The sequence below is a fragment of the Providencia sp. 21OH12SH02B-Prov genome, from assembly GCF_027362595.1.
Lineage (GTDB): Bacteria > Pseudomonadota > Gammaproteobacteria > Enterobacterales > Enterobacteriaceae > Providencia > Providencia zhejiangensis.
Window position 1 is genome coordinate 3,460,296 of sequence record NZ_CP114796.1, and the last position, 115,343, is coordinate 3,575,638.

The window sequence follows — 115,343 nt, forward strand, 5'->3', positions numbered from 1 at the left end:
TGGAATATTAAAATGTTTATTTTCTTTCTCTGAATCTAATTCCATTTGGTACCAAATACCTCTTTGTGATGAGCTTAATGGTATTACAGAATCTTTATTGAATATTTGCTTATGACATTCGGGTATAATTGTTTTTATCTGTAAATCTATATAATTAGCCATTTCATGCAATAATGGATACTGTAATAACTCACTAATTCCAACATCAACACCAAATCTCTCTTTTATGAGAATGCTTAATCTGATGAGTGAAATTGAATCACCACCGCTGGCAAAAAAGTTGTTTTCTCTATCATTATTCGCTACCTCTAATTCTTCCCACAATTCTGATATTATTTTTTCTGTTTTAGTATATAAGTATGACATCCGTTTATCCCCTTTATGGAGTAACACAATTTGATGAGTTAATATTTATTTAATCCACACAGTAGTACTATCAGGATTTACAAGTAGCTTTTGGATATTTAATACATAGGTAGCTAATAATTTTTTTGCTTCATGGGAGGTTGATTTTGTTTTATCGTAATTTAACATTACAGTAAGTTCATTGCTTTTACCCTGCCAACACGACATTTCATAAATTAATCTTACTTCATTACTCACGATATTTAGTTTTTCCATTTTAGCATCACCAAAAAATAGTTCGTCACTATAATTTGGTTGCATGATAAAGCATGCTTGACAGAAATCATTGAATCCATTTCTTCTTCCTATCCCCCCTAATGTTTTTATAATCTTAGAAAGTGATGGCATTGGATACTTAATGACATCTGAATAGTCTTCTTGTACTTTTTTAACCATATCATTAAGGGATATTCTTGAGACTCCACTCACTTTAAATATAGGATTATGTATAAAAAGTCCTAACATAGACTCTGTATCCGGATGGTCCCTTCCCGAATCAGAAATGCCTACAAAGAAATTTTCTTTTTGGTATATGCTAGCAAGAGTTAATTGAAAGATACTAAATAACACAATAAATGGAGTCGTATTTTTCTGGTGGCAAAACTTATTTAATAACTCAGAAATATCTTTGGGTATTGTTGATTCCTCTATCATTGACTCAGGTTTATCCTGATTGTTCACCTCAATTAAGTGCACACCATCCTTAATGACACCTTCCCAATATTTAATATTTTCATTCTCTTCTTATAATAGCTTATTTTTCTTCCAATAAACGTAATCAACATAATTTATATCAAGCTTTATCACTTTGTTAATATTATTGTAGACATTTTCAAGTTCATTAAAAAACAGTTTTACAGACCATCCATCAAAAATAATATGATGGAAATTAAAAAGATAAATTTGTTTTCCATTAGATAAAGGAATCAGATGTACTCGCCAAGCATATTCATTAAACAAATCGAATTCACTATTTTCAATTTCTCGAATTTTACTTATTAAAGATGATTCATCAATAACCTTCTCATAATAAATTGGTAAAGGTTTGTTTTTATCAACATATTGGCTCAATCCCTTAGACGTTAGAGAAAAGAGTAGTGAAAGCGCAATATGATGACTTCTTAAGTATTCTAACGCATTTTTAAGTGTATGTTCTTCTATTTTTTATTAGATTTTAACCCAAAAACAATTCTGAACTTGATTTTTCCCGATGACAATTTTTCTGCCAACCATATGTCTTCTTGGTTGGGAAGTAATGGATATTCACTTAAATCTATATGTGCTATTTTATTTTTATCATTCGTTTCGCTTTGCAATTCTTTGATTAAGTGAATTTGTTCATCTATTTTTAGATTCATTAATAATTTAGCGAAAGGTATTTGGACAGAGAAGTGATTAAATATTTCTGTTGAAAGACTTATTAATAATAACGAATCTCCACCAAGTGAAAAGAAACTATCATTTTTATTTTCTATTTTTTTATTTAACAATCCTTCCCAAATCTCACAGAGCATGACTTCTTGTTTTGTTTTCATGCTTTCATCTTTATTTTTTAACTTCCCCTTCGCTGACTTTAAATAATCTTCGGTGATGAAAGTTAACTTTTGATAATCTACTTTTTGATTCTTAGTTAACGGCAACTCATACAACTGAATCCATAATGAAGGTAACATACTTACTGGCAATACTTCTTTGCTACGTTGATATAGTTCATTATCATTGATTTTCGGGATATTAGGACGCAATACTAATGCCGCCGTCAAACTTCCTTTATATAAATAGACAATAGCTCGGCTAACTTCGATAAACTCTTCCAGTTTTTTCTGTACTTCCCCACATTCAACTCTGACTCCTTTTATTTTTACCTGCCCATCCTTTCTTCCTATAAATTCTATTCTGCCATCTGGATGATATAGCCCGAGGTCACCGGTATTGTATAGTCTTTCTTTCGTTATTGGGTGAATAATAAACTTTTCTGCTGTACGTTTGGGATCATTCATGTAGCCTTGTGCCAATGACACTCCTCCACAATACATTTCACCGATAACCCAATCAGGAACTTCTATCAATTGCTTATTTAATATATAATACGAGCAGTTTTGAATTGGATATCCGTATGGTACACTTAACCAGCTCTCTTCATCTTTAATTCTGTTTGTGATATTCCACATAGTTGTTTCTGTAGGACCACCTACACTATATGCAACAACATTAGTTGAGCAATATTTCTCTATTCTTTTTAGAATATTAGTCGGTATCCAATCCCCTCCCATTATAATATTTTTTATGCTATCTAATGTATATCCTTTAAATTCACACCAGGTAAATAGCATATCAATAATCGCGGGAACGGAAACAATATAGTTAACGTTATATTTTTTTATAATATTAGACCACTCTTCAGGGTCTTTTCTTTTATTTTCTTTAGGTAGTATTAGTACACCTTTTTGTATAAAAGTTGCCAATGTATCAAATACTGACATATCGTGATGTAATGCTGATACCCCTAATACGATCGGCCTTTCAGAAAAATTTATTAGTTTTTTTATAGAGTAATCTATCGCATTATTAACGCCTTTATTATTTACCATTACCCCTTTGGGCACACCTGTAGTACCAGATGTATACATGATATAAATAAGATCTTCTTCTGATACAGAATAGCCCGGTAGTGTTTCTGCCAATGGTATATACTCACTTTCAATAACCATTTTATTTTTTTCGATATTGAAAGTTTTTATATTTATACTCTGACTTATTAAGTTTTCTGTTTCATTATTTATAATAATGAGGTCTGGTTTTGCATCTTCTAAGATATCAAAAACTCGACTTTTAGGCTGCTCAAGATCTAATGGTAGATATGTACACCCTGAAGCTAATATTCCCCAAACACAAATTATCTGCTCGCAACTTTTTGGTAATAATATTGCAATTATCTTTTTACTATTTTTGTTTTGATTAATCAGTTTACTTAAATATCCACCTAATACACATACTTGTTTGTACATTTCTTGGTAGGTGATTTTTTTTGTTTCACAAATAAGTGCATTCTCATCTTGACATGATGAGCTTTCCATCATTTCTGAAAATTGTCTAAAAATAGAATTACTTGAATAGCCTACTCTATTATTATTTATTTCATATCTTTTTTCTTTTTGTTTAATCGGGAGATCGACAACATTTTCTTTATGGATATATTCTTCATAAGTATCACTAATAATAGCGGTGACTAGATTAATAAATATTTCGAACATGCTCTCTATGCAATTATCGGCATAATGATTTTTATCGTAATCCCATTTAATGGTCAATGCACCTTGATAAAACTCATGCCGACAGTCTAACTTTACATTTGGTGTATGTGATATATCATATTTTAAATCACCAAATAACTTGTATTTAATATCATCTCTTAATTTATCTAGCCCATGACTCAATGTAAATACGACGGGATATATGTTGATAGATGACTGATTATTTCTTTGTGATATATGTCTTAATATTTTATTACTCGACACTTGGGAAAAATTTAAGTCATCAATATACTGTTTATGTATATAATTAACTCTATCTTTAAAGGCTGTTCCTGTAGGAAGGTCTAGATTTAATATTAGATATGATGAGAACTCTCCAGCTATATCATTTATTTCTTTATTATAAAATGGCCGTGAAAATGTGGGAATATTTATACAAAATTTATTTGAGTCATTCCAATAATTAATGACTTCACAAAAAATACTTAGTAACAAAATGTCTATATTGGTATTAAGCTCGCGTGCTCTTTTTTTTAGAATATCGACATCTTTATTACTAAGTTTTTTTTCTAATTGTGAAAAGTTATTAATTTGACCTTTATTATTTTGAATGGTTTTGATAGGTAAGTTAGGTGGGAAACTTGTGTGACCTAGGCGGCTATACCAGTAATCTAAAATCTCGTTATCAACAATATCTTCTTTTTTAGAATAAAAGTCTTGTAGATAACTTTTATAGTTATAGCTAATATTAGCCATATTCTCTTCTGAAAAATAAAACCTAGCCAAATCTGAAAGTATAATATTCACACTGTAAGCATCTATAGCCCACATATTTAAATGCAGTATGAATTTTGTGAACTCATCATCCTCAATTAAATAAATATTATACTGTGGGCCTTCACAACAATTAAATTTCTTATGTGAAACTTCATTTCTTAATGATATATAATAATTTATTTCCTCATCCTTTTTTAAATCTCTAATATCAATATAGTGAATTTCTTTAGGGTATTTTATTATTGTTTGCTGTCCATTATTTAGTGCTACAGCACTAAGCATGTCATGCCTTTCTAACACCTTGTCCCATGACTGCTTAAATTTTTCTAAATTCAATTCTGTTAGATTATACTCACAATAGTATTGGATTCTTGAATTATTCTTTTGTGTATAATCAGTTATACTCATCCAATATGCTGTTTGCATATCAGACATAGGAAAGGTATCCCTAGAATCTGAACGGTAATCCATCTATATTAACCTTATAGAGTTGACAGTAATGTGTGATTTATGAAAATAAGAATTTATTTTATGGTGTGATTTTAAATCACACCATTTTTCTTAATGAGTTAGAATTTTAATTCAGCCGTAATACCTACGACTCGCGGCTGTTGATATGTTGTATATCCACCTGTAATAACTTTCACTTTTTTATCTGAATCAAAAGTATTATCAGCGTAAAGTGCTACTCTTCCATATTTAAAATTATAAGCTAAATATGCATTAGCCTGTGAATAGGCATTAATTTTTGACTCTTTACTATTTGATACAGAGGAATAATAATCGCCTGTGTAATTTACGTTAGCCCCCACCTCAAATCCCCTTGGTAGTTCATAACTCCCCCCTAAATTTAATGTATAACTTGGTGAGCGACTTAATTTATTATTTTCATAACTTTCATTTTCTTTATATTCTTTGATCTTAGTTTTGAGTAACCCAAGACCTGCGTATAAATTTAGTTCATCGGTAGCTAACCAATTAACATTTAGTTCTGCTCCATATGTTATCGCTTTATTCGCATTATCAACGACCGTATTGCCTGAAATATTATAGTATGGCACTTGTAAGTCTTTATAATCATTATAGAATATATTGGTATTGACACTAAGGCGCTTATCGTCAGAGATCCATCTATGGTAGAGCTCGTAGTTCCATACATATTCAGCATCATATTCATATGTTGCAAATGGAGGTTGAAATGAAATGCCGGCTCCCCCAGGATTATATCCCCTTGCAACCTTAGCCCCGACACGTTGATCATTACTGATTAAATATGCAACATCAAATTTTGGTAAGAAGATATTTTCTTTATCTTTGTAGTTCACGGCAAAAAGACTTCCCCCAGTTCGTGAGTGTTCTTCTTGCTCATAACGTGTAGATATGTTTACTTCAATATTTTGTACTGGCTCAAATGTTAGCTCACCATAAACTGCCTTTGTCGTCGTCTTATCTTTATATGAATTTGGAACCACGAGTAATACTCGCTCATCCTGAGGCGCATTAAAATAAAATAGCCCAAGCAGCCCTCTATAGCTTCCATTATCAAATTTTAATATCGGCTCAATTTGTGTTTCATGGCCTTCAACCCTTGCAGGTCCCCCTGTGGGTAGTGAATAACGGTCCTGAATATAATTTGTATAAATTGCTTTATTTTCAAATTTCCAGTTATCGTTTATTTGGTATCCCATATCCCAAATGTTTGTAGCCGATCTAATTTGGAATACAGCACGGTATGTATCCGCTACCGTATTAGATTTAAATTCGCCTTGCGGTGCCCGAGAGTCAATATGGGAAAAAGTGTAAGAAGTGTAGAAATCGGGTAATGCTGAAGGTAACCATACCAATTTAGCTCGAGTCGTTGTCGCTTCGAATTTACTCGAATCACCAGCAGGATAGTAATCAGCCAATTTTTCATATGATTTTCTCTCTTGCCTATCAACACTTAGACGGAATAATAACTCTTCATCAACAACAGGCCCAGAGACCATGGCAGCATATTGTCGACGATGCTGATTTCCATAATCTACTTTTACCGCACTTTCATATTCATTTATCGGATCTTTACTTTGCATCACTATTGCACCTGCAATAGCATTACGCCCATGAGCATAACTTTGAGGACCGCGATACACTTCCACTTGCTTCATGTCCCATAAAGATTTGGTACCAAAAGCCAATTCATTGTAGTTTGAAGTCCGTCCATCAATTTGGACATTTATACGTGGTCTTGCACCAGTAAAAAACGCCATCGCGCCAGGAGATACTGAGCCATCGATACCTCTAATGGTCGGTAATTCATTACCTAACCCCGTATCAATTATATTTGGTGTCTGTTTAAGTATTTGTGTTAGCGAATATAAATCGGGACGTTTCTCTAATTCTTTAGCTGTGATGATATTAATACTAGCACCGGTCTCAACAGCTCTACGATTAAACCTTTCACCTATTACAACTATTTCATCAGAATTTTCTAGGTTATCCGTATTTTCTGTATTGTTTTTTTTATCTATCTCATTCGCGACACTCAATGAGCTAGAACAACAAATGAGAAGTAAGCTAAGAGAGCTTAATTTAAATTTAACTTTATTCATTTTTAATAGACACCTAATATGTAGTTGATAAATTATATAGTAAATTCAAAATGCTATATTATAGTTATATATAAAAACTCACCTGCAAAGGCTATCTTTATATTTTAAGACTTAATTAAATAATAGAGTTTAAATATATATATAAGCGGAACAAGTAAATACATCTAACAGATTAATATTAATGATTTGACATATCCTTGCGTATAACACGCTAAATTTTTTATTTTTATGTTCCATCATATCCATATAAACATGATGAAACTATTATCATTGTTAATGAAATGTTACAACGAAAAACCTAGCTACCGCCCAAAATAATCCAATAGTCCCCTCATTAAAATCAGCACTTTTATTAATGTTTTTGCAAATGACAATGATAATGATAATTACATTCATTTCTTTTAGCGTGCTTGTAAACTTATGTCAAATTAGCAATAAGTGCGTATTACCTTTAAGCACCATCATTACAACTAGTTGATTTATAAGTTTAATTTAGATTGACGGTTTGACGGGGATTTGTTTAGGAATTATCTTAGAGTGAAAAAAATCAGATCTAGATCTGATAAAATAAAAGTGGTGTAGATAAGAACATAAAATATACTTTATGTTTGTGTGGGATTTCTTAAGCGTTAATTTTAAATGTTTATCTATTCTTAGGCAGGAAAATTTTCGTTAAAGAAACAGTTTATCAACAAAAATAATAAACCTTATTAATTACAGCTATTAGGTTATCATAGGCTCGAATTATCTCTTTCATTTATCTTTTTATTACTCTAGCTACTCTACCATTTTGATATTATTCGATGTAAAAACATGATTATCGATAACTCTATATTGAATATTTATTTCATCTCCCACATTCCATCTCTTAGCAAGCTTTTTTGTTAAAACAAATTTCAAATTATCATGGGTCAATTCAATCAACATGGCTGTATTAAAATCAAAAACCTCCCTAACGTCTTTATAAAGAGATTTAAATATTGACTCTTTTGCAGAAAAAATTAATGTAACAAATAATTCCTTTGGAAATTTTATTTTTCTATAGATATCGAATTCATGAGCGACCAAAACTTGATGCTCAGTTTCTTTACATAAATCAGAACTTATAACTTTTTCACAATCAATACCAATATTGGTATGTGTAGACTCACTCGCTATACAGGCAGCTGCTATCGATTCTGTATGGGTAATTGAACCAATGATCCCATTTGGCCAACAAGGACTTCTATCAGGATTGCTGATAATTTCGTAATGCTCTTCCGTTTTATACTGCTTTAATGCCATTTTTGCACAGATCCGCCCTGCTAAATACTCACACCTGCGTTTAGGAACCATATTATTGAAGGCTAATGGCAATGCGACTTGATGAAAAGTAAAATCTGTTTCATCAATGTCGGTTATCTCGAAACTTATCTGCCTACAGTACACATGCTCATTTGGCAAAAGGAAATCAGAGGGCAATAATGAATACTTGAAGTGACTTGATAGTAAATGCATCTAATTTTCCAACTTAGACAAATATAAATGAGCACTTAAAATAACGCGACACGCGGATGATGGCAACGACCTTATTTTTCGCTATTTTTAACCAAAATATACTCATTCGCCTTTGAATACACTCGCAAAAAGATGCACTATTCATCTGTGCTTTTCATGAATATCATATATCGAGTCTAAAAGATTGTTCGTTAGTTAATAAACTAAACGTTATGATTATACTTACCTGAAAAGCAATTCTCTTTTTCACCTTTAATAGCCGATGGACAAAATATATGAAATCTTGGCCCTATCCTAAAATTGTCGCTCACCGTGGTGGTGGTATGCTAGCACCAGAGAATACCCTTGCAGCTATTGATATTGGTGCTAGTTTCGGTCATACAATGATTGAATTTGATGCAAAACTATCTCAAGACAAACAAATATTTTTACTCCATGATGATACGCTTGAACGTACAAGCAATGGCCAAGGTATCGCGGGTGAGTTAGATTGGGAACAACTGTCAAAAATTGATGCAGGAAGTTGGTTTGGTCAAATATTTGCAGGTGAGCCATTACCATTACTCTCTCAGGTTGCAGCACGTTGCCAGCAATATGGAATGATGGCAAATATCGAAATAAAACCAACCGAAAATTTAGAATCAGAAACAGGAAGAGTTGTTGCACTAGCCGCACGTCAATTATGGCAAAAACAAACAGCGCCTTTACTTTCCTCTTTTTCCATTGAAGCATTAGAAGCCGCTCAGCAAGCAGCACCTGAACTACCAAGAGGATTGTTATTAGATGAATGGCGAGAAGATTGGCAAGCGCTAATAACACACCTTGATTGTCTATCAATCCATTTAAATCACGAATTACTCGATGAAAAACGCATTAAGCAACTAAAAGACTTTGGATTATATATTTTAGTATATACGGTTAACTCTCCTGTTCGTGCCTCTCAGCTTTTAGCATGGGGTGTCGATGCTATCTGTACAGACGCGATTGATATCATTACTCCCAATTTTGGCGCCTAGTTATCGAACAAATGAAAGTGAGTGAGTATGAACGCCATGTATTATTTGTTTTAATATATGGCGATCTCCAAACTAACTTTCCCATAAATTGCAATGTTTGGGTGAGTTTAATATTAATCACAATTGCCTATTGGATAATATTTATCAAAAGCAACAATGTATTTATGGCTTTTCTTTTTTAATCTTGCGTCCCGATACGCCTGTTGGGGTAACAAGTAGAGTACATAAGGAATATCATCTTCATTAGATTCACAATTATCATGTAAAATGACTCTAAAATAGGTATTACCCGTATTTTTTAACACACCTTCATTTTGCCTAAAGTCATATTTGAAATTAGGATTTTTAGGCCTTACTACTAGATAGGTTTCTAAGCTTATCGTTGGATAGAATAATGGCTGCTTTTTTTGTGCCCCAGAATTTTTTACTTCAAATGGCGTTTCACTGATAATAATTTTGTAATAACGTTCTTGGTCATCTTCTTTTCCACGATAAAATATTTTAAAAAACTCCCGTTCTCCCGGTAGTAAAATTTTCTTTAAGGGTGTAAAAATAATCTCTCCATTACTGATTTCTTCTCCAACTTCATCGTTCCCTGGTTTATCAATCTTATATGCACTAAAGCTATATAAGTTAGTTGTTTTTGTATCATTAACATATGACTTCGACAAAAACGTCTCACCTGATTCTATAGAGGAAATATCAGCATCAATGTATAGCCCATAAGCCTGCTTATAGAATAAGAGTAACGCCATAAAAAATAGGCTGCCCAGTAAAGAATGACCATTGTTTTTTAGCATATCATTGACCACACTAAATTAAAGTCAGTGTATTTATTCAAACATAAGAGATAACACGATTCTCGAACAGTACTATTGAATATCTGGACCTGTCCAAATGGCTTTCACGACTACCGTTCCGCTAGCAGACACTGTTCCGAGCCAATCAATACCATCTAATGTAAAAAATGAGTTGGAATCATTCATGGGAAACGATAGATCTAAATGAGTTCTATAAAAAGAGCCTAAATCTTGATTAGGTTTATCCCATGGCGTTTCTTCCCAAAATGCATTTTTCAGTGATATTTCATTACTATCGCAATTTGCTCGATAAGAAGACTGTGAGCCATTTTCATTTTTAAATGATAAATAAGCAGAAAAAGGCACTTTGAATTTGTCATCATCCGAAGAGAAAAGGCAATATGTTCGTCCTTTTAAGGTTATCGTTGGACCATCGACTTTTGCTGTAATTGAATCCGCCTGTCTTGGGCCACTTGTCGTCACAATGTAATTAAATTCAATAGGAGGTTCATCATTTCCAACCTTTCCTGTTTTAGATTGCTTCGGGTTAAAATCTGTTGGTATAATGCTAATTCCATAATCTCTAGGTTTAATAATTAGCATATTGGAAGGTGTAAATTCATAATAGCCTGATTCAGGTACCGCAGTATTTGTAAATGAAAAGGTAAAAAACTCTTGGCTATTAGTAAAATCAATACCTCTAGATATTAGTAATTTCAAAAAAGTGTTCGATAAAAAAATAGATACATGCTTATTACTATTTTGAAAATAATAGTTTGCTTGATATGTTGTATTATAATTATACCACCGATTTGTCCCATCATCAGGGCCTATCAGAATACTGTTTGCGGCTGGTGTAAACGGTATTAGTGTTGAATTTATTTTTAAACTCAGACGAATATTATTAAATATATCGCCTTTTGTTTCATGATCTATAACTTGGCAAATAATCCCATTTTGATTACCAATAATACCTATACGGCAAAATTGAGAACCAAGACCAATGCTTGGGTTACCATTACTATCAATAAAAATTTCTTGTAACGCCCCCGTTGACGTTAATTTGATATGACCTGATTTCGTAATATTAAATTCATGAGAAGCAATAATGTTCCCCCCAACACTTCGACAAGACTCCCCCTTACTTGGATCGTAATCTGTCGTGGTCATACAAGCTCGATAACTGTATGTCTCTGCTGAACCAACAGGTAATGTGAGAAAATATTGATATGCAGAATCACTGAATATGCCTCGAGCATAATTGGACTGGCCATTCGTATTACTCTGTACGATTTTATACGCGCCATCTTTACCAAGATACTGAGCTGGCCAATACCCGCTATTATCATTGCAATAACCCCGCATACATCGGTTTCCCGTAAAAGGTCTATCTATTTGCGAGTTTTCTAACCAAATATCAATATTACGATTCGCGACAATTCCAGTATTCACATATCCCATATAGCCTAAACTTCGCTGTGAATCACCAGAATATCGAGTATATTTATTCGATCCCGAGAAACGCGGGTCTGTTGTTCTTGGGGTAATAAAAAATTCATTGTCAACGTTGTTTTCTATAAAAACATAGCTATTAGACACATTCGCCCCAATAGCAGTCACACTTGTTAAACCATTTAATATGGAGCAAATGAAAAATATAAAAAGTATATTTTTATTCATTTAAAATTCTCACTATCTTTTTGCAAGAGATGATTGAGGTTCGCAGGTGACATCACCAACCCACAAAGCACCGCGTGCACCTTCTAAATTTAAATCTGCCTCACAAATTGTTTTTTCATCATCTTGTAAGAGAGAAATGACAGGATAACGAACATCGACATCCATTGAAAATTCACCGTTCTTATCGGTTCTTGTTCTACCAATATGATTACGAATTGAAGCATATTTAATAAATTCACCGTCAGGTGATTTGAGTCGACCAAAGACGGTGACGAGTTGCCTAACTTCGGGTTGATAGAAAGCGATATTACCCGGATATAATGTCACAGACTTATTTCTTCCTGAAATAATGTCAAAACTATCTTTAGATTTCCCATCATTCATTAATTGAATCTCATAATCTGAATATGGCGATAGTGGAATAAACGTATTTTTCCCACTAATTGGATAATTTTGACCGTTAACTTTTGCAACCATGCTGCCATTACCCGTGATCGCTGAATTTATAATGATCCCTGATTTACCTTGTTGACCACTAGGCATGATCGTGCCATCACTATAAGCAATAGAACCTCTAGACGTTAAATTACCATTTAGCCTATCACCATCAGGACGATTAACTGTGATCGTTCCTGAGTTATATTTCATATCGTAAGAAGCATAAGCTAATGTAGAAAAATCAGACTCGCCATTATTCTTGTCACGGACTAACTTCGAAACAGAAAGCCCTGCATTTGTAATTGGTGAATCTTCAAAGTTCTTATTCGCATAAATATTAGCTTTGATATTACCATTGGTCGATGAAACCCCCGTGCTTAACCAAGTCGATAGGGGCAATGAGAAATCGAGATTAATGTATTTTTCGTTTGTACTGCTTTGGTTATCATAATGATAACGTTGAACGCCAGCTCTTAATCCAACCGTACCATAACGACCAGAAAATAATGTATTGCCATATTCATAGTTAATTGAATCGCTGCCTACACGACGGTCTTTGGTATTACTGATAGTAAAAGTCCCTGCTCGATCAATAATTTTGTCAAAATTGAAAGTACCACCATAGGAATAGCTATCCGCGTCATAAAGGGGTAAATCGCCTTTAATAACTGTTTTTTCTCTTGATGCCCACAGAGAACCGTATCCTTCAGGTATCGTCAGAGAAACAGTTCCAATATTTCTATGGCTACCATGATTTTCCATCATGCCTTGCCATGAAAGAGAGATGTACTCATTTAAAGCCACATTGATACTGGTTTCATTAACAAAAAATTTGTCAAAACCATAATTAGACATCGTTAAGCTTAAACCGGACAGTACCGGAAAACTTCTAGCAATAGAGATACCTAATAAATAACTCTTTTCTGGTGATTGGCTATGGGAATTTTCATTTCTGACATAATATTTTTTATCAAAATCAACATAGCCGCCGTATAATTCCCAGTTTGTTTTATCGAAATTTCGTCCTATCGCTCCGAATGACTTATTAATCGTTTGGTTCTGTGTCGTTACTACTTTGCCATCTACAACCGTTTCAATGGTGACATCATAAATACCATAAGGTAATACACTCGTATCAACCTCATAGTTACCCATCGGGAAATTTTGGATATTTAATAACTTGCCCTGCCGATAAATTCGAACCTCACCAGGACTATTTAAAAACGCATATATCGGTGTTAGCGATTGCTGTTTATTTGCCACAACACTTGATGAGTGATTACCAATTGATGCCGCATAAATTTTACTACTACTTAGCGTTGTTAAACTGGCAATAGACTGTAAATTCCATGTACTCATCAGACCTAATGCAAAGCGAAGACCATTAAAATCACGCTCATACATAGCCCGATAAAGCTCAACGTTAGAATTTGACTTGCCAATACTATAAGCTGAAGCATTAATATTTATATGATGCTCGGCAGCGGCAAATAACGTATCTAAATTGAAATAGCTACTGGATGAGTTTTTTGCGTTCTTTACATGGCTTTGGAAAACCCCCAAATCATAATTGGCAACGGCTGAAAACCTATTTACTGACGAATCACCAAGTGAAAATCGTCTAACGCGCTCTTTAGGGGAGAATGCTGCTTTATCTACATCTAGAGATAAGTTAAATGAAGATATATTCAATTTCAAAGTCGCATTACTATCAATAGAAATATCACTGTTTTCGTCAAAAAACACATTATTCTTCTTTTCTAATGTTTCGATAAGTAAGCTATTTAATTGTGGTCCTTGTGTTGAATCAATAAGATGAATACTTGCTAATTTTATTTTATCATGTTCAATAACAATAACTGCATCGGCAATTTTATCTTCGCTTTGATTGCTACTAGCCGCATCGTTTAATCGTAAGAATACTGGCACAGACATGCCTTCCTCTAAGGCCATAACAAATGCAGGAGGAATAATATACCCGCCAATTTTAATGCTTTTTATGTCATTAGCATTAATAGAATTGGAAAAAATAATACTCATTATTGATATAGCAAGAACACTCTTACGCATGATTAAAGCCTATTATTCATTATTTGACAACAATGAACTCTCCTTTGTGCCAAATACCTACACTAGATTTCTTATTTGTGAGATCGACAAATTGTAATTTCACCGCTAAATTAGGCATCAAGTAATAACGCTCTCGACATATCCCATCCACACCACTTTTTTGTTTTGATGCTAAACAAGGACCAGATGCAACAACTCGAAACGTACTATTTCCTGTATTAGAAATCTGTGAGTTTGCATATTTATAATTGAATTTTTCTATTCTAGGCGATACGACAAGTATGGTACTAATTGTTGCTGAAGTCGTCGCCGATGCAGATTTCGCGCTTTTTGTTGCCGTGCTTTCTCCAATAGGATCGTCTTTCCAATTTAAGCGATAATAACGTTCTTTATCGTCTTTTGGCCCTTGATAAATAATTTTAAATACATCTTTAGCATTTCCTGGCAAAATTAAATTGGCAGGTGTTGATAATATTTCATTAGGATCAGTTACTGATACTACTTTTCCATTATCTAAAGGCGAATCTATTTTTTCGATAGTTAAATTCACTAATCTTGCTGTATTAACTGTATTTTCGACTTCTTTGGCTAATGTATCTTGGCTTGAGTCAATAATTTCAGTAATATTACCGACATTAACAGCCAAACTATTTTTCAATGGTAATAATGATAATAATATTGCGGCTACAGTTGTTTTCTTTATCATAATAAATAATTTAAAAAGAAAGACGATAAAGATACTATATCCTTATATTATCTTTATCGTGTCAGTTAATTAATAGACTAAGCGAATCAACAATTATGCTTCTGGAGCCGGCTCAACAGGAGAAAAATCACCATCCCACGTAGCAGTAAATTGAACTTTTACATCGCCATCCCAAGTACCATCAGTGAGTGAATTAAAGTCAGCTGCTGCACCTTCTGATTCAGCACCCGCGATAACGAATGTAAATTCACCACGGTCAGTTGCACGCTCAGAGCCATTGAAAATACCATCAGCAGCTAAGTTATCTAATCCAGATGTCAGATTTTTTGAAGTATCAATCAATACTGTGTCTGTTGTTTTACTGAGGTCTTCACCATTCCATTTAACACCAACAGTGAGTTTAGAATCATCCGTCGTTCTTGCTAATGTATTAGCAACAATCTTTGATGCTAATTTAAAATCTGTTGCGCCTGCTTGCCCTTGAATAGCAATGTCGAACGCACCATTTTGTTGGTTAAAGCTTTTTTGACCTTCAGCATAATTAAAGGTTAGGCTTTTTAATGGAGTTACAACTAACATGCTCGTTGTATCTTTAATCGCTGTTGCTTGCCAAGTTGCAGTTGCTTGAGCAGTACGAGTCTCAGCATTCGCCACTGTGGCAAAAGAAGCTGCAATTAATGATGAAAGCACGATTGACGTCACTTTTTTATTAAACATATTATTCTCTCTATTTTTATCTATTACACAAAAAAATTAATTGCATAGCATAAAGAATACTGTCATCAGGATTCTTTATTAAATACAATAAAAAACCATGATAATCATTCTATTTACTAAACGATTAATGGATCAAAACACATAGGATATAAAAATAAGCATCTACCCTAAGGTCATTATTAAAAAATATATGATTTGAAAAACCTAATAGTTATAATCAGTTCCAAATTTTATTGGAGACATTATTTAAGATATGATAGTAAACCCTATCTTTTTTTATCGCATCTTTAATTCTTTCGTTATCATGCTCATCCATTACTGCATTAAACAAATCTTTCCATGTTTTATTTAATGCCAGCAGTATGCCATCTACCATTTCAAAAGTAAGTTTTGTCTGGCCGGTTTCATAACGAGAAACTTGCTGTTGACTAACATTTAACATTGTAGCTAGCTGGTAACCCGAATAGTTTTTTTCTTTCCTTATTCTTCTTATATACGCCCCGATTTTTTTATTTATTTCATCTGCCAGATAATCCATAAACCTTACCCTATATAAGAATAAATATGATTTTTGAAATACTTTAATGGATAAATCAAATTCACGCTCAAAATTTATTGTGGGGAGATAGTAAAACTAACATGTAAATTTGTATAATCGATTTCGATAATCAAAACCCATAAATAGAAAGTGGAAAGCTATTAAAATAAGTATTCTTAACAAAGACAGAAGACAAAAAAGCAAAAAAATCAACATTAACAAGAAGATATATGTATAACCTTTTTAAAAATAAGGTTTTATATTTACATTTAGACATAAACAACAATATTCAAACAGAAAAATTACTCCGATAATGATTAATTTGTTCAAAAATAAACCTAGTAATTATCTATTTGCTCAGTAAAAGTACTCCTTATAGGTGTTATTACTCATATTCAAACATTTTTTTAGGATTTTTCTGACCATAACCTATGTACAACAGAAAGCGCGTTAAGTTTTCCCGCGATCCCCTACAACAATATATTAGCCATAATTCATGGCTAATACTTGCTTACTAAAAAGATAGAGCACGGAAAGTCCAATAGAGCAGATGAGCACTCAGGAAGAACAGAGACTGATTGGCTTAATTTTTATAAATAAGGTTTGAAAAGCGTGACGTGTGCAAAAGAAAGATAAGATAAAAATGTTTGAATGGCGAAATACTCGCTTCCTTTTAATAATACAATGGCGGCATAAATCAAAATTAGTTTATAGCCGTTACATTTGAGCTATGTGCTTATCATTTCTTTTGATTAGTTAAGATTACTTTATGTTTGCTTTTTATAAGAAAGGTTTAGCTTGATGTGCATCAAAGAGAAATGAGATTAGATTAACTGTTCTATAAAAAATTTCAGCTCATCCATTATGTAACGAATAAGAAACCACTCTTACTTTGTTGTAATGAATGAGCTGTTGGGTAATGTGAAATTCAACAGTATTTATACATCTCACGTAAATAACGTATTTTAATCCATGTGATTATGCACTCTAGATTAAAATTAATGCCCGATAGAATCCGATAAATTATTGCCATAATGCGGTACTGAAAACTGCATTCAAAGTATTACCCATTTAAGAAGACAAGCAAAGATAAAATTAGTTAATGATATAACGTTATGACCAATAGTATTTCGGTGTTTTATTAAGAACCTTCAGATATATATTATTCTCTTCTATCGTTTTTTCAGTCACAATCTGATTGTTAACGTTAACAGTTTTAGCTATAAAATCAGCCCAATCACCGTTTAACTCTATCATTAATTGATTAATCAACGTGATATTATAATTCACTTTACCCGTTTCATAACGAGAAAGTTGCTGCTGGCTCAAACCAAGCTTTTTCGCTAATTGGTAGCCAGTCATTCCATTTTTTTTCCTCAAATTTTTAAAATATAACGAAACAATACTATTTAGTTCTCTATTATCCATTGATATATCCTTTATATTTTTAACACACTTTAAATTATACATCTAACCCGCAATATTTAAAGTCTTTTTCACAAGCGAGCACAATGAGATAAAACAATGAAAATATATTAATATTCAATTAGATAAAAAATAACGCATTGCAAATGTTAACGTTAACTTAAGAATATATATAAAAGACACAACTTATTACAAATTAGATATAACAACACATGCTAGATAAATAAAAATATTCCAATGACCTAGCATATGTTGACGACTTGATATATTAACTGGGCTATTAGCTATTACTCACATTAAGCTTTAATGCCGCGGCAATTGCGATGGGAGAAAGGGTGACACTCGCGGCTAACAAAGCAGCCAAAATAGCTAAATAGCTATTTAGTGGCATATTAAAACTATAAGCTTCCATTGTTCCGGTTGCATAAATAAGCACGGGAATATATAAAGGCAACACAAGTAAACTGACAAGCACCCCGCCCTTTTTCAGAGATACCGTTAAGGCGGCACCGATCGCCCCAATAAAACTCAAAATAGGCGTACCAAGTAATAAGGTTCCTGCGAGTACTAATAGCGTGCTCGCATCAAAAGAGAGCATCAATGCAGCAATAGGTGATAATAAAATTAAGGGAACCCCCGTTACACACCAGTGTGCAATCACTTTCGCGAGTACCGTTATAAAAAGTGGATGGGGGGCTAACAATAGTTGCTCTAATGAACCATCCAAATAGTCATCCTTAAATAGACGCTCAAGTGAAAGTAATGAGGAAAGGATGGCTGCGACCCAAAAGATCCCTACGGCAATACGTGAAAGTAACTGAGGCTCAGGCCCAATACTTAAAGGAAATAATGTAATCACTATAAGGAAAAACCATAGAGGGTTCACTAATTCCGAAAAACTTCTAAACGCTATTTTTAGCTCTCTTCTGAAGACTAACCAAAACATTATTCATACCCGCCTGTCAGTTTTAACGTTCCAAAGTGTCCCGACATCGCTTGATGGGAAGTGAATAGAATTATTCCCCCCTGCTCTGCATGTTGATGAAAGCGTTCCGTTAAGCGTTTTACTCCCGCCACATCAATCGCTGTAAAAGGTTCATCTAATACCCATAAAGGGGATTCACTTAGCCATAGTCTTGCTAAATTAACTCGACGCTGTTGCCCAGCAGATAATTGACCGACAGGAATATCTTCATAGCCTATCAGAGACACTTCTTCTAAAGCAGACCATAAACCCTCTCCCGCTGCATGTTTATGATGCATTTGATAGTAAAACTGAAGGTTTTCATAAGGAGTGAGTAATGATTTGACGGCGGGTTTATGCCCTAAATAGAGTAATTGACGAGTAAAATCTTCTTTTAACTGATGAATAGATTGCTTTTCCCATAAGATGTCACCTTCATCGGGCTTTAAAAGTCCAGCTATCATGCGTAATAACGTCGTTTTTCCTGCGCCATTCGGTCCTTCGACTTGGAGAATTTGTCCTGGTTGCACAGTAAAATTAAGCTGCTGAAAAAGCACTCTATCTTGCCGCTGACAACTGATTTTCTCGGCAGTTAGCATAGTATATTGTTCCTGTTAGTTGCTCGGTGCTATTGGCTTTTCACCACTTTATTTAACAGAATATCACTAATACTTTCATTCGATATTGTTTCACCGCAAAGCACCTTCATCAAAACTTCTCCCCCGAGTGAAGATAATGAAAACAGCATATCGGGGTTAAGTAGACGAATTTTATCCATATTGCTTTCTTGGTTAACCAATACAATGGTTTTGACCCCTTCCTTCGCTAGCTGTTTCACACCTAATAAAGCGAAAGTACTCAAAGCATCACTATCCGTCATGATTAAAACGTATTTAGCCTGTTTAACATTGGATTCAGCTAATAGCTCAGTGCTTGTCGGATCCCCCGTCACAATATTATCCTTCTCAGGATAGTGTGTTCGATGGCTCTCTTGACAAATAACCGCAACAGGCAGTTCTCGGCTTTTGAGTCCTTGATAAACACTTACCGCCATCGGTGTACTACCGATAACAACATAATGATTTTTCATATAAGAAAACCTCTTACGAACAATTTCCTTTGTTCCCTTAGCGAGTAACCCAACCACATAAACCACTGATGTTGTAAAAATGGTAATACCAAGAATAATAACAGTGACCGTAAATACCCGAGCATCTGTTGAAACAGGAACAATATCGCCAAAACCAACCGTCGTCATACAGACTAAAGCAAAATAAAATGCGGTCGATCCATCTTTAACCACAGGCAAAAATTCATCACCAATATAAAGCGTGCCAAAAATAGAATAGAGCAACAAAGCGATAATACAGGTTATTGCGACAAAGCCTGCACTCGTTAAGCTGTGATGATGATAGCGTTTCCAAAATACACTAAGAGCGATAAATAGCGCTAATGAGAAGTAGCCTTGATGCACATTTTCCGTTGCAATTTTTAAATCAACAAATGAAATAATGGCTAATAGCAACAGTGAAAAAACCCAGGCTATTCGCGCACCGTTGATCATAAAAAATGATAAAAAGACTAAAGATATTCCTAATAGAAAGCGGGGAATATCCAACAATTTCATAAAGCCGAGAGATTTAAGCCACTCAGTGAAGCCATTGGTTCGCCAATCAATATAGTATGTATAGGCACCTAACACAGGCTTAATGATCATATACCCATCAACAATGATGAGTATTGATATGACTAATCGAATAAATAAGGATGATTTCAGAAAAACAATAAATGCGTTATCTGACATTTTTCCTTCACCCTCTGATCACCTAGAATTACATAAACTCCTATATATCACATGTTGGTCAATGATGTTAGTTTGAATGGCGTGCTTCATTTAACTTTTAGCTCAATCTATTCATTTTTATTCTTCCTTGTACCCGCACCTATCCCCCTCTTAAACGAAATCATCAATCAACACACCGTTAAACATAAGCGTAATCGATGAAGTTATTCTTTTTTTGATAGTGTTTTTTGGATGATTGATAACCAAACATCAACCAAGTCTAAATCAATTATTAGCTAATTATTTTATTGAACTTAAATTCGAAGATAATATCTAAAAAACGATTTTTGACATTTCTTCTCAATCGCCCAGCATAACGAGTATAAGAGTTCAATTAAATATGGTTAATTCTACGCACACGAAAAAATTTAGTTGGTCAGCCTTGTTCTGGCTGCTTATTTATTTTTGGTACTTCTCCTCTTTATTGCAAATTTATGTTGTTATCACCGGACAAAGCAATACCATCGGATTAAGAGATTCTTTACTGTACAGTACGCTTTGGTTAGTGCCCGCCCTGTTCTTTCCACAACGCATCAAATTAGTTGCTGGTCTTATCGGTATTATTCTTTGGCTTTCATCTGTCGTCGCACTGGCGTATTTTGTTGTATATGGACATCAAATATCACAAAGCGTGATGTTCGTTATGTTTGAAACAAATACCAACGAAGCCGGTGAATTTTTACAACAGTACATTAGCTTTAAAGTTATTGCCGCTATTCTTCTCTACACTCTTGTGGCTATTTTCTTATGGACGAGACTTAAACCAGTCTCAATGCCTGTACCGGCGAGATTATTAGTTTCGTTATTGGTGCTAACAGTCTTATTTGCAATTCCTTATTATAACAAAGGAATTAAGCAAGATAGGCCAATCGCAAATGTGATGTCTTATGTCAATAGCAAACTTGCTTATGCTGCACCTTGGCAGTTTGTTAGTGGTTATTTCCTCTATAAAAACCAATTAGCCAATATGGAAGAGCTGATTCGTGATAATAGCAAAATCCCACCATTGGAAAACTTCATCGATGCTAACGGAAATACCCCAAGAACGTTTGTTCTCGTTATTGGCGAATCAACAAGCCGTGATAGGATGAGTTTATATGGCTACCCACGCCAAACAACCCCAGAGCTAGAACAATTAAAACAACATTATCCAGATAATTTATCTGTCTTTACAGATGTTGTGAGTTCTCGCCCTTATACTATTGAAGCTCTACAACAAATTTTGACCTTTGCTTCTCAGACTGAACCTGAACTGTTTAATTCACGCCCTTCAATCATAAATATGATGAAACAAGCAGGGTTTAAAACATTCTGGATTACTAACCAGCAAACGATGACTGAGCGAAATACGTTACTAACCGCCTTTTCTCGCCAAACCGATAAGCAATATTATTTGAATAACGATATGGCTCAAAGCTCACGTATTTATGATGAAGTGGTGCTAGCGCCATTTAAAGAAGCGCTGGCAGATCCCGCAGAAAAGAAATTTATCGTTGTTCACTTGCTCGGCACTCATATGCGTTATGAATTCCGTTACCCTGAAGATAAAGCGGTATTTAAAGATAGAGATAATCTAGTTCCTAGTAACCTAAAAGAGAATGAGGTTGCCGATTACAATGCTTATGATAATGCACAGCATTATAATGACTACATTGTCTCATCTTTAATTAAGGATTTCGACTCATCAAAAGAAAATGGGTTTTTAGTCTTTTTCTCTGATCATGGTGAAGATGTATTTGATACACCGCCTCATGAAACTTTAGGACGCAGTGAAGGTAAGCCAACTCGTGTTATCTATAATGTACCTTTCCTAGTATGGCAATCACCAGAATGGTTACAAAATCATCAATTTAATTTAAACGATAAAACCGATAGGCCTTATAGTACTATGGATTTTATTTATTCATGGTCTGATCTTGCTGGTTTTAACTATCAGGGTTATATACCGCAAAGAAGTCTATTTAGTCATGAGTTTGTACCACAGCCACGCTACATTGGCGATCCAGAGCAAAAGTCATCTTTAATGTTGTATGATGATTTGAAAAAATAGCCGTACACAACATGAAGAGCCATAAGGCTCTTCATGTTTATGTTTGCGTTTCTTCTGATTACTTTATTTTTCCATCTTGTAAGATGAATTTCACTTCCCCTTGCCAAAATTCAGCAAGAAATACCGATTCTGGATGATCAATTCCCCGCTTAGCCATTTGCTGGGCTAACCAATCTTCATCTTTCTCTACTGACTTCAATTCATTGATTCTGGCAATACCGTCTTTCATAACAATAACAGATGGCATATTGGTAGGATCACAAATGACGGTTAACTGCCCATCCGGTTCAATCTGTGCATAATAGATTTCTTGAAATGAGTGCACACCTTGTGCATGAATTTTTGATGATATATTCAAGATATCAATTTTATTTCCCTTTTCTAATATATTTTCCATGATGAAATTTCCCTTGCTAATAATGGGAATCGGATTACCTATAGTCACATTACGAATAAAGTTAAATTTTTTGGTTAAATAGTTTAGCCCTGAAATAAATGAAACGCCGATAAGCAGTATAATAATATACTGATACAGTGGGATCGTATCGCTATAAATCACACCGCCGATGATCCCACCTAAAACAAAGTTCCCAATAAAATCGATCGGTGTCATTTGAGAGAGTTGGGTTTTCCCCGACAAATTCATATGAGTAAGAACAATAGCAAAGCCAATCATAAACTTAACAATAACAAGCATATAGTAATAACTCATATAATACTTCCTTTAGCATTCCTATGGTTGTCTTAATTTTCGTTTAATAAAAAGATAACTCTCTAACTGCCGATTAATACTAGAGTTCAATTATAGCTAAATCACCAATCGCATTTCTAATATTAAGAAAAATATTGATATGAGACATTAAAGCCTTCACTTTATTTTTCGTTATAATTTTTCTTTTAATTCTTTAATTTAAACATTCAGAACCAACTGATTTTTAATTTTTAAAAATATGAGTTATATTTATATCATGCTACTTATAGTCAGTCCGTATCCACTCACACATGCTAAAGGAAATGTTTATGAAAAAGAAAATGCTTGGCTCTCTTATTCTAGCAGGTATTATCACTATGGCAGCGGGTTGTGATGATTCATCAAAAAAAGACCAAACGATGAAGCAAGCTGAAGAAAAAGTAGAGCAGATAAAAGAGTCAGGTGAACAGAAAGCCGCTGAAATCAAAGAAAAGGCAACAGAAAAAGCCGATGAACTTGAAAAACAAGCGTCAGAAAAAGCGAATGAGCTGTCCGACAAAGCGAAAGAACTAAAAGAGTCAGGTGAACAAAAAGCCGCTGACCTCAAAGATAGCGCTACACAGAAAGCCGATGAACTTGAAAAACAAGCGACAGAAAAAGCAAATGAATTGTCAGATAAGACCAAAGAGCTAAAAGAAGCTGCCGACAAAAAAGCAGATGAAATCACTGAGTCAACAAAAGACAAAATTTCAGAAACAAATGATAAAATCACCGAAAAAAGTCAACAACTGAAAACCGATGCAATTAATAAAGCCGATGAGCTAGCCACTGATGCTAAAAGTAAGACTGAAGAGTTAAAATCAGAAAATAAGTAATCATCTACTCATTGACTCTATTTCCTCAAAGCAGGCCTCCATCGGCCTGCTTTTTATGTGCTCTAGTCTTGTAATATAGAGAGCACAAAAATCGTATGTATTCTATCTCCATACCGCTATAACGCTTCAAATCTCGATAATATAAACGACTCATTTAGCAATAGAGGACAATATGCAAGTAAAATATAGCGCTGGCTATGCCTATCCCGAACTTGTCAATCATGCGTTTCAGCTACGCCAACAGGTGTTTACTCATGAACAAGGTTTCCCAGCTGACATTGATGTTGATGAATGTGATGACAACGCGCTACACGTCGTACTCTATATAGACCATACTCCCGTTGCAGTGCTGCGCTGTATTTTACTCCCCCATAAGGTCATCAAAGTAGGTAGAGTCGCTGTTCTCAAGCAACATAGAGGTAAAGGCCTTGGTCGTAAGCTCATGACGTTTGTTGAGCAATATGCCAAAGAGCACCAGTTCCAATCTATTGAGTTATCCGCACAGCACACTGCGATCGCTTTTTATGAGGCCTTAGGCTACCACACTCAGGGAGATAGCTATGATGAGGACGGAATGGCACATATCTATATGGTTCTATCATTAACATAGCTTCTACTCCCTTGAATTTTCTATTTTCGCCTCTATGATTAGTTGAAGTGATGCTTTTTTGTACGAGGCGATTATGGCTAATGGTTGGGCTAATGAAAATGCGGTTCAAGAACAAATCGACGCAACACTGAATGACGCTATTACTAAGGCACGAAATCAACTTCATACAGGGGAAAGCGCTAAGTTTTGCCTAGAATGCGGGGAACCTATCCCTATTGCACGTCGTCAGGCTCTTCCAGGCGTTCAATTGTGTATAACCTGCCAAAATATATTCGATAATAAAACTGCAACGTTTAGCGGATATAATCGTCGAGGGAGTAAAGATAGCCAGCTACGTTAAAAACGTTTGCTCCCTATTCCCTATAAAGGGTCGCAATATTCGCTCATCTTGCTGTTTTTTGCATATTATCGGATGAACAACGTTAACTTAATTAACGTTGCTGAGGGTTTTATCTAACTTTTTGTTAAATAGTCAAAAACATAACAATGATTACAGTTAATAATGTGATTTATAAGACTATATTTGTCATGAAAAATAGCACTATTTTCTGTTTATTTGAAATTAATCTTGGCATATGGCAGTATATCTGCCTGTTTTTTTGCAAATGGGGTATTAACTGTCAAAAAATATCGATAGCAAACTCAGTCAACTATCTGTCATTTCGCTATCTCTATAAACTGTTTCATTATTGTTCTTTCTATCGTTTCCCAATTGGGACCCTTTCGTAATTTCATTGGTTCATTAAGAAGGACAGCTCACCGCATACTCAGCTCATTTATTGGTATGCCAAAAATAAAATCAAAGAAGGTCGTTATGAGTCAAAATAGTACTGATTCGAAAAAATTTCGCTCAAAAATTAGTCCTCCCGTGTTTTATACCTCTGCTTTCGTTATTTTGGTGATTGTCGGCTTTGCTGCCCTCATGCCTGAAATAGCAGAATCTCATCTAAGTCATCTTCAACAAAACCTCTTCAATAATGCTAGCTGGTTCTATATTTTAGCCGTAGCTATCGTTCTTTTGAGTGTGACTTATCTGGGACTCTCTCGTTATGGACAGATAAAACTGGGACCTGATCATGCGCAGCCCAATTTTAGCTATGTTTCATGGTTTGCTATGCTTTTTTCTGCGGGGATGGGGATTGGATTGATGTTCTTTGGCGTTGCAGAACCTGTAATGCACTATCTCAATCCGCCTGTTGGTGACCCTCAAACCGTCGAAGCCGCAAAAGAAGCCATGCGCTTGACCTTCTTCCACTGGGGTCTACATGCATGGGCAATCTATGCCATTGTTGCGCTGATCTTAGCCTTTTTTAGTTACCGCCATGGGCTACCGCTAACATTACGCTCTGCGTTATATCCAATTATCGGTGAGCGTATCTATGGACCGATCGGCCATTTTGTTGATATTTTTGCTGTCGTGGGGACCGTTTTCGGCGTCGCAACATCACTAGGATTTGGTGTGTTGCAGGTTAATGCGGGTATGAATCATTTGTTTGGTTTACCTGTTAATCCGACAGTACAAGTTGTTTTAATTGTTCTTTTTACTGGTCTTGCAACACTTTCAGTAGTCTCTGGTCTTGATAAAGGGATCCGTATTCTCTCTGAATTAAACTTAGGTTTAGCCTTTATATTGATGCTACTGGTACTCTCTCTGGGACCAACGGTTTTATTACTTAAATCATTTGTAGAAAATACGGGTGGCTATCTATCCGAAATTGTAAATAAAACCTTTAATTTATATGCCTATGAACCTAAATCGAGCGATTGGCTTGGTGGCTGGACATTACTTTATTGGGGATGGTGGTTATCTTGGTCTCCATTTGTTGGGATGTTTATTGCTCGAATTTCACGTGGACGTACTATCCGTGAATTCGTCACCGGCGTCTTATTCGTTCCTGCTGGTTTTACATTGATGTGGATGACATTCTTTGGTAACTCTGCGATCAATCTAATCAAAAACCAAGATGCAGTTAAATTAGCAGAAACCGTGCAGTCGGATGTATCCCTCGCACTATTTGAGTTTTTAACTTACTTCCCATTCTCTACCGTATTATCATTTTTTGCCATGCTGATGGTCATTGTGTTTTTCGTCACATCCGCAGACTCAGGTGCAATGGTTGTCGATACTTTAGCGTCAGGTGGGGATTCAAATACACCGGTTTGGCAGAGGATCTTCTGGGCTGGATTAATGGGCGTCGTGGCCATTACGTTATTACTCGCAGGTGGTTTACAAGCCTTACAAACCTTAACCATTGCAAGTGCCTTGCCTTTCGCGATGGTACTTTTAGTGGCAATCTATGGTCTATTCAAAGCATTACGTGTTGATGCTTATAAGCGTGATAGCCAGCAACTTGCGACAATCGCACCAACCGCAAGCCGTAACCCTATTCCATGGCAACGCCGTTTGCGTAATATCGCTTATTTCCCAAAACGTAATCAGGTTAAACGTTTCCTTGGTGAGGTCGTTCATCCTTCAATGGAGATGGTTTCTGAAGAGCTTGCGAAACAGAATACAACTTGTCATATCTATGATGATAAAGATGACAGAATTGGCTTTGAAGTTGATTTAGGCGAAGACATGAATTTCCTATATGAAGTTCGCTTGCGCTACTATGTCCAACCTTCTTTTGCGCTTTCTGGCATGGGAACAGATAGTGATGATGAGAAAAGCGAAGAGCAAAAATATTACCGCGCTGAAGTTCACCTTAAAGAAGGTGGGCAGGATTATGATGTGATGGGCTGGACCAAAGAACAGGTTATTCATGATATTCTCGACCAGTACGAAAAACACATTCACTTCTTGCATTTATTAGGTAAATAATCGCTACGTGCGTTAGATAACTAAAAATAGCCCCTTAATCGAGCATAACTTGATTAAGGGGCTAGTGATTTTTACACGCTACCATAAGTAGAGCGACACGACGATTTTAGGCACTCTCTTTTTTATCAGCCATATTACTGTAATCAGGGCTTTCTAAAGCAATTAATTCATCTAACAGGGCCGTTAATTGCTGCATTTTTTCATGAGAAAATGCCTGCTCAATTTTTTGATAACCTTCTTCCACTTCTTGCCGTGCTTTGTCATATAGCGTCTGACCACCAGGCGTCAGAGAAACATAGAGTTTGCGCTGATCATTGAGTGGTTTTAAGCGAAAAATTAAGCCTTCTCGCTCCATACGAGTCAAAATACCCGTCAAACTAGGACGCAGAATGCAGGTTTTAACTGATAACTCATGGAAATCGATAGAGCGTTTATCAGCAAGTACTCGGATAATACGCCATTGCTGTTCAGTCAAATTATATGACTTTAAAATAGGTCGAAAGAACCCCATCGCGGTCTCTCTTGCCTGTAATAATGCAATTGTCAATGATTCATGCATAAGTCTAAAACTCACCACTCTAAAATGTTTATTTAATACCAATAGGTTGGTATTGGACTAGATATTGCGCCTTAACACCGCAAATTTTTTCAGTGATAGCCTATTCTATCTACTTAGAACCAAGGTTAGCACGGTAAAATAACAATCACAAAGAAAAACCCTAAAATATTAATGAGTAAATAATCCACCTTACTCACAAAAAGTTAATAAAAAGTTACAATAAAAAATCAAAAAAAATATCAAAACCCTGAATATTAAAGGGTTACATGAAAAAAATCCGAATATGTTAAAGAGATCACAATTAAAATTAACAATTCAGTTCACCTATTGCCAATTCCAAATTAATACATTATTAATATATTAACAATCATTCAAAATCTTTGTTTTTCTAATAAGGAGTTGTCAATGAAAGGCACCGTTTTTGCCGTTGCCCTCAATCATCAAAGCCAAGTGGAACACTGGCATGAGGCATTCGGGCAAGCCCCTTATAAAACCCCACCAAAAACACCGGTGTGGTTTATAAAACCGCGTAATACTCGAATTAACTCAGGGGATAATATTTTACATCCTGCGGGTGAAGTGGTGCAAAGTGGTGCAACACTGGCACTCATTATTGGTAAAAATGCACGTAAAGTCAGTCAATCTGAAGCCAAAAATTATATTGCAGGCTTTGCGCTAGCGAACGAAGTTAGTCTCCCAGAGGAGTCATTTTATCGCCCAGCTATCAAAGCAAAATGCTGTGATAGTTTCTGCCCTATTGGGGAAATGATTCAAACCGCTTTAGCAGCACCAATAGACATCATCACGCTTATCAATGGTAAAGAAGCCGATCGTTGGTCAACCAAAGATCTCGTTCGCGATGCCAGTGAATTAGTTGCCGCACTCAGCGAATTTGCAACTTTAAAAGAAGGTGATGTGATTCTGATGGGAACCCCTCATCAACGTATCACTATCCAACCAGGTGATGAAGTTACTGTTCAAGCAGAGGGCTTTCCAAGCTTACGCAATAAAGTTGTCGCGGCGGGAGGACAATAATGAAGCATGCTAAAATCCGTTATCAAGGTACTGAGTATTCAGTCACTGTTGGCGATAATGAAGAGATCACATTACCCAATGGCCAAGTCATTGCAGGTGATGACGCACATGTTGAATGGCTACCACCGGTCAGAGGAACACTGTTCGCTCTTGGCCTGAATTATGCTGACCATGCGACTGAATTAGACTTTAAGCCACCTGAAGAGCCACTCATTTTTATCAAAGCAGACAATACGTTAACAGGTCACCGTCAAGTCTCAGTTCGCCCTGATAATGTCGAATACATGCACTACGAATCAGAACTCGTTGTCGTGATTGGCAAAGCGGCACATAAGGTATCGCAAGAAGACGCGATGGATTATGTTGCAGGCTATACCGTGTGTAACGACTATGCGATCCGTGACTATTTAGAAAACTACTACCGTCCAAATCTTCGCGTCAAGAGTCGTGACACTTTAACGCCAATTGGACCATGGGTTATCGACAAAGATCAGATTAAAGATCCGCACAATCTTGCGCTTTATACCTATGTTAATGGAGAACTGCGTCAAAAAGGGACGACGGCTGATCTCATTTTCAATATTCCATTTTTAATTTCCTACCTAAGTGATTTTATGACACTGCAACCGGGTGACATGATAGCAACAGGAACGCCAAAAGGACTTTCCGATGTTGTGCCTGGTGATGAAGTGATCGTTGAAGTTGAGGGTGTAGGCCGGCTGATTAATTATATTGTCAGCGAGAAAGAATATGAGGAACGTTGTAATGACTAAGATTAATCATTGGATTAATGGCAAAAATGTTGCCAGCAAAGACTATTTCGAAACCACCAACCCAGCAACAGGTGAAGTACTAGCAGAAGTTGCTTCAGGTGGACAAGATGAAATCAATCAAGCCGTTGCTGCCGCCAAAGAAGCATTCCCTAAATGGGCTAATACGCCGATGAAAGAGCGCGCTCGCTTAATGCGCCGCTTAGGTGAATTAATCGATCAAAACGTACCTGAAATTGCAGAAATGGAAACACAGGATACAGGTCTACCAATTCATCAGACTAAGAACGTATTGATCCCACGAGCTTCACATAACTTTGAATTTTTTGCTGAAGTTTGCCAACAGATGAACGGTCGCACCTATCCTGTTGACGATAAAATGATGAACTACACGCTGATTCAACCTGTCGGTGTATGTGCATTAATTTCACCATGGAACGTGCCATTTATGACGGCCACATGGAAAACCGCACCTTGCTTAGCTTTAGGGAATACCGCCGTTCTGAAAATGTCGGAGCTATCACCTTTATCTGCAAACCGTTTGGGTGAATTAGCACTAGAAGCGGGTATTCCTGCTGGCGTACTTAACGTGGTACAAGGCTATGGCAGCACTGCCGGTGATGCGTTGGTCAAACACCATGATGTTCGTGCTGTTTCCTTCACTGGTGGCACAGCGACAGGCCGTTTAATTATGCAAAATGCGGGTCTGAAAAAATACTCCATGGAACTGGGTGGTAAATCTCCTGTTCTCGTATTTGAAGATGCTGATATCGAACGTGCACTCGATGCTGCCCTATTTACCATTTTCTCAATTAATGGTGAACGCTGTACTGCTGGCTCACGTATCTTTATCCAAGAAAGTATCTATCCAGAATTTGTTAAACGTTTTGCAGAGCGCGCTAACCGCCTTATCGTTGGTGACCCTACCGATCCCAAAACTCAAGTGGGTGCACTGATCAGCGAACAGCATTGGAACAAGGTTTCTGGCTATATCCGTCTTGGCGTGGAAGAAGGTGCAACCTTATTAGCAGGAGGCCCAGATAAGCCAACCGATCTACCTGCTCATCTGAAAAATGGGAATTTCTTACGACCTACTGTATTGGCCGATGTCGATAACCGTATGCGTGTTGCTCAAGAAGAAATATTTGGCCCTGTCGCTTGCTTAATTCCATTCAAGTCAGAAGAAGACGGTTTACGCATGGCTAATGATGTTGAGTATGGCTTAGCCTCTTATATTTGGACACAAGATGTCAGCAAGATCTTACGTTTATCTCGCAGCATTGAAGCCGGTATGGTGTTTGTTAATACCCAAAACGTACGTGACCTGCGTCAACCATTTGGTGGCGTTAAAGCCTCAGGTGTAGGCCGTGAAGGCGGTGAATATAGCTTTGAAGTTTTTGCAGAAATGAAGAACGTTTGTATTTCCTTCGGGGATCATAATATTCCTCGTTGGGGTGTTTAATTCATTGAGATAATTAAATTATTGGTAATTCAATAATAAATATTTAATTTAACTTGTGCCCTAAATAGTTCGAGCTGTAGTTATGCAAATTCATTTTTTTGCTACAGCTCGAAATACGACGGGGGAGGTAAAAACTTATGGGTAAATTAGCACTTGCGGCAAAAATAACACATGTTCCATCCATGTACTTGTCAGAATTACCCGGCAAACACCACGGCTGCCGTCAATCCGCTATTGATGGTCACAAAGAAATCAGCCGTCGTTGCCGCGAACTTGGTGTTGATACTATTATTGTTTTTGATACTCACTGGTTAGTAAACAGCGCTTACCATATTAACTGTGCTGATCACTTTAAAGGGATTTACACCAGTAATGAGCTCCCTCATTTCATTCGCGATATGGAATATGAGTACGATGGTAACTCAGAGCTCGGACGTATGATCGGTGAAGAGGCGCGTAAATTAGGTGTTCGTGCTCAATCACATGAAATTCCAAGCTTAACATTGGAATATGCAACGTTAGTTCCTATGCGTTATATGAATAGCGATCGTCATTTTAAAGTGATCTCTATTTCTGCCTTTTGTACCTCCCATAGTTTTGAATCCAGCCGTAAGTTAGGTGAAGCGGTACTCACTGCCATCGAAAAATATGATGGTACTGTTGCAGTATTTGCGAGTGGTTCACTATCCCATCGTTTTATTGATGACCATCGTGCAGAAGAAGGCATGAATAATTATACCCGTGAATTTGATGAGCAGATGGATAAGCGCGTTGTCAAATTATGGCGTGAAGGCCGTTTTGAAGAGTTCTGCAAAATGTTGCCTGAATATGCCGACTACTGTTATGGCGAAGGCCATATGCACGATACCGTAATGCTATTGGGCATGCTGGGCTGGGATAAATACGCTGAAAAAGTGGAAGTGTTAACTGATTTGTTTGCAAGTTCAGGAACTGGGCAAATCAATGCCATATTCCCTCTGCCAAGTTATATCACTGATAAACAAGAAGCGAATGCGTAAGGAGTGATCATGCCGCATTTTATTGCTGAATGTACAGACAATATTCGTGATCAAGCCAATCTACCTGAGCTATTTGCTAAGGTAAACAGTGCATTAGCTGGAACAGGTATTTTCCCTTTAGGCGGGATCCGTAGCCGTGCTATTTGGTTAGATACTTGGCAGATGGCCGATGGTCAGCATGACTACGCTTTCGTCCATATGACACTCAAGATTGGCGCTGGACGTTCACTTGAAGATCGAGAGAAAACAGGCCAGATGTTATTTTCACTCATCAAAGAGCACTTCGCTCAGCTTATGAATGAGAGATATCTTGCTTTGTCATTGACTATGGAAGAGCTTGATCCTGTTTTGAATTACAAACAAAACAATGTTCACGCTCTCTTTAAATAAGGAAGCATGATGCCAGCTGCGTTCGATAGACAGATTCCTCGCTACTTAATTCCATTATTAGGTTCATTAGTAGCATTTGGACCATTATCGATAGATATGTATCTGCCCGCATTACCACAAATGGGGAATGATCTCCATGCGACTCAAGGACAGATGCAATATACGCTCGGCGCTTTTTTTGCAGGCTTCTGTATTGGTATGCTGTTTTATGGGCCACTCAGTGATCTTCTCGGTCGTCGTAAGATGCTGTTAAGTGGCCTCATTATTTTTACACTCGCGAGTTTACTCTGTGCGCAAGCTTCATCGGCTAATACCTTAATTGCATTCCGTGCATTACAAGCCTTTGGAAGTGGAGCCGCCATTGTCATGGCTCGAGCGATCGCAAGAGATGTTTATCCTACGGCTGAACTCCCTAAAGTCTTGTCGCTGATGACGCTAGTCACCATGATCGCCCCGCTGCTAGCGCCGCTACTCGGTGGTTTTTTATTAATTCACTATCAATGGCAAGTGATCTTCTATCTTCTTGCGCTGATAGGACTTTGTTCCACTTGTTGTATTTTTTTCTTACTCCCTGAAACACTGCCGCATCAAGAGGCATCTCAAAACTTACTCCGCGTTGCATTCCATAATTATGCGCAAGTGCTGAGTGACAGAGAAGCGCTAAGCATTATTGGCACTATGGCTTTCTCTTTTGCAGGCATGTTCGCTTTTATTAGTGGATCCCCTTTTGTCTATATTAATTATTTTGGGGTCTCGGAACAGCATTACGGCTTATTATTTGGCTGTAATATTCTCGGCATGATAGCGGTATTACTGCTGAATGTAAGATTACTCAAGGTTTACAGTTTAACTCGCATACTCTGTCTACAAAGTGGAGCTCAATTGCTGTTTGGGTTATTTCTACTCATTTTCTACCAGCAAAGCCTGCCTATTATTGTTATTCTGGTCGTGCTGTTCTTATCGATGGTGAATGCTATCGGTACAAACAGTTTGTCACTGTTATTGCAGCATCGAGGAAAGATTGCTGGCAGCGCCAGTGCTCTTGCTATTTCAATACAATTTGCATTGGCGGCGCTAGCGAGTGTTGCTGTTTCTGTTCTACAGGATGAATCCCCATTTGCTATGGCGCTGGTTATGGCTGTCTGTGCCGGATTAAGTTTCACAAGCCAACGTTTTTCGGCCAAAAATGTCCGCTCACAGTTAATATCAGTGCCTTCGGAGAAAAAAGAAAAATGAGTATTAATGTCAATTCTACCTTATTCCGCCAGCAGGCTTACATCAACGGTCAATGGGTTAATGCCAGCGATAATAGCCAATTCGATGTCACTAACCCAGCAAACGGTGAAATCATTGCAAAAGTCAGTAATGTAGGCGCAGCGGAAACCCAACAAGCCATTGATGCCGCTGAAAAAGCCCTGCCAGCATGGCGAGCTAAAAGCGCCAAAGAACGTAGCCAAATTCTGAATAAATGGTTCCAATTGATGATGGATAATCAAAAAGAACTTGCTGAATTACTTAGCTGGGAGCAAGGCAAATCCCTCACTGAATCAATGGGTGAAATTGCCTATGGTGCAAGCTTTATTGAATGGTTCGCTGAGGAAGGTAAACGCGTTTATGGTGAAACCATTCCATCACCACTACCCGGTCGCCGTTTAGTCACGATTAAACAACCCGTTGGTGTGGTCGCCGCGATAACGCCATGGAACTTCCCAAATGCCATGATCACTCGTAAAGTCGGCCCAGCACTGGCAGCGGGTTGTACTATGGTACTTAAACCTGCCGCTGAAACACCGTTATCTGCATTAGCGCTAGCTGCACTCGGTGAGGAAGCCGGTATCCCTGCTGGGGTGTTTAATATTGTTCCTGGTACTGATGCAAAAGCCATTGGTGGGGTTTTGACATCCAGTCCAATCGTTCGCAAATTAACGTTCACGGGTTCAACCCGCGTAGGTAAGTTGTTGATGGCACAATGTGCCGATACCGTCAAAAAACTTTCATTAGAACTCGGTGGAAATGCGCCTTTCATTGTCTTTGATGACGCTGATCTAGATGCCGCTGTACAAGGCGCGTTAGCCGCTAAATTCCGTAATAGTGGACAAACTTGTGTCTGTGCTAACCGTATCTTAGTCCAAGAAGGCATTTATGATGAGTTTGCCAAACGCCTCGCAAAAGCTGTCAATGAGCTGAAAATAGGCCCAGCCACTCAAGCCGATTCACAGCAAGGCCCTCTGATTAATCAAGCGGCTGTCGATAAGGTGACTGAACACATTGCCGATGCGGTCTCGAAAGGTGCTCGTGTACTCACAGGCGGAAAACCGGCATCACTAGGCGGTTTATTCTTTGAACCCACTGTATTAGCTGATGTCACTGAAGCCATGGTCGTCGCCAAAGAAGAAACTTTTGGGCCTTTAGCACCATTGTTTAAGTTCCGCGATGAGCAAGACGCTATTGATTTAGCAAATGATACCGAATTTGGCCTAGCCTCTTATTTCTATTCTAGAGATATCGGCCGTATCTACCGTGTTGCAGAAGCACTGGAAAGCGGCATGGTCGGTATTAATGAAGGCATTATTTCAAATGAAGTTGCCCCATTTGGTGGCATTAAGCAGTCAGGACTGGGGCGTGAAGGTTCACGTTACGGAATTGAAGACTATCTGGAAGTGAAATATCTCTGCTTTGGTGGGCTGTCGACTAACTAATTGAATTTTGACAGATTACCGCACTGCCATAAGGGCAGTGCGGGTTAGAAAGCGCCCTACATTGCTTGCGTGGTAAGCAGAGTTCAACAGGAGCAATACTCGCATGTTACAAAAAGATATCATATCGCAAGTTGCACAGCGACTTAATCAGGCTGAGAAAACACGTGAACAGATCCGTCAGATATCATTGGATCACCCACAAATAACGATTGAAGATGCTTATGCGATTCAACGTGAGTGGGTTGGCTTAAAAATCGCTGAAGGACGTTCTCTAAAAGGCCATAAAATCGGCTTAACATCTAAAGCGATGCAGGCTAGCTCTCAGATTGATGAGCCAGACTACGGTGCACTTCTTGATGATATGTTTTTTGACGATGGCTGTGAAATTCCAACCGATCGCTTTATTGTTCCACGTATTGAGGTTGAATTAGCTTTCGTTTTAGCGAAACCATTAAGTGGACCCAATTGTACGCTGTTTGATGTTTATAACGCCACAGACTATGTCATACCGGCCCTGGAGCTGATTGATGCTCGCTGCCATGGTATTGACCCTGAAACAAAACGCCCACGCAAAGTGTTTGATACGATCTCAGATAACGCAGCAAATGCCGCGGTCATCTTAGGGGGCAGACCGATCAAACCACGTGATCTCGATTTACGTTGGATCAGCGCGTTACTCTATCGTAACGGTGTCATTGAAGAATCCGGTGTCGCTGCCGCAGTACTGAACCATCCAGCAAATGGTGTGGCTTGGCTGGCGAATAAATTGGCTCCGCATAATGTGCAACTTGAAGCAGGACAAATCATTCTAGGTGGTTCATTTACTCGCCCAGTGCCTGCTCGTAAAGGGGATGTATTTCATGTGGATTATGGTGTGATGGGTTCTGTTAGTTGCCGATTTGTCTAAGGAGATACCGTGGATATCCTACAAAATTCATTTAAACATGCCCTAAAAGAAGGTCGACCACAAATTGGCTTATGGCTGGGATTATGCAGTTCATACAGTGCAGAGCTTGTTGCGGGAGCTGGCTTCGACTGGCTGCTGATTGATGGTGAACACGCACCTAATAATGTGCAAACCATCTTAACTCAGTTACAAGCGATTGCCCCTTATCCATCACAACCGGTCGTTCGTCCGCCTTGGAATGATCCGGTGATCATTAAACAGCTATTAGATATTGGTGCACAGACGTTATTACTGCCAATGGTACAGAATGCGGAGCAAGCCAAGCAAGCTGTGCGTGCAACACGCTACCCGCCTGCTGGGATCCGTGGCGTTGGCAGTGCTTTAGCACGGGCATCTCGCTGGAATCGTATTCCTGATTACCTGCAACGTGCCAATGATGAGATGTGCGTCATTGTACAGGTTGAAACTCGTGAAGCGATCAATAACCTGTCAGAAATTTTGCAAGTTGAAGGCATTGATGGTGTCTTTATCGGCCCTGCTGATCTTAGCGCTGATATGGGCTATTCAGGTAATCCAAACCACCCTGATGTTAAAGCTGTGATCGAAAAAGCGATCGTACAAATTCGCGCAGCGGGCATTGCACCCGGTATTTTAATGGCAGCACCTGATGTTGCTGAACATTATTTAAAATTAGGTGCACTATTTGTTGCGGTGGGTGTTGATACAACATTGTTAGCTCGTGGTGCAGAAGCACTCGCAGCTCGCTTTGGCAATACCGTTACTGAGGTTACATCCAATACACCAAGCGTGTATTAATGAGTGCTAATACAGTAGTAAAGACTTCTTATGTCATTTTATTGATGTAATTTTTATTACCCTACAAATACACAATAAATGGCATAAGAAAAACAACATTAACAACCAATGTGCCGACAGGGCAGACATATTTAATGGCTGCCTCAGAGCCTTTTGTACCCATAACAGCATAAAATGCATATAAATGAGGGATTTACAAATGAGCAAATTATCCAACGTTGCTGAACCAAACCCTGCTGAGCAGCATAAGAATTTGACTGAGCCACAACAACGCGTTATTAAAAAGTTATTCCGTCGATTGATTGTATTTTTATTCGTACTCTTTGTTTTCTCTTTCCTCGATCGTATTAATATTGGTTTTGCTGGCTTAACCATGGGGAAAGATATTGGCCTAACATCCACCATGTTTGGTCTTGCAGCCACACTGTTTTATGCAACCTATGTCATATTTGGCATCCCAAGTAATATTATGTTGGGTATTGTCGGTGCACGTCGTTGGATCGCAACCATTATGGTGCTGTGGGGGATCGCATCAACAGCCACCATGTTTGCAACCGGACCGACAAGTCTCTATATCCTACGAATGCTAGTAGGGGTGGCTGAAGCAGGCTTCTTACCGGGTATTCTGGTCTATCTAACCTACTGGTTCCCTGCTTACTTCCGTGCGCGAGCGAACGCTTTATTCATGGTCGCAATGCCTGTCACAATGGCATTTGGCTCCCTTGCATCTGGCTATATTCTCGAAATGGATGGCATCTTTGACCTCAAAGGCTGGCAGTGGCTGTTCCTACTAGAAGGTTTCCCATCTGTCATCTTAGGTGTACTTGTTTGGTTCTATCTGGATGATTCACCAGAAAAAGCCAAATGGTTGACCAAAGAAGACAAAGAAAGCCTCCAAGAGATGATGGAACAAGATAAGTTAGAGCTTATCCAACCACATGGTTCAAAAAGCCATACTGCATTGCAAAATAAAAGCTTATGGAGAGAGATTTTTACGCCTGTCGTTCTGATGTACACTGTGGCTTATTTCTGCCTGACGAATACACTCAGCGCAATTAATATCTGGACGCCACAAATTATGCAGAGCTTTAACGAAGGTAGTAGTAATGCCATGATCGGCTTACTTACTGCGATTCCTCAGTTCTGTACCATATTGGGAATGATTTATTGGAGTCGGCGCTCTGATAGGTTACAAGAGCGTAAAATGCACACGGCACTTCCTTACCTATTTGCCGCAGCAGGTTGGGTATTGGCAGCCTTAACACATCATCCCGTCATTCAACTTATTGGTATCATCATGGCATCGACGGGGTCATTTACAGCTATGGCGGTATTCTGGACAACCCCAGATCAATCTATTAGTTTACGCGCGCGTGCTGTTGGTATTGCCGTTATTAACGCGACAGGTAATATTGGTTCCGCGGTTAGCCCACTCTTAATCGGTTGGTTGAAGGATCAAACAGGTAGCTTCAACTCCGGACTCTATTTTGTCGCGGGTTTACTGGTAATCGGAGCTATACTGGTAGTATTGATACCAATGAAAAATTCACGCCCTAGAGCAACACCTTAATATTTAAGATAACGAAAAAGATTAGAGCCGCGCGATGATACCGTGCGGCTCTAATTGAACAGAACAATGGGAGAACATGGTCGTGTCATCATTAATAACTAATATCGATATCAGCAAAGATTATGATGAGACACAAGGGAATGATGATGTTCATTACCAAACATTCGGTAATATGGCGGCGTTTTTTGGCCGCGATATGCAAGCTCACCGACATGATGGCTTTTTCCAACTCCATTATCTGGAAACAGGTCATATTACATTACAGCTTGATGAACAACGTTATTCTGTTCAAGCACCATTATTTATTCTCACGCCCCCTTCTGTACCCCATGCTTTTTTTACTCAAGAAGATACTGACGGACATGTGCTTACTGTTAGGCAAGATCTAATAACGCCATTATTAGAGTCCCTCTACCCCGCAAATCCAGATATCGTTGCAATACCAGCGATTTGTTTATCTGTTGCTGATAAACCGGATGATCTAGAAACTTTTCGTCATTACTGGGCATTGATGGCTCGCGAATCCGCAAATAGTTACGCAGGCCGAGACCAAGTCTTATCCTCTTTAGCACAAGCTTTATTTACTTTTCTCTTACGTTCGATCCCACTTGACGATCACCCTATCAGTGGAGTGAGAGGAGAGCATCATCTCTTTCAACGTTTCAATCAACTCATTGACTCACACTACCATGAGCATCTTTCTATTCCTGAATACGCAAATAAACTCGGTGTTACCGAGTCTCGACTCAAAGATATGTGTCGGCGATTCGCTAACCGACCGCCTAAGCGATTAATTTTTGACCGCATATTACGAGAAGCGAAACGCATGCTATTATTTTGTGACAGTCCTGTATCAGAAATTGCTTACCAATTAGGCTTTAAAGATCCCGCCTACTTTGCGCGTTTCTTTAATCGCTTAGTGGGTGATTCACCAAGCCAATGGCGTGATAAAAACATTCATTAGCCAATCCATGACTTAACAAACGAGAAAGATAGATTGTCTATAACAAAAAAATCTTGATATTTTCATTTTATATATATCGTCATAAAAACAATCAAAGATGATTAATAATTAATCTAATATTAAATTATCAATTATTGTCGTATATAAATCATAATTTAGATTTTTTCAATATATATTTTCAGCTATTTTATTTATTCAAAATAGCTATTGATTTTAAAAGAACCAATAAATACTATTTATCCAAATTTCACAATTACATCATATTTAAAAATCAAGTCTCCGAATTCTATAATGTATCTCTATAGATTGTTTACATATTATCAATCAAAGCAATTTATCCAATATTATAACTAAATATTATATCAAAATAAGATGATTTACCTAAAAGACCATGGTAAAAATCATCCATTAAATGAGTAATTGCTTTGGTTATTTTTAGGGTAAGGTTAACTATGTACGATGATCTAAATTCATTAAGCCGCCAACTTAAAATGGATAATTTCGCCTTTCTTGAAATAGAGGAGAAAAATCATTCCAACAATGAGAAAACATTATCAAATATAACGACAAAAAAAGAACCTGTATTATCTGAGAATATAAAAGAGGAAGCCACATCTCTTACTCAAGAAAAAACAGATAGCAATCAGTCCGCACAACCTGAACTTGATCACTTTATGGATTATAAGCATAACTATTATCATAATCCTGTAGCATCAGAGCCACACCTTGAGCGAATAGTTATTCTTAGTGACCTTTTTTCAAGCATTAGCAAGAAATAAAAGACATTAAATATAATATAACTTCATTATGAGTTAGCTATATGCAAAAAATACGCAACCTCTTAATATCTGCATTTTTTATAGTTTTATTTTTTCTATTAATCATTATCCCTCTAGATAGTGATAAGCAATTTATATTAGGTGGAGTTTTGGTTGCATTTATATTTTGTATTGGCAGAATTAAAAACAAAAAAACGCAACTCATGATGATCTTAGTTTCATTACTTTGCACTTCACGTTATGTTTGGTGGAGAGCGACAACAACACTCTATTTTGATTCATATCTAGAATTATTTTTAGGTTCATTGCTATTTATCGCGGAGCTTTATTCACTCACCATTTTATTATTTGGTTATATTCAAACATATTGGCCATTACAAAGAAAAATAGAGCCATTGCCAAAGGATACTTCATTATGGCCAACTGTTGATTTGTTTATCCCTACCTATAATGAACACATTGATATTGTTAAAGATACGGCACTTGCTGCTCAATGCATCGAATACCCTAAAGACAAATTAAATATTTATATATTAGATGATGGAAAACGAAGTGAATTCCGCCAACTCGCAGAGGATATTAATGTTGGTTATATCATCCGTCCTGATAATAGCCATGCAAAAGCAGGAAACCTAAACCACGCATTAACAAAAACCAGCGGTGAACTGATCTGTATTTTTGACTGCGACCATGTTGCAACTCGGGTGTTTTTACAAGCAACTGTAGGTGCCTTCTTAGCAGATGAAAAACTCGCTCTAATACAGACCCCGCATTATTTTTATTCTAAAGATCCTTTTGAACGTAATTTAACAGCAGCCAAAAGAGTCCCACATGAAGGAGCCCTTTTTTATGGGCCAGTACAACAGGGTAATGATAATTGGAATGCTGCGTTCTTTTGTGGTTCATGTGCAGTTATTCGCCGTAGTGCACTCAAAGAGACAAACGGATTTGCAGTTGAAACGGTTACTGAAGATGCTCATACCGCCCTTAAATTACAGCGTAAAGGCTGGAATACGGCATTTTTAAATATTCCACTTTCTGCTGGCTTAGCGACTGAAAGATTAACTTTACATATTAATCAACGTATCCGCTGGGCTAGAGGAATGACACAAATATTTCGTATTGATAATCCACTGCTTGGCAGAGGACTAACATTTGTACAACGCATTTGTTATTTAAACGCAATGCTACATTTCCAATATGGATTACCTAGAGCTATCTTCCTCTTATCGCCACTCGTTTTCATTTTATTTAGCCTAAATATCATTTCATCATCGGCTACTTTAATATTTTCCTACGCCTTACCTCATTTGATCACATCAAACTACGTGAATTCAAAACTGGTTGGTCACTATCGTTATTCATTTTGGGGGGAAATTTATGAAACAGTCATGGCATTTCATTTAATACCACCAACCTTAATGAGTTTAATATCCCCTAAACTGGGCAAATTTAACGTCACAGATAAAGGCGACCTGACAGATAAAAATTACTTTGATCATCGTGCTGTCCGTCCACTGATTATTGTCGCTTTACTCCTATTATCTGGAATTAGTATTGCCTCCTTTAAATGGATTGTAGGTATCTATAAAGACATTGACGATGGCGTCATCATTATCAATCTTACCTGGGCTATTTATAGTTTGCTGATTGTTTTAGCATCAATCTCTGTGGCAAAAGAAACGAAACAATTACGTCGTGCTACTCGGGTTCCAGCATCAATTCCTGTTACTGTATGCTTTGCTGATGGCAGTCATATTGAAACTCACTCAATAGATTTATCCATGAGTGGCGCAAGACTTCATTTACCCCTTGAGCATCACCATAAACGAGGGGTTATCACACAAATTGCAATTGGAATCGGTAAGGAAAGTGCATTAATTCCCATTAAAAAAGCTTGGGTTGACGAGCAAAAACTACGTCTAGAATTTGATCATTTAACCAATACGGTCCGGCGAGATGTTGTACGTGTTGTTTTAACTCGTGCAGATGCTTGGTTTTCCCCTCTTAGTCCTACTGATAAGCCATTAAGATCGTTTATAGATGTCCTGCAATGCGCATTTGAATTATTTATTATCCGCAGAAATAAAAAAATATTGGATAACTCGATTCTTCTTTCAAAACAGAATAATGAAGAGCGGCAACATGTTTAACTATCTTAAGCTTTTGCTTATCGCCTATACATTACTGACCCATACTACGGCTATTTTTGCTGTAGAACTTAGTGATGAAAATAATAAATTGCCCTCTCAATTAGCATTTTTATTAGATGATAATTTAGCGAATAACACAGAGGCGATTGAGACTACAGCAGAAGAAATTTCATTAAAAAAAATGGGATTAACGCATGGTGTCACTTTAAATGGCGATACTCTGCAATCAGGGATCAGTTTCACGCTCCCTTATGATTTTATTGCAACTCATGCAGAAATGCAGCTCGTCCTTTCCATCGATAGCGCTGAGAATATTGAAAAAGATAACTTACAGGTCACTTTAAATGATCAATCGTTAGGTGCAATACCGCTATCTCAAATTGGCAAAGATGAGGCTATTTTTACTTTTAAAATAGCAAACACAGTTTTATCCTCAAAAAATAACCTTAATTTTCAAATTATTAGCAATGATGACATTATTAACAACGAATGGACATGTCAGCGCCCAGATCTAAAAAATGTAACTCTCAAAATATCACCTTCAAGCATTATGGCGATGCAAGGGATACTCATGAATACACGAAAATCCCTAATGGACTTCCCTCGACCCTTTTTAGATCCGCTAAAAATTAATAAAAACGAACTCGCGTTTGTTTATTCCGCCTCGCCTAATCCAGATATTTTAGCCGCCTCAGCAATCGTTGCTTCTATTTTTGGGATCAAAAGCGAAGAAAAAGAGAATCACTTTCATGTTTATTTGGACCAAATCCCTGAAAAGCATGCTGTTTTATTTACAACAACCAATGAAATGATTGCGGGTTTATCCTTTGCGCATTCCGATGGTCCGCATTTAAAAATTATTGATAATCCTATCAATCAAAAATATAAAATTTTAGTCGTAAGTGGGCGTAATGCAGAAGAGTTACGACAAGCAGCTTACCAGCTTTTCACTGAGGATTTACCCGATGGCGATAGCGACCATTTACACGTTCCCGCTTATCGTTCTAAAAATCGATTAGCTTATGATGCCCCTAATTGGCTCCCACTCAAAAAATCTATTCCTTTTAGCCAAATAATGAAAACGAATGATGCGTTGCAATCTCGACTGTTTTTACTGGAGGAAAAGAATATTACTTTTCAAGTTCCTCCTGATACCTTCATGTTAACGGGGAATAAAATCCCAGTACAAATCAATTATTCTTTCGATAAAAAAAATTGGGTAGATATGAATAATTCGATATTAACAATTGCCCTAAACTATCAATTTTTAAAAAATATTTCTGCTCATAAAAACAGTGTCATTACTGCAATTACTGATTTCTTCGGTCATAATCAAAAAAACAGTACTATGCTCTACCTTGATAACTCAGGTTTGATTGGTGAAAATAAACTCAGCTTTTACTTCAATATTAAGACCGATGAAAATATCGCTTGTGACATTATCAATAATGCGAGTTTTGTTAATCAAATACTCACAAACTCAACTATTGATCTTAGCGATGCATCTCATTTTGGCGAGTTACCTAATACACATTGGTTTTTAAATGGATTATTTCCATACACTAAATATGCAGATCTTTCAGATACCGTTCTGTTATTGAACAGACAACCGGAAAAAGAAGATATTGTTTTAATGTTACAACTCATGGAGAAATCAGGTCGTATTACTGGTTTTCCCGTTAGTCATTTAACTATACTGAGTGATACTCAAAAATCACATAGTAAATTAAAAAATTCAAATATCATTGTTATTGCTAAAATAAAAGACATTCCAGCAGTAACATCGCTCATGAAAGGAACCTCCTATCACTATAGCAATGGAAATCTAAATATTATTTCACCTTCGTTATTCAAAAAAGTAAAACTACTGCTTTTAGGTGAGTGGAAAAATCAATTCGAAATAGTGAGTGATTTTCTATCAAATACTCATCAGTGGCGAGGCATACTCAGTTTTCAATCCCCATGGTCTTCAAATAAAGTTGTGACAAATTTGACTGCAACAAATACAGAACAGTTAAATAAGCTTTATAATGATATCAAAAAATCGGAAAGACAGCCGCTCGATGCGGGTGACATTCTCTTATTCAGTGACGCTGACAGTATTAAAAACTTAAGCATTAATCCATCATTTTTATCTGGAGAACTTCCTCCGCATAGATTAGTTCTATGGTTTTTTAGCCAACATTTATTCTTATTAATGGTTATATTGTTTAGTTCATTATTATTCATTAGCTTCTATTTATATAATAAATTTAAACAACATGAATCCAAACGTCTGACAAAGGTGAAAAGGGAATATGAAAGTTAATTTATTAATAAACACACTTATCACTTTGTTATGTGGAACATATTCATTATCAATATTGGCTAATTCATTAGAAAATGAAGTCGCCATCAAAATGCTTTTAGAAAAAGCAAATTATTGGCATAGCAAATCGAATTATCCTCTTGCTTACGATGCTTTATACAAAGTTTTTGCCATTGAACAATATAACATCGAGGCATTATATTTAATGTCCCATTACAAAATTCAACAGGGAAAAAAACAAGAAGCTATCCTCTGGATCAATAAATTAAAAAAATATTCTCCGAATGATCAGAGAATAGTCAAGCTCATGCGCCTCGATCCCCATAAAGATATCTCGCCTGAATCCTTACAACAGGCTCGTGAATGGGCGAAAAATGGTCATATCAAGCAAGCTATACAAGCTTACGATAAGCTATTTGCCAATCATCCACCTACTGGTGATCTTGCATTAGAATACTATGAAACACTCGCTGGCAGTAAAGCGCATTTAGATAAAGCGATTTTAGCATTAACCGAAAGAGTACAGCACTCCCCTTCTGATTTTAAAGCGCAACGTATTCTAGCGACTGTATTAACCTATCAGGAAAAAACACGACGCGAAGGAATACAAAAACTCTTTCAAATTGAAAATAAAAATGAAGTTGTGATTCATTCACTTAAGCAGGCTCTACTTTGGCTGCAACCTAATGAACAGGATTTACCCCTGTATCAGAATTTTATTAGTTTATCGCCAAAGGATGATAGCGTAATGGAGTATTATCACAGTCGTGTTGGAAATAACGAGACCCTTTCAGGATTTTCCTTACTAAATAAAGGGCACATTGCTCAAGCTAAACAGAAATTTACCGCTGTTTTGATGAAGGATCCTAAAAAAGTTGATGCTATCGCAGGACTTGGTTACGTGGCATTACATCAAAAAGATTACCAACAAGCAGAAAAACTACTGACTGAAGCGGCAAATAACACAAAAGAACATAAAAAAACACAATGGCTAAAAGATGCTCAAAATATGGGCTATTATTCAGCAATCGATACTGTGAAACAATTAATACGCAATAAGCAGTATGATAAGGCATTGATATTAATCAATGAAACTCATGCCAGTGATACACAACAACTCATCACCCTTGATTTATTTCGCGGACAACTTTATCGAGCAAAAAAAGATTATTCCAGTGCAGAATCACTGTATCAGCAGCTTGATAAAAAATACCCTAATAACAAATTAATAAAAGAGCAGTTAATTTGGGTGTTTGCAGAGCAAAAAAAATATGCTGAATTTGAACAATTACTACAGTCATTACCGCCTGCTGAGCGTCATGCTTACCAACAAAAAATAGATACCAGTGAACAACACCGACAAAGTGCGGCAAAGGCGCTCGATAACGGTTTAATCAGTGAGGCTGAACATATTCTTAAGAACGCCCTTGTGAAAGCGCCTCAAAATGCTTGGTTAACCTTAGACTATGCTCGAGTGTTAATGAAAAAAGGTGAGCTCGAAAAAGCCAATGCCATGATGAATAATCTAGTTGCTAACTATCCGTCAGCAGCAACTTGGCATAGCGCTCTCATTTGGGAATCTGAACAGAACCAGTGGAATAACGTACTCATTTTAATTAATAAAATTCCGACTGAATTTCAGAGCGATGAAATCATCACACTCAAAAAACGGGCTACATTAAATAAGCAAATCGATATTGCTCAACATTACATTGATAATGGCAACTATAATGCCGCTTTAAATACATTGAGACATAATATCAACACATTACCAGATAATCCCAGTGATATTGGCCGTCTTGCTCAGCTATATATGGATGCCGGCGACAACCAACAAGCCGTTAATATTATTCGTCAAAATTTATCAGCAACCCCCCAGGGAAACTTAAAAGATTATACACAGCAGATTCTTATTTTACGTCGCTTAGGTTACTACTCTGAAGCAGAAAGCTTAATGAATACCCCTGCTTTACTGAGCGCGATGAGTGAAAAAGAAATCAGCAATATCAGAATAAGCTATCTCAGTGAACAAGCGGACTCATTTCGTGAAAATGGCTATTTGAATGAAGCTTGGCAAATATTAGCACCAGAAATAAAAAATGACCCTAATAACAGCAAGTTACTCCTAAGTACAGCGCGTATTTATCAAGCCAATGGCCAATCAGACCAAGCAACCGATATTTATCGCTATATTTTGTCCATTTCCCCCAAAAACCAAGAAGCATTAATTGGTTTAGTCAACTTAGCAATTAGCAATAAAAACATTACAGAAGCGAAGAAATACTTTGCTGATATCAAGCCGACGGACCATACCGATTATATCGTTCTATCTGCACGTCTCGCGCAACTTGCAGGGGATAATAACCAAGCTATAAAATTATTAAAAACCGCACAATGGGGATTAGTTCAACCACAAAAAAATCTCACTTATTTGCCTATCAATCATCCCTTATCTGGGGAAATGCAGACTTATCGCTATCAAAATAATCGGCAAAAAGAGCAACTCAATCACATCGAAACGTTGTTGGCAGATTTGCGGCAAAAAACATCTGTATCGATAAATAGTGAAGTACAGTTTACCCGTCATTCAGGGGAGTCGGGGCTAAGTCAATTAACTGAGCTCAAAGAAACAGTCACACTCTCACTACCATTATTTGATGATGTGAAATTAGCGCTAAATGTTTCGCCCTCGATGATGAGCTCAGGTAAAACCCCCGCAGAAAATGCCAGTCTAGTGGGGAGTGGTGCTTTGACGCGTGCGAATAGACGTAGCTTGGTAGAAAGTGATTTGCGAAATGATTTACATGCCGATGAGATTAATGAGCGTGCAATACAAGGCTTAGAATCAAGCATGATGCTCAAAGGTGATAACTTCCAATTCGATTTCGGGCATACCAATAGCGATGGCGTGATTGTTTCTTTGGTGGGAGGGGCAGAATGGATGCTCGAAACGTCACCAAACAGTCGGTTAACTTTTGGTGCAGAGCGAAGAGCCGTTACAGACAGTCTCCTTTCCTATAGTGGACTCATAGATAGCACAACAGGGAGAAAGTGGGGAGCAGTCACCCGTAACGCCGTTTCAACGCAATATGCTTGGGATGACAGCCAATATGGTGCATATGCAAAAGTGGCCATTAATAAATATATTGGTACACAAGTGCCTAATAACCAATCCATTGATTTAAATACGGGCACTTACATTTATGGCATAAATAAAAAGGATAAATCATTAAAGTTTGGCGCGAACGTTCATTATATGGGATTTGATAAAAACCTAAATCACTATACCTTAGGGCAAGCAGGTTACTTTAGTCCTCAAAGATATATTGCGATTTCTTTACCCGTTTCTTATGAACAAACGATAGATAAATTATCATTAAAATTAAACTCTACATTAGGCTATCAATCATATTCTTCTAATAGCGCGGATTATTATCCCACTGATAAGCGATATCAGGCAGAGTTAAAAAATTATTCTCAGAATGATGAATATATAGATTACGTATATGAAAAATCCAGTGAAAAAGGATTCAGTTACTCCATTAATTTTGACACTAATTATAAATTTTCACCATCGTCATTTATCGGCGCTAATGTAAGCTACAATACTTTTGGTAATTACAACGAAACAAAAGCAAATATTTACTTTAAATATTTATTCGACAACGATATACTAGGAAAATAAAAATGATCTTTGACCAAGATAGTTATCTACAGCGCGGTTATAAGACAGGCTGGCATGATTTAATTAATTTTTTATTTATTGAATTTTCATCTGGAGAAACCAATGAAGGTTGTAAAACATTAAGAAAAATAGGACAACAACTTGGTGAGTTACATACTATTGAAAACTCAAATACATTAAGTCAGCTTGAGAAAAACATTAATACTGTTTTAGAGATGTTTAATTGGGGCTTTGTGAAGATGGCCCCCGCAAATAGCGAGTTATTAATTATGCATTGTGCATGGCCTCATGCACCAACATCTGTAAATAAAAAATGGCGAAGAGCTAGTGCTAGCATTTTAGAAGGGCTTTATACTCAGTGGTTAATAACCCAAGGTGGTAATAAATCAGTTCCCGTTTTATGGAATGAAAATGCCACTGAGGATATATTTATATTTCGTTATGCTTTATTTAAATAAAGAAAAACGCTCATCGTTATGTTTGACATTAAAAAAAACCTATTAGTTAAAAACAAAGCTATTCCATTAAATTCAATCACAAATCAAGCAGTCATGATGCTGCTGATTAATAAATATGGAGAAATAGTTTACGCTAGTGAACTTTTTTTAACGCATAACCACTATACCCATGATGAAATCATGGGATATAAAATAAAAATAAAAACGGACCATCTTATATTAGAAAAGAATAATAGTCATGATATTTTCCGTTATAACGACTTTGAAAAGGAACTGTTTTTTATAAACAAAAACAATAAAAAGCTAGTGTTTATCACGAAATTAATAAAAACAAATATAAAGGGAGATAGCCAATTTAGATATTGCATAACATTCGTTGAAGTGACTAGATTAATAGCGAACAACAATAAATTACTTTTCCAAGTTAATCATGATTCTTTAACAAAGGTACTCAATAGATATGGATTTTATAAAAAGGCAAATGAAAAGATAAAATCAATAAAAAATAACATAGAAAGCTTTTACTTAGCAATTATTGATATTGATGGCTTTAAGCACGTAAATGATACGTTAGGTCATCAGTACGGTGATTATTTATTAAAGAAAATGGCCACAAATATTAAAAAACTTTTGCCTAGCGACGCCATTTTAGCTCGGCTTGGTGGGGATGAATTTGCATTAATGATTAATAGTCATCAAAATGCCGATTACATCTTTTTAAACCTAGTTAATCGTATGAATTGCTATTCATACCGTTACTTAGCCATAAAGATATCCAATATAAGTATTAGTATCGGTGTTGCTCAATATCCACTACATGGATCCCATTTAAAGGTATTATTGAAAAATGCTGATATTGCTTTATATCAAGCCAAAAAACTAGGAGGCAATCAAACAAAAAGATATCTTTAAACCCGCTATCTAATTATTGCTATTAGAAAGCTAAAAAACTGTGCTCGTTGAGAACCATTTCAACCAGAACAAATTATAATAAATATTTTATTTACTAAGGATTATTTATGTTAAAAGCAGTAATACCTGTTGCGGGTTTAGGTACTCGCATGCTGCCTGCAACAAAAGCAATACCTAAAGAGATGTTACCCCTTGTAGATAAACCTATTATACAGTACATAATAAAAGAATGTTATATGGCCGGTATCAATGAAATTATCTTTGTTACTCATTCATCTAAACATTCCATTGAGAATCATTTTGATACTTGTTTTGAGTTGAAATCATTGTTAGAACAAAAAGGAAAGCAGCAATTATTAAATGAAATCGAGGGCATTTGCCCCAAAAGTATAAAGATAATGCATGTGAGACAAGGCTGTTCAAGTGGCTTAGGACATGCAATATTATGCGCAAAGCCATTGATTGGTGATAACGACTTTATCGTTGTATTGCCCGATGTCATTATTAATGAATATGACTGTAATTATGAATCTGATAATTTACCTGAAATGATTGACCGTTTTTACTCAACAGGCAAAAGTCAGATATTAATTGAGCGAGTCAATATAGAGCATGTGGAAAGTTATGGTATTGTCGATTGTCACCGAAGCGGTGACGAGAGTGACCGCTTTCATGATATCTCCGCAATTATAGAAAAACCAAAAAAAGATAATGCTCCATCAAATCTCGCTATTGTTGGTCGTTATATTTTAAGTAAACATATTTGGCCATTATTAGAAAAAACACCTATTGGGGTAAGTGGTGAGATCCAGTTAACAGATGCGCTTTCAATGTTACTGAAAACACACGCGATTGAAGGTTATCATATAAAAGGACGTTCTCATGATTGTGGTGACAAAATGGGGTATATGAAAGCATTCTTTGAATATAGTCGACAGCATCAAACTTTTGGTTATCAGTTTCATCGTTGGATAAAAGATCATGTGGAAGTTATCTAGTTATATGAATATATTCATACGATAACTCTTTTATGAATCAACTAAATCCAATCAGCAGTCTGATTTTCAATTTAACGTGCGAGTATAGATATTACTTTCTATTTTTTTGATAGTTAATTTAAAAACTATATTTTCATAAAATCAGGATTGGATTTTCATCATAAAAGAATAACTAACTTATTAATAATAGAGTTTATTTTTTCTATTAGTGCAAACTATTGCTAATTATAAGAGATATGTTTTGTTACTAGATAAATAAGCACGCCAATGAGTGAAAATCTTGTTTATTATAAAGTAAATAGACTAGCTTGAGATTTCATAATGAATAAGTTTAGTTATCAGTTAAGTCAACAATAATTCATAAAAGTGGTTATCTCATTGTGTCGTTAAGTTAACAACTTTTCATTTAATGTTATTAATGGACTATTTTAAAAAATTCATAAAATAACAAATCATATTTTATTTTAAATGACAGCAGAGGCAAAAAATGAACATTAGAGATCTTGAATATTTAGATGCATTAGGAAAGTTTCTTAACTTTAAAAAGGCCGCACAATACTGCAATATTGCTCAACCAACACTAAGTATTCAAATCGGAAAGCTTGAACATTATCTAGGGTGTTTTTTATTAGAAAGAACAACACGTCGAGTTAATTTCACACCATTAGGACTACAAATTTTAGAGCACAGTAAAATTATTTTAAAAGAAATAGAGGAAATTAAAAAAATCGCTCAACAATCAACAAACAATAATGTAAAAATATTCCATGTTGGTATTTCTGATTCATTACCAGAGTATTTTATTTCTTATATTACCGAAGCTGTCTTAAGTAGTGATCCTAGCATCAACTTAAACTTAACTATTGATAAATCTGAAGTACTTTTTTCACAATTGGAATCTATGTCTTTAAATTTACTGATTGTTTCATCAACAAAATGCCCTGATAACTTTATCTCAGCTTCATTGATTAATTTTCCCGTGAGCCATCAAATGGCAATTCTTAAAGCAAATAATGAACAGCCAACAAGCATTCTAGGCTCATACTCGGAAATCAAATCTAAAATTTGTTTTAGAAATGGAGATAAAAATATGGATAATTACTTACACATTGGCAACTTAATCAATGAATCTATAGACGCTTTATCGAAAAAGAATCATATCGCCTAACCCCTTTTATTTAAAAGAAGCGTACTTAATATCGAACATGACATTTCGATATTAAGTACGCTTTAACTGAAAATATTCGAATAATTTTTAACCACACATTAGCAACTTTTTGTTAACCTATTTCGTTATTCTCACTTACCCACTATTCAACAAACAAGCCTATTTGAAATATAGGAAAAGTACTTTTATATCTATTTTATGGGATAAAAGGGAACCTAAGTAGTATAAAATTTTATCAAAAATTAATGTAATTTTTAAATTTATTAAACAATTAATGAATTTTAACCACATGAATATAAAGATAATTATAAAAATAAAGCTTATTTCATTAAGATAAAAAACACTACAATGATCACATTATTATCATAAATCTTCAGTTTCAACGAAAAGTACCAGTAATTCTTTCTAAAATCTCTTTCCTATCTTCAAAGAACAGGCTTCAATTAAGAAACACAAAATAAACATAAAATTAACATAACTTAGATGCCAGCGAACCTATGTACCCAATTATACGCCGGCGCTCTTTGTGAGATAACGAGGTAGACATGAAACCAGAAGATTTTCGCTCAGATGCCAAACGTCCATTCACTGGCCAAGAATACCTAAAAAGCCTGCAAGATGGCCGCGAGATTTATATTTATGGTGAGCGTGTAAAAGATGTCACCACTCATCCTGCATTTCGTAATTCAGCCGCTTCGATAGGACAGTTATATGATGCACTCCATGATAAAGCAACTCATGACCAGCTTTGCTGGGGAACCGACACCGGAAACGGCGGCTATACCCACAAATTCTTCCGCTTCGCCAAAAGTGCCGATGAATTACGCCAACAACGCGATGCAATTGCCGATTGGTCACGCCAAAGCTATGGATGGATGGGACGCACTCCAGACTATAAGGCGGCATTCGCCAGTTGTTTAGGCGCTAACCCTGAGTATTACGGTCAATTTGCTGACAATGCGCGTCATTGGTACAAACGTATTCAAGAAAGTGGGCTGTATTTTAACCATGCGATCGTAAATCCACCTATCGACCGCCATAAACCAGCCGATGAAGTAAAAGATGTCTACATCAAACTGGAAAAAGAAACTGATGCAGGTATCATCGTCAGCGGCGCAAAAGTGGTCGCGACCAACTCGGCTTTGACTCACTATAACTTCATCGGTTTTGGTTCCGCACAAGTTATGGGAGATAACCCTGATTTTGCATTGATGTTTGTCGCGCCAATGGATGCCGATGGAGTGAAACTCATTTCACGCGCATCCTATGAATTAGTTGCAGGTGCAACAGGCGCACCTTTTGACTACCCATTATCAAGTCGTTTTGATGAAAATGATGCGATATTAGTGATGGATCATGTTCTGATCCCTTGGGAAAACGTCTTAATTTATCGTGATTTCGATCGTGCGCGTAATTGGGCTGTACAAGGTGGTTTTGCACGTTTATTCCCATTACAAGCTTGTGTACGTTTAGCTGTCAAACTAGATTTTATCACTGGTTTATTACAAAAAAGCCTTGAATGTACAGGCGTTATCGATTTCCGAGGCGTACAAGCAGACTTAGGTGAAGTGGTTGCATGGCGTAATTTATTCTGGTCACTGACCGATGCAATGACTTCAGAAGCAAAAGCGTGGGAAGGCGGTGCATATTTACCAGATACTCAAGCGATTCAAACGTATCGAGTAATGGCACCAATGGCCTATACAAAAATTAAGAATATCATCGAAAGTAACGTAACGAGTGGTTTGATATATCTACCTTCTAGCGTGAAAGACATGAACAATCCAGAAATTGATAAGTATCTGGCAAAATATGTGCGTGGCTCTAACGGCATGGATCATGTAGAACGTATCAAGATCTTAAAACTCATGTGGGATGCGATTGGTAGTGAGTTCGGTGGACGTCATGAACTGTACGAAATTAACTATGCAGGTAGCCAAGACGAAATTCGTCTGCAATGTCTACGACATGCATATGGTTCAGGTAACATGAAGGCAATGACCGATATGGTTGACCGCTGTCTGTCTGATTACGATCAGCATGGCTGGAAACGCCCACATTTACATAACAACAATGATATTAATCAGTTAGATTCGCTGCTGAAGTAATCGGCAGCAGGAGGTCAATATGTCTTTAGAAAATGAACATCGCCTGCGTTTCAGAGATGCGATGGCAAGTCTTGGTGCAGCCGTTAACATTGTCACCACGGATGGTACTGCCGGTTGTTGCGGTATTACGGCAACAGCAGTCTGTTCCGTCACGGACACGCCACCCACTTTGATGGTATGCGTTAACCGCAACAGTGCTATGAATGCGGTCTTTCAAGAAAATGGCCGCCTGTGTGTCAACGTGCTTAACCATGAACAAGAAGAAATGGCTTGCCACTTCGCTGGAATGAAAGGCTCGACGATGGAAGAGCGTTTTGCTTGGAGTGTCTGGGATAGAGGTATTTTGCAGCAACCACTCTTGAAAGATGCTCTAGCGAATCTAGAAGGCGAAATTACCCAAGTGCAAGATATTGGTACGCATTCTGTTTACTTGGTTGAGATAAAGCAGATTATTGTAAGAGAAGAAGGTCATGGGTTAATTTACTTCAAGCGTAAATTCCACCCTGTTATGCACCAAGTACTAGCAGTCACTGCATAACCTTTATTACAATAATGAATCAACGAGGCACCGTATAGCACGGTGCCTTTTTTATATGATTCACATTCCCCCTCCTCCCTCTCCCTTACGCATTTAACCATACCTATGCGAGTTCCTTACCTCTGAATTAATGCTGTCCCCCCTCTATCGGTCGGGGATACACGCTAATTCGCAATCAATTCGTCCATTATTCATTGTGCCTAGCTATATTTTTAATATCCCAACAAAAATTATGTAATTATATCGCCTGCCTAAATGTAAATTACCTATGTTTATAATTTTTTATAATCAATATGTTAGTACAAACTCGCCTTTTAATGTTAATGATTAGTTAATTAATTGAATGATAATAATTATTATTTACAATCGTATTACCAATTAACTTTAAATAATAATCGTCATGAATAAACATTCCATGAGGCCTGTTTCTCGGCTTCTTAAATTAATTATTGGTGTTAGTCCGTTTATGGCAAGCGGAATGATGGTTGCTTACGCTGAAACCCAAGTCTCAACTCAAGACATAACGCAATTAGGCCCACTAAAAGTTTCAGCAAAATCACAAAAAGAGTTGGATGCCGAGTTCCCTTATTTACAGCTCGGCTCTTCCTCTTATATCGATGGAAAAACAGTTGAAAGATTTCGAGGGAATTCCTCCGCTGATTTCTTACGTGGCGTCAGCGGGGTGCATCTAGGTGATATTCGTAACGGTGGCGCCCTTGATGTTAATATTCGGGGTCTACAAGGTCAAAGCCGCGTGCCTATTATTGTTGATGGAACACAACAATCAATCGATGTTTATCGAGGCTATGCGGGTGTACAGCAGCGGAGTTATTTAGACCCCGATTTGATTAGTCAAGTTAGCATCGACAAAGGCCCTACGCTTGCCACTGATGGGGCTGGCGCTATTGGTGGAGCAGTGCGTGTAACCACATTACAACCCGCTGACGTGATCCCTAAAGGCGAAACGTTTGGTGTTCGTTTAAGAGGTGGGATGGCAAATAATACCGTTTCAGAACGCTCAGGGTTTTATACAAAAATCAAAGATAGCGACGATGCAAATCAATGGCCGAATATGAACAGTCGATTCGGCAGTGTAGCGATGGCAACTGACCAAGATCGCTACCAACTCCTTGCAGCTTACGCTTATCGTAAACAGGGTAACTACTTTGCTGGTAAGCATGGTGCTGATCGCTACGAAAAAGCACATTATTCGACAACCGGCGGCACAGGAATGACGACAGCCGCAGTGATCGAAGCGTTTCCTGCTGGTAAAGAGGTACTTGATACACATAGCCGAAGTGAGTCTTGGCTGCTCAAAGGGATGGGGGAGCTAACTGAAAATCAAAAACTGGAGCTGATTTATCGCCGTTATGACGCAAGTTGGGGGGAAATTATGCCTTCAATGATTATGGCCCCGAACAGCAAAGGTGAATCAACACAGTTTGTTCCTAGTAAAATAACCATTGATGCTTTATCGGCAAAACACAATTTTAACCCTGATAATGACTGGCTCAATCTCACATCGGAGTTTTGGTATACGCGCTCAGTGAGCCGTATGTACAATGCCAACATCGGTAATGTTCCTGTGTTTGATTTATCAACAGAACAGCTACCTGATCCACAAAATGAAGAGTACAAACAAGGCTTATTATCGGATATTCGTGCTGATCGCTATGGCGTTAACTTAACCAATCGCTCTACGTTTGAAAGCCGTTTTGGTGAATTTAATTTAACCCTTGGCGGTTCTTTTCAACATGAAGATACAGGACCTAACTCCCCTATTTTAAAAGAAAACTTGCAGAAAAACCGTTTCTTACGTAGCGGCGTTCGCAAAGAGTACAGTCTTTCCAGTTCGTTGGAATATAAACCCGTAAACTGGCTAACACTTCAAGTTGGTGGTCGCTATACCGAATATAATGTGCGAGATAGAAATAGTACCGCTTACGCGGCAAAATCACGTACTCAAGAATATACGTTTGCCCGCCTGAAAAAGAATGGGGAATTTTTCCAAAAATGGCCCGAAAGTTGGTATATGGAATGGTGGCCTGATGAACAAGGTCATTACACCTTGGACTCATTAAAAAATACACCTTATGCCAATAGTACCCTAGGCGATAAATATGATTTCGATGACTTTGAGCGCGATCCTCGTCCACCAGAGCAAGCTATCTTGAAAAAAGAAGTCACAACCGAATACGCTTATACCAAACCAATGGAACGTCATGGACGCGACTTTAGCCCACAAGTCGGTATTGCATTTCATTTAGATGACACTAGCCAGTTATATGTGAAATATAGCGAGGCCGTTAAAAATCCAAGTATTTTTGAATCAACTCTTGGCAATTGGACTTCTGTTCCTGCGGCTGATTTAAAACCCGAAAAAAATAAAGTTTTGGAGATCGGGGCTTCCACCGTCCAACATTCAATGCTAACAAGTGATGATAAGATGGCTGCGAAAGTTGCTTGGTTTAAAAGTGATTTGCACAATATGATCACGCGTGGTTACCATCCAAATAATTCATCATGGCTTATTGAAAACGTCGACCTGTATAAAACTTCAGGGATCGAATATCACCTCTCTTACGATCAGGGTCGCTTCTATGCGGATGTCTCTGGAAACTACTACTTAGAAGCAAAGACTTGTGACGCCACAACCGCGAGTCGTATTCGTGGTTATGCCTATGGTGACCCAAATACACCTAATTGCGTCAATGGTGGCTTTGGTACTTCATTAGTTAATTTGACTAATCCCCCCAAATACACGATTAACACTACACTTGGCGTAAGATTATTAGAGGAGCGTAACTTAGATATTGGCGTACGCCGTATTTATAATAGTGGACCAACGCATAAATTGAACCAGAATTGGCATACAGTGGGTATGACAGGAACACAATTAATTTATTTGTCGACAGTCACCTACGATGCCTATGCGAACTATCAGTTTAATCCAAATGCAGATATTAATTTAACGGTAACTAACTTAACCAACGAATATTATGTTGATCCAATGGCATTGAGTTTAATGCCTGCTCCTGGACGAACCTTCACGGTAGATTTTACTTATCGATTTTAATGTCCCTCTCCTGCCTTTATAGGCAGGAGAGTTTTAAGCCTGACTTAAGCGGCTTCTTCTGTTTTCAATCGTTGCATATAACGGTAATGTGAAAAGGTAACCAGCAATGCGACAAAAGCGATACCAGCCCCCAACATAAAGCCGCCTGAATACCCTATTGCAGCGGTCAACCCCACGAGCATCATTGAACTCGCTAATTCACCAATATCACGAGTGCTTTGCACTGCGGTCATATCTGTGCCTGCTTGATGGTAACGTGATGCAAACTGCATGCCTGCGGTCATGATAGCAACAGAGGTAATACCTGCTGACAAGGAACCAAGAACGATACATGTCGCCACTAACCCCATCATCACACCATTCACTGATTGCACCATCCAAAGTAAAGAGGATAGCAGTGCAAACAGTAAACCGAATGAAAAGGCCCGCCAAACACCTATCTTACCAATCAGCCATGCGCCACCGCCGCATCCTAATATCAAGGTTACCATTCCACCAGCCATCCCCATTTTGCCGATCTCCGCTAAAGACCAGCCTGCATCATTGAGGAATAGTTTAGCCAATCCAAACCCTGAAACAGCAGTGACAGCGGATAACAGTGTTAATAATAATAATCGAGGAGCACCACGCCGTTTAAAGGTGTTTAACAGACTTGCTTTTTCAGCGACAACGCTTGTCTGTGTTTTTTTCAGTGGGCATACCGCAATAAACAATAAGCTCAATAATGGTACGCACGCCAAAATTGCCAATGACATATGTTGGCCTAAAGAGTCGCTCATCATCATCAAGCCTGCGCCGCCAATAAAAAAGCCAGCCATCACCCCCGCTATCTGTATCGCATTAATTTTAGATAGCATTGCGCTATTGACTTGCTCTGCCGCCATTCCATCTGTGGCAATATCTTGGGTTGCACTCGCTAAAGAGGAAAGACAAAGTAATGCTACACACGCGATAGCATTTTCCACAGAAAACCCAATCACACTGAGTGAAAACATGCTCACAGTGACCACCACTTGCATTGGAATGATCCAACTTTTACGACGTCCTAATGTCTTTCCCCAATGGTTATCAACAAAAGGTGCCCAGAGGAATTTAATCACCCAAGGTAGTCCAACTAAGGGTAAAAAAGCTAATACACTCAGCTCACTGCCATCATGGCGTAAAAATGTCGGCAACGCATCCATTGCAACGCCCATTGGAATGCCTTGTGCAAGATATAATAACCCTAAGGTCACGACTAACTGTTTATTCTGTAATAGATCTTTCATATCCACTCCGATCACTTTTTTGTGGTGCGGACAATTTCGCAACACATACAAGTGCTAATAACAAAAATACGCCACAAAACAGCAAGATAAAATTAATTCGAGTCAAGTAGGCCGGCTGTTGCCATAGGGAACAAGCTAACGCGATGAAAAATAGCAGAGCAGATAATGAGGCAATCAGAATCAACATCTGACGTCTATGCTTAACCACCATACACATGACCCAAATGGCGCCCCAAAATAGAAAAAATACACGCATTGGCAATGAGAATGACAAGGACATCACGACAAGTAATCCGCTCGTTGACAACAACAATCCGCCACAACATCCCACTATTACCCCTGAAATAGGTGAATCTGAGTGCCGCCAGCACCACATTGCCAACCCACTTGCGACCAATACACAGCCGCTAAAGCCAGCAATAAAATGTAAAACGCTCAACACCATGTCGAGTTTCGGTAGCCATTGATATTGACCATAATGCAGTGGCTGGATACTGATAAAAGCACGAGTCCAAAATGCCTGCTCAGAAGAGTCTCGAATGCCCGTTAGCTGCCCTTTATGCAAATCGAAACGGTATTGTTCAAAATTCGCACTACTGGGTTGCCCTGCCCGCACGCCCCCCACAATCAACACGTTATCGCGGCGCATTAATATTTGAGGTGTGAATGATGGATAGGATTGTTCAAGCAATGTGAGAACTTGCTCGGGTTGGTAGCGGCCTTGTGTAGGCAGCTGGCTGGCTATCTCTCGAAAATCCCCCATCAATTGTTGCATCACTAATTGAGGATGATCAGGATTGACACTGCTTGCCAGCCCAACGGTACCTAAAGCGCCTACCCCTGATAATGCTCCCGTGACAGCAAACAGAATTAGCCATGGGTAACACCATAACCCCAACCCATTATGGAGATCATGGATCAATAAACGTAAATTTCGCCGACGCGGTATCTGCATCATGGAAGCTAGCTTACGTCGGTTAATAATAAAGCCACTGATTAAGAGTACTGCTAGTGCAAAACCAAATAGGCTGATAAAAATGCGTCCGGGGAAATCCATAAAGAGGCTCTTATGCAAAGTTACCAACCACATTGCGGGTGTATTTTGCACTAAAGGCTGGCCAGATATTGCGCTATAGCTGTTATCACATTGCCCTATTCCAAGGCAAAACGTGATCGTCGGATTAGCAGGTTGAGGTAGCTGCACTAATGTTGAGTCAGGCTGTCGTGCTAATAATTGCGATAATGGTAAGTGCTCACCCGAAAGCGGGGCTTTATTCCACCAAAGACGCAAGGCGTCGCTGCCTAAGCTCCAAGTACCACTCAACATGATCACAAATAAAAAAACACCTAAAAATGCCCCCGCACTACGATGCAAATTAGACATCCGGCGTATAAGAGGTACCGTCATAATCCCCCCTGCCAAAACAGTATTAACAATGGAATTGGCCACCATCCATAACTGCGCAACAACATTTGCTGCCACCCTTGGGCCGTTAAACTGTAGACAAACATGCCTATAGTGATAAAAACCGAAAGGAAAACAGCACCATAAAGGCGGTTTAATGGATCAACGGAAGGGTATAGCTGGGCTAATGATAGGGAGAGCACGACTCCCCCAATCAAAGTACCAATGACTGCGATGACACTGACTAATTTCATTAAAAATCAGCCTTTACCGTCAACATCACATTGCGAGGGTCGCCATAACGGTTATTCCATTGCGGTGAGAACAACCCGGAATAGTAGCGACGATCAAATATGTTATTTAGGTTAACGGCTGCTGTCCACGTTTCATCAATTTGATAACCTAAACGTGCATTAAACAGCGCATAGCCCCCTTGGCGTAAGGTGACATTGCCGTTGGTCGTGCTATAGGCACTTTGTGCTTGCATACCACCACCAACGCTCCATTTACGCTCATCCCAAGGAAGGTCATAATTTGTCCAAACCCGTAGCATATGACGTGGGGTTAAGGTGTTATAAGCATTCCCTTTATTTTGGCTATCATCACGATACTTGGTATCGGTGTAAGTATAACCAACAGAGACATCCCAAAATGGGGTAATGTAGCCAACACCTTCCAATTCAAAACCCTGACTACGAACCTTTCCACCGCTGATAAAGTAGTTATCGAAACCACCAGTTGGATGATCCGGATCTATTTGAGGGTTATTTTTAATATCTATTTGATACACCGCACCAGATAAGTTTACGCTGCCATTAAGCAACCCTGCCTTAATCCCTGTTTCCAACGTTTGCCCTTCCACAGGCTTAAGCATTTTGCCACTCCACGTTTTCGCCGTTTGTGGCTGATACACGGTTGAATAGCTGCTATACCAAGACCAATCTTTTGCAAAATCCCAAATCACACCACCGTATGGCGTGATACGGCCATTTTCCGTGAATTTAGCGCTTGGTGATTTCAGTTCCCACCAACTATCACGCGCACCAATAATCACCGTTACAGGCTCCACAACCTTAATTCTGCCCATCCCATATACGCCTTTTTGGGTCGTCTTGGTTGCTCCGGGTGAACTGTATTGGCCTATTTTAGGCTTAGGCACACTATGGGGATCCCAACGATAAACATTCACCGGAACATTCAGTGCAGGGTCAAACTCAGCGCTATACTGTTTTTCACTCGCATGAGAATAATTCACGCCCATGATCACATCATGTTTTTGCCCCCAACCTTCAACCTTGCCATTTAAGCTTGTATCCAGGCTGATTTGTTCGTTGCGGAATTTATACGCGCCTCCCATTAGCATGGCTCCATCCCCTGTTTCAGGGTCGATATTTCCCCATGCCCCCGCATAAATAAGCCTTGCATTAACGTGCTGATATTCGGTATTGAGCTTATACTGCCAATCATCGTTGATTTGGTGTTCAATGGCGGCAAAAGTACGGGTGGTATCCCATTTAAAACGATCCCAATCCACATCAAGATAGGTTTTACGAGGTAGATGTAAATCGCTACCATCTTTCCCCATCGGCACACCTGCCATATTGGTTACTGAATCAATTGTTTGATATTGTGCTCCCACCCGCAGCAACGTGTCCGGCGTTAGGTCGGCATCAACAGTGGCATACATTAAACGCGTCTTCTGATCGGAAACATCATAGAAGAAATCTTTATCTTCCCATGCCATAACAAAGCGTCCGCGAACACTCCCCGACTCATTAAGCAAGCCACCTACATCGGCCTCACCCCGATAACGATTCCAACTCCCGGCCGTTAAACTGAGTTTTGCCATGTCCTCTTTTGGCGCATGCTTACGTACCATATTGACTGTCGCAGCAGGGTTGCCCATACCGTGAAGCAACCCATTGGAGCCACGTAAAATCTCAACACGCTCATAGACCGCCATATCCTGTGGAGAGCTGGCCATATTACCGAGCAATGCCGGAACACCATCAATTTCAAAAGAGTCAATCTGGAAGCCGCGCACATAATAAGCGGTAGTCAACTTCACATAAGGGGCACTTGTCACCCCTGTCGCCCTTTGCATAACGTCATCAAGCGTTTGTAAGTTTTGTTTTTCGATTTGTTCACGATCAATCACACTGACCGATTGCGCCACTTCTCTTGGCTTTAAGGCTATTTTTCCTAATGTAGTGACACCCGGCTCAACATAGTCATCATCAACACTCGATAGGGTAGTGACTTGCATAACATCATGTTTAGATTGAGAGCTTTCTTCTGCCCCGACTGAAAAGGCCCACGGTGCAGTTGCCAAAAACAATGCACAGGGCGCTAATTTGAGCCCTGATAAGCGCTGAGAGTGATGAACAGACAACATTTTCTACCCTAAAAAGTTAAATGATAATTGTTATCAATTTAGCAATTTATGGGATTGGTTACTTTCGAATGCCGGATTTTGTCTATCGCTATCCGGCAACAACTAACGTTTTTTGAGTTGATTTGGCGAGAGACCAAAACGCTTACGAAATGCAACAGAGAAATGGGCTGGGGTATAACCAACCTGATAGGCGATGGTCGAAATGTTGGCGTCATGCACCGTTAACAATTGATACGCGGTATCTAAACGATACTCCTGTAACCAACCATAAATACTATTACCAAATAACTGGCGGAAGCCTTGGGTCAACTTACGCGTATTCATGCCAACACGCTTAGCTAATACATCCAAACTTGGAGGGGATTCTAACTCTTGCATCAAAATAGCTTTTGCCATGTGTAGATTATCAATCTCACGTTGGCGCAATTTTGGGGCTGTTTGTACTGGTTCATGTAAAAAATGATGTAAACACAGCGCAGTAATTTCAGTTACCTTGGCACCTAAATAAAGTTGGTGTAACGAAGGATGGGTTGGACAAGTAAATAGCTGCTGCGTCATCGCTAATACACTCGCAGGGATCGCGAAATGGCGTAGTTGAGCTTTATGAGAGGGATAGCAGCTATCAGGCAAAACTAATTGATGCTGTTCAAGCCACTCAGGTGAAATATCAATCATTGTATACTTCATTGGTTGGCAGGCGCGAAATAGGTTGCATAACTGATAGCTTTTCTGGCTGCCAGAGAGTATCAATGAGGGTGAATTCACTTCGACATTATGTCCAGAGCTGCTACGACAACCCATTGCGCCTTGATGTATGGCCACTAACTTCAGGCCTGCCTGTTGTTCTTCATCAATCCCAAGATCATGCGGGATCACAAACTCACCACGACTGATCCTGATAAAAGCACCAATCGAGTAATCTTCACGATGGGAATGAGCTTGATTAAGTTTGTCTTCAGAACACTGCTGCATGATCTTTTTCGAAACAAAGGCTATGTGCCTGCTATCTTGTCAAAGAAACAAGAAAATAACAATCATTATCATTTGCAATTTGTGCATTAAAACCTATTTGATACTGAATAGCTTAGCGTAATGTTTTGGATTAAGACGTAAAAAAAGAAATAATGTTATTAATATCATTAAGATATGTGCACCCCATACCCAAGCGAAACTTTGGCTGATTTCATGTAGCCATGCGGCAAAGAAAGGACCAAAGGCCGCAATAATAAATCCACCAGCTTGCATCAGAGAGGTTAACGCGCCAGCGCTTGCAGGATGAGGCAAATGATCAAGAGACGTAATAATACTTAGTGCAAAACACCCACCCAGCCCTATACCGATTAAACAAACCCATAAAAAAGGCACTGAATGAGGAAATACCACTAAACCAGCAAAACCAATTGCTTGGCTACATAGCGTTACCACCAACCAAAATCGACGATCAATATTATGGGAAGCTAAAACAGGGATTAACAAAGCCGATAATGCTTGAAATACACTCAATAAAGCGACAAGTGAACCACTTTTTGCACTACTCATACCTTGTTCAATAAAAAAGGGGGCCAACCATGTTACGACTGAACCATATCCCGCATTAACAAGACCAAAGCCAACCATAAGCAACCATGCTCTTGGTTTTGTTAAAAACTGCAAAACTGACCCTTTCCCAGCATGTTGATGAGAAGCTGAAGAGCGTATATTGGCAATAATGGCGAATAAAGCAAATAAAGCGGGTAATGCCATCCACGCTAAAGCGGCTTGCCAATGACCAGACTCATGAGTGCAAGATGGTATCGCTTCATGACATGAGAAATTAGCAATAAGGGGCGTTAATTGTGCACCTATTGCTCCCCCTGCCATCAACATCGCCGAATAAAGCCCTGTCATTGCGGCCATTTTTTGTGGAAAACGTAATTTAATTAATCCAGGAAAAACGGCTTGAATATAAGCGGCTCCGACACCACAAATAAAAGCCGTTATGAGCAATTGCCCACTGTCAGCAACAAATAAGCGGCATAAGGAACCGATGAACAACAATAACATTGCCAGACTAATACCTAAGCGCTCTCCCAGCCTTTGGTTAAGCGCAGGAACAATTAAGGCTCCTATTCCCATTAATAGCATAGGCAATAAGGTGAGTAATGAAATACCTTGATAAGTCATCCCCGTCGTTTGCATAATGCCATCAATCAGTGGGCCGGGGCCGGTCATAAACGGCCTTAAATTAATCCCGACCAATACGATTGTCAGTACTAAACCCAGCGATGCTGTTTGACGTTCACTCATTAATGTTGTTGTTCCCGCCAAAAAGTATAAAGTGCTGATTGCGTTTCATTTTCTGGCTTTAATTGTACAAAAGTCAGTCCGCTTTGCTGTTGTGGCTCCACTCTAAGTGCCTGTGCAATTGCTTCTGTTGATAAGCCAAATGGCTCTGCATCTTGATTTGAATAAGCGTAAATAATTCGTGAAATCCCTGCCATACGCATTGCCGCTAAACACATTGGGCATGGTTGTCCGCTCGCATAGACCACACAATCCTCTAATCGAGTGCGCTGAAGGATCTCCCCTGCTTGTCTTAAAGCCATTAGCTCTGCATGCGCTGTGGGATCACACAATTCAAGCATCTGATTAACCCCTGTTGCAATGACTTTACCATCACAAACAATCACGGCTCCGAAGGGACGGCCGCCCGTTTTAACATTTTCTTTAGCCAGTGAAATTGCTTGTCGCAAAAACTGTTTATCTAACATTACTTAGCTCCTGAATTTTCAAGAATTTCAACTAGATTGTCATAACCCTTTTGCTTGGCCAACGCTAACGGAGATTTCCCTGAAGCGTCCGCTAAATTGACATCGGCGCCACCCTTGATCAATTGAGTCACAATAGCCGCATATTTTTCACTACCATCACCCAGTATGATTGCCTCTATCAGAGCCGTCCAGCCTAATCTGTTTACATGATTAACGTCGACTCCCGCATCAATTAAAGTTTGTACCGTTTTTACATGCCCGCGCTCTGCGGCAGGAATTAATGCTGTTCCACCATAGCGGTTAGTGCTTTTCAAATCCGCGCCATGGGCTAGGGTCATTTCTAAAATTTCCTGTAATCCCCTAGCCCCTGCATATAAATAAGGGGAATCTTGTATTGCATCGCGTGCATTCACATTGGCACCTTGTTCAATTAAAAATTGAGCCACCTCGATTTGATTAGCATGTGTTGCCGCCATTAAGGGAGTACGCAAACGTAAGTCTCGTTGCTCAATATCTGCTCCTTGTTGAATAGCTTGGGTAACCGCCGGCAAATCCCCTTTTTCAGCCAAAGCGACTAGAGATGATGAATTTGCCTGTGCAAATGATTTAACAATAAATATCAATGATATACTAAGAATAACTAACATATAGCCTAGCCATTTGGCTGGCAAAAATAGTGTTTTCATTGTCCCCCTCCTCTGCAATCTATTTAATCTACTGAAAATATATGCTATTTAAAAATTAAATATTCAAATGCTAGGTATCTATAAAATGAATACGTTATTAAATTTGGTCTTACTTAAAACTTTTATTGCGGTGGCAGAGACCGGCAGCTTCACTGTCGCTTCACAACATTTAAACTCGACTCAATCCACTCTGAGCCAACAGATCCAGCGCTTAGAAGCCTTAGTGGGCCAGCCTTTATTGATACGCGCCCATCGAATGCTCACATTAACTGAAACAGGTGAAATCCTGTTCAGTTATGCCAAAAAAATTATCGCACTCAATGATATGTTTTTTATGAAAATTACAGGCAATGCGGTGATCCAAACGTTACGTCTTGGTTTCCCTGAAGATTTTGCTTCTGGGCAAGTTACACCAACCCTTGCGACGTTTATGCGTGACCACCCGAACATTCGTTTAGAGGTTACCAGTGGTTTAAGCCGCCAACTTCATCAACGATACCAGCAAGGTGAACTCGATTTAATTATAGTGAAGCAACGAAAAGGTGAATTTAAGAGCCATTATCGTTGGCCAGAACCTTTATGTTGGCTAACAAGCACTAATAATCAACATGTTAATGCCGATTCTTTGCCTTTGATTGTTTTCCCTGAAAATGGCTTGTATCGTAACGATATGTTCCGCTTACTGGATATTGAACAGCGCCCTTGGCATATTACCTATACTTGCACAAGCCTTGCTGGTATTCAAAGCGCCATTACCGATGGCCTTGGCATCAGTTTATTACCACTGCGAGCTAAGCTACCACAGCATCGTATACTGACTGCACAAGAAGGCTTTCCTGATGCAGAGGAGATGGAAATTGCTCTGCATGTCCATGGCAATTCAGAAGTGGTTTTAACGCTAGCTGAACGCCTAGCACGACAATTTGAACAACTTTGATAAAGAACATGATATGCAGAAACTCTTTGATCACCTAATCACACTAGAAAAAAAGCTACATCATTATTCAAATAGAGATAATTTAGAATTTCTTGAAAATATTCTGCACCCAGCGTTTTTAGAATTTTGCCGCTCTGGTGTGAGCGCCGATAAAACAGAGACACTTTTAGCCCTCACTCAAGCTAATAATTTATTGGAAATTCACTCCGAAAATTTCCAATGTGCACAGATAGATGCGAATACAGTGCTCATCACCTATTTAAGTTTTCAACTTGATAATGGAATACGTATTAAACAAACACTACGCTCATCGATTTGGAGCAAAAATCAGCACAACCAATGGCAGCTCCGTTTCCACCAAGGAACACCACGTTCGTTATAAATGCTTTTTTGCTGCATCGTAAACGTCATTACGATGCAGCTTTCCTATGACATATAAACAAATTTCGTTTATTTACTCTATGCAATTTCATGGCTACTATTTTATTTGTTTATTAAAAATAATATCTAATAAATTTAAATAGTTAATGGAATAAATAAAAGGAATTTCAAATGAAAAGACACCCTATTCGACCTAGCTACGACCCCCATAATTGTAATAGTGATATACCTCATATACCTGATACACACTGGGATCCACATTCAAAAGCATGGGAGTTCAATGATGTACAAGTTAATCATGACTTCATCCCAGCAAGCTGGCCGCCTGAAGTCAAGGATGCATTAAAGAACAATGTTTATCTTGTTTGTGGTGAAAAGAATTGTCCGTATCTTAAAGAAAAAAATTTTCAAGAATGAATGAAAGCGATCAATAGTGGTGATAAGACGGGTGCTTTAAGAATTTACAGTCAAAGATTTGCGCAATTCAGGAATATGAAAAAAAGCATGATTATGGCGAGTTTAGATAGAGCCAGAGTCGCAAGGGAAAGACAAGGTCCATGTGGTTATTCAGGGCCTATACGGTCAACAGGTATTATTGCAATGCCAGGGATATAGAGTGCGTGGAAAGATCTCCTCACAAGTATGCCAAATGAAATTACTTATACTCCCCATTCGTATACCGTTAATTTTAATAATTCATCAAACTTAGAGTCATCATTTGATGTGGGGATTAAATATCTAGTGGAATGAAAACGGTTAATACAGTGGGACCAGGAGCTTATCTTATTGACGCTACTGGTGGTGGAACTGCAAGTATACGCATAAAATCACATTCAGTACCTATCACGGTCAGTATAAGCTTCCCTAAATAATTCATTATCTAACTATATAAAACTAAAAGAAGTACAACGTGATTTCTTTTAGTTTTTAGCATTTCGCCCATAGCTTTCTAAAATATTATTTATTACTTTTTTATCCGAAAATGCCTGTCTATATCCATTTTCAGATTGTATTTCCCCTGCGATATACGTTTGAGAAATTTTATTTACACCGAAGTAAAGGGATACCTTTTTACCAATATTTTTACTCAGAAAAGAATTAAATCTTTCCGAACATTTAGGTGTTCTATTGATCTCAATATTCAAAACATAGTCATTTTTTAACTGTGAATGTCCCAATTGAAGTACAGAAACACACTCTTTTTCTAAAATAAACTCATCATTTTCAAATTTATAGACGAGCCTATCGTTGTTACCTGCCACTGAACAACCTATTGATAAGACACCAACAATAGCGATTAAAAAATTCTGGATCCATCGACTCACTCAAATATCTCCTTTATAACAAATAAAAAATAATAACTTCCATCTTAGCTTGTTATACATTTAGTTTCAGTGCTCAAAAATACAAAAATCCCCCAGTAAGATAACCCTACTGAGGGATTGATTTAGCGATTAGCTTGGTTAACCAAGCCTAAGCACAATTATAGAACGTCAACGCAGTTCAGTTCTTTGAACGCTTGCTCTAAACGAACAACCATGGATTCTTGACCTTTACGCAGCCATACGCGTGGGTCATAGTATTTTTTGTTAGGCTTGTCATCACCTTCTGGGTTACCCAACTGACCTTGCAGATAACCTTCGTTCTTTTTGTAGTAGTTCAGGATACCTTCCCAAGTTGCCCACTGAGTATCTGTATCGATGTTCATTTTGATAACACCGTAGCTAACCGCTTCTTTGATTTCAGCAGCGCTTGAGCCAGAACCACCGTGGAAAACAAAGTCTAGGCTGTTGTGAGGCAGATTAAATTTCTCAGAAACATAGTCCTGTGAGTTACGTAGAATTTTTGGCGTTAACTGGACGTTACCTGGCTTATAAACACCGTGAACGTTACCGAAAGAAGCCGCGATAGTGAAACGTGGGCTGATTGCGCTCAGTTTCTCATACGCGTAAGCAACGTCTTCTGGTTGAGTGTACAGCGCTGAACTGTCCATACCGGTGTTATCAACACCATCTTCTTCACCACCAGTACAACCGAGTTCGATTTCTAGCGTCATGTCAATTTTTGCCATGCGAGCCAGATACTTAGCACAGATCTCGATATTTTCTTCCAGAGTTTCTTCAGACAGGTCGATCATATGTGAAGAGAACAGAGGCTTACCGGTTTTCGCGTAATGTTTTTCACCTGCATCTAACAAACCATCAATCCATGGCAGCAATTTACGTGCGCAGTGGTCAGTATGTAGGATCACAGGAACACCATAATGCTCAGCCATTTGATGAACATGATGTGCGCCAGAGATTGAACCCAGAATAGCGGCTTGTTGCCCTTCTGCTTTCAAGCCTTTACCCGCGATAAAAGCCGCACCGCCGTTAGAAAACTGAACAATAACTGGAGCACGTACTTTCGCTGCCGCTTCAAGTACGGCATTAATTGAGTCTGTACCGACACAGTTCACCGCTGGCAATGCGAAGTTATTTTCTTTGGCAACTGCGAAAACTTTCTGTACATCATCACCTGTGAGAACACCCGGTTTTACAAAATCAAAAATTTTAGACATTTGAAAAGGTCCTGTGTTAAACAGGCTGCCTACGCAGCCTGTTGTTCATGACAAATTAATTACGCTTTAGCACGTTCTTCCAGCATCACAACCGCCGGCAGTTTTTTACCTTCAACGAATTCAAGGAATGCACCGCCGCCTGTTGAAATGTATGAAATCTTATCCGCAATACCGAATAAATCGATAGCCGCTAATGTGTCACCACCACCCGCGATAGAGAAAGCTTCACTATCAGCGATTGCACGTGCAACGATTTCGGTTCCTTTACGGAAGTTAGGGAATTCAAAAACACCAACTGGGCCATTCCACAGAATGGTTTTAGCATTTTTCAGAATTTCAGCCAGACGCTCAGCAGACTCGTCACCTAAGTCGAGGATCTGCTCATCATCTTTAATTTTAGTACTTGATTTTAATGTCGCTTCCGCAGTTTCAGAGAACTCCGTTGCTACACGGACATCAGTCGGTACTGGAATATGGCAGTTTGCCAATAATTTTTTCGCTTCTGGGATCAGATCCGCTTCATATAAAGAGCGACCAACATTATTACCTTCAGCGGCAATAAAGGTGTTTGCAATACCACCACCCACAATTAATTGATCGGCAATTTTAGAGAGTGAATCTAAAACGGTCAGTTTTGTCGATACTTTTGAACCACCGACAATCGCCACCATTGGGCGAGCAGGGTTATCCAGTGCTTTACCTAATGCTTCAAGTTCAGCGCTGAGTAGAGGACCAGCACAAGCAACTGGCGAGAATTTAGCAACGCCATGCGTTGATGCTTGAGCACGGTGAGCGGTACCAAAAGCATCCATGACATAAACATCACACAGTGCAGCATACTGTTTTGACAGCGTTTCATCGTCTTTTTTCTCGCCTTTATTGAAGCGAACGTTTTCCAAAACGACTAACTCGCCTTCCGCGATATCCACGCCACCTAAATAGTCTTTGACTAAACGAACCGGGTAATCAATCTTTTCAGCCAGATAGTCAACAACAGGTTGCAGTGAAAATTCTTCATTATACTCGCCTTCAGTCGGACGACCGAGGTGAGATGTGACCATGACTTTAGCACCTTGCTTGAGAGCAGTTTCAATTGTTGGTAATGAAGCACGGATACGTGCATCAGAAGTAACTTTGCCATCTTTTACAGGAACGTTTAGGTCAGAACGGATGAAAACGCGTTTACCCGCTAGGTCCAAATCGGTCATCTTAATTACAGACATGGTGAATCCTCTTGTTGATTCTCTATAAAGTTTTCATTAATGGCTGTGTGGGTCATAGTCTACCCTACCGTCTGTCAGCCGTTAATTAGTTGAAACCTGTTGCTGCCATCGCTAAAGTTGTATCTAGCATCCGGTTAGCAAACCCCCATTCGTTATCACACCAAACAAGGGTTTTAATTAAATGCTTACCGCTCACTCTCGTTTGTGTGCCATCAACAATCGCACTGTGCGGATCATGATTAAAATCCATCGAGACTAACGGTAATTCAGTATAGTCTACTATACCACGAAAATGTCCATGCGCGGCGCTTCGCAAGAGTTGGTTTACCGTTGCTACGCTAACATCACTGTGCACGGTAACACTCAAATCAATGGCTGTCACATTGGTTGTCGGTACACGTACCGATATCGCCTCAAAATGATTTTGAAATTTTGGAAAAATTCGCGTAATACCCGCTGCTAGCTTAGTATCAACCGGAATAATTGATTGGCTGGCAGCTCGCGTTCTTCTTAGGTCATGATGATAAGCATCGATAACAGGCTGATCATTCATTGATGCATGGATTGTTGTTACCGTGCCTGACTCAATACCGAACGCATCATCTAACAGTTTAATGATCGGAATAATACAGTTTGTGGTACAAGATGCGTTTGAAATAATTTTATCGTCAATTGTTAGACTATCATGATTAACGCCATAGACAACTGTCGCATCAAGATCATCCGAGCCAGGATGGGAGAAGAGCACTTTTTTAGCGCCCGCATCGAGGTGAGCTAAGCCATCTGCGCGAGAACCGAATGCCCCACTACAGTCAAGCACAACATCAACTCCAAGTTCTTTCCAAGGTAGCGAACTGATATCAGGTTGATGAAAGAGACGAATATTGTCATCGCCGACCTGCAACAGCGAACCGCTAAGGCGGACATCCCAAGCAAAGCGACCATGGCTTGAGTCATACTTCAGCAAATGCGCAATCCCTTCAGGGCTTGCCAGCTCATTAACCGCGACAACCGTAATTTCAGCACGTCGCCCAGACTCATATAAAGCCCTTAGTACACTCCGTCCGATCCGACCGAAGCCGTTAATCGCCACTTTTATTGGCATCCTACACCTTGAATTTCAACAAAATCACACGGCTGATAAGGATAACTGACTCACACAAACTCTACTGCTGATTTTAACGGTCAAACATCAAAAATGTGCTTCACTCGACACTTTTGAAATTTTTTAGCTTATTGACCACAGCAACTGAAACGGTTCAGCTATTTAAGAATTAGATTAAGGGATATAGGCACAGAACGCAATAGTCAAAACACATGAAATGCACAAAAAAACAACGCCCCTACAGCAAAATTGATGTAAGGGCGTATTTCACTCTTTCTTACGACCCGTAATTAGGTCGTAAAATAATTACTTCAGCAATGACTTAGCAGCTTTCACTGCGCTTTCAACAGTGATACCGAACTCTTTGAATAGTTCTTCAGCAGGTGCTGATTCACCAAATGTATGCATACCAACGATAGCCCCATTGAGACCTGTATATTTGAACCAGTAATCTGCAATGCCTGCTTCAATAGCAACACGCTTAGTCACACTTGATGGTAGAACGCCTTCACGGTATGCCGCGTCTTGTTTATCAAATACCTCGGTTGAAGGCATTGAAACAACACGTACTTTACGGCCTTCGCCAGTCAGTTGGTCAGCGGCTTTCACTGCTAACTCAACTTCTGAACCTGTCGCGATAAAGATAAGCTCCGGCTGGCCATCGCTATCTTTCAGGATATAAGCCCCTTTCTCGATCTCCGCTAATTGCTTAGCAGTACGTGGTTGCTGCTCCAGATTTTGGCGAGAGAAGATCAGCGCACTTGGGCCATCTTTACGCTCGATAGCGTATTTCCATGCGACAGCAGATTCAACTTGGTCACATGGACGCCATGTATTCATATTAGGCGTTACACGTAAGCTAGCTAATTGCTCAACAGGTTGGTGAGTTGGGCCATCTTCACCCAGACCGATAGAGTCGTGAGTATAAACAAAGATACTACGCACTTTCATCAATGCAGCCATACGCACAGCATTGCGTGCATATTCAACGAACATGAGGAATGTTGCACCATAAGGAACAAATCCACCATGTAAAGCAATACCATTCATGATTGCTGACATACCGAATTCACGTACACCATAATGGATGTAGTTACCCGCTTTGTCTTCATTCAATGGTTTAGAGCCAGACCACATAGTCAAGTTACTTGGTGCTAAGTCAGCAGAACCACCTAAGAACTCAGGCAAGACTTTACCAAAGGCTTCTAAAGCATTTTGTGACGCTTTACGGCTAGCGATGTTGGCAGGATTTGCTTGCAGATTTTCAATAAATTTCTTCGCTTCTGCATCAAAATTAGCAGGCAATTCACCCGCCATACGGCGAGTAAATTCTTCAGCTAATTCAGGGAAGGCTTTTGCGTAAGCGGCGAACTTATCATTCCAAGCCGCTTGTTTTTCTTTACCAGCTTGACGGGCATCCCATGCTTGATAGATATCTTGTGGGATTTCGAATGGACAATACTGCCAGTCTAGATTTTTACGTGTTGCCGCAATTTCGGCATCACCTAATGGTGCACCGTGAACAGATTCTGTACCTGCTTTATTTGGGGAACCAAAACCGATCACGGTTTTACACATAATCAGCGTTGGTTTATCTGTTTCGCGCTGTGCTTCTGTGACAGCAGCATGAATTTGATCGGCATCGTGACCATCGATATCACGAATAACATGCCAGCCATAAGCTTCAAAACGTGCTGCGGTATCATCAGTAAACCAACCTTGTACATGACCGTCGATAGAGATACCGTTGTCATCATAAAACGCAATCAGTTTATTTAATTTCAGTGTCCCTGCTAGAGAGCACACTTCGTGTGAGATACCTTCCATCATACAACCATCACCCATGAACACATAAGTGTGATGGTCGACGATGTCATGGCCTGGGCGGTTAAATTGCGCCGCTAAAGTGCGTTCAGCGATAGCAAAACCGACTGCGTTTGCAATACCTTGCCCTAATGGACCTGTGGTGGTTTCAACGCCTGGAGTATAGCCATATTCAGGGTGGCCTGGTGTCTTAGAGTGGAGTTGACGGAAGTTTTTTAGCTCATCGATAGATAAGTCATAACCCGTCAGATGCAGCAAGCTATAGATCAGCATTGAACCATGGCCATTAGAGAGAACAAAACGGTCACGGTTAGCCCAGTGTGGATCTGCTGGGTTATGATTCATATAGTCACGCCACAGAACTTCAGCAATATCGGCCATGCCCATAGGCGCGCCAGGGTGCCCTGATTTTGCTTTTTGAACCGCATCCATACTTAGAAAGCGGATAGCATTAGCAAGGGTTTTACGAGTCGTCATTAGTATACTCCAGGTCGGATAAAAACGTACTTAAACCAATTTTCACAACGCAATACGGAATTATTGCACTTTTTCATAGGCAAACTATGAAACTAACGCAATTTGCTCCATACAGCAATTATTCGCTACATTTGTGCCCGCGAATCGTCAATAAATTAAGCCATTTCAGAGCTGAATCCTTTCCATTGCGCAAAATATCACTTAAAGATGAGTTTTTTGCGCAATTCATTACCCTTATTAAACCTGAGTTTACCATCAGGGATCAAGGTGATTTATGCTTCTTATGCATTTAGAGATAACAATAGTGATTATTGACAAATTTTGCTATGAAAAATTGGCTGATTAGATAGGAGATAAACATGTACTCTACATATCGAAACAAAAAATCCCCTTTCGTTATACGACTTGGTTATAATCTCGATACAATAGCAGCCCACTAGCCACCAGAAAATGAGTACATTTAGCTCAAACGCACTGAATAATCCAAGGCAGATAAGCATGAAGAAGAGATATCTGCTAATAAATAAAATAATGCATTAGAGGTTTAATTGTGGCATTTGAAATTTTTCGCAATATCGTGCACTACGGTTTTCATTTTTTAGTGCCAATCTTATTTGGCTATCTATTTTGGCGAAAAAATTGGAAATTAGCGGCATTATTGATGATAGCAACCATGGCGATCGATTTAGATCATTTACTGGCCGATCCGATTTTTGATCCTAATCGCTGCGGTATTGGTTTCCATCCGTTACATACTGGTTGGGCAGCTATCGCGTATGTGATGATATTTTTACTGCCATCATGGAAATTAAAAGCAATTGCGGTGGGGTGTTTATTCCATCTTTTTACCGATTCAGTGGATTGTTATATGGGGAGTTTAAAACAAAATACCACCAATATAGTTCTCATTGAGAAATATCATGAGCACAGAACCTCACTATATTAGTGGTTAGCCATATACAAACCAAAATCGGCTATTTATGATAATAAATATCCATGCTCATAAATAGCCAGATTCTACATTTAACCTATATTACTAAGCATAATAAATATCCTTGGAGCTACTTACTCATGCTCCGATAAAAACCAACATACGCATTAGCAAATAATTGGCAGCCAAATTTGATACCTTCTTTAATCATAAATTGATATTTTGGTTCATCCCAATATTGATTGACAACTTTCAAAAAATCTTCCGAGTGTTCAATATCCAGTTCTCGATGTAAGCCATAATGGGTGATCTTATCTTCTGGAAGCCAACCCTCTTTAGCTATCGCTTCAAATATCATGCACGATACATCAACAAATGTTCTCTCAATACCCGCATACATAGAAGCAGCAAAACGAAAATCACAAAAAGAAGAAACTCCACGTAATGCTTCATTAAAGATCCGAGCATTAGGTGGGGGGTTTTGTAAATCAATACTGGATATATCACCACCTAAACGTTCGATTAAAGTTATGATTGTATTTCCATGCACATTTTCCTTAACACCTTGACCGTGTTCTTCCCAAAGATTCCCCACCAAGGCAATTCGTGAAATAGGATCGGATATATTGGCTATAATTTGTGCCATTGGCCTACTGAAAAAATAAACCATCGGTGCAAATTCTAATTGGCTATTTAAAAATTGTTCATGGGTCATTTCACCAGAAGTCAGAGATTTAAAATAGGGATTTTCAGGCAGATTTAAATCAAGTATAGATGATTCCAATTGGTTTTTTAATTCTATATTCAATGACATACATCAACCTCCAAGTTTATTTTTAGGGAAAAATACGTTTTTTATCAAACAAGATAAAAGTAAATTAATCATTTCCTTTAAAATAACCATGGCATATTTCAGTTACATTGACTTATATTTAATTATATTAATCATTAATAATTTATTAGCTCATTAAATTACCGATAAAAATAGCATCATAAAATATACAAGTTTAAATAATTCACATCATTAACAAAGTGAAATAACCATTCTAATTTCCAATATATAAATTATATTTCCATCACTTTAGTTTAATTAAAAGTACACGATGATATTTTGTCGCTTTTATGGAAGCTAAAAATAATTACGCCCGGGGTATTTTTACCGATTCACTGGATTGTGATATGAAAAGAGTTTAATACTAAACACGCTACATAATATTTGAATACGGTAGCTTTGGCTCAGTTTTTTAATTATCGCAAGTTGTTCAGGGAGTCTGACATCACCAGACAAGTAGCCTTCTTTAAGAGCTCGTCATGCTTTTCGAGATGAGCAATTTTCTTTTTTAGTGCACGAATTTCAACTTGTTCTGGTGTCATTGCCGATGCTTTTGGCGAAATACCTTTACGCTCGTTTTTGAGTTGCCGCCCCCATTATCCAATGGTTGATTTACCCACGCCCATGGTATTGGCAGCTTCGGCCGCGGAACAATTTTAATCAATGACAAATTGAGTCGCTTCAAGTTTAAGTTCAGCACTTAAAAATCGTTTTATACGTTTTGCAATAAATGTCACCTGTTTTTTTATGAGGTAATATATCACCTCTGACTTGGTAACCAAATTAACTTTACTACTCCAAATTTTCATAAATCCAGTAAATTTCTGAGAAATGGGAACATATTCAATTTCTGTAGCTATTACTTATAAGATTAGTCTAATATGCACTCATTTCTCTAAATAAAAATACCGTTGATAGCACCTGCATATCCAAAATTAGAGCAAATGGCATCACTCAATTTGTAAATAGCAATGAAATTGATGTCACTTTATTATTTATTGTAAGATGCATTTCAATTAATTGTACCTATTACTACAACACTTGTTTGATATTCCCCTGCTGTAACACTCCCTGTAGACGATTTTAGCTGTCCATCAATTGTGAATGTCACTTCCCCTATCCCCGTATTAACGATCGATGACCCGCCTAATTTCCCATTTATACCAATAGAAGCATTAAAAGGGCCCAGTTTAACTGAATCTCCACCAACCACAGTAAAGGTAATAGATGCATCCTTTGTACAAGATACTGAGCCTATAGATTGAGCCATGTTTCCAGCCCAGTCATTCATGCCTACAGTTCCAAAGTTCAGATCAGGTAAATTCACATTACATACAGCTGGGATGTCAGGAATTAACCCAGAAGGAATATCAGTGCCACGTACAGTATTATAAAATAAAGACCGGCAAGTAGAACTGTTGACTGTATTTGATGTGCAAGCGATTACATTTGCCAAAGCAGTCATAGACCCATTACGAGGTAAAACCCGAGTATGATTATAACTTCCATTAGTGCAAGACCGATTGGCACATATACCAGATATACCCCGCCAAATATAAAATTTGTTGATGCTTGGTAATGGAATATTAACTGTCGGTAAATCGGATAAAATAGCTTGATTACATGGTTTATCAACCTTTATATACAGATTGGGATCATAAAATACATCACCAGACATATCCCAACGCATATGCCCGTAACTGTAATCATACCAGCCGTCAGACTCAGAAAAGTATAGAGTTCCATACAAATAACATGATGATCCTCCTGATACGTTAGAAAGCGTATTGTATTTAGCATCAATAGTCACTGCTCCACCGGAGTAGCCATAACTTTCAGCGGACATAACTCCAGAATCATACCCAACAGAATCGGTTATAGGACGCCGATCAATATTATCTTGGATTTTATATACTGTTCCAAATATTGAAAAAGACCCTTCACTATATCCTATTGCTCTTTGCGGAGTATTGTTCTGATTGAAGTAAGATGCCCCAATAGAAGTTAATGGAAAAGTGAATAGCAAAAGAGCTAACTGAATGCGCATTTATGGATTCCTTGTGTCGCTTGATAATGAATACTCATCAACGAAATCTATTTTGAAATTGAATACCAAGAAATTTGCCACCGCTTAAACTGTTATTGTGAGATAAATACTAAGCAATAGATGGCAAATAAATCACTACTAAACCTTAGCGAGCATTGACGTATATAGTCTTGCACTAGCCTGATAGAAAACACCCCGTCTCTACCCCGTAAAATGGAGCATCGCTTCACTGATATATCAACATATACGTCAGCGTCGCCGTAAAAAAACCCGGCTGAATGCTCTCTACCGTTGCGTCTTCCACTGCCTGTATATATGACCGTAACCGTATCGTCATATCCCCTTTTTTTATCGGCATTAAAGGCTCTACCTGAGTGTTATTAATGGGTAACGCTACACCACTCGGGGTTTCAAGACCTATCGCAATCCCACTAGCCTGACTTCCAGCATCCACATTCAGTAATCCATTGTCGGTCGTCGAAACACCGCTAAATTTCACTGCAATACTATTTCCCAAAGAAGTATCACAATCCGTCAAATGAAATTGGATGTCTTCCTTGCTATAACGACGTTGTCCATTCAGCAAATCCTTTGAATTAATATTGCCCCCAAAGTCAACTCCGAAGTTCTCATAATTCGGGTCAACCGTGCACGGCAACGCAATCAACGTTCCACTGTACTGAATATCATTACTGTTCGCCGCCTGAGCCACTGACGGTAGAAAACTGCAACACCACAGTATTGCACTCATCGACATCCAGAAAGTTCTCTTGTGATTGAATATCCTCATGGGTAATTCATCTCCACACTGGCCGTCGCGGTAAAATTCCCTTCATATAACATTGCAGACGGGTCAGTATCCTTCACTGGCACCGCATACAAGGGTAAAGTTGCAACGCCATTATCCGACATCGTTATCGGTGTCCCTGTGTTAGGTGGTATGACGACCCCTTGATGGTATAATCGAACCCCCAACCCGGTCTGACTAGCTTGCAAGGCTTTATTATCAAAACTCTCCGCGACCATCCCGCGATACTCAAGATATAACGCCACGGCATTCCCAAGCCCTGTTCCGCAACTCAGCGTCAAGGTAAAGTCTTGGCGATAGTTTTCGCCATTAATCTTGGTGATCCCCACCTCGCCAAACGGCACGCGGATCGGCTGGTCAACCCCGTCCGGCCCCGCCACATCACACGGCGGGTTTTGGATTAAGTTGGCGGTAAAGTTCACATCTACCGCATACGTCGTCAGCGGCATCAAGCCGCTTAGCCATAATGCCATTGCAGATATCTTAGCTTGTCGGTTCATCATTATTGATACTCCACACTCAACGTCGCGGATGCAGTCATCTGACCGTCATTAATCCCCCCAGTCCCACTGCCAATCGGTATCACACTAAGGGTTGGCTGAGTGCTATAATTAAAATGACGCCAGACGCCTAAATTCAGATTACTGTTACCCGCCATAAGGCGTAATCCTAAGTTCTGGTCCGAGGTGGACAACACATTCGCCGCTTGGCCACTCATGCGGGGGCCATCAAATTTCAGTTTTAAGGCTGGATTACTTGCTGCATCGTCGCAACTTAGAGTATACGGAATGTCAGTTTTTCCGTAGCTAACCCCATCGATGTTTTTTATGATCAGGTCGCCCATCGCCACATTGATGGGCTGTCCAATCCCGTCAGGCCCGTAGATATCACAGGTCTTCTCAACTACCGTGACCTTCACGGTTAAGGTATAGGTTTCTGCAAGGGTCGCCGCTGAACACAGCATCAAACTGCTCATCAACAGACTGGTTGCCAGCACTTTCGGCAGTCGACATCGTCTCATTGTCATAATGATGACCACTCCTACTCGTACAACATTTCAAATGCAATCAGCGCCGAATACGCCCCCGGCACAAGCTGCCCCGTTCTCACCGGCGTCACGTAATAGGTCAACTGACTTTGCCCTGAAGGCAATAACTGTGGCTCACTTTCTAACCCCAAAGGTAGCAGTGAACCATTTGGTGTCGTGATAGCCAGCCCCAATCCTTTTACCCCATTGACACGAGCGATATCCGGCATTGATGGCACACTATCTGCTAAAAAACGAATTTTGACTGCTGGTTGACTGGAGCTCCATGCTGTCATTCCCGTTTGTACATTATCTAAACGAGTCTCTGTTTCTAAACAGTCCTCTAACTCAATCTGAAACGGTACGGGTGCTCCTCTACCATTATGCTGCAAGGTACTGGTATCCAAATTCCCCATCTCAACTGATTGGTAACTAGATGTCATCGCTAGCCGACATGGGCTTTCCGTTAATGAACCAGACACGTACAACACACCATGCTGTCCATCGACATTCCAGTTATCTACTGGCCGATAGAGATTGCCATTATTATCCGCCGCCATGCCTGATAAACTGACGGTGCTGCTAAACATCGCTAGAAGTAAGCCGTATCGGAAAACGTTTTTTCTTTGTAAGTCTGTCATGCGCACTCCTTCAATATGGGCACCGTCAGTCGGGTGCTTACTCGAATTATTCGCTTTTACCATTTGGAACAACCTGACAGCTCGACACCTGACAGCGGAAGGTCAAATTAGGGCGTCCACCATAATCATTGATGTAAGTCAGTACGGGATTATTTCCTAATTGATTAGCGCTGATGCCTAAATCATCCTGTCCAAACGGTGGCACCATGACTGGTGTAAAATCTTTACCATCCGATGCTTTGCCATTAGTTGTCGCATTAATAATCGTGACGTAATACGGTGTGGGATTTTTCACGATATAACGTTCACCTTGTTTATCTAAGGTTAATTTGTCTTGCCATGGCGCACCGTTTTTTTCAGGTATTATCGCTTTAGGTCGATAAAACAGCTTCACTCGTGTTTGCAGAGCAATTTGTAATGTGTTTGGTTTATCGCTTTTTGGCGGTATTTCTCGTAAATTAAAATAAAATAAAGACTCACGATCTTGAGGTAACGAATTAATAGCAGGTAATGCTTCAATTTTTACTTGGCTTGATTTACCTGGCTCTATACGCTGTACGGGCGGTAATACAACCAATGGCGATTGGATCTTCTGCCCTTCCGCATTTTCAATCCACCCTTGCGCTAAATATGGTAACTGTTTGTTGTTATTTGAAATATTGAGTGAGATTGACTTTTGTCCACCATCAAAAATAACCCGAGTCCTATCCATCGATACCGCGGAATAAGCTGTGCTGCTAAATAATGCCAAACCAATTAACCCCATGGTTGTACGATAAGAAATCGTTAATTGCATAGTTATTTACCTTTTATTTCTGTGTTCTCTCTTGAGCCATGCTTTTCGTGAATTAGGCTATTCTTGTGCTGAATAAAACTATCTTTTCGCTATCACTGTTGATGCTGGTAACGTTGTCGGAATACACGGCAGTAGTAATGCTTCCTGTAAAGAACCTAACTGAATAGGAAAAGTGATCTGGCAAGCCTTATCTTCTCCCCATGTCACAGTCATCACACTCTGAGGGTTAATACCACTGATATAAGCGCTTCCAGAATCACCCACAATTCCTGTGTTTTGCGCTTTACTGTTTTGTATTTGAGCGCCGAATGGCGGGTGGCTACCATCAGGCAATCGCAGTACAGTCATCGCTTTTTGTCCTGATACCACAGCAAAATGACGATAACCTACAGCGCCTTCTGTGAGCGTAGCTTGTACTACCGACTGCTGTGCTTCTACATTGTCTGGTAATGCATTTAAATCAATTTGAGCCTTACTACGGTAGTAACTACTCACATCACCAACAATGGCTTTACCAAACATATTCGAGGTGATCGGTGCACCTATCCCTTTGATCGGTACATCCGAAACACCATCGGTATCGACTAACATTCGCGTTCCTCCTAATGTATTCACACGATGAAGTCCGCCTCCCTCTGGGGTAAAAGTCATTCCACCGCTCATTGATAGACCAAATGCACTATATTGGTTATGCATATAACTCACATTAGCCGTTAAACGTGCGATATCAGCTTGATGGGTGATAAATGCACTTCCCGTTCCTCCTTTTTTGCTACTCCCGGCACTCAACTGGTATGTCGTTCGATCATTGATTCGGTCGTAATAGGTCGCCCGATTTGTCGTATCGTAGCGACTACTATTCAGCGAATACCCTACGTTGGCGCCGTTACTTAAGGGGAATGAGGTCGATAGATATATACTGTCATCCTTGACACCGTTATAAACACTGCGGTTTGCCGATAAGTTAACACTGATATTTTTGAGTGAACCAATATCCATATATTTCGACAGCATAATGCTGTAATAATCATTATCCGGCTGATCCCAATAAGTTTGGTGGTTATAGTTGAGGTATAACGACATTCCTAACTCGCCGAAATTTTTATTCAGCGATATCGTATATAACTCTTTACTTCCTCCATAACGCTCACCGGTTTTCAGTGCATTTAAGAAATCAGACATCGACATAAAGTCACGCTCGGAAAAGCGATAACCTGCAAATTGAATAGTGCTATCAATCGCCTCAAAACGTTTAGAGTAATTAATACGGTAAGAACCTCCGCTTAAATTCCCCATATTTGGTAATCGAGCAAAAGATTGAGTAACATCGAAAGATAAAGCTCCAAATGCCAATAAATCACGCCCAATACCCAGCGATACGGCATTGTAATTTTTACTATTCAGGCTACCGCCAAATAGTGACCAGCCATTGTTGACTCCCCACGAAAATTCACCCGTGACAAAAGAATCCCCTTCACTGTGACGCTGATAATTAGTTGGCTGGCCTAATGCTAATTTGTATTGCATTTGCCCCGGACGCGTTAAATAAGGCAAGCTAGCTGTATCTATTTGAAAGTCTTGAGTTGTACCATCTTGTTCTTTAACTGTGATATCGAGTTTGCCACTAACAGCATCACTCAAATCCTGAATACGAAACGGCCCAGGAGCGACTTGTGTTTCGTACAACACTCGCCCTTGCTGGCTAACTATTACCGTCGCATTTGTTTTTGCGATACCTGTCACTTCTGGTGCATAACCACGCAAATTTGGCGGGAGCATATTCAATTCAGAACGCACACTGGCGCCAATAAAACGAAATGAATCAAAGATATTAGAAACGAGGTAATCCTCCCCTAATACCAATTTAGCAGCGAGTGACGGCAATGCGCGATAGGCATAAAACCGATTCCAGTCAAAGTCTTTATTAACCGAATCACCAGAACCAGTAGCATGATTTAAACGACCTTGCCAATCAGCGCGAAAGCGCCAAGCCCCTAAGTTCACCCCTACAATACCATTTCCATTTAACGCATAACTATCGTGACCACCGTTATATGAATTATTGGCATTACCATTAATGTTATAGTCCAGCATCAACGCAGCAATTCCCTCATCCCAACGCGATGGTGGATCCCAGTTAGGCGCAGTGAATTCGAGATAAGCTTGTGGGATACTCACGTATAATGACGAGGTAGCTAAATCACCATGGATTTGCATCCCTGGTAAACTACTTGCTGTCAGACACTGTCCGTCATGCCACCATGCCAACTCTTTTTTTGCCGATGAAGTCAATCCAAATTGATCCGCTACCTCTGGCGATATACAAGCTGTGCTACCTTGTGGATCATCTTCAGGGGGATAAAAAGGCACTGACACTTCTGAAAACTGCTCGCCATTTACCTTTAATGTTAAAGAATAGGTCCCCGGCATGATGTAACCCGCACGAGAGAACTGCTCTAGATCAATGTTATTTTTATCTTCTAGATCTAGCACATCCGTATTGAATTCAATTGTCTCAGTTGCCCACAATGGCGTTGATAGACCATAGAATGAAAAAACAATGGCTAGGCCTAAGCGACTAAGGCGAAAAAATACAGGTCGTGAAGAAGACATAAATAACATCCCTAAAAATCAGGTTCAGGAAAAACGTAAGCTAAAAAGAAAAAATGACTTTTTATTATTAGTAATAATCCAGCTTAAAACGCAGTGCGCTTTGATATTGCCCCGGACGTAAAGGCTCTTTATCGGCAACTAGCCTTAACCCATAATTCAGTACAGTATTTCCCGGTGCGATAGTTTGTTTCTCTGTGGACTTCCCTGGATAAATAGGCTTCCCATCTGCATCTTGTAATAACAGAGCAACGCCACGCGCATCTCCCGACACCGTAAACCAATTACCAGAAGCAGGACCGTCAAAAGTCACCGTAAAAGCTTGCCAAGGAGAACCTGTATATGGCACTAAAGTGCAACCAATTAGCGTAATAGAGAAAGGGTGAACAGGACCTTGTCCTTGTTGGCGTATTGTTCCAACAGGTAATATTCCCATGTCGACAACCTGTTCATAAGAACCGGTATCAATAGCACATGCAGAATCGACAATACTGCCATTCATGTTGACACTTCCCCATAGTGTGGAAGCTTGTGCTTGTACACTCGGTAAAGTGGCAAATTGACTAACAAGTAACATGACTAAAATAGCTTTCATAACCGAGTTCCCCCTCTTTTATATTTCCCCTAATCACGAAGTGACTTAGGGGAATACTTCATTGACAATAACGATTAGTTATAGGCCAATGTAAAGTTGGTCACAGCTTGGAAACTACCCGGAACAACAGTCGCATCTGACATACCTTGTAGCGCAGCTTGAAAACTCAAAATGTTATTACCTGAGGTATAAGCACGCTCAACGGTTGAATCATTGATATTGATTTTTGCACCTGATTTATTCATCAATACAATACCTGCACCAGACGCATCACCTGTAATTTGAATTAATCCAGTATTGCTACCATTGTTTACCCACTCTGTACCTTCAAATTTCACTTCAACCATATTGTTATATTTTTGGGTAACGCCATCTTTATCTTTATATTCTGCGTTCAACGTGCAACCTTCGAGATGGATCTCAAAAGGCTGAGCTGCGGACATACCACCTTTCTGTAGGGTAACATTAGAAACCTGTCCTAAATCAATAGTTTGGCTTTCATCTCCTGGAGCGATTGAGCATGGTGCTTCAATGATAGCTCCCGTGAAAGTTACTGTCCCTTTTCCTGCATCCACAGCAAAAGCGGATGCACTCATTGCGCCAGAAATTAAGGTTGCTAAAATAATTTTTTTCATGATTGCCTCTGCAATATAAATATATCGTACTTAAAAAATAGGAATGTATTCACAATCCTTCAGACGTGTTTATTCCTAATTATTTAAAGATAAATAATTTAAAAAACTTTAAATAAAAAAGAATGGTGATATAAAATAATTAATAGAAAATAACTAACCCCATAAGTTAGTTTGATCATACCGAGAAAAAGTTTCTAGCTGTTTTTTTAATTCTTCAGACTGCTCAGAAGAACTAAATACATTGTGGTACTGTACACTGATTTTCTTTTCCTTTTCGAATACCCGTAAAAAGACCTGATTAAAGAAATCAGTTAATGAAACATTTAATGCGTTTAAAATAACAATCAATGTATCTATTGTTATATTACAAACCCCACATTCATAGCGTGATATTTGTTGTTGGGAGACATTAACTACCTTAGCTAGCTCCTTTCCGGTCATCAAACGTTCTTTACGTAATTTATGTATTTCTTCTCCAATCGCTTTGGTAAAAACAGTTTTTGAATCATTGAGTTTATTTTTCGGCATTTGCACCGCACCTACTCTCACTATTTTTCTCCATGCATTAAATTAATTAACCTTACTACTCAAACAGTATTAAAATAAATATAACGAACGAAGATAACTAATAAAAACTGATACCCTTAGAAAACCAATTCATTTAAAAACCGACTAAAAATCGAATAAAAAACCTATTCTCTAGACATTTTATGCAACTTTAAGGATATATGAATAAATAATATTGTATTATGCGTTACCACTGAATCAATGCCCATTAATTTACTTGAGCATTCACGCAAAATCAAACCTAATCCATCCCAGCTAGCAGTACAAACAACCACCAGATACACCAATGGAGAGTAAATTAAATATCATAAAAGCTAGCTATATAGCTGGCTTTAACTGCATTCCTTTTTATGAGCATCCATATAAAATGGTTTTTTTAACCACAAAAACACCAATTAAGACGCAAATAAAGATGAAAGTTTTAAATTTAACAAATAGTCATAATTTTTAGTGAAAATATAAATTAATTAATTAATTAATTAAATATCTCTAATAAAGTAACTGGAAAGAAAAAATAACATATTTTTTATATAGATACAAAACCAGGTCTGTTTTTAAAAATAATAACAAATCTTCAAATATCAGATAAGTCACCTTCAATAGTTAACTTTATCTTTTGATTATACTAATAATACTCACCACGATTTCATCGTCGCTTTTAAAATAACAATCACCATAATTAAAAACAAACGTGTTAATTTTTAGTTAATTTCTAAATATTGAAAAATCACTATTAATTCAAATAATATAAATATGCAAAAAAAGTGAATATACCTGATTGTGTTTATTTGTTATTTGAAAATTAAACATACTCATAGCGAGTATCAAAAATAGACAAAATTAAACGAAAAGTAAAATTTGAATTTTAAAAATAATTTAAATTGAAAACTATTATTATTATCAATAACAAAAAAGTAATCTTAAAGTCATAAGGAGATGAGTAAGTGATTTATAGATTATTTAACGAGATAGTTTATATCGCCAACAAAAAGAGAATTAAATCGATTTAAGCCATTCAGGATGGGAAGTACTCATAGATTGTAAAGCCAAATGATCCACACAAAAGGACGGGAATTAAAATTATCTAATCAATTTGGTTATAGTCATACCTCAACAGCTATCATTAATGTCATATTAGCTTTAATCTGTTTATTTAGATTTATAAATTGATTACGCGTAATAACAGTCTTATCTCAAGGCTTCGTTATCTGTTTCATAAACTTTATTACTGACTAGCTGAGAAATCGTCATGAACACAGATTGAGATATCAAGAGCACTCCTATCACTACTTTTATGACGGATTTTTCTTTGACGTGTTTTTTTAAAAGGTTAAAAGGCATAAAAACAAAAAGCCCTGACTCTAAGAGTCAGGGCTTCGATATTTGGCGGAACGGACGGGACTCGAACCCGCGACCCCCTGCGTGACAGGCAGGTATTCTAACCAACTGAACTACCGCTCCGAATGTCCCTCTAGGGAACGAGATGCATATTACGAATACTTACCATGCCAGTCAATACTTTTTCTTGAAAAATCGTACAGTTGAACAGTTTTTAGCCTCAAAAGCGAATAAAGACTAATGAATAGTCTCTTCCTCATCTGGAGATTGTCGCCAAAGACAAGGTTTTCCCCCTTTCTTATCTACGATATCAAGTCGTTTTTCATGCTCAATAAGCTCTTCATCGGTCGCATAAAGCACTTTTAAGCCACTCGTTGGACGCTCGATGCGTTGTACCTCTTCAACATAGCTTTCATTCGATGTGTCTGCTTCCATAGAAAAAGCTAAAGATGTCTGTCCCCCCGTCATCGCTAAATACACGTCGGAAAGGATCTCAGCATCCAATAAAGCGCCATGCAGTGTACGCTTAGTATTATCAATCAAATAACGATCACACAAAGCATCCAAATTATTTCTTTTACCTGGAAATATTTGTCGAGCAAGCACTAAACTATCGGTTATCTGGCAAAAATCAGCGGTAGGTGGTATACCTCTATTTAATTTAGCAAATTCATAATCCATAAAACCAATATCAAAGGGAGCGTTATGGATAATGAGTTCAGCACCGCGAATAAACTCAAGGAATTCATCAGCAATATCAGCAAAAGTCGGTTTATCCTGCAAAAATTCATCACTGATACCATGCACTTCAAACGCTTCAGGATCCACTAACCGATTTGGTTTAATGTAGACGTGAAAATTACGGCCAGTCAGCCTACGATTGGTGACCTCAACCGCACCAATTTCAATAATATTATGGCCTTCATAATGAACGCCTAACTTATTCATACCGGTGGTTTCGGTATCGAGGACAATTTGTCTTGTTATCGCCGTGCTCATAATGGGTTTTTGTGTCAAACTAGAGATTGATGAATAAGGTAGAGTTTAACAGAAATGACAAAGCAGGTAGAAATTTTCACGGATGGTTCTTGTCTGGGTAATCCAGGCCCAGGGGGGTATGGTGTTCTTCTTCGTTACCAACAACATGAAAAAACGCTCAGTGAAGGCTTTTTTTTAACGACGAATAACCGTATGGAGCTACTGGCTGCTATTGTCGCCCTCGAATCTTTAAAACGCCCATGCGATATCATTTTAACCACCGATAGCCAATATGTTCGCCAAGGGATTACTCAGTGGATACATAATTGGAAACGGCGTCAATGGCGTAAAGCAGATAAATCTCCTGTCGTCAATGTAGACCTTTGGAAACGCCTAGATGCGGCTATCACTCGCCATAAGATCGACTGGCGTTGGGTAAAAGGCCATGCAGGCCATCCTGAAAATGAAAAATGTGATGAGCTCGCTCGACAAGCAGCAGAGTCACCAACTCAAGAAGATACAGGTTACCAACCAGCTCAAAGTTAAATGTTAACTCGCCTATATTATTTGGACGAAATACAGCTCAGCGCATACATTATATTCTTTTGCATGCTATGAGTTCTTTGAGCGATCCGACATACGTTTTGTGGCACCTAATGCGGTACTTATTTTCACTTTGGGCTGTTTAAATTTTAGTAATGTTGGCGTTAATGGATAAGTACGCTTTCGTGCCACAATCACATTCAATGTCCCAATCCCCCCAATACGTTGATTCAACCAATTGTTAGGGCTGTGCCACGGAAATACCTGACAATTACAATGATAAAGCACTTCATAATTTAATAGACTAAGCCAATCGAATACCCTTAACGTTGGAAATAGACGACTACAATAAGGCTGTTGTTTACGAAGAAATGGCACCATTTTCCCAAGGCCTAATAAGCTAAATGGATTAAAGCCTGAAATAATTAACCAACCATCATCAACTAATAGGCGGTCCACTTCACGTAGCATCCAGTGAGGGTCATGGCTATAGGCCAATACATGTGACATTAAGCATGCATCAATAGATTTATTAATAAAAGGAAGAGCTTGGGATTCAGCAAGAACATGGAAACGAGGGTCATCATTCCCTACACTAAACTGATGCGATATCATGCACTCTTCAGTATCGATCTCAGTGCTTAGATGTCCTAACTTAAGCAAATGAAAGCCAAACATTTTTGGCCACCAAGGACGAAGCTGATATTGTAGGGCTTGGCGGTATTGCCTCCCGAATGGGATATCAGACCAACTTACAGGCATCTGGCGTTTTTTTTCAATACGCGCTGGCTTCATCGAAATTCCCCTTAATCACAATATAGAGTAGAGGTCATTATGGAGTTAATACGAGTTCCTGCTTTAAACGATAACTACATTTGGATTCTTACGGATGCTAATCAACAGTGTATCATTGTTGACCCCTCAGAGTCAGAACCCGTCCTCGAAATATTGTCAGCAAAAAAGTTGGCTCCTATCGCTATCTTACTCACCCATCATCATAATGACCATACTGGCGGTGTAAAAGGTATTCTGAAAGTGTTTCGTGATCTTCCTGTTTTTGGTCCCCAAGAAACGCAAGTAAAAGGAGCGACAGAATTAGTCAGTGATGGTGATAGTGTCAAAATTGATAATTTTGATTTTAAAATTATTGGTCTACCGGGACATACACTTGGTCATATCGCTTTTTATCACGCTCCTTATCTCTTTTGTGGGGATACCTTGTTCTCAGGTGGCTGTGGCAGAATATTTGAAGGTACACCAGAGCAAATGTATCAATCAATCCAAAAAATAGCCGCCCTGCCCGATGAAACACTCATCTGTTGTGCACATGAATACACCCAATCTAACCTTAAGTTTGCGCATCATATTTGGCCTGAAAACCAACAAATTAGCCAATACCAAGAAGAAGTCGCCGCTAAACGCAGTAAACAGCAAGCTACTGTGCCAACCACACTCAAAACTGAACGAAAAATAAATATTTTTCTACAGTGCGATAATGCCGAGCTGCAAAACAAGTTAAATATAAATCAAGCAAACCCACCACTTAGGGCCGTTTTTACCGTTTTACGTCAATTAAAAGATCATTATTAACGTTTAATTATTGTCTTCTTTGTGTCGGATAAGTATTATTGTTCGACTTTTACACATAAAACAAAGAATATTGACACAATGAAGACAATAGCGACGATTATCGCCATTGTTCTGCTGGCCGGATGCCAAGCTTCACCACAAAAAACCAAGCAGAACAAGTCTTCAGCAAACCACACTATAGAAAGCGTTGCTCCACATAATCAGGCAGCAAGTAGACAAACCTCAACAATAGATAGTGATCTTTGGGGTTATATCAGTGATGAGCTGAAGATGGATATACCTGATAATTCAATCATCAGGGAACAAGCCAGCAATTATTATACAAAACAAAGTTTTCTCTACGATGTCACATTAAGGGCAGAACCTTATATGTATTGGATCGTAGACGAAGTCAATGCACGTAACTTACCAATGGAATTGGCCTTAATTCCTATTATAGAAAGTTCCTTCAATCCAAAAGCAACCTCTCCGGCACAAGCAGCAGGTCTTTGGCAAATTGTTCCTATCACTGCCCGCTCTTACGGATTAAAACAAGACCAGTGGGTCGATGAGCGTCGTGATCTCGTGACATCGACTAAGGCTGCTTTTGATTTGCTCGAAAATTTAAATATTATGTTTGGCCATGATTGGGAACTCACACTGGCTGCTTATAACTGTGGTGAAGGATGTGTGTTGAATGCGATCAAAAAGAACCAAGCCGCTGGATTACCGACGGATTTTTGGTCGTTGTCCTTACCAAAAGAAACTAAACAGTATGTCCCTAAAATATTAGCGCTCAGCCAAGTATTAAGAAACCCTGAAAGATATCAAGTCAAATTACCACGCAGTAATAGAAGTCGCGCATTAACTCAGGTTGATGTAGGGCAACAAATTACCTTAACCCAAGCAGCAGAATTAACAGGTATCTCAGAGGAATCACTAAAAACATATAACTCAGGTTATAAGCGTGGTGTAACATCACCAAATGGTCCTCATTATATTATGTTGCCTACGGCAAAAGCAGAGCAACTTAAATTATCGCTTTCTGACCAAGCCGTTTTAAATAATATTCGTACTGCTGTTGCTCAAAACCAACTTAAACGATCAGCACCACAAACTAATGGCTTTACTCATAAAGTTGTTAAAGGAGAATCGATCGCAAGTATTGCTAAAAAGTTCAATACCACCAGTAAGAGTATTAAACAACTTAATGGGATGAAAACGGCGAATATCTATCCAGGACAAACCCTTAAGATAAAAGGCAGTGCACCTGCATCAAATAAGCGTAAATCCAAAACGTATAAAGTAAAGAAAGGCGATTCTTATTATAGTATAGCCAAAAGACATGGAATTAAGCTCAATGATTTAATGAGTTGGAATTCTGGGGTCAAAATGGCAGATCTAAAACCAGGCGTTACATTGAATCTTTACCTATAAAATAATTTTTCTTTATGTACCTACCGATTAATCGGTAGGTATTACTTATTTAGTACCAAAAATTAATTATACTTATCAATATTGATATCATATTCAATAGCCGTTAATACCAAACCTATATTGTTAAAAAAATATTTTAAGATTATTTTGCAGATCGCTTTTTAAGTTAAATTGATCGTGATTTTTTGTAAACAAACGAAAAGTACTGCTAATCTGATATAAAACTCCCCCAGAATTGTGTTTAATCGATATAAATAGCACAAAAAGGCCTAGGGATACTTTTATTTTTGAAAAAAAACACCAGTCAGGTGGTGACTTATGTAATAAAAGTGCTATATTATTAGCACAGCGAAAACTGTTAGCGCTGCTAGCCCGTATTTGAATATTACAGATATAATTATTGATAATTCTAAAAAACTACACCTATTTTTTACAACTTTATATAACCTAAGACATTGATTAATAAATACTTAAGTTAATTATCAAGGTGTGTTATTTAGTTTGTACTCGATTATTTTGATATAGAAATACACATAGCAAAGGTTAGTCTCGCCTGCGGAGGTGATTATGGATGAATATTCACCCAAAAATTATGATATATCAGAGTTAAAATACTTGTGTAACAGTTTGAATAGAGAAGCAATTTCAAGCTTACAGAAAACAAATACACATTGGATAAATGATTTAAGCTCACCACAAAGTGTACGGCTCAATGAGCTTATTGAACATATAGCCGCCTTTGTATGGCAATATAAGATCAAACATCCAAAAGATAATCTCGTTATATCATTAGTAGAAGAGTATCTTGACGAGACTTACGATTTATTCGGTAGTCCGGTAATAACGTTAAGTGAAATTATTGACTGGCAGAGTATGAATCAAAATCTTGTCGCTGTACTTGATGATGATTTAAAATGCCCTGCAAGCAAGACCTAAAGATATTATTCACCACTAAATAAACTATAACATAGCATGTTATAAAGATTTTTAATTATCAATAAAAGAAAGGGTATTATGACCAAAACTGATTATCTGATGCGTTTAAGAAAATGCACAACCATCGATACACTTGAGCGTGTTATTGAAAAAAATAAGTATGAGCTTTCTGAAGACGAGCTGGAACTATTTTACTCAGCCGCAGATCACCGTCTTGCAGAACTCACTATGAATAAACTTTATGACAAAATTCCAGCCTCTGTTTGGAAATTTGTTAGATAACTACTTATTAATATGCTCAGATAATAACTGGTTATAGCCGGTAATTTATTTTATCGGCTTAATGTGTGTATTGACTTTAATTTATTAATTATTACAAAAAAATATCACCATTCTACATAGACTTTACTTATCTAAACATAATCGTTGCCCACTAGATAGATTTAGCTTTTAATGCTTAAACAATAGTGCAATGTTTATTCATAAAAATTTGTAGCGCCCTATAAATAATGGTCGAGCTATCCCATTCGTCGCCAAAATGAATAATCCATAACTTACACTTGTATTATGAATATCATTTTTAGTTGTATATAAGACTAAAAAATAATAAGGGATAAATGGAAGAAAGATAAGTGAACGGCTTATGATGGGTGGGAGCCCTGCCAGCGACATCCCGGCACACACATCCCCTGCCATGGCTGCTTCCTTCCGGACCTGACCTAGTTAACAAGTTAGCGTTGCGGGAGAACCAACAGAGCCCCCATTGATTGCTTCCTAAAAAGCAGGTGGCATTATGCTTGATGATGACTAAAATAGCAAGGAAAGCGCTGTTAAGTGCTGGTTTATTACACAATAGCAAATCACTATTAAGCTTGATAAAAATAGACTCAATTATTTCGTAGGCTCAAGTACTAATTGAATATTATTTGTGACGCCATCATTCATCACTATACTTTCAGCCTTTGAAACAAACCATAAATCACCATCAACAGACACCGTAGCTCTTAGCGCAAGATGTGCATTCTGACGTACTTCATCCTTTTGGTAGCTCAGTTCAAAAGGAAAGACAAATTGCTTCTCTTTTACTTGATAATATTTTTGCGCCAAAATCAAATCAGGTAACTCAGCGATAGAAATATCAGCTAAGGTCACCGTAATTAATGCATTTCCAGGCAATACCGCTTGTTGCGGGATAACCATTTGCCCCTTGATAACCTTCGCATCCACACTCTTTTTCGTTGGATGACTGTGATGACCTAACTTTGTCTCATTCGCTTTATTATTATTACCTTCACACCCCCCTAAAAAAGCCAACGCGATAAAGCTAATGATAAATAGGTTTAATTTCATAATAATTGCCTAAAAAACAATTTGTTATCAGAGGATATTTACATTATTTCATTTTAGTTGTAATTTTTAACCACCAAAGATCAGATTATAGCCAAAAATAACTATCAATAAAATACTATCTCAAAATGTAACTGCGCATATCAAGATATAAATTTCATAAAAAAGTCATATTCAGCCTAGGCAATAAGGTGTTTCAAGTCGCAAGCCGCTATCCTCATCACTTTGCGACGTAAAATCGATAACACAAAAACAGTCTACCTATTTTTATGTATTAATGGGAAAATACAATCATCTGATATTTATTAATCAATATTCAAGGTTGCTATGAGTCCAGAATTACAAAATTTAATCAGCCTATTAGAATTGGAAAAGATTGAAGAAGGTATTTTTCGTGGTCAAAGTGAAGATCTCGGACTACCTCAAGTTTTCGGTGGGCAAGTCGTTGGCCAAGCCATGTATGCGGCAGAACAAACCATTCCTGAAGATCGCTTAATTAATTCATTCCATAGCTACTTCTTACGCCCAGGTGATAGCCAGCGCCCAATTGTTTATGATGTAGAGATATTAAGAGATGGCGGCAGTTTTAGCACACGACGAGTCAGTGCAATACAACATGGTAAGCCTATCTTTTTTATGACGGCATCTTTCCAATCCCAAGAGGATGGATTTAACCATCAAAATTTAATGCCTGAAGTCCCATCACCAGAAACATTAATCTCTCAAGATGACATCATCCAGCGTTTGGCTGCTCAGTTACCCGAATCTGTTAAAAAGTATGCTTTGCGCCCAAACCCTTTTGAGTTTCGTCCAATCGAGTTTTATAGTCCTTTCGACACTCCCCCACAGGAACCGTTTCGCTATATTTGGTTTAAAGCGAAAGGGCAATTGCCTGATATTCCATCATTACATAATTATTTATTGGGCTATGCGTCTGACTATAATTTTCTCCCCGCAACGCTCCAACCACATGGCCGTGGCTTTATGGAGAGAGACTTACAGGTTGCCACAATTGACCATTCTATGTGGTACCACCGCCCCTTTAAAATTGATGACTGGCTACTCTATGCTATAGAGAGTCCTTCAGCCTCTGGAGGCCGTGGGTTTGTTAAAGGACAAATTTATAACCAAAGTGGGGAGCTAGTAGCAACAGCGGTCCAAGAAGGGGTGATCCGTAAAAGAAAGCCGCGTTAATTGGCAGGTAAACCAACGCAAGTACTCACTAACTAAATAGGGTAAGATAGAAGGCTCACCTCTTATCTTATCCTTTTATATTAAAACTCTATTCGTTCATGCGTCACAGCCCTTCATTATTATTGTGAGAAGAGTATTTTCCATGTTTGAATGGCAGAATCTATTGATCTGCCATTCTTATTGGGTATATATAATGTGAGTACTAACTAACATCATATAAATACAAGTTAATTATAAGCACTCTCACCATGATAGGTAATATCGAGTCCCTCTCTTTCTTGTTCAACCTCAACACGTAAACCTGTTAGTTTATCCGCTATCAAAAATGCCAAATAAGCGACAATTGCAGTCCAAATCACACAGATTAGTATGCTAAATGCCTGAACACCAACTTGTTTAAGCATTGTCACTCCCTCGGCATAACCTAACCCTCCTAATGTTGCAGAGGTAAATACGCCTGTTAATAAGCAACCAACTACGCCACAAACACCGTGTACGCCAAAAACATCACATACATCGTCGACTTTTAACCAACGTTTTAAAACGACCACCCCCCATAATCCAGCAACCCCAGATATTAGGCCTATTACCAATGCGCCAGCAATTCCAACCGTACCGGCTGCCGGTGTGATGCCGACTAATCCAGCTAAACAGCCAGAACAAGCCCCCAATAATGACGGTTTATCTCTAAACACCCACTCCGCAAGTACCCAAGATAAAATTGCGCCGGATGCCGCTACAACGGTATTAATAAAGGCCAAAGCTGCAATAGAATTCGCACTTCCAGCAGACCCAGCATTGAAACCGAACCAACCAATAAATAAGATCGCGGTTCCCATAAATACCATCGGCAAATTATGGGGTTTTATGGCTTCTTTTCCGAAACCCGTTCTTTTTCCAAGTAAGTAAGCACCAACAAGCCCAGCGACTGCTGCATTAATATGAACAACCGTTCCCCCCGCAAAATCCAGTGCGCCATCTTGGGCAAGTAATCCCCCGCCCCATACCATATGAGCCATAGGTAAATAAGCAAAAGTTGTCCAAATAAAAGCAAATATCAGTATGGCTGAAAATTTAATCCTTTCGCCTAAAGCACCAACCACCAGCGCAACCGTTAAACTGGCAAAAGCCCCTTGGAATGCCACATGAACAAATTGTGGGATCGTTGCTGCTAAGCTTTCGACGCTAATTCCTTTAAGCATAAATTGGCTTAATCCACCGAAAAAATCATTTCCTTCACTAAAGGACAAGCTATAACCATATATTACCCAAATGACCGAAACGAGAGCAAAAATAACCATCGTTTGAGCCATAAGTGACAATACGTTTTTGCTTCTCAGTAATCCGCCATAAAATAAAGCGATACCAGGAATGATCATAAATAAGACCAATGCAGTACAAACCATCATAAATGCATTGTCGGCTTTATCTACACCGTCCTCAGCAGCAAACACATTCACAGGAAAACTCGCTATAAATAACCAACATAAAACCTGAAACAATTTACTCATCGCTGTTCTCCTATAGTGCATCGTCTTGTTTCTCACTCGTGCGGATACGTATGGCTTGCTCAAGGTCGAATACAAATATCTTCCCATCGCCAACCTGGCCTGTATTCGCCGCTTTTTCTATCGATTCAATGACCTGTTCTGAAAATTCATCTGAAACAGCGACTTCGAGTCGCACCTTAGGTAAGAAATCCACCGTATATTCTGCGCCACGATACAGCTCAGAATGCCCCTTTTGACGACCAAAACCACGGACTTCAGTAATAGTCAGACCTTGTATACCTATATCTGAAAGCGCTTCTCTTACTTCATCCAACTTAAAAGGCTTAATGATTGCGATGATATATTTCATTTTCCCTCCGGATAATATGATCCCCTGCCGATTCAGCTAAAGGTGCGCGATAGCAACATCACTGATTGCAAAAACCTTAAGGCAAATAACATGCCAAAATTAATTAGGCTTATAATTCAAACAGTAATGGCAAAAAAAAAGCCACTCTCTCGAGTGGCTTTTTTCTTATGCATTAAAAGTGTGCAAAATAATCAGTTCAATATTGTTTCAGGCTCAACATCATCATGTAAATTGAGCGATTCACCAACCTGCTGAAGTTGATACATTTGGTAATAGCGCCCTTTTTGTTGCAGTAATTGAGTGTGCTTTCCTTTTTCAACAATTGCACCACGATGAAGCACAACAATTTGATCGGCATCGACTATCGTGGATAATCGATGGGCAATAACAACTAGCGTAGTTGTCTGGCGAATAATACGCAGTGCTTTTTGGATCGACTGCTCCGTTCCTGAATCAATATTCGCTGTTGCCTCATCAAGGATCAGTATTTTCGGTGTTACCACTAATACTCGCGCCATGGCTAACAGCTGTCTTTGCCCAACTGACAGTGTATTTCCTTGTTCACCCAATAATGAATCCAAGCCATCAGGAAGTAAACGAACGTGCTCAGCTAGCTGTACAGTTTCTAATACTTGCCAAACTTTTTCTTGTGTTACATCACGCCCTAACGCAACATTATCAAAGAAGGAAGCCGCGAGTACGACCGGATCTTGTTGCACCATTGCGATGCCATTACGTAAAACTTGGTGAGATAGAGAGTGTAACGGTCTACCATCGAGTAGGATTTCACCTTGTTGCCAAGGGTAATACCCCATAATTAGGTTTGCGATGGTACTTTTACCGCTTCCTGTATGCCCAACAAGCGCAACAAAGCTATTCTCAGGCACATGAAGATTAATATCTGTTAAGACTTTTTTATCTTCGCGGTAAGCAAATGATAAATCTTGAATATCGATAGCCCCTCCCTGTAATGGCTGTACATTCTCGCCATAACCTTGTTTCGGGCTATCCATTAACTCAAATACGCGTTCCCCTGAGACCACAGCTTGCTGCAACATCGATTGCTGGGAAGTCAGCTCAATTAATGGCTCATTTAAGCGGCCAAGGTAGTTGATAAAGGCATAGAGCACCCCCACCCCAATGGTTGCTGTACCATCAAAACCGAATAAAAGTAGCAATCCGCAAAGCACTGACGCGGAAATTAAACTTAATAGGGGACGCAATAACACCCCATCGAGTTTTAATGCTTTCATTCTCGCGAGATAGTGATCTTGGCTTGCTTCAAGCATTTTCTCACCAAATCGAGCTTGTTGGCGAAATTGCTGAATAACCGTCATGCCATTAATCACTTCATTAAATCCATTATTAATATCGGCAAGATAAGAACGCACTCGACGGACAATGGGTGTACTCAATTTTTGATAGATAAGCATCACGACCACTACCGCAGGAAAGATCATAATGGCGACCAAAGCCATACGCCATTCCAGAGTAAACATAGCAACTAACATGGCACAAATTAGCGCTAAGCTACGGAATACAGTGGGTACGACGGTCACAAATAGATCTTTAATGACCTCTGTGTCATTAGTCACGCGAGAAATAATTTGTCCTACAGGCTGTTTATCAAAAGCACTCAACGGTTGTCTTAACGCCGAATTCATAACATCGGTACGTAAAGTCTGTACAACACCTACCGCTGATTTATTGAATAAGATAGTTTGATAATAATGAAGAAGTGCTGCAATAACCTGCAATAGCACAAAGCCAACCGCTAGATATATTGTGAGTGGCATAATGATTTGTTTCTTGGCAACCATGTTGTCAATGAAATAACTAATCAACAAAGGTCCACTCACTTCGGCGGCCGCAGCAACCCATAGCATGATAATAGCCAATGTCATCGTACTACGATGCGCTTTTCCATAGCTTAGTAGACGTTTTAAGGCTGGCCATAGTGGTTTTTTCTGACTCATAAATCACCATCCAAAGCCGCTTCAATTTGTTGATAATGATACATATCTTTATACCAACCCGGTTGAACAGTGAGTGTTGAATGAATACCTTCAGACACAATACTTCCTTGGGACAAGACTAAAATATTATCAGCCTCAACTAATGCAGATAGGCGATGTGCAGTAATAATCAATGTCTTGCCTTCACGCCAACGGCTCAAGTTTTGTAAAATAGCATGTTCCGTCTGCCCATCAACAGCCGAGAGAGCATCATCTAAAATTAAAATTTCTGCATTTTGCAAAATAGCTCGTGCAATCGAGAGCCGCTGTTTTTGTCCCCCAGACAACATAACGCCTCGCTCACCAACCTGTGTTTGGTAACCTTCCGGTAACCTCAGGATATCATCATGCACGCAAGCAATACGTGCCGCTTCCTCAATTTGCTCTATTGTTGCTTGTGGGCTACCTAATGCGATATTCCCTGCCACAGTATCAGAAAATAAAAAAGGAGATTGATTCACAACAGCTAATCGACTTCGCCATTCATTTAAGCGAATCTCAGGCAGCGGCTTACCTTGGTAGTGGATTTCCCCTTCAGTCACATCGAATTGACGCTGAATTAATGCAAGTAGTGTTGATTTGCCTGAACCTGTTGGTCCGCAAATTCCCAAAAACTGACCGGGTGGGAGTGTGAAATGAATATCATGAAGCGCGACCCGTTCCGTTTCTGGATAACAAAACGCCTTAATATGCGCCTGTAATTCTCCTCTTTCGCCTAGAAGAGATTGCTGACCATCTTCAACGTCTATAGGTTCATCCAGTAAAGCACGGATACGGCTATAGGCTGCGCTACCACGTTCAACGATGTTAAACATCCATGCCAACGCTAGCATAGGCCAAATCATTAATCCCAAATACATGACAAAGCTAGTGAGTTCACCGAGAGTCAGCGTGTCATGCAGCACCATCCAACTCCCCCCAGCGATAGCCAAGAGGTTTGCCATACCGATAGCAATAAAAATCGTCGGGTCAAAACGGGCATCAACTCTAGCGACATGCATATTGCGTCGACCCGCCTCAGTCGCGACTTGTTCGAACTGATTTGATTGATGATCCTCAAGGCCAAAAGCCTTTATCATGCGAATGCTGGTTAAGCTCTCTTGTGCATGATTATTTAATGAAGAGAATGCACCTTGAGCATGTTTAAATCGATGATGTAATTGATCACCATAACGTTTAATCACTAACGCCATAATAGGCATTGGAATCAATGCTAATAATGTTAGTTGCCAACTAATTTCCACGCTCATCATGACCAATACAGCACAGCCCATAACTAATGAGTCAACAAATGTGAGCACTCCTTCACCCGCAGCAAATACCACTCGGTCAACATCATTAGTGGTTCGAGCAATCAAATCTCCTGTTCGGTATCTTTGATAGAAAGATTGATTTTGTAGGCTTAATTGACGGTAAAATTTTTGTCGTAATTGCACCGCTAGCTTATAAGACGCACCAAATAACCAAATACGCCAGACATAACGAAGACCGTATACAACAACAGCAATGAATAACATCAATGCCACATACGACACTAACTGAGTTGTAGCCATGGTTTGATTGCTAATCCCATCCACAACGATCCCCACAAGTCGCGGTGGAACAAGCTGTAAGATAGCTATAATGATTAAAAAGCAAACCGCACCAACATAGCGTCGCCATTCACTCAAAAAATACCAGCCAAGTTGTGAAAATAATCGCACTGAATTACTGCCTTGAATAAGATTTAATATTTGCCATGGTGTGGCATCCTAATGGTGCAAATGCTTAAGAAAAATAGGCGTAATACCATTAATCAGGGATAGGTAACACCGTAGTATACTTGATTTTTTCCATTGCAAAACTAGAGGTTACATCAATAAGCCCATGAACACCATTAACTAACTTTTTATAAAATAAGTCATAGGATTTCATATCTTTGACTTCAACTTGCATAAGATAGTCATACTCCCCAGCCATGCGATAAAACATAAGTACCTCTGGAAGCTGACTAACAAAAGAAACAAATTGCTCATACCACTCGCTGTTGTGATGCTGAGTTTTAATCATCACGATAACGGTTAGGCCCAAGCCTAACTTTTCGCCGTCGAGTAACGTGACTTTACTCCGAATATATCCCTCATCTTCTAAGCGTTTTAGCCTTTTCCAACAAGGTGTTGATGTTAAATTCACCGCTTCTGCAAGTGCATTCAAAGATAGACTGCTGTCATTTTGCAGCAAGCGAAGTAACTTTTTATCTATCTTATCTAACATATTTGCTCTCTTAATATTTATAAAAAAATGTCACGGTTACGGCTATATAATAGAATTATTTTACCTAAATAGACTGACAACAGCATAAATAATTTATCAATCTGTGTTAAAAGACAAAAATACCGCTATCCATCAAAGGCTAGCACCATTAACATGGCGCTATAGCAACCTGTATATTCATTTTTGTTGGAGTAAGAGGAATATTTATGAAACGCGCTGTTGTTGTCTTCAGTGGTGGTCAAGACTCGACGACTTGCCTCATCCAAGCGTTAAAAACTTATGATGAAGTCCATTGTGTCACTTTTGATTATGGGCAACGTCATCGCTTTGAGATTGAAGTGGCCCAAAAGCTCAGCCATTCACTTGGAGCAACTGCACACAAGGTGCTTGATGTCACTCTCCTCAATGAACTCGCAGTGAGCAGTCTAACTCGTGATAATATTCCAGTGCCTGACTATCAAGAAAGTGAGTCTAGCGGGTTACCCAGTACATTTGTTCCGGGGCGAAATATTCTTTTTTTAACGCTAGCTGCCATCTATGCCTACCAAGTGCAAGCGGAAGCCGTTATCACCGGGGTTTGTGAAACGGACTTCTCGGGCTACCCTGACTGTCGAGATGAATTTGTCACCGCACTTAATCATGCCGTCAATCTAGGACTGGCGAAAGACATTCGTGTTGAAACGCCGTTGATGTGGCTAAATAAAGCGCAAACTTGGGCTTTAGCTGATTTTTATGGTCATTTAGACACAATACGACAAGAAACTCTGACTTGCTATAACGGCATACAAGGAGACGGCTGTGGAGAGTGCGCTGCATGCCATCTTCGCAGTAAGGGCTTAAACGACTACTTGAGCGATAAAAAAACTGTGTTATCTTCACTCAAAAAAATGACTAAACTCATCTAGTTACCTGAATATAAGGGGGCTAGAAAAGAGAACTCTTTCCGGCCCCCTTGAATGCGTTAAGCGTCAACAAACGCTTCAGCGTTAGCTTGTGACAACAATTCAAGTTTTTCGAGTAACTCACCATCAATACTAATGGCTTTATTTAACGATAAATCAATAAATACAAAAGTCACCATTGCATCAGAAACAACCTCTTTCTTTCCTTGTCGTTCACGAATTATTTGCTGATAACATACCGCACTTCTAGCGCCAATTTTCTCAATACGTGTAGTCACGACTAATTCATCACCAATGACTGCACCATGAAAATAGTTCACATTGATATTAACCGCAGCCATTGTCAGCTTTTTCTTCAGGGCCCATCCAATGAAATCATGTTGCTCCATCCAAGCCCAACGATCTGACTCATAGAACTCAAGATAGCGTGCATTATTAACATGCTGGAAAACATCAATGTGGTAACCTCTAACTTTAATTTGCGTTGCCATAACTACTCCGACCAGTTGTCTCTGTTTACAAAAACATAACAAATAATTATGACTCTTGCTGAAATAATCTATTTTATGCGATACGCATCAAATTATTTATTTAACAAAATATGAGTAATACAAAAAGAGCCTGTTCATAAACATGATTCATATCACCCATTTCACGGTATGAAGTGCTCACATATTAATGTGAGCACCCCACTTGTTATAAGGTCAATTTACTTCGGTTTTTTTCTAAAAATGCAGGCCCTATTCCACGCACCTCTAAAATATTTTCAATAGTATTAAATGCCCCATATGTATTTCTATACTCAACAATTGCCTTTGCCTTTTGTATACCAATACCATGAAGCTTTTTTGCTAATTCTTCTGCACTAGCCTGATTAATATTAACTTGGGCGATGTTATCGACACCCGCTAGTAATGTTTTTTCTTCTTGAAAATGTTTGTTTGTCATCGTCTTATCAGGCTCGATTTTTTTAGCTAATACGGCGTGTGAACACATCAACATCGAGGAAATGACGACGATACTCCCTAGTGACTGCTTTATAGATTTCATCCATGTCATTGGCTTTCTCCTGTTTTAAATTGAGATAGCACAATGCCAAAATCAAAAGACAAACGCTGTTTTCGCTTAACAGAAATAAGAAAGGCCACCCAAAGGTGGCCTTAAGATAGATTCAATTACAATTGTAATTGCGAACAGCGTCTCAAATTACTCGAGGTTCAATACTTCAACTTTGGCTTTCTCACGCAAGTTAAGCATCAACGCTTCATTTACCGCACTGCCCATCATACCTTGGTACTCTTTGGTCAGTTGGGCTAGCTCTTCATCAGACGCTTTACCTGGGATCACTTTATCAAGCTGAATAATGACTAAGTTATCTTGTGCATCTCGAGCCGTCGTATAAGTCACCTTACCTTCACTTGGTTTCGCCATCGCCATTGCTGCACCAATAATTGGTGTTTGAGGCATCATACGAGAAACGGTTTCAGGAGCAGTAAACTTAACATTAGCAGCGCTCAATGCAGCCTCGCCTTTACCTTCTTTCAGTGCAGCGACTAATTTATCGCCTTCTGCTTTTAGCTCAGCATCTGCTTTTTTACGTTTAACTAATGCTTCGATTTGAGATTTAACGGTTTCGAATGATTCAGTTTGTTCCGGCTTATATTGGGTAACACGGACGACAAACGCACGGTCACCTTCAACATTAATCACATCCGAGTTAATCCCCGTTGAACCATTTTTATCCACTAAACGCTCACTAAATATTTCGTTAATGACTTTAGGGAAGTTTAAAGCGGCCGGTGGATTATTTTTATCAAACCAGTCGGTGGTTACCACTTTTAAGCCTGATACCTCTTCTACTGACGCTAAAGACTCATTGTCATTCGTCGCTGCTTCACTGACTTTTTGTTGCAAGTCATAAAACTGTTTAACATTTTTATCTTGCGTTAACGTCGTCTTAATCGAATCTTTGACTTCATCGAAAGGTTTCGTGCTTTCAGGCTTAATATCATCTAAACGGAAGATAACAAAGTTTGAGCCAGACTTGATCGGCGCAGAAAGTTGCCCTTTCTCAGTTAATTTCGCATTCGCAATCTCAGCGGGTGTTGAGGCTTCTTCCATCCACCCGATCACACCTTTATTGCCGGCACTAAACTTATCCGTTGATTTCTCAGAGGCTAACACGTCGAATTGCGCCCCCGCTTTTAGCTGATCAAGGATTTCATTCGCTTCTTTCTCTGAAGCAACCTGAATCATACTGTAGTGGTTTTGCTGAGCCTGAGTATAATTTTTCAGATTTTGATCATAATAAGTTTTTATTTCTGCATCAGAAACGGTCAGTTCAGGTAGAGAAGCGGCATCAATCTCAACATAGCTGACCTGAACTTTTTCAGGAGAGATAAAACTGTTCTGATTCGCATTGTAGTAATCTTTTAATTCATCTTCAGTCGCAGTCTGTTTAGCTTCAATATCAGCTAATGACAGGGTCGCTGTACGAATTTCACGTTCTTGCAAAAATAATTCAGCGTAATTTTTCACTTCTGAAGGTAAAGCAAAGTCACTACCAGTAAATGCCTTAGCCAATTGAGCACGCACTAAATCAGTACGAATTTGCGCCGCGAAATTATCCGCATTGACATTGTACTGGCTTAAAATATTACGGTATTTTTCACTATCAAATTTTCCATTCGTTTGGAAAATCGACATAGCAAAAATGGCTCTTTCTATCTGAGCATCACTCGCTGACAGATTTAACTCATTAGCGTACTGATTGATTAATTCGTTATTAATCAAGTTATCCAAAGCTTGTCGGCGTAATAATTTCATGCTTTCTTCATTACCCGCAACTTCAGAAAACTTATCTCCCAAATATTCTTGTAAAGATTGACGCTCTTGTGCGAAAGCCTGTTGTAGTTGCTCCCTGCTAATTGGCTGCCCATTTACTTCAGCAGCATCATTACTTGTACCGCCAATCATGTAACCAGCAACCCCTGTCAGCACGAATGACAGGATAATGATAGCCAGTATCAGTTTGATAAAAGGACTGTTCACCTTCGTGCGTAGATTGTCCATCATAAAAAGGCTTAACTCCGCTTTGTTAAATTCAATTTCCTAATAATACGCTAATCTTAACTCAGATTGAAAAAAAAGCGCACCATTTCCATGATGCGCCTCTATATTAGCTGATTAATAATTTTCAGTCAGTGAGTGTTTTGAAAAAAAATAAAACAATCCCAAAATAAAACTGAATTAGCTATTAACTGCGTCTTTTAAACCTTTACCCGGACGGAAAGCAGGTACTTTCGCCGCAGCGATCTTAATCTCTTTACCTGTTTGTGGGTTACGTCCTGTGCGAGCGGCACGTTCACGAACGGTGAATGTACCAAAGCCAACTAAAGCAACATCATCACCTTTGCTCAGTGAACTAGTGACTGATGCAACAAACGCATCAACAACACGGCCAGCTGCAGCTTTAGAAATATTCGCTTCAGAAGCGATTTGATCAATCAGTTGAGACTTATTCACTCTTATCATCCCCATATTAGTTTTGACTATGATCTTAATTAGGCTATTAAGCTAATTAATGATGCAGCCGTTATATCAATCCTGAATGCCAATGGCAAGAGAACAGATTACATCCAAATAATTATCAGAATCATCGTTAAATTAGCGACGAAAAAAAAGGCTGACAACCCCTAAATAGGTTATCAGCCATACTTTTATGCAAACTTCTTGATTCAGCTCACTCTTTTTGACTTATTTTTTACGATTTCCACACCAAATGGCGGGTTCGCTAATGCCAAAGAGAGGACTTCCTCAATAGTTTTAACAGGGTGAATTTCCAAATCAGCAATCACATTTTCTGGAATTTCTTCCAAATCACGTTTGTTCTCAAATGGAATTAATACCGTTTTAATACCACCACGATGTGCTGCAAGTAATTTTTCTTTCAGTCCACCAATTGGTAATACAAGACCTCTTAGCGTAATTTCACCTGTCATTGCGACATCCGCTTTAACAGGATTACCTGTTAAGCAGGAAACTAAGGCCGTTGACATAGCAATACCTGCACTTGGGCCATCTTTCGGTGTCGCACCTTCAGGTACGTGAACATGAATATCGCGTTTCTCATAGAAATCGCTATTGATGCCCAGTTTTTCTGCTCGAGCTCGAACAACAGTCAACGCAGCTTGAATAGATTCTTGCATCACTTCACCTAATGAACCAGTATAAGTGAGCTTACCTTTACCAGGTACACAAGCTGTCTCAATCGTTAACAAGTCACCGCCGACCTCGGTCCACGCCAATCCGGTGACTTGACCTACACGGTTTTCCGTATCGGCTTGACCATAATCAAACTTACGAACACCTAAGAAATCCTTCAGGTTATCAGCATTAATTTCGATATGTTTCAGCTTCTTATCCATTAATAAGGACTTAACCGCTTTACGACACAGTTTCGAAATTTCACGCTCTAAACCACGGACACCTGCTTCACGAGTGTAGTAACGGATAATGCCAATGAGTGCACTATCATCAATCGTTAGCTCATTCTTTTTCAATGCGTTGCGTTGGATTTGCTTCGGCAGCAAATGCTGCTTAGCGATATTTAGTTTCTCATCTTCTGTATAGCCAGACAGACGAATAACTTCCATACGATCGAGCAACGGCGCAGGAATATTCATCGAGTTAGACGTAGCCACAAACATCACATCAGAAAGATCGTAATCAACTTCCAAATAATGATCGTTAAATGCGACGTTTTGCTCAGGATCTAACACCTCGAGTAATGCAGAAGCAGGATCACCTCGCATGTCAGAAGACATTTTATCAATCTCATCTAACAGGAACAGCGGGTTTTTCACTCCAACTTTTGCCATTTTCTGGATCAGTTTACCCGGCATAGAACCGATATAGGTACGGCGGTGACCACGAATTTCCGCTTCATCACGTACGCCACCTAATGCCATGCGAGTGTACTGACGGCCTGTTGCTTTTGCGATAGATTGACCAAGTGAGGTTTTACCTACCCCTGGTGGTCCAACCAAACATAGGATTGGGCCTTTAATCTTACTGACACGGCTTTGTACCGCCAGATACTCTAGGATACGTTCCTTAACACGCTCTAGGCCATAATGGTCTGTATCTAGTACTTCTTGCGCCTTAACAAGGTCTTTTTTCACTTTGCTACGAGCATGCCATGGTACCTGAACCATCCAATCAATGTAGCTACGCACTACTGTGGCTTCTGCTGACATTGGAGACATCATTTTTAGCTTTTGCAATTCTGCTTCAGCTTTCTCATGAGCCTCTTTTGGCATTTTTGCTTCTTCAATTTTGCGTTTCAGCGCTTCGTATTCATCGGGCGCATCATCCATTTCACCAAGCTCTTTTTGAATCGCTTTCATTTGCTCATTCAAATAATATTCGCGTTGGCTTTTTTCCATCTGCTTTTTGACACGGTTACGGATGCGTTTCTCAACTTGCAACAGCTCAGTTTCAGACTCCATCATGGCCATCAGGAATTCAACACGCTCAGCAACATTCGCCATCTCTAACACACGTTGTTTATCGGCCAATTTAAGTGGCATATGAGACGCTATGGTATCCGCTAATTTATCGAGTTGATCTTGTTCAATCGAATGCAGCGATGTCAAAACTTCAGGTGGAATTTTTTTATTCAGTTTAATATAGCTTTCGAACTGATTGACAATAGTGCGATAAAGAACCTCTTGCTCTTTTTCATCAAGAAGTTCTGCGACTTTAGCTTGAGCGCTATCTTCATTGTAAAAATCATCTGCATCTTCAGCTTGTTTCACAGCTTCAGGCTGCAAATATTCTGCTTGTGCTAAGAAATACTCGCCATTGTCAGTTAAGCTGCTTATACGCGCTCTTCTTAAGCCTTCAACTAATACTTTAACTGTCCCATCGGGCAATTTCAGCATTTGAATAACTGAAGCTACGGTACCAACAGAAAATAAATCATTAACCCCAGGCTCATCAGTTGAGGCCTCTTTTTGGGCTACCAGCATTACTTGCTTGTCATGATCCATCGCTGCTTCCAGACTGTGAATGGATTTTTCACGTCCAACAAACAGTGGGATCACCATATGTGGGTACACCACTACATCACGCAGAGGCAATACAGGTATTTCAATGCGTTCGGAACGCTCAGGATTCATAAAGCTCTCTCTTCGTTTAGCTTGCGCTAGTTTAAGGGTTTCCAACTATTGCTTAAAAAAGTGTATTTAAAAAGCAAAGAAACCACACTCAGAATATAAACTATATGGGGATAAGATTTTAGCATTCAATGGGTACTTGAAGATAAAAATGAAATGAGGGAGGAACCCTCATTTCACTCATAACTTGTCGTTGCTAAATCCTAGGCGTTAATTATCACCGGAGGCTTGAGCATCAGGTTTGCTGTAGATCAGTAATGGTTCTGATTGTTCATTAATGACATTTTCATCAACAACGACTTTTTCTACATTATCCATAGAAGGCAGGTCATACATTGTATTTAGCAATGCCGCTTCAACAATAGAACGTAAACCACGAGCCCCCGTTTTACGAGCCATTGCTTTTTTAGCAATCGCTTTTAACGCTTCTTCACGGAACTCTAATTCTGTCCCTTCAAGGCTAAATAGCGCTTGGTACTGTTTAGTTAGCGCATTTTTGGGTTCTTGAAGGATCTGAATAAGCGCCTCTTCACTCAATTCCGTTAAAGTTGCCACCACTGGCAAACGACCGATAAACTCAGGGATCAAACCAAATTTGATCAGATCTTCAGGCTCTGTTTGTGCTAACAATTCACCTTCAGTAATTTTCTCGGATTCGCCTTTAACCTCAGCAGCAAAACCAATACCTGAACGCGTATTTAAACGCTGACCGATCACTTTATCGAGCCCCGCAAAAGCACCTCCACAGATAAATAAGATCTTAGAGGTATCAACCTGTAAGAACTCTTGCTGAGGATGCTTACGACCACCTTGAGGTGGAACGGCTGCAATTGTCCCTTCAATCAATTTCAACAACGCTTGTTGTACCCCTTCACCTGAAACATCACGGGTAATTGAAGGGTTATCAGATTTACGTGAAATTTTGTCAATTTCATCGATATAAACAATACCACGTTGCGCTTTTTCTACATCGTAGTCACATTTTTGCAGTAATTTTTGGATGATGTTTTCAACATCTTCACCAACATAACCCGCTTCGGTTAAGGTGGTGGCATCTGCCATCGTGAAAGGCACATCCAAGTAACGAGCAAGGGTTTCAGCCAGCAATGTTTTACCGCTGCCTGTTGGGCCAATCAGCAAAATGTTACTTTTACCAAGCTCAACACCTTCGCTGGTTGTATCACCATTCCGTAATCGCTTGTAGTGATTATAGACGGCGACAGCCAATACTTTTTTCGCCTGTTCTTGACCTATCACATAATCATCAAGATGCTCTCTGATCTCATGTGGGGTAGGTAATGCACTACGCTCACGATGAGGAGCCAGTTCTTTGATCTCTTCACGGATGATATCGAGGCATAAATCGACACATTCATCACAAATATAGACTGACGGACCGGCAATCAGCTTGCGGACTTCATGCTGACTTTTTCCGCAGAAAGAGCAGTACAACAGTTTACCTGACCCCTCTTTGCGCTTATCTGTCATCAGTTGACCTCACTTATCGTCAATTTTCCCCCGTTTATTCACTATCTTGCGCGATAAAACGGAGGAATAAATTTCTTTGATATTAATTAAGTATGTATAAACCTTAGTTAATTAACGGCTAGTATAAATATGGTCAACCAAACCATACTCTTTAGCTTCATTTGCAGACAAGAAACGATCGCGCTCTGTGTCACGATTGATTTCTTCGACAGGCTTACCAGTGTGCAATGCCATTAACTCATTCATGCGCGCTTTCACTTTCAGAATTTCCTGAGCGTGAATTTCGATATCGGTCGCTTGTCCTTGATAACCACCGAGTGGTTGGTGGATCATCACGCGAGAATTTGGTAGGCAGAAGCGTTTACCTTTAGTCCCCGCAGCTAGCAAGAATGATCCCATAGAACAAGCTTGTCCCATACAGATCGTACTAACATCAGGTTTAATAAATTGCATTGTGTCATAGATGGACATACCTGCTGTAATCACGCCACCTGGGGAGTTGATGTAAAGCTGGATATCTTTTTCTGGGTTTTCTGCTTCCAAAAATAGCATCTGTGCGACAATTAAGTTCGCCATATGATCTTCCACCTGACCTGTCAGGAAGATAATACGTTCTTTTAACAGACGTGAATAAATATCGTATGAACGTTCACCCCGAGAGGTCTGCTCAATGACCATTGGCACGAGTGCCATTTGGGATGCTAGATTTTCCTGACCGCCAAAATATGACATCGAAATCTCCTATTAAAAACTTTCTGGTGCTTGCGCCTAAATTTGCTGTTTGTTCGACTTTTACGCATTCTAAGCAGCAAACAAACAGTTTGCCTTTAAAAATTATCTATCTCACATATTTTCACTGCTATCTCATTTGATTATTTCTTTGTGTTTAGCCTAAAGACCCTCAAAGAAGTGTGCATTAATGAGATGAATTATGCTGTAGAAAACAAGACTCACTGTAAAATAGTTTAACACAAGTCTGTAAGGATTCACGGATTTGTTCTGTAAGATTCACCCAGCCTAACAGCCGATATAATTAGAATATACAGCAACATTTATAATAAAATTAGGGCGAAAATGTTATTTTCAAGACTATCTTCGCTTGTCCTCTAAAAATTAGCTCGATATTAAGGTAGATACTCAGGTGCTCGAGGAACAAAAATCACGGTATACCTTGAACATAAGCGTACCACGCTATCAACCTAATCTGAGAGATGACGCCGATATCATTGACAAAAAACCCGCAGCATACGCCACGGGTTTTTTATTTATAACGCGGATAAAACGAAATTAACCAGCTTGAACTTGGTTCATCAGTTCATTGAAGTTAGTTTCTTTTTCAGTCACTTTAGCCACTTCCAGAATTTTCTCAACCGCTTGTTCTTCAAGAGCTAAGTTACGAACGCTATTCATCAGCTCATTGTTTTTGCTGTAGTATTCGATAACTTCAGTTGGATCTTCATAAGCTGAAGCCATTTCTTCAATCAGAACTTTAACGCGATCTTCATCAGCTTTCAGTTCGTTCGAATTGATCACTTCACCTAACAGTAGGCCGATAACAACGCGACGTTTCGCTTGTTCTTCGAACAGCTCACGAGGCAGTTCCATCGCTTGTTTCTCGTTACCACCGAAACGTTGTGCAGCTTGACGACGCAGAACATCGATCTCACCATCAACCACCGCAGCGGGAACTTCGATGTCATTCGCATTAACCAAACCATCCAGAACTTGAGCTTTAATACGGTTACGTACCGCATTTTTCAGTTCGCGTTCCATGTTTTTACGCACTTCCGCGCGCAGACCGTCTAAAGTGCCGTCAGCAATACCGAAACGCTTGATGAATTCTTCAGTGAATTCTGGCAGTTCACGCTGTTCAACTTTCTTCAGAACGATAGCAAACTTCGCTGCTTTACCTTTCAGGTTTTCAGCGTGGTAATCTTCTGGGAAATTAACTTCGATATCGAATTCTTCACCCGCTTTGTGGCCAACGATGCCATCTTCAAAACCAGGGATCATACGACCTTCGCCCATAACTAGTGCGAAATCTTCTGCTTTGCCGCCTTCAAATTCTTCACCATCGATTGAACCCGTGAAGTTAATTGTGATACGCGAATCAGCCGCTGCGGCTTCAGATGTTTCTTTCCACTGAGCTTGTTGTTTACGTAGCGTTTCCAGCATGTTTTCAAGATCTTCATCTTTAACAGTCACAACTGGTTTTTCTACTTCGATAGTTTCCAGACCTTTTAGTTCGATTTCTGGATAGACTTCGAATTCAACTGAGTAAACAAAATCTTTACCATCTTCCAGCATTTCAGGCTTGTAGCTAGGTGCACCGGCTGGATTGATTTTTTGTTCAATGATTGCGTTGATGAAGTTACGTTGCATCACATCGCCCAGAACGTCTTGCATAACAGACGCGCCGTAACGCTGTTTAACGATGTTCATTGGCACTTTTCCTTTACGGAAGCCATCAACACGTACTTTCTTCGCGACGTTAACCAGCTCGCTGTTTACTGCTTTTTCAATATCGGCAGCAGGAACGGTGATTGTTACACGACGCCCAAGGCCTTGAGTCGTTTCAACAGAAACTTGCATCTTCTTACCTCAAAAAAAATCTTAGTGATCGGTCTACTCCAGAGTTAAGCCATTAAATCATAATGACCTTCTCCCTTCCAGAACCGGGGGCGTTGCTTACACAACGGTCATCCCTGATATCAGAAGCGTCCCGAAACCTTACTGAAAATTAGACGCGACATTATACCGATGCAGATGCCCCGAGTCGAGAAAAGCTGATAAAAGAAGCGATTATTCCTCTTTATTTGTGACTTTTCCGACTAAAAAAAGCACTCCCCAAGCAAATTGGGGAAAAAACATACATCGATATTAATGCCAACATTCATAAAATGACATAAATCGTCTCATCATAATAACAGTCAAACAGTGAATCAATCAGCTGTTTATTTTACCGCCACCACGACAGGCGGGAGAATTCAGTGCCGTATCCGCTAAATTATGCCACTCTGAAGGGGTATAAGTATGTAGCGCTAAAGCATGGATACTTCCCGCTAATTCATCTGCCAAAATAGCATAAATTTCACGATGACGGCCAACCATACGTTTGTTTTCAAATTTTTCACTGACCAAAACCACTTTAAAGTGGCTTTCTGAGCCCGCAGGAACATTATGTTGATCGCTTTCATTGATCACTTCAAGATAAGCGGGTTCAAAGGCTGCATGCAGCTTTTGCTGAATATGTGATTGCATATTTAGCGGTGCATCAATCCCCATAAAAATCACTCCTTTGTTCAACCACCATTGACGTTTTGTTATCTTTTTTTGTAGTGATAGAGGACAATCGCGCTACAATGATATGATAACTACCACTTTGACGAATTTTTCTCGAAATGGTTGTCTAACCTTTCAGAAAACCCGTCAGGGTGAAACTATAACCCTAGTTAAATGTATAAGGGTTCGTTAGGTTGCACCATAACGGAACAACCCCAATTAGGAAAGATGAACTGGAAAAAATTATGTTAAGAAAACTTTGTTTTCCTCTTTTTGCACTATTTCTTCTAGCTGGTTGTGCAACAAGCAGTAATACTTTATCACTCGAACCCAAGATTACTTTGCCAGCACGAAATCCGACGCTGAATGCAACCGCAATTAGTGTTAGCAGCGTAGATAGTCGGCCTTCAAAAGCACTGACAGAAATCAACCGTAATGGAAGTTTGGTGGTGCTGTCCCCTTCCCGTGATCCACGCTATTTAATGCAAGAAGCGGTTGAAAAACAAATGGCTGCTCGCGGCTTCATGGTGTCATCTCCTGCCAATGTCAACTTGGTCGTTCAACTGAACCAATTAAACGCCCAAGTCAGTGAAGGCAGTTTACGCCATAATATTACCGTGAATTCTAGCGTAACGGTTACCGCAACAGCACCGAATGGTTCCACCAAATCACGGACATTCACACGTAATTACAATAACCAAGAATTACTGGGTGCTAGCAACGATAAAATTGAAAAAGCGATCAATCTTGCACTCACTGATCTGATCAACGATATGGCTAATGATCAAGAATTGACCCAATTTATCAAACAAAACGCTCGATAATGATTCGAGACGATGTTTTGTCATACATTAAGTGCCTATCTCTATAGAATAGGCGCTTAATGAAACGGTGAATAGCGCCTTCACCATTATTCAATAACGGAAAGCCTTTTATTTAGCTCATAACCAATCATAGGAAGATTATGTCCCGTGCTTTTTTACCCAATTCAGTCATTTTAATCCTATTAGGTTTTGTATCCGGCCTTCCGTTAGCACTGACTGCTGGCACGCTACAAGCTTGGTTAACGGTTGAAAATATCGATATTAAAACGATTGGTTTTTTTTCACTAGTTGGTCAAGCTTATGTATTAAAGTTTCTTTGGTCTCCAATGATGGATCGGTATACCCCGCCCTTTCTTGGCCGGCGTAGAGGATGGTTACTGACCACACAAATCCTGCTTATTTTCAGTATCGGTGCAATGGGTTTTATGAATCCATCAGACCATCTATGGTGGCTAGCAGCGCTGGCTGTTATGGTCGCTTTTTGTTCTGCCTCACAAGATATTGTCTTTGATGCCTATAAGACGGACCTGCTCAGCGCGGAAGAACGAGGCTTTGG

Annotated in this window: 98 protein-coding genes, 1 tRNA gene, 1 other RNA gene and 2 pseudogenes (2 of these 102 cut by a window edge); 41 read left to right on the forward strand and 61 right to left on the reverse strand. The window is 38.9% G+C overall.

Features of this window, described 5'->3' with window-relative positions:
• From O7C57_RS16110 to O7C57_RS16130, 5 genes and pseudogenes are all read right to left on the reverse strand, one after another.
• Positions 1-366, reverse strand: the start of a protein-coding gene (locus tag O7C57_RS16110) for a condensation domain-containing protein (protein WP_269723339.1). The gene continues 7,518 nt to the left of window position 1, outside the view; the window shows 366 of its 7,884 coding nt (coding positions 1-366); it begins with the start codon at positions 364-366; its stop codon lies off the left edge, out of view.
• Positions 367-411: 45 nt separating this feature from the next.
• Positions 412-1,566 (reverse strand): annotated as a pseudogene (locus O7C57_RS16115) (condensation domain-containing protein).
• Positions 1,563-4,907: an amino acid adenylation domain-containing protein gene (locus O7C57_RS16120; RefSeq protein ID WP_269723340.1), complete on the reverse strand. Its 3,345-nt coding sequence runs from the start codon at positions 4,905-4,907 to the stop codon at positions 1,563-1,565. Before O7C57_RS16120 ends, O7C57_RS16115 begins: the two are co-directional and overlap by 4 nt.
• A 98-nt stretch (positions 4,908-5,005) precedes the next feature.
• Positions 5,006-7,027, reverse strand: a complete 2,022-nt coding sequence (locus tag O7C57_RS16125; protein WP_269723341.1) for a TonB-dependent receptor — start codon at positions 7,025-7,027, stop codon at positions 5,006-5,008.
• Positions 7,028-7,804: 777 nt separating this feature from the next.
• Positions 7,805-8,524, reverse strand: coding sequence for a 4'-phosphopantetheinyl transferase family protein (locus O7C57_RS16130; RefSeq protein ID WP_269723342.1), 720 nt, complete (start codon positions 8,522-8,524; stop codon positions 7,805-7,807).
• A 275-nt stretch (positions 8,525-8,799) separates the two neighbouring features.
• Between O7C57_RS16130 and ugpQ the strand changes: the two genes are divergently transcribed.
• Positions 8,800-9,540: a glycerophosphodiester phosphodiesterase gene (ugpQ, locus tag O7C57_RS16135; protein WP_269723343.1), complete on the forward strand. Its 741-nt coding sequence runs from the start codon at positions 8,800-8,802 to the stop codon at positions 9,538-9,540.
• Positions 9,541-9,653: 113 nt separating this feature from the next.
• Here ugpQ and O7C57_RS16140 read toward each other — a convergent pair whose 3' ends face one another.
• The 10 genes from O7C57_RS16140 to O7C57_RS16185 all read right to left on the reverse strand — a co-directional run bounded on the left by O7C57_RS16140 (position 9,654) and on the right by O7C57_RS16185 (position 20,682).
• Positions 9,654-10,340, reverse strand: coding sequence for a fimbrial protein (locus O7C57_RS16140; protein ID WP_195848161.1), 687 nt, complete (start codon positions 10,338-10,340; stop codon positions 9,654-9,656).
• 72 nt (positions 10,341-10,412) lie between these two features.
• On the reverse strand, positions 10,413-12,020 hold the full coding sequence (locus O7C57_RS16145; RefSeq protein ID WP_230085829.1) for a fimbrial protein: 1,608 nt from the start codon (positions 12,018-12,020) through the stop codon (positions 10,413-10,415).
• A gap of 12 nt (positions 12,021-12,032) precedes the next feature.
• The gene (locus O7C57_RS16150) at positions 12,033-14,528 is read right to left on the reverse strand and encodes a TcfC E-set like domain-containing protein (protein WP_154623298.1); all 2,496 of its coding nucleotides are present in this window, start codon (positions 14,526-14,528) and stop codon (positions 12,033-12,035) included.
• Positions 14,529-14,547: 19 nt separating this feature from the next.
• Complete coding sequence (locus tag O7C57_RS16155; RefSeq protein ID WP_154623299.1) at positions 14,548-15,234, reverse strand: hypothetical protein; 687 nt, start codon at positions 15,232-15,234, stop codon at positions 14,548-14,550.
• 93 nt (positions 15,235-15,327) lie between these two features.
• Positions 15,328-15,951 (reverse strand): common pilus major fimbrillin subunit EcpA, encoded by a 624-nt coding sequence (ecpA, locus tag O7C57_RS16160; protein ID WP_154623300.1) that lies wholly within the window; start codon positions 15,949-15,951, stop codon positions 15,328-15,330.
• Positions 15,952-16,168: 217 nt separating this feature from the next.
• The gene (locus tag O7C57_RS16165; RefSeq protein ID WP_154635647.1) at positions 16,169-16,489 is read right to left on the reverse strand and encodes a helix-turn-helix domain-containing protein; all 321 of its coding nucleotides are present in this window, start codon (positions 16,487-16,489) and stop codon (positions 16,169-16,171) included.
• A gap of 1,113 nt (positions 16,490-17,602) precedes the next feature.
• Positions 17,603-17,917 carry a helix-turn-helix domain-containing protein gene (locus O7C57_RS16170; RefSeq protein WP_154635646.1) on the reverse strand — a complete coding sequence of 105 codons (315 nt, stop codon included), beginning with the start codon at positions 17,915-17,917 and terminating at the stop codon, positions 17,603-17,605.
• 277 nt (positions 17,918-18,194) lie between these two features.
• Positions 18,195-18,860, reverse strand: a complete 666-nt coding sequence (gene ccmB, locus O7C57_RS16175; protein WP_154621793.1) for a heme exporter protein CcmB — start codon at positions 18,858-18,860, stop codon at positions 18,195-18,197.
• Positions 18,860-19,477 (reverse strand): cytochrome c biogenesis heme-transporting ATPase CcmA, encoded by a 618-nt coding sequence (ccmA, locus tag O7C57_RS16180; RefSeq protein ID WP_154621792.1) that lies wholly within the window; start codon positions 19,475-19,477, stop codon positions 18,860-18,862. Before ccmA ends, ccmB begins: the two co-directional genes overlap by 1 nt.
• Positions 19,478-19,506: 29 nt before the next feature.
• Entirely contained in the window at positions 19,507-20,682 is a 1,176-nt protein-coding gene (locus O7C57_RS16185; protein WP_154621791.1) for an ion channel, read from the reverse strand.
• A gap of 379 nt (positions 20,683-21,061) precedes the next feature.
• On the opposite strand from O7C57_RS16185, the gene cptA reads away from it, so the two are divergent.
• A complete protein-coding gene (cptA, locus tag O7C57_RS16190; protein ID WP_154621790.1) occupies positions 21,062-22,771 on the forward strand; it encodes a phosphoethanolamine transferase CptA in 1,710 nt (569 codons plus the stop codon).
• A 58-nt stretch (positions 22,772-22,829) separates the two neighbouring features.
• Here cptA and O7C57_RS16195 read toward each other — a convergent pair whose 3' ends face one another.
• Positions 22,830-23,483: a DUF421 domain-containing protein gene (locus O7C57_RS16195; protein WP_251465153.1), complete on the reverse strand. Its 654-nt coding sequence runs from the start codon at positions 23,481-23,483 to the stop codon at positions 22,830-22,832.
• A 308-nt stretch (positions 23,484-23,791) separates the two neighbouring features.
• Between O7C57_RS16195 and O7C57_RS16200 the strand changes: the two genes are divergently transcribed.
• The 4 genes from O7C57_RS16200 to O7C57_RS16215 all read left to right on the forward strand — a co-directional run bounded on the left by O7C57_RS16200 (position 23,792) and on the right by O7C57_RS16215 (position 27,768).
• Entirely contained in the window at positions 23,792-24,337 is a 546-nt protein-coding gene (locus tag O7C57_RS16200; RefSeq protein ID WP_154623330.1) for a hypothetical protein, read from the forward strand.
• Positions 24,338-24,509: 172 nt separating this feature from the next.
• Positions 24,510-24,947, forward strand: a complete 438-nt coding sequence (locus O7C57_RS16205; RefSeq protein WP_269723344.1) for a GNAT family N-acetyltransferase — start codon at positions 24,510-24,512, stop codon at positions 24,945-24,947.
• A gap of 73 nt (positions 24,948-25,020) precedes the next feature.
• On the forward strand, positions 25,021-25,287 hold the full coding sequence (locus tag O7C57_RS16210; protein ID WP_154623328.1) for a DksA/TraR family C4-type zinc finger protein: 267 nt from the start codon (positions 25,021-25,023) through the stop codon (positions 25,285-25,287).
• A 474-nt stretch (positions 25,288-25,761) separates the two neighbouring features.
• On the forward strand, positions 25,762-27,768 hold the full coding sequence (locus O7C57_RS16215; RefSeq protein WP_154623327.1) for a BCCT family transporter: 2,007 nt from the start codon (positions 25,762-25,764) through the stop codon (positions 27,766-27,768).
• Positions 27,769-27,874: 106 nt separating this feature from the next.
• Here O7C57_RS16215 and hpaR read toward each other — a convergent pair whose 3' ends face one another.
• Positions 27,875-28,327 carry a homoprotocatechuate degradation operon regulator HpaR gene (gene hpaR / locus O7C57_RS16220; RefSeq protein ID WP_154623326.1) on the reverse strand — a complete coding sequence of 151 codons (453 nt, stop codon included), beginning with the start codon at positions 28,325-28,327 and terminating at the stop codon, positions 27,875-27,877.
• 405 nt (positions 28,328-28,732) lie between these two features.
• Here hpaR and O7C57_RS16225 point away from each other — a divergent pair, with 405 nt between their 5' ends.
• The 22 genes from O7C57_RS16225 (at position 28,733) to O7C57_RS16330 (ending at position 58,142) form a co-directional block, all read left to right on the forward strand.
• Positions 28,733-29,362, forward strand: a complete 630-nt coding sequence (locus O7C57_RS16225) for a fumarylacetoacetate hydrolase family protein (protein ID WP_154623391.1) — start codon at positions 28,733-28,735, stop codon at positions 29,360-29,362.
• Positions 29,362-30,135 carry a fumarylacetoacetate hydrolase family protein gene (locus O7C57_RS16230; RefSeq protein WP_154623390.1) on the forward strand — a complete coding sequence of 258 codons (774 nt, stop codon included), beginning with the start codon at positions 29,362-29,364 and terminating at the stop codon, positions 30,133-30,135. Before O7C57_RS16225 ends, O7C57_RS16230 begins: the two co-directional genes overlap by 1 nt.
• The gene (hpaE, locus tag O7C57_RS16235; RefSeq protein ID WP_154623389.1) at positions 30,128-31,594 is read left to right on the forward strand and encodes a 5-carboxymethyl-2-hydroxymuconate semialdehyde dehydrogenase; all 1,467 of its coding nucleotides are present in this window, start codon (positions 30,128-30,130) and stop codon (positions 31,592-31,594) included. The genes O7C57_RS16230 and hpaE overlap by 8 nt, the downstream gene beginning before the upstream one ends.
• A gap of 137 nt (positions 31,595-31,731) precedes the next feature.
• Positions 31,732-32,613, forward strand: coding sequence for a 3,4-dihydroxyphenylacetate 2,3-dioxygenase (gene hpaD, locus O7C57_RS16240; protein ID WP_154623388.1), 882 nt, complete (start codon positions 31,732-31,734; stop codon positions 32,611-32,613).
• A 9-nt stretch (positions 32,614-32,622) separates the two neighbouring features.
• Entirely contained in the window at positions 32,623-33,003 is a 381-nt protein-coding gene (locus O7C57_RS16245) for a 5-carboxymethyl-2-hydroxymuconate Delta-isomerase (protein WP_154623387.1), read from the forward strand.
• A 9-nt stretch (positions 33,004-33,012) separates the two neighbouring features.
• Entirely contained in the window at positions 33,013-34,239 is a 1,227-nt protein-coding gene (locus O7C57_RS16250) for a Bcr/CflA family multidrug efflux MFS transporter (RefSeq protein ID WP_154623386.1), read from the forward strand.
• Positions 34,236-35,702, forward strand: a complete 1,467-nt coding sequence (locus tag O7C57_RS16255) for an NAD-dependent succinate-semialdehyde dehydrogenase (protein WP_269723345.1) — start codon at positions 34,236-34,238, stop codon at positions 35,700-35,702. Before O7C57_RS16250 ends, O7C57_RS16255 begins: the two co-directional genes overlap by 4 nt.
• A gap of 103 nt (positions 35,703-35,805) precedes the next feature.
• Entirely contained in the window at positions 35,806-36,609 is an 804-nt protein-coding gene (gene hpaH / locus O7C57_RS16260) for a 2-oxo-hept-4-ene-1,7-dioate hydratase (protein ID WP_154623384.1), read from the forward strand.
• 9 nt (positions 36,610-36,618) lie between these two features.
• On the forward strand, positions 36,619-37,425 hold the full coding sequence (gene hpaI, locus O7C57_RS16265) for a 4-hydroxy-2-oxoheptanedioate aldolase (RefSeq protein WP_163860738.1): 807 nt from the start codon (positions 36,619-36,621) through the stop codon (positions 37,423-37,425).
• A gap of 199 nt (positions 37,426-37,624) precedes the next feature.
• Entirely contained in the window at positions 37,625-38,995 is a 1,371-nt protein-coding gene (hpaX, locus tag O7C57_RS16270) for a 4-hydroxyphenylacetate permease (RefSeq protein ID WP_154623383.1), read from the forward strand.
• A 76-nt stretch (positions 38,996-39,071) separates the two neighbouring features.
• Positions 39,072-39,959 carry a 4-hydroxyphenylacetate catabolism regulatory protein HpaA gene (gene hpaA / locus O7C57_RS16275; RefSeq protein ID WP_154623382.1) on the forward strand — a complete coding sequence of 296 codons (888 nt, stop codon included), beginning with the start codon at positions 39,072-39,074 and terminating at the stop codon, positions 39,957-39,959.
• 452 nt (positions 39,960-40,411) lie between these two features.
• Positions 40,412-40,738, forward strand: coding sequence for a hypothetical protein (locus O7C57_RS16280; RefSeq protein ID WP_154635628.1), 327 nt, complete (start codon positions 40,412-40,414; stop codon positions 40,736-40,738).
• Positions 40,739-40,779: 41 nt separating this feature from the next.
• On the forward strand, positions 40,780-42,891 hold the full coding sequence (bcsA, locus tag O7C57_RS16285) for a UDP-forming cellulose synthase catalytic subunit (RefSeq protein ID WP_269723346.1): 2,112 nt from the start codon (positions 40,780-40,782) through the stop codon (positions 42,889-42,891).
• The gene (locus tag O7C57_RS16290) at positions 42,884-45,199 is read left to right on the forward strand and encodes a cellulose biosynthesis cyclic di-GMP-binding regulatory protein BcsB (RefSeq protein WP_269723347.1); all 2,316 of its coding nucleotides are present in this window, start codon (positions 42,884-42,886) and stop codon (positions 45,197-45,199) included. The genes bcsA and O7C57_RS16290 overlap by 8 nt, the downstream gene beginning before the upstream one ends.
• A complete protein-coding gene (locus O7C57_RS16295) occupies positions 45,189-48,884 on the forward strand; it encodes a cellulose synthase subunit BcsC-related outer membrane protein (RefSeq protein WP_269723348.1) in 3,696 nt (1,231 codons plus the stop codon). Before O7C57_RS16290 ends, O7C57_RS16295 begins: the two co-directional genes overlap by 11 nt.
• Before the next feature lie 2 nt (positions 48,885-48,886).
• Positions 48,887-49,342 (forward strand): cellulose biosynthesis protein BcsD, encoded by a 456-nt coding sequence (gene bcsD / locus O7C57_RS16300; protein ID WP_154622188.1) that lies wholly within the window; start codon positions 48,887-48,889, stop codon positions 49,340-49,342.
• A gap of 18 nt (positions 49,343-49,360) precedes the next feature.
• Positions 49,361-50,254: a GGDEF domain-containing protein gene (locus O7C57_RS16305; protein ID WP_269723349.1), complete on the forward strand. Its 894-nt coding sequence runs from the start codon at positions 49,361-49,363 to the stop codon at positions 50,252-50,254.
• Positions 50,255-50,361: 107 nt separating this feature from the next.
• Positions 50,362-51,252 (forward strand): UTP--glucose-1-phosphate uridylyltransferase GalU, encoded by an 891-nt coding sequence (galU, locus tag O7C57_RS16310; RefSeq protein ID WP_163860732.1) that lies wholly within the window; start codon positions 50,362-50,364, stop codon positions 51,250-51,252.
• 487 nt (positions 51,253-51,739) lie between these two features.
• A complete protein-coding gene (locus O7C57_RS16315; RefSeq protein ID WP_269723350.1) occupies positions 51,740-52,420 on the forward strand; it encodes a LysR family transcriptional regulator in 681 nt (226 codons plus the stop codon).
• Between the two features lie 545 nt (positions 52,421-52,965).
• Positions 52,966-54,528, forward strand: a complete 1,563-nt coding sequence (hpaB, locus tag O7C57_RS16320) for a 4-hydroxyphenylacetate 3-monooxygenase, oxygenase component (RefSeq protein WP_154622657.1) — start codon at positions 52,966-52,968, stop codon at positions 54,526-54,528.
• Positions 54,529-54,547: 19 nt separating this feature from the next.
• Complete coding sequence (hpaC, locus tag O7C57_RS16325; RefSeq protein ID WP_154622656.1) at positions 54,548-55,066, forward strand: 4-hydroxyphenylacetate 3-monooxygenase, reductase component; 519 nt, start codon at positions 54,548-54,550, stop codon at positions 55,064-55,066.
• A 400-nt stretch (positions 55,067-55,466) separates the two neighbouring features.
• The gene (locus O7C57_RS16330) at positions 55,467-58,142 is read left to right on the forward strand and encodes a TonB-dependent receptor domain-containing protein (RefSeq protein ID WP_154622655.1); all 2,676 of its coding nucleotides are present in this window, start codon (positions 55,467-55,469) and stop codon (positions 58,140-58,142) included.
• Positions 58,143-58,186: 44 nt separating this feature from the next.
• Here O7C57_RS16330 and O7C57_RS16335 read toward each other — a convergent pair whose 3' ends face one another.
• The 8 genes from O7C57_RS16335 to O7C57_RS16370 form a co-directional block, all read right to left on the reverse strand.
• Positions 58,187-59,410, reverse strand: coding sequence for a RhtX/FptX family siderophore transporter (locus O7C57_RS16335; protein ID WP_247047364.1), 1,224 nt, complete (start codon positions 59,408-59,410; stop codon positions 58,187-58,189).
• A complete protein-coding gene (locus O7C57_RS16340; RefSeq protein WP_269723351.1) occupies positions 59,388-60,818 on the reverse strand; it encodes a PepSY-associated TM helix domain-containing protein in 1,431 nt (476 codons plus the stop codon). The genes O7C57_RS16335 and O7C57_RS16340 overlap by 23 nt, the downstream gene beginning before the upstream one ends.
• Positions 60,815-61,069 carry a hypothetical protein gene (locus O7C57_RS21695; RefSeq protein WP_154622652.1) on the reverse strand — a complete coding sequence of 85 codons (255 nt, stop codon included), beginning with the start codon at positions 61,067-61,069 and terminating at the stop codon, positions 60,815-60,817. The genes O7C57_RS16340 and O7C57_RS21695 overlap by 4 nt, the downstream gene beginning before the upstream one ends.
• A complete protein-coding gene (locus O7C57_RS16350) occupies positions 61,069-63,210 on the reverse strand; it encodes a TonB-dependent siderophore receptor (RefSeq protein ID WP_154622651.1) in 2,142 nt (713 codons plus the stop codon). The genes O7C57_RS21695 and O7C57_RS16350 overlap by 1 nt, the downstream gene beginning before the upstream one ends.
• Before the next feature lie 102 nt (positions 63,211-63,312).
• Entirely contained in the window at positions 63,313-64,182 is an 870-nt protein-coding gene (locus O7C57_RS16355) for a helix-turn-helix domain-containing protein (protein ID WP_154622650.1), read from the reverse strand.
• Between the two features lie 93 nt (positions 64,183-64,275).
• Positions 64,276-65,496: a cyanate transporter gene (locus O7C57_RS16360; RefSeq protein ID WP_269723352.1), complete on the reverse strand. Its 1,221-nt coding sequence runs from the start codon at positions 65,494-65,496 to the stop codon at positions 64,276-64,278.
• A complete protein-coding gene (locus O7C57_RS16365) occupies positions 65,496-65,960 on the reverse strand; it encodes a nucleoside deaminase (RefSeq protein WP_154622648.1) in 465 nt (154 codons plus the stop codon). The genes O7C57_RS16360 and O7C57_RS16365 overlap by 1 nt, the downstream gene beginning before the upstream one ends.
• A complete protein-coding gene (locus O7C57_RS16370) occupies positions 65,960-66,646 on the reverse strand; it encodes an ankyrin repeat domain-containing protein (RefSeq protein ID WP_154622647.1) in 687 nt (228 codons plus the stop codon). The genes O7C57_RS16365 and O7C57_RS16370 overlap by 1 nt, the downstream gene beginning before the upstream one ends.
• A gap of 85 nt (positions 66,647-66,731) precedes the next feature.
• Here O7C57_RS16370 and O7C57_RS16375 point away from each other — a divergent pair, with 85 nt between their 5' ends.
• The 3 genes from O7C57_RS16375 to O7C57_RS21700 all read left to right on the forward strand — a co-directional run bounded on the left by O7C57_RS16375 (position 66,732) and on the right by O7C57_RS21700 (position 68,381).
• Positions 66,732-67,583: a LysR substrate-binding domain-containing protein gene (locus tag O7C57_RS16375; protein WP_154622646.1), complete on the forward strand. Its 852-nt coding sequence runs from the start codon at positions 66,732-66,734 to the stop codon at positions 67,581-67,583.
• Between the two features lie 13 nt (positions 67,584-67,596).
• Positions 67,597-67,965, forward strand: coding sequence for a DUF4440 domain-containing protein (locus O7C57_RS16380; protein ID WP_231131829.1), 369 nt, complete (start codon positions 67,597-67,599; stop codon positions 67,963-67,965).
• Positions 67,966-68,135: 170 nt separating this feature from the next.
• Positions 68,136-68,381 carry a hypothetical protein gene (locus O7C57_RS21700; protein WP_269723353.1) on the forward strand — a complete coding sequence of 82 codons (246 nt, stop codon included), beginning with the start codon at positions 68,136-68,138 and terminating at the stop codon, positions 68,379-68,381.
• A 503-nt stretch (positions 68,382-68,884) separates the two neighbouring features.
• Here the strand turns inward: O7C57_RS21700 and O7C57_RS16390 are convergent.
• The 5 genes from O7C57_RS16390 to tkt form a co-directional block, all read right to left on the reverse strand.
• Complete coding sequence (locus O7C57_RS16390; RefSeq protein WP_269723354.1) at positions 68,885-69,289, reverse strand: hypothetical protein; 405 nt, start codon at positions 69,287-69,289, stop codon at positions 68,885-68,887.
• Positions 69,290-69,447: 158 nt separating this feature from the next.
• Positions 69,448-70,524 carry a class II fructose-bisphosphate aldolase gene (gene fbaA, locus O7C57_RS16395; protein ID WP_154623656.1) on the reverse strand — a complete coding sequence of 359 codons (1,077 nt, stop codon included), beginning with the start codon at positions 70,522-70,524 and terminating at the stop codon, positions 69,448-69,450.
• Between the two features lie 59 nt (positions 70,525-70,583).
• The gene (pgk, locus tag O7C57_RS16400; RefSeq protein WP_154623657.1) at positions 70,584-71,747 is read right to left on the reverse strand and encodes a phosphoglycerate kinase; all 1,164 of its coding nucleotides are present in this window, start codon (positions 71,745-71,747) and stop codon (positions 70,584-70,586) included.
• 85 nt (positions 71,748-71,832) lie between these two features.
• On the reverse strand, positions 71,833-72,852 hold the full coding sequence (gene epd / locus O7C57_RS16405) for an erythrose-4-phosphate dehydrogenase (protein ID WP_154623658.1): 1,020 nt from the start codon (positions 72,850-72,852) through the stop codon (positions 71,833-71,835).
• A gap of 306 nt (positions 72,853-73,158) precedes the next feature.
• Positions 73,159-75,153 carry a transketolase gene (gene tkt / locus O7C57_RS16410; RefSeq protein WP_269723355.1) on the reverse strand — a complete coding sequence of 665 codons (1,995 nt, stop codon included), beginning with the start codon at positions 75,151-75,153 and terminating at the stop codon, positions 73,159-73,161.
• A 550-nt stretch (positions 75,154-75,703) separates the two neighbouring features.
• Here tkt and O7C57_RS16415 point away from each other — a divergent pair.
• The gene (locus O7C57_RS16415) at positions 75,704-76,099 is read left to right on the forward strand and encodes a DUF6122 family protein (RefSeq protein ID WP_163860724.1); all 396 of its coding nucleotides are present in this window, start codon (positions 75,704-75,706) and stop codon (positions 76,097-76,099) included.
• Between the two features lie 115 nt (positions 76,100-76,214).
• Here O7C57_RS16415 and O7C57_RS16420 read toward each other — a convergent pair whose 3' ends face one another.
• The 14 genes and pseudogenes from O7C57_RS16420 to dnaQ form a co-directional block, all read right to left on the reverse strand.
• A complete protein-coding gene (locus O7C57_RS16420; RefSeq protein ID WP_163860723.1) occupies positions 76,215-76,898 on the reverse strand; it encodes a TenA family transcriptional regulator in 684 nt (227 codons plus the stop codon).
• A gap of 363 nt (positions 76,899-77,261) precedes the next feature.
• Positions 77,262-77,644: pseudogene (locus tag O7C57_RS16425) on the reverse strand (transposase); the annotation flags it as partial.
• A 284-nt stretch (positions 77,645-77,928) separates the two neighbouring features.
• Positions 77,929-78,963, reverse strand: coding sequence for a hypothetical protein (locus O7C57_RS16430; protein WP_154624418.1), 1,035 nt, complete (start codon positions 78,961-78,963; stop codon positions 77,929-77,931).
• 226 nt (positions 78,964-79,189) lie between these two features.
• Positions 79,190-79,714 (reverse strand): fimbrial protein, encoded by a 525-nt coding sequence (locus O7C57_RS16435; protein WP_225829620.1) that lies wholly within the window; start codon positions 79,712-79,714, stop codon positions 79,190-79,192.
• A 35-nt stretch (positions 79,715-79,749) separates the two neighbouring features.
• On the reverse strand, positions 79,750-80,151 hold the full coding sequence (locus O7C57_RS16440; RefSeq protein ID WP_237069619.1) for a fimbrial protein: 402 nt from the start codon (positions 80,149-80,151) through the stop codon (positions 79,750-79,752).
• Positions 80,152-80,273: 122 nt separating this feature from the next.
• Positions 80,274-80,798, reverse strand: a complete 525-nt coding sequence (locus tag O7C57_RS16445) for a fimbrial protein (protein ID WP_223854850.1) — start codon at positions 80,796-80,798, stop codon at positions 80,274-80,276.
• A gap of 14 nt (positions 80,799-80,812) precedes the next feature.
• Entirely contained in the window at positions 80,813-81,502 is a 690-nt protein-coding gene (locus O7C57_RS16450; protein WP_004927229.1) for a fimbrial protein, read from the reverse strand.
• The gene (locus O7C57_RS16455) at positions 81,486-82,235 is read right to left on the reverse strand and encodes a fimbria/pilus periplasmic chaperone (protein WP_042117401.1); all 750 of its coding nucleotides are present in this window, start codon (positions 82,233-82,235) and stop codon (positions 81,486-81,488) included. The genes O7C57_RS16450 and O7C57_RS16455 overlap by 17 nt, the downstream gene beginning before the upstream one ends.
• Positions 82,236-82,313: 78 nt before the next feature.
• A complete protein-coding gene (locus O7C57_RS16460) occupies positions 82,314-84,848 on the reverse strand; it encodes an outer membrane usher protein (protein WP_154624417.1) in 2,535 nt (844 codons plus the stop codon).
• 67 nt (positions 84,849-84,915) lie between these two features.
• Positions 84,916-85,440: a fimbrial protein gene (locus O7C57_RS16465; protein ID WP_004927221.1), complete on the reverse strand. Its 525-nt coding sequence runs from the start codon at positions 85,438-85,440 to the stop codon at positions 84,916-84,918.
• A 74-nt stretch (positions 85,441-85,514) separates the two neighbouring features.
• Positions 85,515-86,075, reverse strand: a complete 561-nt coding sequence (locus O7C57_RS16470; protein WP_249999885.1) for a fimbrial protein — start codon at positions 86,073-86,075, stop codon at positions 85,515-85,517.
• Positions 86,076-86,228: 153 nt separating this feature from the next.
• The gene (locus tag O7C57_RS16475) at positions 86,229-86,624 is read right to left on the reverse strand and encodes a helix-turn-helix domain-containing protein (RefSeq protein WP_163860720.1); all 396 of its coding nucleotides are present in this window, start codon (positions 86,622-86,624) and stop codon (positions 86,229-86,231) included.
• Between the two features lie 1,402 nt (positions 86,625-88,026).
• Positions 88,027-88,103 (reverse strand) — tRNA-Asp (locus tag O7C57_RS16480).
• Between the two features lie 114 nt (positions 88,104-88,217).
• Positions 88,218-88,979: a DNA polymerase III subunit epsilon gene (gene dnaQ, locus O7C57_RS16485; protein ID WP_269723356.1), complete on the reverse strand. Its 762-nt coding sequence runs from the start codon at positions 88,977-88,979 to the stop codon at positions 88,218-88,220.
• A 54-nt stretch (positions 88,980-89,033) separates the two neighbouring features.
• Here dnaQ and rnhA point away from each other — a divergent pair, with 54 nt between their 5' ends.
• The gene (rnhA, locus tag O7C57_RS16490) at positions 89,034-89,504 is read left to right on the forward strand and encodes a ribonuclease HI (RefSeq protein ID WP_154624044.1); all 471 of its coding nucleotides are present in this window, start codon (positions 89,034-89,036) and stop codon (positions 89,502-89,504) included.
• A 66-nt stretch (positions 89,505-89,570) separates the two neighbouring features.
• On the opposite strand, the gene O7C57_RS16495 is transcribed toward rnhA, so the two are convergent.
• Positions 89,571-90,296, reverse strand: a complete 726-nt coding sequence (locus O7C57_RS16495) for a class I SAM-dependent methyltransferase (RefSeq protein WP_154624043.1) — start codon at positions 90,294-90,296, stop codon at positions 89,571-89,573.
• A gap of 39 nt (positions 90,297-90,335) precedes the next feature.
• Here O7C57_RS16495 and gloB point away from each other — a divergent pair, with 39 nt between their 5' ends.
• From gloB to O7C57_RS16515, 4 genes are all read left to right on the forward strand, one after another.
• On the forward strand, positions 90,336-91,091 hold the full coding sequence (gene gloB, locus O7C57_RS16500; protein ID WP_269723357.1) for a hydroxyacylglutathione hydrolase: 756 nt from the start codon (positions 90,336-90,338) through the stop codon (positions 91,089-91,091).
• A 78-nt stretch (positions 91,092-91,169) separates the two neighbouring features.
• Positions 91,170-92,507 (forward strand): murein transglycosylase D, encoded by a 1,338-nt coding sequence (gene mltD, locus O7C57_RS16505; RefSeq protein ID WP_154624041.1) that lies wholly within the window; start codon positions 91,170-91,172, stop codon positions 92,505-92,507.
• A gap of 567 nt (positions 92,508-93,074) precedes the next feature.
• Entirely contained in the window at positions 93,075-93,443 is a 369-nt protein-coding gene (tomB, locus tag O7C57_RS16510; RefSeq protein ID WP_154635730.1) for an Hha toxicity modulator TomB, read from the forward strand.
• 78 nt (positions 93,444-93,521) lie between these two features.
• A complete protein-coding gene (locus tag O7C57_RS16515) occupies positions 93,522-93,725 on the forward strand; it encodes an HHA domain-containing protein (RefSeq protein WP_004927064.1) in 204 nt (67 codons plus the stop codon).
• A 375-nt stretch (positions 93,726-94,100) separates the two neighbouring features.
• Here the strand turns inward: O7C57_RS16515 and ffs are convergent.
• Positions 94,101-94,197: signal recognition particle sRNA small type (ffs, locus tag O7C57_RS16520), an RNA gene on the reverse strand.
• Positions 94,198-94,334: 137 nt separating this feature from the next.
• A complete protein-coding gene (locus O7C57_RS16525) occupies positions 94,335-94,793 on the reverse strand; it encodes a YbaY family lipoprotein (protein WP_196713815.1) in 459 nt (152 codons plus the stop codon).
• Between the two features lie 324 nt (positions 94,794-95,117).
• Here O7C57_RS16525 and tesB point away from each other — a divergent pair, with 324 nt between their 5' ends.
• Positions 95,118-95,984: an acyl-CoA thioesterase II gene (gene tesB / locus O7C57_RS16530; protein WP_154622395.1), complete on the forward strand. Its 867-nt coding sequence runs from the start codon at positions 95,118-95,120 to the stop codon at positions 95,982-95,984.
• Positions 95,985-96,211: 227 nt separating this feature from the next.
• Here tesB and amtB read toward each other — a convergent pair whose 3' ends face one another.
• The 5 genes from amtB to O7C57_RS16555 form a co-directional block, all read right to left on the reverse strand.
• The gene (gene amtB / locus O7C57_RS16535) at positions 96,212-97,495 is read right to left on the reverse strand and encodes an ammonium transporter AmtB (RefSeq protein WP_154622396.1); all 1,284 of its coding nucleotides are present in this window, start codon (positions 97,493-97,495) and stop codon (positions 96,212-96,214) included.
• Positions 97,496-97,505: 10 nt separating this feature from the next.
• Complete coding sequence (locus O7C57_RS16540) at positions 97,506-97,844, reverse strand: P-II family nitrogen regulator (protein WP_154622397.1); 339 nt, start codon at positions 97,842-97,844, stop codon at positions 97,506-97,508.
• 191 nt (positions 97,845-98,035) lie between these two features.
• Positions 98,036-99,820 (reverse strand): SmdB family multidrug efflux ABC transporter permease/ATP-binding protein, encoded by a 1,785-nt coding sequence (locus O7C57_RS16545; protein ID WP_154622398.1) that lies wholly within the window; start codon positions 99,818-99,820, stop codon positions 98,036-98,038.
• Positions 99,817-101,562: a SmdA family multidrug ABC transporter permease/ATP-binding protein gene (locus tag O7C57_RS16550; RefSeq protein WP_269723358.1), complete on the reverse strand. Its 1,746-nt coding sequence runs from the start codon at positions 101,560-101,562 to the stop codon at positions 99,817-99,819. Before O7C57_RS16550 ends, O7C57_RS16545 begins: the two co-directional genes overlap by 4 nt.
• Before the next feature lie 88 nt (positions 101,563-101,650).
• Complete coding sequence (locus O7C57_RS16555; RefSeq protein WP_163860717.1) at positions 101,651-102,112, reverse strand: Lrp/AsnC family transcriptional regulator; 462 nt, start codon at positions 102,110-102,112, stop codon at positions 101,651-101,653.
• A 206-nt stretch (positions 102,113-102,318) separates the two neighbouring features.
• Between O7C57_RS16555 and queC the strand changes: the two genes are divergently transcribed.
• A complete protein-coding gene (queC, locus tag O7C57_RS16560; RefSeq protein ID WP_269723359.1) occupies positions 102,319-103,017 on the forward strand; it encodes a 7-cyano-7-deazaguanine synthase QueC in 699 nt (232 codons plus the stop codon).
• Between the two features lie 56 nt (positions 103,018-103,073).
• On the opposite strand, the gene O7C57_RS16565 is transcribed toward queC, so the two are convergent.
• The 9 genes from O7C57_RS16565 to bolA all read right to left on the reverse strand — a co-directional run bounded on the left by O7C57_RS16565 (position 103,074) and on the right by bolA (position 113,966).
• Positions 103,074-103,505, reverse strand: coding sequence for an acyl-CoA thioesterase (locus O7C57_RS16565; protein ID WP_154622401.1), 432 nt, complete (start codon positions 103,503-103,505; stop codon positions 103,074-103,076).
• Positions 103,506-103,710: 205 nt separating this feature from the next.
• Positions 103,711-104,073: a ComEA family DNA-binding protein gene (locus tag O7C57_RS16570; RefSeq protein ID WP_154622402.1), complete on the reverse strand. Its 363-nt coding sequence runs from the start codon at positions 104,071-104,073 to the stop codon at positions 103,711-103,713.
• Between the two features lie 147 nt (positions 104,074-104,220).
• Positions 104,221-106,089: a peptidylprolyl isomerase gene (ppiD, locus tag O7C57_RS16575; protein WP_154622403.1), complete on the reverse strand. Its 1,869-nt coding sequence runs from the start codon at positions 106,087-106,089 to the stop codon at positions 104,221-104,223.
• 174 nt (positions 106,090-106,263) lie between these two features.
• The gene (hupB, locus tag O7C57_RS16580; RefSeq protein WP_196713809.1) at positions 106,264-106,539 is read right to left on the reverse strand and encodes a nucleoid-associated protein HU-beta; all 276 of its coding nucleotides are present in this window, start codon (positions 106,537-106,539) and stop codon (positions 106,264-106,266) included.
• Positions 106,540-106,751: 212 nt separating this feature from the next.
• Positions 106,752-109,196, reverse strand: coding sequence for an endopeptidase La (lon, locus tag O7C57_RS16585; RefSeq protein WP_154622405.1), 2,445 nt, complete (start codon positions 109,194-109,196; stop codon positions 106,752-106,754).
• A gap of 207 nt (positions 109,197-109,403) precedes the next feature.
• Entirely contained in the window at positions 109,404-110,681 is a 1,278-nt protein-coding gene (gene clpX / locus O7C57_RS16590) for an ATP-dependent protease ATP-binding subunit ClpX (protein WP_154622406.1), read from the reverse strand.
• 111 nt (positions 110,682-110,792) lie between these two features.
• Positions 110,793-111,413: an ATP-dependent Clp endopeptidase proteolytic subunit ClpP gene (gene clpP, locus O7C57_RS16595; RefSeq protein ID WP_154622407.1), complete on the reverse strand. Its 621-nt coding sequence runs from the start codon at positions 111,411-111,413 to the stop codon at positions 110,793-110,795.
• 555 nt (positions 111,414-111,968) lie between these two features.
• On the reverse strand, positions 111,969-113,273 hold the full coding sequence (gene tig / locus O7C57_RS16600) for a trigger factor (RefSeq protein WP_154622408.1): 1,305 nt from the start codon (positions 113,271-113,273) through the stop codon (positions 111,969-111,971).
• 354 nt (positions 113,274-113,627) lie between these two features.
• The gene (bolA, locus tag O7C57_RS16605; protein WP_154622409.1) at positions 113,628-113,966 is read right to left on the reverse strand and encodes a transcriptional regulator BolA; all 339 of its coding nucleotides are present in this window, start codon (positions 113,964-113,966) and stop codon (positions 113,628-113,630) included.
• 242 nt (positions 113,967-114,208) lie between these two features.
• Between bolA and O7C57_RS16610 the strand changes: the two genes are divergently transcribed.
• Positions 114,209-114,787 (forward strand): YajG family lipoprotein, encoded by a 579-nt coding sequence (locus O7C57_RS16610; protein ID WP_154622410.1) that lies wholly within the window; start codon positions 114,209-114,211, stop codon positions 114,785-114,787.
• Positions 114,788-114,927: 140 nt separating this feature from the next.
• On the forward strand, positions 114,928-115,343 hold the beginning of the coding sequence (locus tag O7C57_RS16615; RefSeq protein ID WP_247046979.1) for an AmpG family muropeptide MFS transporter. Its footprint extends 1,087 nt past the window's final position; the window shows 416 of its 1,503 coding nt (coding positions 1-416); it begins with the start codon at positions 114,928-114,930; its stop codon lies off the right edge, out of view.

Excerpts from the sequence above, each read along its gene's own strand:
- O7C57_RS16120 (WP_269723340.1), bottom strand. The coding sequence starts at position 4,907 with ATGGATTACCGTTCAGATTCTAGGGATACCTTTCCTATGTCTGATATG.
- O7C57_RS16125 (WP_269723341.1), bottom strand. The coding sequence starts at position 7,027 with ATGAATAAAGTTAAATTTAAATTAAGCTCTCTTAGCTTACTTCTCATT.
- O7C57_RS16130 (WP_269723342.1), bottom strand. The coding sequence starts at position 8,524 with ATGCATTTACTATCAAGTCACTTCAAGTATTCATTATTGCCCTCTGAT.
- ugpQ (WP_269723343.1), top strand. The coding sequence starts at position 8,800 with ATGAAATCTTGGCCCTATCCTAAAATTGTCGCTCACCGTGGTGGTGGT.
- O7C57_RS16140 (WP_195848161.1), bottom strand. The coding sequence starts at position 10,340 with ATGCTAAAAAACAATGGTCATTCTTTACTGGGCAGCCTATTTTTTATG.
- O7C57_RS16145 (WP_230085829.1), bottom strand. The coding sequence starts at position 12,020 with ATGAATAAAAATATACTTTTTATATTTTTCATTTGCTCCATATTAAAT.
- O7C57_RS16150 (WP_154623298.1), bottom strand. The coding sequence starts at position 14,528 with ATGCGTAAGAGTGTTCTTGCTATATCAATAATGAGTATTATTTTTTCC.
- O7C57_RS16155 (WP_154623299.1), bottom strand. The coding sequence starts at position 15,234 with ATGATAAAGAAAACAACTGTAGCCGCAATATTATTATCATTATTACCA.
- ecpA (WP_154623300.1), bottom strand. The coding sequence starts at position 15,951 with ATGTTTAATAAAAAAGTGACGTCAATCGTGCTTTCATCATTAATTGCA.
- O7C57_RS16165 (WP_154635647.1), bottom strand. The coding sequence starts at position 16,489 with ATGGATTATCTGGCAGATGAAATAAATAAAAAAATCGGGGCGTATATA.
- O7C57_RS16170 (WP_154635646.1), bottom strand. The coding sequence starts at position 17,917 with ATGGATAATAGAGAACTAAATAGTATTGTTTCGTTATATTTTAAAAAT.
- ccmB (WP_154621793.1), bottom strand. The coding sequence starts at position 18,860 with ATGTTTTGGTTAGTCTTCAGAAGAGAGCTAAAAATAGCGTTTAGAAGT.
- ccmA (WP_154621792.1), bottom strand. The coding sequence starts at position 19,477 with ATGCTAACTGCCGAGAAAATCAGTTGTCAGCGGCAAGATAGAGTGCTT.
- O7C57_RS16185 (WP_154621791.1), bottom strand. The coding sequence starts at position 20,682 with ATGTCAGATAACGCATTTATTGTTTTTCTGAAATCATCCTTATTTATT.
- cptA (WP_154621790.1), top strand. The coding sequence starts at position 21,062 with ATGGTTAATTCTACGCACACGAAAAAATTTAGTTGGTCAGCCTTGTTC.
- O7C57_RS16195 (WP_251465153.1), bottom strand. The coding sequence starts at position 23,483 with ATGAGTTATTACTATATGCTTGTTATTGTTAAGTTTATGATTGGCTTT.
- O7C57_RS16200 (WP_154623330.1), top strand. The coding sequence starts at position 23,792 with ATGAAAAAGAAAATGCTTGGCTCTCTTATTCTAGCAGGTATTATCACT.
- O7C57_RS16205 (WP_269723344.1), top strand. The coding sequence starts at position 24,510 with ATGCAAGTAAAATATAGCGCTGGCTATGCCTATCCCGAACTTGTCAAT.
- O7C57_RS16210 (WP_154623328.1), top strand. The coding sequence starts at position 25,021 with ATGGCTAATGGTTGGGCTAATGAAAATGCGGTTCAAGAACAAATCGAC.
- O7C57_RS16215 (WP_154623327.1), top strand. The coding sequence starts at position 25,762 with ATGAGTCAAAATAGTACTGATTCGAAAAAATTTCGCTCAAAAATTAGT.
- hpaR (WP_154623326.1), bottom strand. The coding sequence starts at position 28,327 with ATGCATGAATCATTGACAATTGCATTATTACAGGCAAGAGAGACCGCG.
- O7C57_RS16225 (WP_154623391.1), top strand. The coding sequence starts at position 28,733 with ATGAAAGGCACCGTTTTTGCCGTTGCCCTCAATCATCAAAGCCAAGTG.
- O7C57_RS16230 (WP_154623390.1), top strand. The coding sequence starts at position 29,362 with ATGAAGCATGCTAAAATCCGTTATCAAGGTACTGAGTATTCAGTCACT.
- hpaE (WP_154623389.1), top strand. The coding sequence starts at position 30,128 with ATGACTAAGATTAATCATTGGATTAATGGCAAAAATGTTGCCAGCAAA.
- hpaD (WP_154623388.1), top strand. The coding sequence starts at position 31,732 with ATGGGTAAATTAGCACTTGCGGCAAAAATAACACATGTTCCATCCATG.
- O7C57_RS16245 (WP_154623387.1), top strand. The coding sequence starts at position 32,623 with ATGCCGCATTTTATTGCTGAATGTACAGACAATATTCGTGATCAAGCC.
- O7C57_RS16250 (WP_154623386.1), top strand. The coding sequence starts at position 33,013 with ATGCCAGCTGCGTTCGATAGACAGATTCCTCGCTACTTAATTCCATTA.
- O7C57_RS16255 (WP_269723345.1), top strand. The coding sequence starts at position 34,236 with ATGAGTATTAATGTCAATTCTACCTTATTCCGCCAGCAGGCTTACATC.
- hpaH (WP_154623384.1), top strand. The coding sequence starts at position 35,806 with ATGTTACAAAAAGATATCATATCGCAAGTTGCACAGCGACTTAATCAG.
- hpaX (WP_154623383.1), top strand. The coding sequence starts at position 37,625 with ATGAGCAAATTATCCAACGTTGCTGAACCAAACCCTGCTGAGCAGCAT.
- hpaA (WP_154623382.1), top strand. The coding sequence starts at position 39,072 with ATGGTCGTGTCATCATTAATAACTAATATCGATATCAGCAAAGATTAT.
- O7C57_RS16280 (WP_154635628.1), top strand. The coding sequence starts at position 40,412 with ATGTACGATGATCTAAATTCATTAAGCCGCCAACTTAAAATGGATAAT.
- bcsA (WP_269723346.1), top strand. The coding sequence starts at position 40,780 with ATGCAAAAAATACGCAACCTCTTAATATCTGCATTTTTTATAGTTTTA.
- O7C57_RS16290 (WP_269723347.1), top strand. The coding sequence starts at position 42,884 with ATGTTTAACTATCTTAAGCTTTTGCTTATCGCCTATACATTACTGACC.
- O7C57_RS16295 (WP_269723348.1), top strand. The coding sequence starts at position 45,189 with ATGAAAGTTAATTTATTAATAAACACACTTATCACTTTGTTATGTGGA.
- bcsD (WP_154622188.1), top strand. The coding sequence starts at position 48,887 with ATGATCTTTGACCAAGATAGTTATCTACAGCGCGGTTATAAGACAGGC.
- O7C57_RS16305 (WP_269723349.1), top strand. The coding sequence starts at position 49,361 with ATGTTTGACATTAAAAAAAACCTATTAGTTAAAAACAAAGCTATTCCA.
- galU (WP_163860732.1), top strand. The coding sequence starts at position 50,362 with ATGTTAAAAGCAGTAATACCTGTTGCGGGTTTAGGTACTCGCATGCTG.
- O7C57_RS16315 (WP_269723350.1), top strand. The coding sequence starts at position 51,740 with ATGAACATTAGAGATCTTGAATATTTAGATGCATTAGGAAAGTTTCTT.
- hpaB (WP_154622657.1), top strand. The coding sequence starts at position 52,966 with ATGAAACCAGAAGATTTTCGCTCAGATGCCAAACGTCCATTCACTGGC.
- hpaC (WP_154622656.1), top strand. The coding sequence starts at position 54,548 with ATGTCTTTAGAAAATGAACATCGCCTGCGTTTCAGAGATGCGATGGCA.
- O7C57_RS16330 (WP_154622655.1), top strand. The coding sequence starts at position 55,467 with ATGAATAAACATTCCATGAGGCCTGTTTCTCGGCTTCTTAAATTAATT.
- O7C57_RS16335 (WP_247047364.1), bottom strand. The coding sequence starts at position 59,410 with ATGAAAGATCTATTACAGAATAAACAGTTAGTCGTGACCTTAGGGTTA.
- O7C57_RS16340 (WP_269723351.1), bottom strand. The coding sequence starts at position 60,818 with ATGACGGTACCTCTTATACGCCGGATGTCTAATTTGCATCGTAGTGCG.
- O7C57_RS21695 (WP_154622652.1), bottom strand. The coding sequence starts at position 61,069 with ATGAAATTAGTCAGTGTCATCGCAGTCATTGGTACTTTGATTGGGGGA.
- O7C57_RS16350 (WP_154622651.1), bottom strand. The coding sequence starts at position 63,210 with ATGTTGTCTGTTCATCACTCTCAGCGCTTATCAGGGCTCAAATTAGCG.
- O7C57_RS16355 (WP_154622650.1), bottom strand. The coding sequence starts at position 64,182 with ATGCAGCAGTGTTCTGAAGACAAACTTAATCAAGCTCATTCCCATCGT.
- O7C57_RS16360 (WP_269723352.1), bottom strand. The coding sequence starts at position 65,496 with ATGAGTGAACGTCAAACAGCATCGCTGGGTTTAGTACTGACAATCGTA.
- O7C57_RS16365 (WP_154622648.1), bottom strand. The coding sequence starts at position 65,960 with ATGTTAGATAAACAGTTTTTGCGACAAGCAATTTCACTGGCTAAAGAA.
- O7C57_RS16370 (WP_154622647.1), bottom strand. The coding sequence starts at position 66,646 with ATGAAAACACTATTTTTGCCAGCCAAATGGCTAGGCTATATGTTAGTT.
- O7C57_RS16375 (WP_154622646.1), top strand. The coding sequence starts at position 66,732 with ATGAATACGTTATTAAATTTGGTCTTACTTAAAACTTTTATTGCGGTG.
- O7C57_RS16380 (WP_231131829.1), top strand. The coding sequence starts at position 67,597 with ATGCAGAAACTCTTTGATCACCTAATCACACTAGAAAAAAAGCTACAT.
- O7C57_RS21700 (WP_269723353.1), top strand. The coding sequence starts at position 68,136 with ATGAAAAGACACCCTATTCGACCTAGCTACGACCCCCATAATTGTAAT.
- fbaA (WP_154623656.1), bottom strand. The coding sequence starts at position 70,524 with ATGTCTAAAATTTTTGATTTTGTAAAACCGGGTGTTCTCACAGGTGAT.
- pgk (WP_154623657.1), bottom strand. The coding sequence starts at position 71,747 with ATGTCTGTAATTAAGATGACCGATTTGGACCTAGCGGGTAAACGCGTT.
- epd (WP_154623658.1), bottom strand. The coding sequence starts at position 72,852 with ATGCCAATAAAAGTGGCGATTAACGGCTTCGGTCGGATCGGACGGAGT.
- tkt (WP_269723355.1), bottom strand. The coding sequence starts at position 75,153 with ATGACGACTCGTAAAACCCTTGCTAATGCTATCCGCTTTCTAAGTATG.
- O7C57_RS16420 (WP_163860723.1), bottom strand. The coding sequence starts at position 76,898 with ATGTCATTGAATATAGAATTAAAAAACCAATTGGAATCATCTATACTT.
- O7C57_RS16430 (WP_154624418.1), bottom strand. The coding sequence starts at position 78,963 with ATGCGCATTCAGTTAGCTCTTTTGCTATTCACTTTTCCATTAACTTCT.
- O7C57_RS16435 (WP_225829620.1), bottom strand. The coding sequence starts at position 79,714 with ATGAGTGCAATACTGTGGTGTTGCAGTTTTCTACCGTCAGTGGCTCAG.
- O7C57_RS16445 (WP_223854850.1), bottom strand. The coding sequence starts at position 80,798 with ATGACAATGAGACGATGTCGACTGCCGAAAGTGCTGGCAACCAGTCTG.
- O7C57_RS16450 (WP_004927229.1), bottom strand. The coding sequence starts at position 81,502 with ATGGTAAAAGCGAATAATTCGAGTAAGCACCCGACTGACGGTGCCCAT.
- O7C57_RS16455 (WP_042117401.1), bottom strand. The coding sequence starts at position 82,235 with ATGCAATTAACGATTTCTTATCGTACAACCATGGGGTTAATTGGTTTG.
- O7C57_RS16460 (WP_154624417.1), bottom strand. The coding sequence starts at position 84,848 with ATGTCTTCTTCACGACCTGTATTTTTTCGCCTTAGTCGCTTAGGCCTA.
- O7C57_RS16465 (WP_004927221.1), bottom strand. The coding sequence starts at position 85,440 with ATGAAAGCTATTTTAGTCATGTTACTTGTTAGTCAATTTGCCACTTTA.
- O7C57_RS16470 (WP_249999885.1), bottom strand. The coding sequence starts at position 86,075 with ATGAAAAAAATTATTTTAGCAACCTTAATTTCTGGCGCAATGAGTGCA.
- dnaQ (WP_269723356.1), bottom strand. The coding sequence starts at position 88,979 with ATGAGCACGGCGATAACAAGACAAATTGTCCTCGATACCGAAACCACC.
- rnhA (WP_154624044.1), top strand. The coding sequence starts at position 89,034 with ATGACAAAGCAGGTAGAAATTTTCACGGATGGTTCTTGTCTGGGTAAT.
- O7C57_RS16495 (WP_154624043.1), bottom strand. The coding sequence starts at position 90,296 with ATGAAGCCAGCGCGTATTGAAAAAAAACGCCAGATGCCTGTAAGTTGG.
- gloB (WP_269723357.1), top strand. The coding sequence starts at position 90,336 with ATGGAGTTAATACGAGTTCCTGCTTTAAACGATAACTACATTTGGATT.
- mltD (WP_154624041.1), top strand. The coding sequence starts at position 91,170 with ATGAAGACAATAGCGACGATTATCGCCATTGTTCTGCTGGCCGGATGC.
- tomB (WP_154635730.1), top strand. The coding sequence starts at position 93,075 with ATGGATGAATATTCACCCAAAAATTATGATATATCAGAGTTAAAATAC.
- O7C57_RS16515 (WP_004927064.1), top strand. The coding sequence starts at position 93,522 with ATGACCAAAACTGATTATCTGATGCGTTTAAGAAAATGCACAACCATC.
- O7C57_RS16525 (WP_196713815.1), bottom strand. The coding sequence starts at position 94,793 with ATGAAATTAAACCTATTTATCATTAGCTTTATCGCGTTGGCTTTTTTA.
- tesB (WP_154622395.1), top strand. The coding sequence starts at position 95,118 with ATGAGTCCAGAATTACAAAATTTAATCAGCCTATTAGAATTGGAAAAG.
- amtB (WP_154622396.1), bottom strand. The coding sequence starts at position 97,495 with ATGAGTAAATTGTTTCAGGTTTTATGTTGGTTATTTATAGCGAGTTTT.
- O7C57_RS16540 (WP_154622397.1), bottom strand. The coding sequence starts at position 97,844 with ATGAAATATATCATCGCAATCATTAAGCCTTTTAAGTTGGATGAAGTA.
- O7C57_RS16545 (WP_154622398.1), bottom strand. The coding sequence starts at position 99,820 with ATGAGTCAGAAAAAACCACTATGGCCAGCCTTAAAACGTCTACTAAGC.
- O7C57_RS16555 (WP_163860717.1), bottom strand. The coding sequence starts at position 102,112 with ATGTTAGATAAGATAGATAAAAAGTTACTTCGCTTGCTGCAAAATGAC.
- queC (WP_269723359.1), top strand. The coding sequence starts at position 102,319 with ATGAAACGCGCTGTTGTTGTCTTCAGTGGTGGTCAAGACTCGACGACT.
- O7C57_RS16565 (WP_154622401.1), bottom strand. The coding sequence starts at position 103,505 with ATGGCAACGCAAATTAAAGTTAGAGGTTACCACATTGATGTTTTCCAG.
- O7C57_RS16570 (WP_154622402.1), bottom strand. The coding sequence starts at position 104,073 with ATGACATGGATGAAATCTATAAAGCAGTCACTAGGGAGTATCGTCGTC.
- ppiD (WP_154622403.1), bottom strand. The coding sequence starts at position 106,089 with ATGATGGACAATCTACGCACGAAGGTGAACAGTCCTTTTATCAAACTG.
- lon (WP_154622405.1), bottom strand. The coding sequence starts at position 109,196 with ATGAATCCTGAGCGTTCCGAACGCATTGAAATACCTGTATTGCCTCTG.
- clpX (WP_154622406.1), bottom strand. The coding sequence starts at position 110,681 with ATGACAGATAAGCGCAAAGAGGGGTCAGGTAAACTGTTGTACTGCTCT.
- clpP (WP_154622407.1), bottom strand. The coding sequence starts at position 111,413 with ATGTCATATTTTGGCGGTCAGGAAAATCTAGCATCCCAAATGGCACTC.
- tig (WP_154622408.1), bottom strand. The coding sequence starts at position 113,273 with ATGCAAGTTTCTGTTGAAACGACTCAAGGCCTTGGGCGTCGTGTAACA.
- bolA (WP_154622409.1), bottom strand. The coding sequence starts at position 113,966 with ATGGGGATTGATGCACCGCTAAATATGCAATCACATATTCAGCAAAAG.
- O7C57_RS16610 (WP_154622410.1), top strand. The coding sequence starts at position 114,209 with ATGTTAAGAAAACTTTGTTTTCCTCTTTTTGCACTATTTCTTCTAGCT.